This is a genomic window from Streptomyces sp. NPDC054866, from assembly GCF_053610745.1.
The window spans coordinates 389,934-503,602 of the sequence record NZ_JBSGZA010000002.1 but is presented as its reverse complement, the minus strand read 5'-3'; the positions used below and the strand labels follow the sequence as shown (position 1 = coordinate 503,602).

Here is a 113,669-nt window from a genome sequence, read left to right as displayed (position 1 = left end):
CCGAGCGCCGGAAGGGATACGGAAACCGCCATGGTTTCAGTTGCTCCTTACGAAATTGCGGAAGTCTAGGTCGTCGCGCCCGAAAAACTGAGGGGGCTCAGTCGTGGGAGTGCAGCGGCTTGCCCGCGAGGGCCAGGTGAGCCTCGCCCATCGCCTCGTTCTGCGTGGGGTGGGCGTGGATGAGCTGGGCGACCTCGGCGGGCAGCGCCTCCCAGTTGTAGATCAGCTGGGCTTCGCCGACCTGCTCGCCCATGCGGTCGCCGACCATGTGGACGCCGACCACGGCACCGTCCTTGACCTGGACGAGCTTGATCTCGCCCGCGGTCTTGAGGATCTTGCTCTTGCCGTTGCCCGCCAGGCTGTACTTGAGGGCGACGACCTTGTCCGCGCCGTAGATCTCCTTGGCCTTGGCCTCGGTGATGCCCACGGAGGCGACCTCGGGGTGGCAGTACGTCACCTTCGGCACGCCGTCGTAGTCGATCGGGACGGTCTTGAGACCGGCCAGGCGCTCCGCGACCAGGATGCCCTCGGCGAAGCCGACGTGCGCGAGCTGGAGCGTCGGCACCAGGTCGCCCACGGCCGAGATGGTCGGAACGTTGGTCTGCATGTACTCGTCGACCAGGACGTACCCGCGGTCCATCGCGAGGCCCTGCTCCTCGTAGCCGAGGCCCTGGGAGACCGGGCCGCGGCCGATGGCGACCAGGAGCACCTCGGCCTCGAAGGTCTTGCCGTCGGCGAGGGTCACGCGGACGCCGTCCTGCGTGTACTCGGCCTTCTCGAAGAAGGTGCCGAGGTTGAACTTGATGCCGCGCTTGCGGAACGCGCGCTCAAGAAGCTTCGAGGAGTTCTCGTCCTCGACGGGCACGAGGTGCTTGAGGCCCTCGATCACGGTGACCTCGGAACCGAAGGACTTCCACGCCGAGGCGAACTCGACGCCGATGACGCCGCCGCCCAGGATGATCGCGGACTTCGGCACGCGGTCCATGACCAGGGCGTGGTCCGAGGAGATGATGCGGTTGCCGTCGATCTCCAGGCCCGGCAGCGACTTCGGCACGGAGCCGGTCGCGAGGAGCACGTGGCGGCCCTGGACGGTCTGGCCGTTCACGTCCACGGAGGTCGGGGACGAAAGCTTGCCCTCGCCCTCGATGTACGTCACCTTGCGCGAGGCGATGAGTCCCTGCAGGCCCTTGTAGAGGCCGGAGATCACGTCGTCCTTGTACTTGTGGACGGCCGCCATGTCGATGCCCTCGAAGGTGGCCTTCACGCCGAACTGGTCGGCTTCGCGTGCCTGGTCGGCGATCTCACCGGCGTGCAGCAGCGCCTTCGTCGGGATGCAGCCGTTGTGCAGGCAGGTGCCGCCGACCTTGCCCTTCTCGATCAGGGCGACGTCCAGGCCCAGCTGCGACGCGCGCAGTGCCGCGGCGTAACCGCCGCTACCGCCGCCGAGGATCACTAGGTCGAAAACGGTGCTGGCGTCGTTCGCCACGTCACGTCCTCCATGCATGTGCGCCGTACGCCGGACCCCTTTTCTCGGGGGACGACCGGTCTGTCGGCTGGTATCGGCCGCTCTTGTTTCGGCCCTGTGGTGGGGGCCCTGTCCTGCCGAGAACCCATCTTCGCACTTGTCGGCGAGAGGTGGGACGGCGGGCCGGGCTGTGAGACGTCTGATTCGCCACGTCCAGGCGTTACCGAGGCGTATGAACGTACGGATTTCGTTGAGGGCGAAATCGGGCAGGGCCCGGACATCTGGACGTCCGGGCCCTGCCCGCGTACGACAGGTCAGCCGGTCAGCCGAGGTCGCCCGCGGCCGTGCGCTCGGCGAGGCGGACCAGGGTGCGGACCGCGGTGCCGGTGCCGCCCTTGGGGGTGTAGCCGAACGGGCCACCCTCGTTGAAGGCCGGGCCCGCGATGTCCAGGTGCGCCCAGGTGATGCCCTCGCCGACGAACTCCCGGAGGAAGAGACCGGCCACCAGACCGCCGCCCATGCGCTCGCCCATGTTGGCGATGTCGGCGGTGGGGGAGTCCATGCCCTTCTTCAGGTGCTCGGGCAGCGGCATCGGCCAGGAGGGCTCGCCCGCCTCCTCGGAGGCGTCGTGGATCGCGGCGCGGAACGCGTCGTCGTTGGCCATGATGCCGAAGGTGCGGCTGCCGAGCGCCATCATCATCGCGCCGGTCAGCGTAGCCACGTCGACGATCGCGTCGGGGTTGTCCTCGGAGGCCTTGGCGATCGCGTCGGCCAGGACCAGGCGGCCCTCGGCGTCGGTGTTGAGCACCTCGACGGTCTTGCCGCTGTACATCCGCAGGACGTCGCCGGGGCGGGTCGCGGAGCCGGACGGCATGTTCTCGGCGAGCGCGAGCCAGCCGGTGACGTTCACTTCGAGGCCCAGGCGCGCGGCGGAGACGACGGCCGCGAAGACGGCGGCGGCACCGGCCATGTCGCACTTCATGGTCTCGTTGTGACCGGCGGGCTTCAGCGAGATGCCGCCCGAGTCGTACGTGATGCCCTTGCCGACGAAGGCGAGGTGCTTCTTCGCCTTGGACGACGTGTACGAGAGCTTGACCAGGCGCGGCGGGGCGTCCGAGCCGACGCCGACACCGAGGATGCCGCCGAAGCCGCCCTTGGTGAGCGCCTTCTCGTCCAGGACCTGCACCTTGATGCCGTGCTCCTTGGCGGCCGCGGTGGCGACCGCGGCGAAGGCCTCGGGGTTCAGGTCGTTCGGCGGGGTGTTGATGAGGTCGCGGGCGCGGTTGAGCTCCTCGGCCACGGCGGTGGCGCGCTCGACGGCCGCCTTGTACGCCTTGTCGCGGGGCTTGGCGCCGAGCAGGGCGATCTCGGCGAGCGGACCCTTGGCGTCCTTGCCGTTCTTGCCGTTGGCGGAACCGTTCTCCTTGTACGCGTCGAAGGAGTACGCGCCGAGCAGCGCGCCCTCGGCGATCGCACCGGTGTCCTCGGCATCCTCGGCGGGCAGCGCGAACGCGGCCTTCTTCGAGCCGGAAAGGGCGCGCGCGGCGGTACCCGCGGCGCGGCGAAGGGCGTCGGTGCCGTACGTCTCGTCCTTCTCCGGCACCGTGCCGAGGCCGACCGCGAGGACGACCGGAGCCTTGAAGCCGGAGGGCGCGGGCAGCTTGGTCACCTCGCCCTCGCCGCCCGTGGCGCCGAGGGTCTCAAGGACGGAGGCGAGCTTGCCGTCGTACGCCTTGTCCACGGCTTCGGCGCCGGGAGCGACGACCGGCCCCTTGGCGCCCTTCGCGACGCCGACGACGATCGCGTCGGCACGGAGGCCGGACGCGGCGGCAGTGCTGAGAGTCAGAGCAGTCACGGTGGTGAATTCTCGCTTCCGTTGAGTTCCTTGGCCGATGGGGTGGGTCGACCCGCCCGGCGCCAGCCTAGAACGGGCCGGAAAGGCACCGAACATGAGCCTACGCGCGTCGCGCCCATTCGATCGTGTCGGCGCAGATTCATCCGTACGTGGCGCCGCATTTGTGTTTCGGCGGAAGCATCCGCGAATCAGCCGAGGGCCAGGACGACCAGGGCCGTCGTGGCCGCGGTCTCCGCGAGCGCACCGAAGACATCGCCGGTGATGCCGCCGAAACGGCGGACGCAATGCCGCAGGAGGAGTTCGGCGGCGCACACCGCGAGGAGGACGGCAGCGGCGTACCGCACTGCCTCGTACGTCCCGAAGGGCACGGCGGCGAGCGCGGCCAGGGCGGTGGTGAGTGCCGTCGCGAGCAGAGCCGCACCCCGGGGAACCGTTCCTGCCACCGCCGCCCCGAGCCCTTCGGGGCGAGCCGGCGGGACGCCATCGCGAGCGGCCAGGGTGAGGGCGAGACGGGCCGCGGCCGCCGAGACGACCGCGGCGAGTGCGCCCCGGGTCCAGGAGACCTCGTACAGCTGGAAGAGGACGGCCACTTGGGCGAGCAGGACGAAGAGCAGGGTGATGACGCCGAAGGGCCCGACGTCGGACTGCTTCATGATGCGCAGCGCCTGGTCGGCGGGTTTCGCGCTGCCGAGTCCGTCGGCGGTGTCGGCGAGGCCGTCGAGATGGAGGCCGCGGGTGAGCGCCGCCGGGACGGCGGCGGTGGCCACGGCTGCCAGGAGGGGGCCCGCCCCCAGGGCCATGAGCGCGCCGCCGAGAGCGGCCGCGCAGAGCCCGACCACCAGCCCGGCCAGCGGGGCGCACAGCATCCCGGCGCGGGCGGCCTCCCGGTCCCACTTGGTGACGGTGACCGGGAGCGCGGTGAGGGTGCCGAAGGCGAAGCGGAGGCCGTCGGCGGGGGAGGTTCGGGGCACCGCGGAAGGGTACCCCCCAGGCTTTTCTCGCCCTGCGGAACGCAGGACGGCCCCTCAAGATGGCCCCATGGGCGACTGGTGGTACCGGAACATCGTGGAGCCGGGAAAGCTCCCGCTCCTCCTGGCCCTGCTCTCCTTCGTGGCCACCTTCCTGATCACCCGGACCATCACCCGCCTGATCCGCGCGGGCAAAGGCCCCTTCCGGAACATCAGCTCGGGCGACGTCCACATCCACCACGTCGTGCCCGGCATCTTCCTCATGCTCGTAGGAGGGTTCTGGGCGGTCGCGGCCGGCCGGCACAGCCTCGCCTCGATGTTCGCGGCCGTCATCTTCGGCATCGGCGCCGGTCTCGTACTCGACGAGTTCGCGCTGATCCTCTACCTCGACGACGTCTACTGGAGCGAACAGGGCCGCAAGAGCGTCGAGGTCGTGATGCTGACCGCGGCCCTGGTGGTGCTCATCCTCACCGGCTTCACCCCGTTCGGCGTGAACGACCTGACGCCCGAGGAGCGGAGCAACCGCGCGGGCCTCGCCCTGAACGTCGCCGTCAACTGCTGCTTCGCCCTGATCGCCCTGGCCAAGGGCAAACTGCAGACGGCCGTGATCGGCATGGTGATCCCGCTGGTCGCGCTGGTGGGCGCGATCCGCCTCGCCCGGCCGGGATCGGCATGGGCCAGGCGCTTCTACCGCAACCGGCACCGCGCCCGTGCCCGAGCGGGCCTGCGTGCCTACCACCACGACCGCCGCTGGGCGGGCCCGCGCCGCAAGGTTCAGGACTGGATCGGCGGCAAACCCGACCCGGAACTGGCACGTCCACGCGCCCGCCGCTGACGCCGTTGAAGCGCCTCCGAGCAAACGCAGAGCACCAGCACCGCCGCGATCGCCGCCAGATGCTCCTTGCCCGCGAGGTTGTTCTTGACGAACACCTCGGCGACCATCACGGCGGTCACGAGCCCCGCCGTGAACCACGCCCGGTAGCGCCAGCACACGTAGACCGCGAGCCCGACCACCGCGGCGGAAGGGCCCGTGTCGACGACCTGCGCGTCGGACGCGGGCAGCCCCAGCGGGTTGCCGGGACCCCACGCGATGCCCACGCGCGCGTAGAGCGTGCCCGCGAGGGTGGCCGCGTAGCCGATGGCGAGCGTACGCCGCCAACCGACGCAGATCTCCGCGATGCCGAACACCAGCAGGATCTGCGCGAGCGCACCCCAGACGGGCAGGTCGAGCGCGGGCACGAAGAGCGAGAGCGGTGTACGGAGCAGGGCGAGCCAGAGCGGGTCCTCGGCCCGTACGGAGCCGATGTTCTGTACGAACTGGTAGCCCCAGGACTGGTTCTGCACGAACTGGCAGAGGGCGGTGAGGCACACGGCGGCCAACGTCATGGGCGCCGCCCGCCACCGCCGCTCGGCGATGCCGCCCCGCACGGCGGCGTACAGCGGCCCCCACTCGGTACGCGCCAGACGGGTCAGGCGAGTCAGACGGCCCGTGGCTAGGGAGCTCATCGTCGGGACTCCAGATGCTTGCGGTGCAGCCACTTCGGCAGGCCCGGCGCTTCAAGGAAGCCCTCCGCGCGGGCCGACGCGATGCCGATGCGCGGCAGGTCCCCGCTCTTCTCGAAGAGAAGGAAGCGGGGCTCCCAGATCGGGCGGTACTTCGCGTTGGCGCGGTACAGCGACTCGATCTGCCACCACCGTGAGAAGAAGGTGAGCAGCGAGCGCCACAGCCGCAGGACCGGGCCCGCGCCGAGCCGCGAGCCACGTTCGAAGACCGACCTGAACATCGCGAAGTTCAGCGAGACCTGAGTGATCTTGATCTCGGCGGCGCGCTGGAGCAGCTCGATGACCATGAACTCCATCAGGCCGTTCTCGGAGTCGCGGTCGCGCCGCATCAGGTCGAGGGAGAGCCCGCGCGGCCCCCACGGCACGAAGGAGAGCAGTGCTCTCAACTCCCCTTCCCCGTCGGTGCATTCGAGCATCACGCACCGCCCGTCCGCGGGGTCGCCGAGCCTGCCGAGCGCCATCGAGAAGCCGCGCTCGGTGGCCCCGTCACGCCAGTCGTCGGCGCGCTTGAGCAGATACGCCATCTCGTCGGCCGGGATGTCCTCGTGGCGGCGGATCCGCACCTCGTAACCGGCCCGCTTGACCCGGTTGTACGCCTGGCGGACCGTCCGCATGGCCCGCCCCTCCATCGTGAAGTGTTGATCAGGGGCTCCGCCCCGGGCTGCGGTCTCGACGATGGCTTCGTCGCCCAGTTCGAGCGCGTCGAGGCCGTGCCGGGCGTAGATCGTGCCCGCCTCCTCGCTCGCGCCCATGACGGCGGGGATCCAGCCGTGCTCGCGGGCGTCGGCGAGCCAGGGTTCGATGGCGCCGGGCCAGGCCTCCGGATCCCCGATCGGGTCGCCGGAGGCGAGCGACACACCCCCGATGACCCGGTAGGCGACCGCCGCCTTGGCGCTCGGCGACCACACGACGCTCTTCTCGCGGCGCAGCGCGAAGTAGCCGAGCGAGTCGCGCTCGCCGTACTTGTCGAGCAGCTCGTGCAGCTTGCGCTCGTCGTCCACGGTGAGCGGGTCGACCGCCTTGCGCGAGCGGAACGCGGCGTACAGGACGGCCAGGAGGAGCAGCGTGCTGAGCACGTTGATGCTGACGTTGACCCAGCCGGGCGTGGTGATGCCCTCGAACCTCCGGTCGTCGGCGGCCAGCGAGACCAGGCGCATCGTGCCGTAGCGCCAGCGGTCGAGGAACGTCGAACGGCTTTCGTCGTGCGCTCGGTTGGTGACCGTGACCAGGAGCGCGGCGACCAGCGAGGCCGCGAGAAGCCCGCCGACGGCGACGGCCGCGGCGAGCTTCGGATTGGAGCGGTCCCCCTTGGCGTAGAACTCCCGCCGCCCGACGATCAGCGAGGCGACGAAGGCGGCGGTTAGGACGAGGGAGATCCAGTTCTGCGGGTACCGGCGGATCTCCGGGAAGACCATCGCGAACGCGAAGAGCAGCAGAAAGAGCCCGCTGAGTACGAGGTTGAGAATCCAGGCGGCGCGTTTGCGGCGGCGCATCGTGATGGCCAGGAACAGCGTGAACGCGCCGGAGGCGAAGCCCGCGGTGAGCAGATACGGCGTGAAGTAGTTCTCGGTGTTGTGCCGCCGCAGATCCTGCCCGAGGGAGACCCAGACCGCGCTCAGGAAGTTGATGAAGGTGACGGCGCGGAGGTACCAGACGCTGTAGGCCGCGGCGAGCCGCCGCCTACGCAGATCGCGACGGTGCCCGGCAGCAGCAAATTGCTCATCTCCCATGAAAAGGGATCATATGGGCCGTGCCGGGCCGTCCTCGGCTGCGAGCGACCGCGCCGCCTACTCCGCTTCGGGCTCCAGGTTCTCGGCCTCGGGCTCCGGCTCGGCCTCCGGCTCCGGCTTCCGCTCGGGCAGCTCCGCGGAGAGCGCCGCCGCGGCCTGCACCAGCGGCAGCGCGAGCAGTGCCCCCACGCCCTCGCCGACCTGCACGCCCTGTTCGAGCACGGGGTCGAGCGCCATCCGGTCGAGGGCCTTGGCCTGCGCGGGCTCTCCGCTGTTGTGCCCCGCGAGCCACCAGTCCGGCGCCCGGAAGGCGACCCGCTGGGCCACGAGCGCCGCGGCCGATGCCACCACGCCGTCCAGAATGACCGGCGTACGCCGCACCGCGCACTGCAACAGGAACCCGGTCATGGCGGCGATGTCGGCCCCGCCCACCGTCGCGAGCAGCTCCAGCTGATCCCCCAGGACGGGCCGCGCCCGCCGCAGCGCGTCCCGGACCGCCGCGCACTTGCGCATCCACGCGAGGTCGTCGATCGGCGCACCGCCCCGCCCGGTCACCACGGACGCGTCGGTCCCGCACAGCGCGGCGACCAGCGTCGCCGCGGGCGTCGTCCCGCCGACGCTCACATCGCCGAGCACGATCAGATCGGTCCCGGAGTCCGCCTCCTCGTCGGCGACGGCCATCCCGGCCCGCACCGCGGCCTCGGCCTCCTGTGCCGTCAGCGCGTCCTCGATGTCGACGCGCCCCGAGCCGCGCCGCACCCGGTGCCCCGCCACCTCCGCGGGCAGCTCGGCCGGGTCGCAGTCCAGGGCCATGTCGACGACCCGTACGGGCACGTCGAGGCGGCGCGCGAGGACGGACACCGGGCTCGCGCCGGAGAGCACGGCACGGACGAGTTCGGCCGCACCGCCCGCGGGCCTCGCGGACACATCGAGGCCCGCGACCCCGTGGTCACCGGCGAAGAGGATCACGCGCGGTCGCTCGATCGGCTTGACCGGCACCGAGGACTGGGCCGCGGACAGCCACTCGCCGAGTTCGTCCAGGCGGCCGAGCGCCCCGGGCGGCACGCTCTGCCGTTCCCTGCGCTCCTCGGCGTCGCGGCGGACCCCGCCGTCGGGCCGCTCGATCAGGTCGGTGAAGTCGTCGAGATTCAGCGAGCTCATTCGCCGAACAGTACCGGCAGGGCCTGGCGTCGGGTCAGACGGCCCGGCGGCCGGCATCCGCGCGCGGGCGCCGCTGCCGGAGGCGCCACCTCCACGGTGTCGTTGCACCGGTGTTGATCATCCCTTACGTACCGTTTGAGGAGATTTGTCGTGCATCGCCCGACGGAGGAGCCTGCCACGCCCATGGACGCCGCCCAGGCCGCCGCCGCCCAGGCCGAGAAGATCTTCGCCGTCCCGCACGCCACCCGCCGCCATCAGGCACGGGCCCGCGCGATGGGCCGGTTCATCGAGCCCGAGAGCTGGCTGGACATCGAAACCGGGCACGGGCACTTCCCCGCCGTCGCCCAACAGGTGCACCCGTACACCGCCTTCGACGGCCTCGACCTCACCGGGCGCGTGGAGGAGGGCCGCAGGGCAGGGCGCGTGGAGGAGGCACACCGGGGGCTGCTCGCCGACCTGGCGCCCAAGCTCGCGGGGCGCTACGACGCGCTGAGCATGTTCCACTACCTGGAGCGCAGCGCCGACCCGCGCATCGAACTCATCGCCGCCCGCACGGTGTTGCGGCCCGGCGGCCATCTGATGATCGAGGTCCCCGTCCCGCGGAGCCGGTACGCCAGGGTCCTCGACAAGGGGTGGATCAGGCCCGAGCCCTACCACCGCATCCCGCTCGCCGCCCTCCACGCCGAGTTGGAGAGCCTCGGCTACACCGTCGTGGCCACCGACCGCCGCGAGCCGCACATCCCCTTCGACCTGACCGCGCGCCTGGCCATCACCCTTGGCCGCATCCGCGCCGCCGCCCGCCTCGCGGTCCCGCTGCTCGCCGCCGCGGCCCTGCTCGACCGGATCCTCGCCCCCCTGGTCAGCCGCACCCGGTTCTCCAACGCCTACCGGGTCATCGCCCGCCGCGAGCCCACCGCCTGAGCGGCCGTCTCAGCCGCGCAGGGTGAGCGCCTGTCCCGCCACGACAAGCAGCAGGTGCTCGCACTCCGACGCGAACGCCGCGTTCAGACGGCCCAGTTCATCGCGGTAGCGGCGGCCCGACGCGGTCGCGGGGACGATGCCGGAGCCGACCTCGTTCGACACGGCGACAACCGTGCGCCGGGTCGCGCGCACCGCCTCCGTGAGCTCGGCGACCCGCTTGCGCAGCGCCCGTTCGCCACCGCCCGCCCATTCGTCGTCGTCCCACGCGTTCACCTCGTCCATGGCGTACGTCAGCCACAGCGACAGGCAGTCGATGAGCAGGGGAGGGCCGTTCTCGGCGAGCAGCGGCACGAGGTCGCAGGTCTCGGCGGTGCTCCACGATCCGGGCCGCCGCTCCCGGTGGGCGTTCACCCGGTCCGCCCACTCGGAGTCGCCGTTCCTCGTCCCGCCCGTGGCCACGTACAGCACATCGGGGAAGGCTTCGAGGCGGCGCTCCGCCTCCACCGACTTCCCGGACCGGGCGCCGCCGAGGACGAGGGTGCGGCGCGGCACGTCCGGTACGTCCTCATAGGCGCCGACCACCAGCGTCGTCCCGTCCGGCACGGCCCGCGCCCCTGCGGCGGTCAGCCTGCGGGTCAGCTCCGCGCCCGGCGGCACCTCGTGACCCAGATGGACGGCGACGACGTCCGTGGTCGGCCCGATCGCCCCCGTGGCCCGCAGCCGCGCGAGCCCGTCGGGACGCCCGACGACATCGGCGACGACCATCTCGTACGGAGCCTGCTCGTCCGGCAGCCCCGCCGGCGCACCGCCCGGCGGCAGATACAGCAGCCGCTCCCCGTCGGGGCCCGCGACCTCGTACCCCGTGCCCGGATGGTCCATCGCCACCGCGCGCACCCGGTGCCCGGTGAGCAGCGCGAGCTCCCGCCCGTCGGGCACCCGGCCCGGCTGCGGCAGTCCCGCGGGCACCTCCACCGAGGGGCCGTCGTGCGGATGGGAGAGCAGGACCTGGCGTACACCGCCGAGAGAGTGCCCGGAGCGGGCGGCCGCGAAGACGGCGCCAGGGGTGAGGTCGAGCAGCAGGACGCCGTCCACCAGGAGTGCGGTGGCGCCGCGCGCCGAGCCGCCGAGCGCGGTCGCGCAGGCCGCGCAGGGGCAGCCGGGTCGGGGCAGGCCTTCGGGGGCTCCGGTGCCGAGCAGAGTCAGTTCCACAGGAAGATCCTCCCGCGTCGCCGCCGACGCCGCTCGCCCGGCTAGGCTTCTAGCGGCTCACACAGCTGTCGGACCATCGGGAGGCTGGCATGGCGGCATGGACGTGGCGGTTCGAGAAGGCGGACGGGACGGAGGTCCAGCCCGCTCTGACGCCCGAGGAGTTCACGACTCAGGGGGACGCGGAGTCGTGGATCGGCGAGTACTGGAAAGAGCTCGCCGAAGGAGGCGCCGACCAGGTGTCGCTCTTCGAGGACACGGACAAGATCTATGGGCCGATGAGCCTGCACGCCCAGGACGCGGCGCAGGAGTGAGTGACGGCTGAACGTGAGGGGGCGGCCGTTTCGACGGCCGCCCCTTCGCCCGTCCCATCCCTTCCCTACATCTCGCCCAGCGTGACGTCGGCGGTCTTCTCGGAGCCGTCCCGTACGTACGTCACCCGCGTCTTGTCACCCGGCTTCTCCCCGGCGAGTGCCTCGGAGAGCGAGGTGATCGTGGTGATGTCGGAGTCGCCGAGCCTGGTGATGATGTCGCCGTTCTCCAGGCCGGCCTTGGCCGCGCCGCCGTCCTTCTGCGCGTCGACGATGGCGACGCCCGCGGGCCTGTAGTTGTCGCCGAGGACCGTGCGCCCCGTGATGCCGAGGGCGGCCCGGCCCGAGTCGGTGACCTTGCCGTCCTTGATGATCTGGCCGGCGATGGTCTTCACCATCGAGGACGGGATCGCGAACCCGATCCCCGGCGCCGCGCTGTCGCCCATCTGCGGGTCCGTCGCGGCGAGCGTCGGAATGCCGATGACCTGGCCGTCCAGGTTGACCAGGGCGCCGCCGCTGTTGCCCGGGTTGATCGCGGCGGACGTCTGGAGCATGTTCGCGATGGTGGCGCCGGGGGCGCCCTCCGTGCGGGGCTCGCTGACGGTCCTGCCGGTCGCGGAGACGATGCCCTGCGTGACGCTGGACGAGAGGCCGAGCGGCGAACCCATGGCGAGGACGATCTGCCCGACCTCGGCCTTCGTGGAGTCCCCGAACTTCGCGGGCTTGAGCCCGCTCGGCGGGTTGTCGAGCTTGATGACGGCGAGATCCTGCTCGGGGTAGGAGGCGACGAGCTTCGCGGTGAGAGCCTGCTCCCCGGTGGCCGTCGTGACCTTGAAGGTCTCCTCCTTGCCCACGACATGGGCGTTGGTGACGACGTGACCCTTGTCGTCGTAGACGACGCCGGAGCCGAGGCTGTCGGAGGCGTCGATCTGGACGACCGAGGGCAGGACGTCCTTGATCACCTGCTGATAGGCCCCCTCCAGATCGCTCTCCGCCATGGGCGCGGCCTGGGTGGTGGACTCACCGGAGTCCCCGGAGCCGGGGCTTGAGCAGCCGGCGACGAGGAGCGCGGAGGCAAGGGAGGCGGTCACGGTGATGGCACGGATACGCGAGGCATTCATGCCCCGAGTGTCGCGTTCACCCCAATATGCCGCCCCGAAATAGAGGGCCGATCAGGGGGTTGCGGTTCGTTTCTGACGGTGCCGGGAAGCGTCCCGGCTCCTACCCACCCAATCCGCTGCGGGGTGCTCGGGTGGGTGGGCGGGAAACATCCGCCGCGAAGCGGCGGTCCAGTCAGTCCCGCACGCCGCAGACGTGCAACAGAGCCGCGACCCGTCGATACGGGTCGGTCCGCCCGGCCCGCTCCTCGGCGGCGAGCAACGCCGCCAACTCCGCGTCCTCCGGCGGCCGAGCCTCATCCGACGCACCGTCGGTGAAGACCCGCACGCCATACCAGGCGTGCAACGGCGCAGCGATCCCCGAGAGCGAAGCGGAAACGGCATCGAGCCGATCGGCCCGCGCCTCAAGGCCGAGCCGATTGCGGTACACGACGGAGTCGAACGCGGCCATCGCCCCCGCCCAGTCCCCGGCGAGCCCCGGCCGCATGGCCAGCGCGTCAGCGTTCCGTACGAGAAGGGAGAGCAGCCCGCCGGGGGCAAGCATCCGGGCCAGACCCGCGAGCAGCGCGTCCGGCTCCTCGACGTACATCAGGACGCCGTGGCACAGCACGACGTCGAAGCTGCCCGGCAGGAAATGCACCCCGGTCTCGCGCCCGTCGCCCTCGACGATCCGCACCCGCCCCTGGATCCCCTCCGGCTCGACGGCGAGCGCGGCACGCGCCGCGGCCACCATCGCCGGATCCTGCTCGACGCCCGTCACCTTGTGCCCGGCGCGGGCGAGCCGCAGCGCCTGCGTGCCCTGACCCATGCCCACGTCGAGCACGCGCAGCCGCTGCCCCACGGGGAAGCGCCCGGCTATCTGCTCGTCGAGCTGCCGGGTCACCAGCTCCTGGCGTACGGCGTTACGAAGGCCGCCCAGCTTCTGAAGCCACGCGGCGGCCCCGCCGGCGAATCCGCTCAGGGCCGCTCTCCGCGCTTGACCTGCGGCTTCGGCAGTCGCAGACGGCGCATCTGGAGCGTACGCATCAGGGCGTACGCGACGGCGCCCTTCTTGCTCTCGCTCGGGAAGCGCTCGTTCAGGCGCTTCTTCAGGCGGACCGCCGTCGTCACCGAGTCCACGATGATCAGGACGATCACGAAGAGCCAGAGCAGCAGCGCGATGTTCTGCAGCTGGGGGATACGGACCATGCTCAGTACGAGGATGATCACGGCCAGCGGCAGGAAGAACTCGGCGATGCAGAACCGCGAGTCGACGAAGTCGCGCGCGAACTTGCGCACGGGGCCCTTGTCGCGGGCGGGCAGATAGCGCTCGTCACCGCTGGCGAGCGCCTGGCGCTGCTTGTCCATCTGGACGCGGCGTGCGTCGCGCTGCCGCTTCGCCGCCTCCTTGCGCGTCACAGGCGTGTTGGCCACGCTGCGGCGCTGGGTCTGGGCCTCACTGCGCTTGGGCGTGGGGCGGCCCTTCGGGGCCTCGGGGTCACGGGGCTGCTGGGAGTCGGTCACCGGGGCCTTGCTCGCCGGGGCCTTCTCGTCCTTGGATCGGCTACGGAACACAAAACCCAAGGGTACGGGGTGCTGACGCATGGACCCCCGCCCGACGGGGAACGATCCGGCAACACCGGGCGTCTTGATTGTGTGGCTAAGGGGACGTTCCGTGTGGTTTACAAGCGGTTTTCGGGCGGTTCCCGGGGGTGCACCTACTCCCTACGCCTGAGCCCGGCCGGACACAGTCGTCCTTGGGGATGAGCGCATCCGCACGCGAACAGTGCGGTAATGGATGCAGGGCCCGTACTGTGGGTTCTGAGCAGTACCTGGAGCTGGAAGTCCGTCAGAAGGGGGCGCGCGAAGCCCATGAGCGGTGTCATGAAGCGTATGGGGATGATCTTCCGCGCGAAGGCGAACAAGGCCCTTGACCGGGCCGAGGACCCGCGCGAAACCCTCGATTACTCGTACCAGAAGCAGCTCGAGCTGCTCCAGAAGGTGCGCCGTGGTGTCGCCGACGTGGCGACCTCGCGCAAGCGCCTGGAGTTGCAGCTGAGCCAGCTCCAGAAGCAGTCCTCCACCCTTGAGGACCAGGGCCGCAAGGCCCTCGCCCTCGGCCGTGAGGACCTGGCCCGCGAGGCGCTCTCGCGCCGTGCGGCCCTGCAGCAGCAGGTGACCGACCTGGAGACGCAGCACCAGACGCTCCAGGGCGAGGAGGAGAAGCTCACCCTCGCGGCGCAGCGCCTCCAGGCCAAGGTCGACGCCTTCCGTACGAAGAAGGAGACGATCAAGGCCACGTACACCGCCGCCCAGGCGCAGACCCGGATCGGCGAGGCCTTCTCGGGCATCTCCGAGGAGATGGGCGACGTCGGCATGGCGATCCAGCGCGCCGAGGACAAGACCGCGCAGCTCCAGGCGCGGGCGGGCGCGATCGACGAACTCCTCGCCTCCGGTGCTCTCGACGACTCCTCCGGGCTCGCCAAGGACGACATCCAGTCCGAGCTGGATCGCCTCTCCGGTGGTACTGATGTAGAGCTGGAACTGCAGCGCATGAAGGCGGAGCTGGCCGGCGGTTCGACGTCGAAGCAGGCCATCGAGCCGGGCCAGGGTCAGGCCCAGCCCCAGCAGCCGCAGGACACCCCGCGCTTCGACAAGCAGTAGCTCACCGCTCACGTCCGAGGAGGGCGACATGATCGTACGGATCATGGGGGAGGGGCAGGTGAAGCTGGCCGACAGCCACTTCACCGAACTGAACAAGCTGGACGACGAGTTGCTCGCCGAGATGGAGAGCGGCGACGAGTCCGGCTTCCGCAGGACGCTGGGCGCGCTCCTCGACAAGGTCCGGGAGCTGGGTGACGCGTTGCCGGACGACGCGCTCGAACCCTCCGAGCTGATCCTCCCCGCGCCGGACGCGACGCTGGACGAGGTCCGCCAGATGCTGAGCGACGACGGCTTGATCCCTGGCTAGTCCTGGCCGGGGGCCTGCTGACTGACGATGCCTGATCTTCGGCTGAGCTCCGTCTGTGTGGCTGACCTGCCCCGGCGCTTCGCGCCGGATGTCTCCCCCCCCCCACCCGCCCATTACCCAGCGGTGCCGGGCGAGAAGGAGAACTCGACGCGGGGCAATCGGGTGGGTGGGCGGGAAAGATCCGGCGCGAAGCGTCGGAACAGGCATGCCAGGCAGACGGAGCTCAGCCGGAACAAAGGGCAACGCCCCGCAGGGGCGAGCCGGTCAGGCCGGTCCCCGCAGCCCGCAGGGCCCCGTACCGTTCAAGGCGTGACCACTCTCGTGCGAGGCCGCTGTTGGGCCAAGGCGCACCCCCTGGCTGTGGACGCCGCCCTCGCGGCAGCCGTCCTCGTATGCATGGTCATCGGCTCCTTCGTCGAGCCGTACGGCCACGGCGGCGGCCCCACCTGGGGCACCCGCACCCCGGGCGCGCTCAGCCTCGTCCTGATGCTGCTCGGCGCCACCGCCCTGGTCTTCCGCCGCCGCGCCCCCTGGGTGGTGCTCGCGGCGACCGGCACCGTCTCCGTCATCGACCTGATCACCGGAGAGTTCCGCGGCGCCGTCGTCATGAGCGCGGTCGTCGCCCTCTACACCGTCGCCGCCACCACCAACCGCCCCACCACCTGGCGCGTCGGCGTCGTCACCATCACCGGCCTCACCGGCGTCGCGATGCTGGCGGGACCGCTGCCCTGGTACGCCCAGGAGAACCTCGGCATCTTCGCCTGGACCGGCATGGCCGCGGCCGCCGGTGACGCCGTCCGCAGCCGCCGCGCCTTCGTGGACGCCATACGCGAGCGCGCCGAACGCGCGGAACGCACCCGCGAGGAGGAGGCCCGGCGCCGCGTCGCCGAGGAGCGGCTGCGTATCGCCCGCGATCTGCACGATGTCGTCGCCCACCACATCGCCCTGGTCAATGTGCAGGCAGGCGTGGCCGCCCACGTCATGGACAAGCGGCCCGACCAGGCCAAGGAAGCCCTCTCCCACGTACGCGACGCAAGCCGCTCCGCGCTCAACGAACTGCGCGCCACCGTCGGCCTGTTGCGCCAGACCGGCGACCCTGAGGCCCCCACCGAGCCCGCCCCCGGCCTGGCCCGCCTCCACGACCTCGTCGAGACGTTCCGCCACGCGGGCCTCCCCGTGGAGGTCGCCCTCGGCGACACGGTGGCCGGCCTGCCCGCCGGAGTCGACCTGGCCGCCTACCGGATCATCCAAGAAGCCCTCACGAACGTGCAGAAGCACGCGGGAGTGGGCGCCAAGGCCGAGGTCAGCGTCGTCCGCGTAGGACCGAACATCGAGGTCACGATCCTGGACGACGGAGGCGGCGAGAGGAAGGAACCCAGCGGCGAGAACGACGGCGGCGGGCACGGCCTCATCGGCATGCGCGAGCGCGTCAGCGCCCTGGGCGGCCGTTGCACGGCGGGACCCCGCTACGGCGGCGGCTTCCGCGTCCATGCGATCCTGCCCCTCACGGCAAAGCCGGTCAGCCCGGCAGAGGGAGGGACCGCGTGACGATCCGGGTGCTGCTCGCCGACGACCAGGCCTTGCTGCGCAGCGCGTTCAAGGTGCTCGTCGACTCCGAGCCCGACATGGAGGTCGTCGCCGAGGCGTCGGACGGCGCGGAGGCCGTCGAGCTCGCGAAGTCGCGGGCTGCCGACGTCGTCCTGATGGACATCCGCATGCCCGGCACGGACGGTCTCGCCGCCACCCGCCTGATCAGCTCCGACCCCGCCCTGTCCCACGTACGCGTGGTCATGCTGACGACCTTCGAGGTCGACGAGTACGTGGTGCAGTCGCTGCGCGCCGGTGCCTCCGGATTCCTCGGCAAGGGCGCGGAGCCGGACGAACTGCTCGGCGCGATCCGGATCGCGGCCGCGGGCGACGCCCTGCTCTCCCCGGTGGCGACGAAGGGCCTGATCGCCAAGTTCCTCGCGCAGGGCGACAGTTCGGACGGTGACGGCGGGGCGCGCGGCGAGCGGCTCGACGCGCTCACCGGGCGCGAGCGCGAGGTCCTCGTCCAGGTCGCGGGCGGGCACTCGAACGACGAGATCGCCGAGCGCCTTGAGGTTAGCCCGCTCACCGTGAAGACCCACGTGAACCGTGCGATGGCGAAGCTGGGCGCCCGTGACCGGGCGCAACTCGTCGTCATTGCCTACGAATCGGGCCTGGTACGTCCAAGGGTGGAGTGATTGCGGACGCGACGTACTGCACCCGCAGTATGCGCCGCGTCAGAACGGGTCCTCGGAGTGACGAATCCTGCTCTGGACATGGCAGATCGTGTAGGGGGCACCGGCCTGCCGGTGCCTGTTCCTGCGCAGTACGCCACAGAGAGAGACCACCATGTCCTGGCTGTCCCGCTTCAGCCTCGCCCAACGGGCCCTAGTCGGGCTGATATCCATCATCGCGCTGGTCTTCGGCGCGATCGCGATCCCTCAGCTCAAGCAGCAGCTGCTGCCCTCCATCGAACTCCCGATGGTGTCCGTCCTGGCCCCGTACCAGGGCGCGTCCCCCGATGTGGTCGAAAAGCAGGTCGTCGAACCTCTCGAGTCCTCGATCGACGCGGTCGACGGCATCACCGGCATCACCTCCACGGCGAGCGAGGGCAACGCCGTGATCATGGCCCAGTTCGACTACGGCAGCGGCTCCAAGCAGCTCGTCGCCGACGTCCAGCAGGCCGTGAACCGCGCCGGGGCCGAGCTCCCGGACGACGTCGACCCGCAGGTCATCGCGGGCTCCACGGACGACATCCCGACCGTGGTCCTCTCCGTCACCTCCGACAAGGACCAGCAGGCGCTCTCCGACCGGCTCGACCGCACCGTCGTCCCCGCCCTGGAGGACATCGACGGCGTCGGCCAGGTCACCGTCGACGGCGTGCGCGACCTCCAGGTCGACGTCACCCCCGACGACAGGAAGCTGGCGAAGGCGGGCCTGACCCCGGCCGCGCTCGGCCAGGCGCTCCAGGCCGGCGGCGCCACGCTCCCCGCGGGCTCCTTCGACGAGGACGGCAAGAACCGCACCGTCCAGGTCGGCGGCGGCTACAGCTCCCTGAAGCAGATCCAGGACCTGATGGTCACCCCCGAGGCCGAGCCCGGGGAGCGCCCGGGGAAGCCGGTGCGCCTCGGTGACCTCGCCACGGTGAAGCAGCAGCCGTCCGAGGCCACGTCCATCACGCGCACGAACGGCAGGCCCAGCCTCGCCGTCGCGATCACGATGGACCAGGACGGCAGCGCCGTCGCCATCTCCGACGCGGTCAAGGACAAGCTGCCCGACCTGCGGGGGGACCTGGGCGCGGGCTCCGACCTGACGGTCGCGAGCGACCAGGGCCCCGCGGTCTCCAAGTCCATCGACGGACTCACCACCGAGGGCGCGCTCGGCCTGGTCTTCGCGGTCCTGGTCATCCTGGTCTTCCTGGCGTCGATCCGCTCGACGCTGGTCACCGCGGTCTCCATCCCGCTCTCGGTCGTCCTCGCCCTGATCGTGCTGTGGACGCGGGACCTCTCCCTCAACATGCTCACGCTCGGCGCGCTGACCATCGCCATCGGCCGCGTCGTCGACGACTCGATCGTGGTCCTGGAGAACATCAAGCGCCATCTCGGATACGGCGAGGAGCGCGAGGCCGCGATCATCACGGCGGTCAAGGAGGTCGCGGGCGCGGTTACGTCCTCGACCCTGACCACGGTCGCGGTGTTCCTCCCCATCGGCCTGGTCGGCGGCATGGTGGGCGAGCTCTTCGGCTCCTTCTCGCTGACGGTCACGGCGGCGCTCCTCGCCTCCCTGCTCGTCTCGCTGACGGTCGTGCCGGTTCTCTCGTACTGGTTCCTGCGTCCCCCCAAGGACGTGCGCGGCGCCGACCCGGAGGAGGCGCGCCGCAAGGCCGAGGAGAAGGAGGCGAAGAGCAGGCTCCAGCGCTTCTACGTCCCCGTGCTCCGCTTCGCGACGCGGCGCCGCTTCACCAGCCTCGTCATCGCGATCGTGGTCCTCGTGGGCACGTTCGGCATGGCGCCGCTCCTGAAGACCAACTTCTTCGACCAGGACGAGCAGGAAGTCCTGACCATCAAGCAGGAGTTGAAGCCGGGCACGAGCCTGGCGGCGTCCAACGCCTCGGCCAAGAAGGTCGAGAAGATGCTGGACGGCCTGGACGAGATCAAGGACTACCAGGTCACGGTCGGCTCGTCCGGCTTCATGGCGGCGTTCGGCGGCAGCACGGACACCAACCAGGCGTCCTACACCCTGACGCTCAAGGACAAGGCGGCGTACGACACGACGCAGGACAAGGTCGAGGAGGAGCTCGGCAAGCTCTCCGGCATCGGCCAGACGTCCATCGCGGCCGGTGACGGCTTCGGCAGCCAGGACCTGAGCGTGGTCGTCAAGGCCGCCGACGGCGACGTGCTGCGCAAGGCGTCCGAGGAAGTGCGCGACGAGGTCGCGAAGATCGACGACGTCACGGACGTCCAGAGCGACCTGTCGCAGAGCATCCCGCGGATCTCGGTCAAGGCCAACGCCAAGGCCGCGGCGGCCGGTTTCAACGACACCACCCTCGGCCAGGCCGTCGCCCAGGCGGTCCGCGGCACCCAGAGCGGCAAGGCGATCCTGGACGACACCGAGCGCGACGTCGTGGTGAAGTCGGCGAAGCCGGCGAAGACCCTCGCCGAGCTGCGGGGGCTCAACCTCGGCACGGTGAAGCTGGGCGACATCGCCGACGTGAAGCTGGTGGACGGACCGGTCTCGATGACCCGCATCGACGGCGCCCGCGCCGCGACGATCACCGCGAAGCCGACCGGCGAGAACACCGGCGCGGTCAGTGCCGAACTCACCAAGAAGCTCGACGCGCTGAAGCTGCCGGACGGCGCCACAGCGTCCATCGGCGGTGTCTCCGAGGACCAGGACGAGGCGTTCGCGTCGCTCGGCCTCGCGATGCTGGCGGCGATCGCGATCGTCTTCATGCTGCTCGTGGCGACGTTCCGCTCGCTGGTGCAGCCGCTGATCCTGCTGGTCTCGATCCCGTTCGCGGCCACGGGCGCGATCGGCCTCCTCATCGCGACGGACACCCCGATGGGCGTCCCGGCGATGATCGGCATGCTGATGCTGATCGGCATCGTCGTGACGAACGCGATCGTCCTGATCGACCTGATCAACCAGTACCGCAAGCAGGGTCACGGCGTGGTCGAGGCAGTCATCGAGGGCGGCCGCCACCGCCTCCGCCCGATCCTCATGACGGCCCTGGCGACGATCTTCGCCCTGCTCCCGATGGCCCTCGGCATCACGGGCGAGGGCGGCTTCATCGCCCAGCCGCTCGCGGTGGTGGTCATCGGCGGCCTGATCACGTCGACGCTCCTCACCCTCCTCCTCGTCCCGACGCTGTACGCGATGGTGGAACTCCGCAAGGAGAAGAGGCGCACGAAGCGCGAGGCGAAGCGGGCGAAGGCTGGCGTCCCGCCTCAGACCGCCGCCGACTCCGGCTCCGGGGACCCGGAGCCGGCCAAGGTCTGAGCGCTCCGCCGGCCGGTTCGCTGTCCGCGGGTGGTTCGTGGCTGGTCGCGCAGTTCCCCGCGCCCCTTACGGGGCGCCCGCCCCGAGTTGTGGGCAGGCGTTCCGCAGGGCGATGGGGGTCCCCCCGCTCGAGCGCAGCCGAGAGTGGGGGGAGGGTGGGCACAACGCCGAAGCCGCCGGGTAACCGCTAACCAAGGCGCCCAGCACCACCAGCGACGGGGTGCTCCTCATCCAGAGGGGCACCCCGTCCGCGTACGCCCACTGCGAGTGCCAGCACCGCAGCCCCACTGCAAAGCGTCATCCCGACGAACAGCGGCACGGCAGTGGAGTCCCCGCCGAGCCCCACCAGCGGCGCGACCACCGCGCCCAGCGCGCTCTGGGCGGTACCCAGCAGGGCGGACCCCACCCCGGAGGCGTAAGGGACCCGCGCGAGAGCCAGCGCCGCCGAGTTCGCCACCACCAGGCCGAGCCCGCCGCACACCACGGCCAGGAGCACCAGGCAGAGCACCGTCGTGAGCAGCCCCGCCGTCGTGGCGGCCAGCAGCACGGCCGACCCGGAGAGCATCGCCAACAGCCCACCCCGCAGCAGCGCTTCGGGAGCGACCCGCCCCACGAGGCGGGCCCCCACCGCACTGGAGAGCGTCGCCACCACGGCCCCGCCCGAGAACGCGACGGACGACGCCCCCACCCCCATCCCCAGCACGTTCTGCAGCAGGAACGGCGACCCGGCGATGTAGCAGAACAGCATCCCGAACCCGAAGGTGAAGGCGAGCGTGTAGCCCACGTACGCCCGGTCGCCCACGACCTCGCGGGCCGAGGCCACCACCTGCCGCACCCCGCCCTCGTGCCGCCGCTCCTTCGGCAGGCTCTCCGGTACGCCGACCACCACCGCCAGGGTCACGAGGAGCGACACCCCGGCGAGCACCCAGAACACGCCTCGCCACCCCGCGGCCCCGATCACCGCGCCGCCGGCCAGCGGGGCGATGATCGGCGCGATCCCGGCCAGCGTCATGAGCACCCCGAACAGCCGTGCGGCGGCGGCCCCTTGGACCCGGTCCGCGACCACGGCCCGGCTGATCACGACCCCCGCGGCCCCGCTGAATCCGGTCACGAACCGCAGCGCGACCAGCCACCCCAGTGACGGCGCCACGGCACACAGCGCGGTCCCCGCGGTGCACACGGCCGCGCCCGCGAGCAGCGGCACCCGTCTGCCGTACCGGTCGGAGAGCGGCCCGAAGACGAGATGCCCGAGCGTCATCCCGACCAGGAACGCGGTCAGCGTGAGCTGCACCCCGGAGGCGTCGGTGTGCAGTTCGTCGGCCATCCGCGGAAAGGCCGGGAGGTACATGTCGGTCGAGAGCGGGCCTATGAACGAGAGCAGCGCGAGCGCGGCGGTGAGCAAGGGCATGGCAGAGGGACCCCCGGATTCGTGACGCGGGAAGATGTAGATACTTATATAAGTATCTGTAACGCTAGCATGAGGGCGTGACCGAGCAGAGGAATGTGCAGAGGAATGCGCAGAGGAACGTGAAGAACGACGAGGCCGACCGCAGGCTCCTCCGGCACGCCAGGGAGCTGACTCCCGCGCTGTACGCGCTCTCGCGCGTCCTGCGTTTCCAGGGCATGGAGGAGGCGGGGCTGTGGCGACTGCCGCCGTCGGAGCTGGAGTTGATGCGCTACGTCCACGCGGAGCCGGGCGTGACGGTGAGCGTCCTGGCCCGCGAACTCGGCCTGCACGCGAGCAATGTGAGCGCCACGGTCCGCGGCCTGGTCAACGCGGGACACCTGGAGCGCGAGAAGGACCCGAACGACGGCCGGGTGGTGCGCCTGAAGCCGACCCTCAAGGCGGAGCAGGGTATGGCCCTGATCGAGAACGCCTGGGCGGAGATCTTCGCCGACGCGCTCGCCACCCTCTCCGAGGAGCAGACGGCGGCGCTGGTCGCGTCCGTACCGGCCCTGGAGGCGCTGGGTTCGGCGCTGAAGGAACGGCGCAGGACGACCTAGGAACCGTAAGACGCCGTAAGGGGCGCCCGCAATGGCGGACGCCCCTTACGGACGAGAACAAGCCGAACAAGTAGCCCTACGGCAGCGCGAGCATCCGCTCGAGCGCCAGCTTCGCGAACTGCTCGGTCTCGCGGTCGACCTCGATCTGGTTGACCAGCTTGCCCTCGGCCAGGGACTCCAGCGCCCAGACCAGGTGCGGCAGGTCGATCCGGTTCATGGTCGAGCAGAAGCAGACCGTCTTGTCGAGGAAGACGATCTCCTTGTCCTCGGCGGCGAAACGGTTCGCCAGGCGGCGTACGAGGTTCAGCTCGGTGCCGATCGCCCACTTCGACCCGGCGGGAGCCGCCTCCAGGGTCTTGATGATGTGCTCGGTCGAGCCCACGTAGTCCGCGGCGGCCACGACCTCGTGCTTGCACTCGGGGTGCACCAGGACGTTCACGCCGGGTATCCGCGCGCGCACGTCCTCCACGGACTCCAGCGAGAAGCGCCCGTGCACCGAGCAGTGCCCGCGCCACAGGATCATCTTCGCGTCACGCAGCTGCTCGACGGTCAGGCCGCCGTTCGGCTTGTGCGGGTTGTAGAGGACGCAGTCGTCGAGCGAGAAGCCCATGTCGCGGACGGCGGTGTTGCGCCCGAGGTGCTGGTCGGGCAGGAACAGCACCTTCTCGCCCTGCTCATACGCCCACTCCAGGGCCCGCTTGGCGTTGGACGAAGTACAGATCGTCCCGCCGTGCTTGCCGGTGAAGGCCTTGATGTCGGCCGAGGAGTTCATGTACGAGACGGGCACGACCTGCTCGGCTATCCCGGCCTCGGTCAGCACGTCCCAGCACTCCGCGACCTGCTCGGCGGTGGCCATGTCGGCCATCGAGCAGCCGGCGGCCAGGTCGGGCAGGACGACCTTCTGGTCATCGGTGGTCAGGATGTCCGCGGACTCGGCCATGAAGTGCACGCCGCAGAAGACGATGTACTCGGCCTCCGGCTTGGCGGCCGCGTCCTTGGCCAGCTTGAAGGAGTCGCCGGTGACATCCGCGAACTGGATGACCTCGTCGCGCTGGTAGTGGTGGCCGAGCACGAAGACCTTGTCGCCGAGCTTCTCCTTGGCGGCGCGGGCGCGCTCCACGAGGTCGGGGTCGGAGGGCGACGGCAGATCGCCGGGGCACTCCACACCGCGCTCGCTCTTGGGGTCGGCCTCGCGGCCGAGCAGCAGGAGGGCGAGCGGTGTGGGCTGAACATCGAGGTCCACGAGGTCCGCGGGGGACTGGGCGGTGGTCACGACACGCACCCTTTCTGTTCTGCAGACGAGCCTTTTCGTCTAATTGACGTTATCTATCATAACCGCTTCACGTCAGTTTGACGAAGGCCATAGTGTCGATGTGACGCGTTCGCCTTCGACGGGCCGCTGCCTCTCGCGGTGGCATGTGCGAGCATGAAGGGGAAGACAGTCGTAAGACAGCCGAAAGACAGAGCACTCGGCCCGGAATGAATCCGCGGCCCCGCCGGTTGCAACCGTCGGCAAGCAGTCTCCGTACAACCCGGGAGAGAAGCAGATGTCCGTATCGGACGAGACCACCACCGTGAGCGACGGCATCCTCCTGTCCGACGCCGCCGCGGCCAAGGTCAAGGGCCTTCTTGAGCAGGAGGGCCGGGACGACCTTGCCCTGCGCGTCGCCGTTCAGCCCGGCGGCTGCTCGGGCCTTCGCTACCAGCTGTTCTTCGACGAGCGCTCGCTCGACGGCGACGTGGTCAAGGACTTCGACGGCGTGAAGGTCGTCACCGACCGGATGAGCGCTCCTTACCTGGGCGGCGCCTCCATCGACTTCGTCGACACCATCGAGAAGCAGGGCTTCACGATCGACAACCCGAACGCCACGGGTTCCTGCGCCTGCGGCGACTCGTTCAGCTAAATCTGAGACGTACGAAGGCGGCGGCCCCCGAAGTGCTTCGGGGGCCGCCGCCTTCGTACGTCCTGGGTACGTCCAGGCGCGCAGTACGTCCTGGCGCGAACCGCTACTTCCGCGGCACCGTCCCGCCGCCCGACGCGTCCACGACCTTGCGCTCGCCCAGCGGCTGGTCGAGCGTCACGGTCTTGGTGAACTCCTTGGCCATCATCACGCAGACCTCGCCCTTCTTGTGGGTCTCGGTCACCTTCACGCGCACGCTGTCCTTGCTCTCGTCGGCCGACGCCGAGTAGTCACTGCAGACACCGCCCCAGAAGTGCACCGTCAGGGACTTGCCGTCCGCGCGGTAGGACTCGACGCGCGTGGTCGGGTCCTGCTGACCCGTGCCCGTGCCCGGCTTCTCAGTGGGCGTCGGGGTGGGTGACGGCGTGCTCGGCGAGGTGAGGAACTTCGGCTCCACGGCCGGATGCGTCACCGTGAAGCTGTCCTTCGCGCCCTGCGGCTTCACGTCGAAAAGCCAGGAGGGTACGAGCGTCTGGCGCCCGTCCACGAAGTGCGTCGCGAGCCCGAACGTGGCGCCCTTCACCGTGATCGGCTGCGGCTTCGGAGGCGCGGACGAGGGCTCCTCGCACGGCGCCTTCGTCCCCGCCTCCACCGCGGGGCCGTCGCCGTCCGAGCTGTCCGCCGTGTCCCCCTTGGCGTTCGGCACCGCCGACGCGCAGCCGCCGATGCCGACGCGGCCGTCACCGCCGCCGCCCGACTTGTTGAGCTGGTCCAGGGTCTCGTCGGCGCTGATCACCGGGTACGTCGCGCCCTTCTCCGGCGCCTTCAACTGACCGCTGCCGCCGACCACTTGTCCGTCCGAGCCGACCTGGATGCCGGTCGACCAGCCGTACGTCGGGAGGCCGCCCACCTTCGGGTCGGCGTTCACCACCCGTACGCCGCCCATGAGTTGGCGGGCATCAAGCTTCGCGTCGTCCTGGCCCACCGCCTTCAGGACCGGCGCCGCGGCCTTCTTCGCCGCGCCCTCGCCGACCGCGTCACCCTCGCCGTTCGGCGCGGTGGATGTCTCCGAACAGGGCTTGCCCTTCTGGCAGTTGTCGCTGCCGCCGCTGGCGTACCGCGTGAACGTCCAGGTGCCCGGCGCCTGCTTGCTCACCTGGAGCGAGGGCCCGGAGCCGTCCTTGGCAGGGCCGATCTTCCAGGCGCCGTCCTGCGAGGTGGGCTTGCCCGTGACGCCGAGGGCCTTGGCGAGCTCGGCGACCTGGTCCTGGCCGACGGTGCCCCGCGCGTGGTGCACGGCCGCCGCTTCGGGGCCGCCGGGCAGCTTGCCGTCGGCGCGGTAGGCGGCGCCGTTCGGGTCGGGCTCTCCCGGTGCGATGCCGCCGGTGTCGCCGGTGCCGCCTTCCTGCCGGTCGCCGTCCGTGTGGCCGTCGATGGCGAGGGGCGGGGGCGTGCCGCCGTCTGCGGCGGGAGAACTGCCGTTGCCGTCGCTGCCGCCTGACGCGGTCGCGGCGAAGTAGGCGCCGCCGCCACCGACGAGCAGCACCGTGGCCGCCACCGACGCGACGGCAAGGCGGGAACGCCGCCCGTGCCGCTCGGCCCCGTCATGAACGGATCGCTCGGTGCTCACCGCATCGCTCCTTCGACTGCACTGCTGTCCCTGGAGACCCGTGTGCGGGCCTCGTTCGTATGCCGCGTCCCCTTTACGGGGGACAGCGGTGGGACGCAGCGGGGGAGCGCGCGGTTCCCTCGGCGCGCTCCGGTGCCCCTGGGCTCAGTCGCCGTACTCGGACATGCCGTCGATCAGCCGCGCGGAGGCGGGCGGGACGTCGACGCCATGGATCAGCGCGGGCGACACCGGGGCGGTCGCGGCGGCCGCGGGGGACACCCAGTGCGGGGCCATGCGGGCGCAGTCGCCGCGCAGCGTCTCCAGGGTCTCGGAGGGCAGCTCGACGGGACGCGTGGTGACGACATGCTTCGAGATAACGGCCATAACCGCACCGTACGCATCGCACACCTCGCGAAAAAAGACCTACTAACGGGTAGTTTGGCCTCTTCAGCGACAGTGTCCCCACCCGGTAGCGTGAGGTGTCAACCCCTTGCCTCTCCTCCACAGGAGCATGCCGTCGTGCGTATCGCAGTCACCGGCTCCATCGCCACCGACCACCTGATGACCTTCCCCGGCCGCTTCGCCGACCAACTGGTCGCGGATCAGCTGCACACGGTTTCTCTCTCTTTCCTGGTCGACGCCCTAGACGTACGCAGGGGAGGCGTCGCCGCCAACATCAGCTACGGCATGGGCCAGCTCGGCACCGAGCCGATCCTGGTCGGCGCCGCGGGCTCGGACTTCGGCGAGTACCGCGCCTGGCTCGACCGGCACGGCGTGGACACGGCGTCGGTCCGCATCTCCGAGACGCTGCACACGGCCCGCTTCGTGTGCACCACGGACGCCGACCACAACCAGATCGGCTCGTTCTACACGGGCGCGATGAGCGAGGCCCGCCTCATCGAACTGAAGACCGTGGCCGACCGCGTGGGCGGTCTCGACCTGGTCCTCATCGGTGCGGACGACCCCGAGGCGATGATGCGCCACACCGAGGAGTGCCGGACGCGCGCGATCCCCTTCGCCGCCGACTTCTCCCAGCAGATCGCGCGCATGGAGGGCGAGGAGATCCGTACCCTCCTCGACGGCGCCACGTACCTCTTCTCGAACGAGTACGAGAAGGGGCTCATCGAGTCCAAGACCGGCTGGAGCGACGCCGAGATCCTCTCCAAGGTCGGCCACCGCGTGACGACCCTCGGCTCGCGCGGCGTGCGCATCGAGTCCACCGGCCAGGACCCGATCGAGGTCGGCGTCCCCGAGGAGGAGGCGAAGGTCGAGCCGACCGGCGTCGGCGACGCCTTCCGCGCGGGCTTCCTTTCGGGCCTCGCCTGGGGCGTCTCCCACGAGCGCGCGGCACAGGTCGGCTGCATGCTCGCCACCCTGGTCATCGAGACCGTCGGCACGCAGGAGTACGAGCTGCAGCGCAGCAATTTCATGGACCGCTTCACCAAGGCGTACGGCCATGAGGCCGCGTCCGAGGTCCAGACCCACCTGGCCTAGTCAGGAGCTCCGGCGGACCACATAGGCCGAGCCGTGGTCCGCCGGCTCCTCGCCCACGTACTCCTGCCCCCGCATCTCGCACCACGCCGGGATGTCGAGCCGCGCCGCCTCGTCGTCGGCGAGGACCGTGACCGTGCCGCCCACCGGCACGTCCCCGATGACCTTCGCGAGCTCGATGACCGGCAGCGGGCAGCGCTTGCCGAGCGCGTCGACGACGAGGGAAGCCGATTCCGTACGCGACGCCGGCGCCACCGGCGCGCCCAGCTGTTCGCGTACGCCGGCCACCACGCCCGGCAGGACCTCCAGAAAACGCTCGACGTCCGCCTCCTGGGTCCCCCGTGGGAGTGACACCCGGACGTTGCCCTCGCTCAGTACGCCCATCGCCTTCAGGACATGGCTCGGGGTCAGCGTCGAGCTGGTGCAGGACGAGCCGGAGGAGACCGAGAAGCCCGCCCGGTCCAGCTCGTGCAGCACGGTCTCTCCGTCGACATAGAGACACGAGAACGTCACCAGATGGGGGAGGCGCCGCTCCGGATCGCCCACCACCTCCACGTCCGGCACGAGACCCGGCACCCGCGCCCTGATCCGCTCCGTCAACTCCCGCAGCCTGGCGCCCTCATCGGCGGCCTCGGCCTGCGCGGCACGCAGCGAGGCGGCGGCGGCGACCACCGCCGGGATGTTCTCGAAGCCGGGGGCGCGCCCCGACTCCCGCTCGTCGGCGGGGCCTTGCGCGGCGAACCGCACCCCCTTGCGCACGACGAGCAGCCCCACGCCCGCGGGCCCGCCCCACTTGTGGGCACTGGCGGCGAGCAGCGACCACTCACCGCCCACCGGGCCCCAGGGCAGCGACTGGGCGGCGTCCACCAGGAGCGGCACCCCGGCGCCGCGACACGCCGAAGCGACGTCGGCCACCGGCTGCTCGGTGCCCACCTCGTGGTTGGCGGACTGGAGGCAGGCAAGCGCCGTGTCGGGGCGCAGGGCAGCGGCGTACGCGGATGACGACACCGCCCCGAACCGGTCCACCGGGATCTGCGTCACCGCGCCCCCGGCGGCTTCGAGGGCCGTCGCCGCGTGCAGCACCGAAGAGTGTTCGACCGCCGACACCACCAGATGCCGCCCGACACGCCGACGCCCGGCGAGGGCTCCGGCCATCCCGGAGTGCACGGCCAGGGTGCCGGAGGGGGTGAAGGAGAGCTCGTCGGGACGGCACCCGACCGCATCGGCGGCGGCCTCCCGCGCCGCGTCGAGCAGCAGCCGGGCCCGCCGCCCCTCGCGATAGAGCCGGGCCGGATCGGCCCACCCTTCATCCAGCGAGGCTTGCAGAGCCTGCCGGGCCACGGGGTGCAGGGGAGCGGAGGAGGCGACATCGAAGTAGGACACGCCGCAACGCTAAGCGCCCCGAAGGGGCGCGGGGCTGTGACATGTGCGGCTCCGCCGCGTGGGCGCGACGAGCCACGGCGGACCCGCGGTCGCGGACGGGGAGATTCCACCGAGCTGGTGGGCGCCCCGAAGCCCCGTCAGAAAGCGGCCAGCGGCAAGGCATCCCACCCTCCCGAGTGACCCGCGGCGCGTTAGGCACCCTCCCCGCGCGACCCCAAATAGCGTCCAGTAAGGTTTGGCCCGCATAAACATCCAAACCCCTGCCCGCCGCAGGGCGGCGACCGACGACCGAGAAGGCCGCACCCGACCGCGCGGGCCGAGACTCTCGGGAAGGCGCTACGTGAGTCCCAACGGCTCCGACCGCTCGTCGCGGCGCCCGATGCGGCGGAAGCTGCCGCAGGTGCTGACTGCGGGCCTGATCTTGGCAACCGCGACCGGTTGCACATACAAGGACTTTCCCCGCCTTGGTATGCCCACCCCCGTAACGGAAGAGGCTCCCCGGATCCTCTCCCTCTGGCAGGGCTCGTGGGCGGCAGCGCTCGCCACGGGCGTGCTGGTCTGGGGTCTGATCCTGTGGAGTGTGATCTTCCACCGGCGCAGCCGCACCAAGGTCGAGGTTCCTCCGCAGACGCGTTACAACATGCCCATCGAGGCGCTTTACACGGTGGTGCCTCTCATCATCGTCTCGGTGCTCTTCTACTTCACGGCACGTGATGAGACGAAGCTCCTCCACCTCGACGACAAGCCCGCCCACACGGTCAACGTGGTCGGCTATCAGTGGAGCTGGGGCTTCAACTACATCGAGGATGTGCCGGGTTCCGACAAGGGAGACGCGAAGACGGCCAAGGAGCTGGAGGCCATCCCGGACAAGTTCCGCGATGCGTTCCCGTCCAACGCCGGCGGCGTCTACGACGTCGGTACGCCCGGCCAGCGGAACCCGCAGAACGGCAACCCCGGCCCGACCCTCTGGCTCCCCAAGGGCGAGAAGGTCCGGTTCGTACTGACTTCGCGTGACGTCATCCACTCCTTCTGGGTGGTGCCGTTCCTCATGAAGCAGGACGTCATCCCGGGCCACACGAACGCCTTCGAGGTGACTCCCAACAAGGAGGGCACCTTCATGGGCAAGTGCGCCGAGCTCTGCGGTGTCGACCACTCCCGGATGCTCTTCAACGTGAAGGTCGTTTCCCCCGAGCGCTACCAGAAGCACCTCGAGGACCTCGCGAAGAAGAACCAGACCGGATACATCCCGGCCGGCATCGAGCAGACGAGCCACGAGAAGAACCGGGAGACGAACAACCTGTGAGCATCCTCAACGAACCTCAGGGTGCCGCGGCAGCAGAAGACTCGTACGAGAACGAGCTGCCGGTACGGCGCAAGCAGCCGGGCAACGTGGTGATCAAGTGGTTGACGACCACCGACCACAAGACCATCGGCACGCTCTACCTGGTCACGTCGTTCGCGTTCTTCTGCATCGGCGGCGTGATGGCGCTCTTCATGCGCGCCGAACTCGCTCGTCCCGGCTCGCAGCTCATGTCGAACGAGCAGTTCAACCAGGCGTTCACGATGCACGGCACGATCATGCTGCTGATGTTCGCGACGCCGCTGTTCGCCGGATTCGCCAACTGGATCATGCCGCTGCAGATCGGCGCGCCCGACGTGGCGTTCCCGCGGCTGAACATGTTCGCGTACTGGCTGTACCTCTTCGGCTCGCTCATCGCGGTGGGCGGCTTCCTCACCCCGCAGGGTGCGGCCGACTTCGGCTGGTTCGCCTACTCCCCGCTGTCGGACGCCGTCCGCTCGCCGGGCATCGGCGCCGACATGTGGATCATGGGTCTGGCCTTCTCCGGCTTCGGCACGATCCTCGGCTCGGTCAACTTCATCACCACGATCATCTGCATGCGCGCACCTGGCATGACGATGTTCCGGATGCCGATCTTCGTGTGGAACGTCCTGCTGACCGCGGTCCTGGTCCTGCTGGCCTTCCCGGTTCTGGCTGCCGCGCTGTTCGCCCTGGAGGCGGACCGTAAGTTCGGTGCCCATATCTTCGACGCCGGCAATGGCGGCGCACTGCTATGGCAACACCTCTTCTGGTTCTTCGGCCATCCAGAGGTGTACATCATCGCGTTGCCATTCTTCGGAATCATTTCCGAAGTCATCCCGGTCTTCTCCCGGAAGCCGATGTTCGGCTACATGGGCCTGATCGGCGCGACGATCGCCATCGCGGGTCTCTCCGTGACCGTGTGGGCGCACCACATGTACGTCACCGGTGGCGTGCTCCTACCGTTCTTCTCCTTCATGACGTTCTTGATCGCCGTGCCAACAGGCGTGAAGTTCTTCAACTGGATCGGAACGATGTGGAAGGGCTCACTGAGTTTCGAGACACCGATGCTCTGGGCCGTCGGCTTCCTGATCACCTTCACCTTCGGTGGTCTGACCGGCGTCATCCTGGCCTCGCCGCCGATGGACTTCCACGTCTCCGACTCGTACTTCGTGGTCGCGCACTTCCACTACGTCGTCTTCGGCACCGTGGTCTTCGCGATGTTCTCCGGATTCCACTTCTGGTGGCCGAAGTTCACCGGCAAGATGCTGGACGAGCGGCTCGGCAAGATCACCTTCTGGACGCTGTTCATCGGCTTCCACGGCACGTTCCTGGTGCAGCACTGGCTGGGCGCCGAGGGCATGCCGCGTCGTTACGCGGACTACCTCGCGGCCGACGGTTTCACTGCTCTGAACACGATCTCGACGATCGCCTCGTTCCTGCTCGGTCTGTCGATACTGCCGTTCTTCTACAACATCTGGAAGACCGCCAAGTACGGCAAGAAGATCGAGGTCGACGACCCGTGGGGCTACGGCCGTTCGCTCGAGTGGGCGACGTCCTGCCCGCCGCCGCGGCACAACTTCCTCACCCTGCCGCGGATCCGTTCCGAATCCCCGGCGTTCGACCTGCATCACCCTGAGATCGCGGCTCTCGACCAGCTCGAGAACAGCGGCCACGGTGACAAGGCGCTCGCGGGCGGCAAGGAGGCCGGCAAGTGAAGGTCCAAGGCAAGATGTTCATCTGGCTGAGCGTCTTCGTGCTCGCCATGGCGATCGTCTACGGCTGGTGGTCGAAGGAGCCGGCCGGTACGACCGCGCTGTTCCTGGCCTTCGGTCTGTGCATCATGATCGGCTACTACCTGGCCTTCACGGCCCGGCGTGTCGACGCGGCCGCACAGGACAACAAGGAGGCCGACGTAGCGGACGAGGCCGGCGAGGTGGGCTTCTTCAGCCCGCACAGCTGGCAGCCGCTGTCGCTGGCCATCGGTGGCGCGCTCGCCTTCATGGGCGTCGTCTTCGGCTGGTGGCTGCTGTACTTCTCGATGCCGATCATCATGATCGGCCTGTTCGGCTGGGTCTTCGAGTACTACCGGGGCGAGAACCAGACCCAGTGAGTCTGTGATTCCCGCTTCACCGAGGGGCCCGGACACTCCGTCAGGAGAGTCCGGGCCCCTCGGCGTGTTGCCTTGACACTCGTACGGGTCACTCGGCGCGCCGGAGCCGATGAACCTTCATACCGTGTGTTCATGAGCCACTCACCGCGAATCCGCACGGTACTGAGCTGCACCTTGCTGGTGGCCGCCCTCGGGGTGGGAACCACGGCGTGCGGCAGCTCCGACGGCCATCCGCTCTCGGCGAAGCCGTACGACGCGGCGGGCCAGATCGCCTTCAACGGCCCTGTGGGCAGTCAGAAGGCGGATCCCGACAAGCCCTTGGAGGTCACAGCTCAGGGCGAGGACGGGCGCATCACCGATGTGACGGCCACCGACGCGATGGGGCGGTACCTGGCGGGCGAACTCGCCGCCGACGGCGCCCGTTGGCACAGCACGGCGCCCCTCGCGGCGGGCACGCAGTACACGGTGCGGGTGAGCACGGAGGACGACGAAGGCTCGCCGGGCCGCAAGGTCATGACGTTCGACACGAACGCGGCGGCCAAGAAGAAGCGCCTCGACGTCACCTTCGGCCCCGAATCGGGCAAGTACGGCGTGGGCCAGCCGGTCACGGCCAAGCTCAGCGCCAAGGTGAAGGACAAGCAGGCCAGGGCCATCGTGGAGCGCTCGCTGAAGGTCGATACGCAGCCCGCCACGGAAGGCGTGTGGCACTGGGTGGACAGCAAGACGCTGCACTACCGCCCCAAGGAGTACTGGCCCACTGGGGCGACCATCAACGTCCGGAGCAACCTGGAGGGCATCAAGGTCCGCGACAGGCTCTGGGGCGGCACCGCCAAGCCGCTGAGGCTGACGATCGGCGACCGCATCGAGGCCGTGACGGACGCCGGTTCGCACTGGATGACGGTCTACCGCAACGGCGAGGAGATCAACTCCATGCCGGTGACGACGGGCAAGCCCGGCTACTCCACGCGCAACGGCGTCAAGGTGGTGCTCGGCAAGGAGTACGCCGTACGTATGACCAGTGCCAGCATCGGCGCATCGGACTTCTACGACAAGATGGTCTATTACGCGACGCGGGTCACCGACTCCGGTGAGTACGTGCACGCCGCCCCCTGGTCGGTCGGTTCGCAGGGGAACGCGAACACCAGCCACGGCTGCACGGGCATGAGCACCGGCAACGCCGCCTGGTTCTACGAGACCGTGCGCCAGGGCGACATCGTGAGGGTCGTCAACAGCTATGGCGCGGACATGGATCCGTTCGGCAATGGCTTCGGCGACTGGAACGTCGACTGGAAGAACTGGCGGGACGGCAGCGCCCTGTTGGGCGGAGTCAAGAAGGGCCCCACGGCGCTCGACGCGGCCCGGCTGCGGCCGCAGGTCTAGCGGGGCCGCAGAACAGCGCAGAAGGCCCCGTGCCGAGGCGCGGGGCCTTCTCCCGTGGCGTCAGGCCTGTACGGCCAGCCTCTCGCGCAGCAGGGCGGCCAGGGAGTCCGCGAACTCGACCGGATCGACCGGAAGGGTCACCGCGGCCTCCGCGCGGCTCCAGGTGGCCAGCCAGGCGTCCTGCGGGCGCCCCATGAGCAGGAGCACGGGCGGGCACCGGAAGATCTCGTCCTTGAGCTGACGGCAGACCCCCATGCCGCCGATGGGCGTGGCCTCACCGTCCAGGACGCAGACGTCGATGCCGCCCCGGTCGAGTTCCTTCAGGACGGCGGGCAGCGTCGCGCACTCGATGAACTCGACCGCGGGAACGTCCGCCGCCGGCCTGCGTCCGGTGGCCAACCGGACCTGCTCGCGGGTGCTCGCGTTGTCGCTGTAGACCAGCACCGTGGCGGTCGGCTGCATTGTTCCTCCGCTTCGTTGAGGGGCTCTCGGCCGGGGACCGATGCGCGGATGCTACTCCTCCGGACACCCCGTCAACAGCGGTTCGGACAGCCCTTCGATGGGCCATACGGGCAGGACACACCCCGCAGACACTCCGAACGGCACCCCCCGGGGTGAGGGCGGGATAAGCGACCGACATAATGTCGGTCGTGGCGACAGCAACGACAGTAGATACCGGGCACGCGCACCCGCCGGTCAATCGGCCGAACCTCACCAGCGTCGGAACCATCATTTGGCTCAGTTCCGAGCTGATGTTCTTCGCGGCCCTCTTCGCGATGTACTTCACCCTGCGATCGGTGACAGGACCTGAGCACTGGAAGGAAATGGCGTCCGCGCTGAACTTCCCGTTCTCGGCGACGAACACCACGATCCTGGTGCTCTCCTCCCTCACTTGCCAGCTAGGCGTGTTCGCCGCTGAGCGTGGTGACGTGAAGAAGCTCCGGATGTGGTTCATCGTCACCTTCATCATGGGTGCGGTCTTTATCGGTGGTCAGGTGTACGAGTACACCGAGCTGGTCAAGCACGAGGGCCTCTCGCTCTCGTCGGACCCGTACGGCTCGGTCTTCTACCTGACGACCGGCTTCCATGGCATGCATGTGACAGGCGGTCTCATCGCCTTCCTGCTGGTCCTCGGCAGGACGTACGCGGCCAAGAGGTTCACCCATGAGCAGGCGACCGCAGCCATCGTCGTGTCCTACTACTGGCACTTCGTCGATGTTGTCTGGATCGGTCTCTTTGCCACGATCTACATGATCAAGTAAACGGGGCCGGGCCCAGACGGGCCCGACGTTCCGACTCATTCCAGAAGCATCGACGCAGAAGATCCTGACACCGGGGTAATCCGTGAAAAAGCTCTCCGCACGACGACGCCACCCGCTGGCGGCGGTCGTCGTCCTACTCCTCGCGCTGGCGGCCACCGGGGGGCTGTACGCCGCGTTCGCACCCGCGGACAAGGCGCAGGCCGACGACACCGCCCAGTCCCTCGCCATCGACGAGGGCAAGAAGTTGTACTCCGTGGGCTGCTCCAGCTGCCACGGAACCGGCGGTCAGGGGTCCTCCGACGGTCCTAGCCTGGTGGGCGTCGGCGCAGCCGCCGTCGACTTCCAGGTCAGCACCGGCCGCATGCCGCTCCAGCAGCCGGGCGCCCAGGCGCCGAAGAAGAAGGCCATCTACAACCAGGCCCAGATCGACCAGCTCGCGGCGTACATCGCCTCGCTGGGCGCGGGCCCGACCATCCCCACCGAGAAGCAGTACAGCCCGGACGGGGCGGACATCGCCAAGGGTGGCGAGCTGTTCCGCACCAACTGCGCGCAGTGCCACAACTTCACCGGTGAGGGTGGCGCGTTGACGAAGGGCAAGTTCGCTCCTTCGTTGGAGGATGTCTCCCCGAAGCACATCTACGAGGCCATGCAGACCGGCCCGCAGAACATGCCGTCCTTCCCCGACACGATCATGCCGGAGAAGAACAAAAAGGACATCATCGCGTACCTCGACGCGGTCAACGGCGAACAGACCGAGAGCCCTGGCGGTCTCAAGCTGGGTGGCCTGGGTCCGGTCAGTGAAGGCCTGTTCGGCTGGATCTTCGGTCTCGGCTCGCTGATCGCGGTCGCCGTGTGGGTCGCCGCTCGGACCGCAAAGGCCAAGAAGTCATGAGTAGCCAAGAGAATCCAGAAGAGAACCTGCCCAGCGTGCAGGAGACCGAGCACGGCTCGGTAGCGGTGAAGGACGAGAACCCGTTCGCCGACCCGGGCCTTCCGCCCCATGAGCACCGTGTCCAGGACATCGACGAGCGGGCCGCCAGGCGGTCCGAGCGTGCGGTCGCGTTCCTGTTCACGCTGTCGATGCTCGCCACGATCGGCTTCATCGCCTCGTTCGTGTCGTTCCCGGTCGACAAGAACATCTACATCTGGCCGATCGGTCACATCAGTGCGCTGAACTTCTCCCTGGGCATGACCCTGGGTCTGGCGCTCTTCTGCATCGGCGCGGGCGCGGTCCACTGGGCCCGCACCCTGATGTCCGATGTGGAGGTCGCCGACGAGCGGCACCCGATCGAGGCCGAGCCCGAGGTCAAGGCCAAGGTCATGGCCGACTTCAAGGCCGGTGCCGCGGAGTCGCAGTTCGGCCGGCGCAAGCTGATCCGCAACACGATGTTCGGCGCGCTCGCCATGGTGCCGCTCTCCGGCGTCGTCCTGCTGCGCGACCTCGGTCCGCTGCCCGAGGACAAGCTGCGGCACACGCTGTGGGCCAAGGGCAAGCTGCTCGTGAACATGAACACGAACGAGCCGCTGCGTCCGTCGGACGTCCAGGTCGGTTCGCTGACCTTCGCCAAGCCCGAGGGCCTGGAGGAGCACGATCACGACTTCCAGAAGGAGATCGCCAAGGCGGCCCTGATGATCGTCCGGATCCAGCCGGACAACATCAAGGACAAGCAGGAGCTCGAGTGGTCGCACGACGGTGTCGTCGCGTACTCCAAGATCTGCACCCACGTCGGCTGCCCGATCTCCCTGTACGAGCAGCAGACGCACCACGTCCTCTGCCCGTGCCACCAGTCCACCTTCGACCTCTCCGACGGTGCCCGAGTGATCTTCGGCCCGGCCGGTCACGCGCTGCCGCAGCTGCGCATCGGCGTGAACGAAGAGGGCTACCTCGAGGCGCTCGGCGACTTCGCTGAGCCCGTCGGTCCTGCTTTCTGGGAGCGCGGATGAGCACTACGACGACTGATACGCGTAAGAAGGAGGCGCCCGCAGGTGAGCGGGTCGCCGACTGGGCCGACGGACGTCTGGGGATCTACTCCCTGGCCAAGGCCAACATGCGCAAGATCTTCCCGGACCACTGGTCCTTCATGCTCGGTGAGATCTGCCTCTACAGCTTCATCATCATCATCCTCACGGGTGTGTACCTGACCCTGTTCTTCCACCCGTCGATGAACGAGGTGGAGTACCACGGCAGCTACATCCCGCTGCAGGGCCAGCTGATGTCCGAGGCGTTCAACTCGACCATGCACATCAGCTTCGATGTGCGCGGTGGTCTGCTGATCCGGCAGATCCACCACTGGGCGGCGCTGATCTTCCTCGCGGCGATGTTCGTGCACATGATGCGCGTCTTCTTCACGGGTGCCTTCCGCAAGCCCCGCGAGGTCAACTGGGTCTTCGGCTTCCTGCTGTTCGTCCTCGGCATGTTCACCGGCTTCACCGGTTACTCGCTCCCTGACGACCTGCTCTCGGGAACCGGCGTGCGCTTCATGCAGGGCGCCGTCCTGTCCGTGCCGATCGTGGGCACGTACCTGGCGATGTTCCTGTTCGGCGGGGAGTTCCCCGGCGGCGACTTCGTGGCCCGGTTCTACTCGGTGCACATCCTGCTGCTGCCGGGCATCATGCTCGGGCTCGTGGTGGCGCACCTGATCCTGGTCTTCTACCACAAGCACACGCAGTTCGCGGGTCCCGGCAAGACCAACAAGAACGTCGTCGGCATGCCGCTCCTTCCCGTCTACATGGCGAAGGCCGGAGGCTTCTTCTTCCTGGTCTTCGGTGTGATCGCGGCCATCTCGGCGATCGCCACGATCAACCCGATCTGGGCGCTCGGTCCCTACCGTCCCGACCAGGTGTCCACCGGAGCGCAGCCCGACTGGTACATGGGCTTCTCCGAGGGCCTGATCCGTGTCATGCCGGGCTGGGAGATCAACCTCTGGGGTCACACGCTCGTCATGGGTGTGTTCGTCCCGCTGGTCATCTTCCCGCTGGTCCTTGTCGCGATCGCGGTCTACCCGTTCATCGAGTCCTGGGTCACCGGGGACAAGCGCGAGCACCACATCCTGGACCGCCCGCGCAACGTCCCGACCCGTACGGGCTTCGGCGTCGCGTGGATCACCTGGTACATGGTGCTGCTGATCGGTGGTGGAAACGACCTCTGGGCCACGCACTTCCATCTGTCGATCAACGCGATCACCTGGTTCGTGCGCATCGCCTTCTTCGTGGCACCGGTCCTCGCCTTCGTCATCACCAAGCGGATCTGCCTGGGTCTGCAGCGGCGTGACAAGGAGAAGGTCCTGCACGGCCGCGAGTCGGGCATCATCAAGCGCCTGCCGCACGGTGAGTTCATCGAGGTCCACGAGCCGCTCAACCAGGAGCAGCTGCACACGCTCACCGCGCACGAGCAGTACGCGCCGCTCGAGATCGGCCCCTCGGTCGACGAGAACGGCGTCGAGCGCAAGGTGTCGGGTTCGCAGAAGCTCCGGGCCAAGCTCAGCAAGGGCTACTACGGGGAGGACAACCAGATCCCCAAGCCCACCACCGAGGAGTACAAGGAGATCACGAGCGGCCACGGCCACCACTGATCCTCTGAAGCTCTGACCAAGGTCGCCACGGCGAGAGCCCCGTCCCATGCATTCCAGTGCATGGACGGGGCTCTTTGCCGTCCCCGGAGCTGGATAAGGTGTTCCTGACCCATGCCTAGACGAACCCAGGAGCGGCATATGAGCGCTGTGACCCCCGCAGGAGGCAACACCGCGGCGGCCCGTTCCTGGCCCGGTGTACTGAACGGGCTGCTGGAGGGACGCGACCAGAGCGCCGAGGACACCGCCTGGGCTATGGACCGCATCATGCGCGGCGAGGCGACCGAGGCCCAGATCGCGGGCTTCATGGTCGCGCTGCGGGCCAAGGGCGAGACCGTGGAGGAGATCTCCGGCCTCGTACGCACGATGTACGAGCACGCCAATGTGATCGAGGTACCGGGGCAGACCGTCGACATCGTCGGCACCGGCGGTGACGGCGCCAAGACCGTCAACATCTCCACGATGTCCGCGATCGTGGCCGCGGGAGCGGGCGCGAAGGTCGTCAAGCACGGCAACCGCGCGGCCTCCAGCGCCTCGGGCGCCTCCGACGTCCTGGAGAAGCTCGGGGTGAACCTGGAGCTGCCGCTGAAGCGGGTCGTCGAGGTGGCCGAGGAAGCCGGGATCACCTTCTGCTTCGCCGTGAAGTTCCACCCGGCGCTGCGGCACGCCGGAGCGGCGCGCAGCCAGTTGGGCATCCGGACCGTCTTCAACGCCCTCGGCCCGCTCACCAACCCGGCCAAGGTGCGCGCCCAGGCGGTCGGGGTCGCCGACCCGCGGATGGCGCCGATCGTGGCCGGGGTCTTCGCCGAGCGCGGGAACTCCTCCCTCGTCTTCCGCGGCGACGACGGCCTCGACGAGCTGACGACCACCTCGACCTCCCGGGTCTGGGTCGTACGGGACGGCGCCGTGCGCGAGGAGGCCTTCGACCCGCGGGACGTCGGCATCGACCTCGTCCCCGTGGAGGCGCTGCGGGGCGCCGACGCCTCGTACAACGCCGAGGTGGCCCTGCGCCTCCTGGACGGCGAGACGGGCCCTGTGCGGGACGCCGTGCTGCTCAACACGGCGGCGGCCCTGGTGGCCCTGACGCCCGGCGAGGGGACCCTCGTGGAGCAGATCGGCGCCGGCATCGCGAAGGCGGCGCGGGCGATCGACTCCGGGGCCGCGAAGAAGGCCCTCGAGCTGTGGGTGGCGGCCAGCAACAGGTGAGTGTGGTGCCCACCGCAGTCCGGATGCCGGACTGCGGTGGGCACCGAGAAGATCGTGTGGCAAGATGCTGCGCAGGTCATGAGTGACAGCGATTAGGCCCCGGCTCGCTGTCCGGCAACCCTCCGTCCGTGGCGGGGTGCCCCGGGTGAAGACCAGGCCGTGGACAGCAAGGTCCATGGCAAGCGCGGACCCCTGCGAACAACCCTGGGGTCCTGGTCCTCAAGGGAGCAGTCTCGTGAGCAAGCGAATGCGATAGGGCTTTCAGCCCCTTTTCCGCACCCCCTTTTCTCTTCATCACTGCGGCGCCGTACGAGCGCTCTCGCAGTGAACTCGCCTGCCTTCCCACGGGAGTTCGCCATGTCTGTCACCACCGCTGCCGCCGACCGATCCGTCTGTGCCGCCCCGCTGCCCGTCCTCGGCCGTGACGTCACCGTGCCGCTCGTCACCGGCGGCGAGGTGACCTACGCGGCGCTCGACTACGCGGCGAGCGCCCCGGCCCTGCAGCGGGTGTGGGACGACGTGGCCGCGTACGCGCCGTACTACGGCAGCGTGCACCGCGGTGCCGGGTACCTCTCGCAGCTCTCCACCGACCTCTTCGAGAACAGCCGGGTCACCGTCGCCGAGTTCCTCGGCTGCCGCGAGGACGACCAGGTCGTCTTCACCCGTTCGACCACCGACTCGCTCAACCTCCTTGCCGCGGCCCTCCCCGCCGACTGCCAGGTCTTCGTCTTCGAGACCGAGCACCACGCATCGCTGCTGCCCTGGCGCGACGCCCGCGTGACGTACCTGAACGCCCCGCGCACCGCCGACCAGGCCGTCGCCACCCTGGAGCGCGCCCTCGCCGACCGCGACCCCTACGGGCCCGCCCTGGTCTGCGTGACCGGCGCCTCGAACGTCACCGGTGAGCTGTGGCCGGTCAAGGAGCTCGCCGCCGCCGCCCACGCGCACGGTGCCCGCATCGTCCTGGACGCCGCGCAGCTCGCGCCCCACCACCCGGTCTCCATCAGCGAGTTGGACGTCGACTGGGTCGCCTTCTCCGGTCACAAGCTGTACGCGCCCTTCGGCTCGGGCGTCCTCGCGGGCCGCTCCGACTGGCTCCAGGAGGCGGAGCCCTACCTCGCGGGCGGCGGCGCCTCGCGGAAGGTCGCGCGGCGCACCGACGGTGGCGTGGACGTCGAGTGGCACGACACCGCGGCGCGGCACGAGGCCGGTTCGCCGAACGTCATCGGCGTGTACTCGATCGCCTCCGCCTGCAAGGCGCTGACCGAGGCGGGCTTCGACGAACTCGTCGCCCGTGAGCGTCACCTCATCGCGAAGGTGCGCGACGGTCTCGCCGAGGTGCCCGCGGTGAAGGTGCTCTCGCTCTTCGGCGACGACGCGCCGCGCGTCGGCGTCATCTCCTTCGTCGTCGACGGCTGGAACAGCTCGCACTTCGCCGCCGCGCTCTCCGCCGAGTACGGCATCGGCGTACGCGACGGTCTCTTCTGCGCCCACCCGCTGGTGCGCACCCTGCTCGGCAGCGACCCGCAGTCCCAGGGCGAGTGCGGCGCCCCCGAGGCCGCGCCCGGCGAGAAGTCCCTGAACGCGATCCGCGTCAGCTTCGGCGCGGGCACCCCCGACGAGCACGTGGAGCGTTTCGTGCGCGCCGTCAAGGAGCTCGTGGCGGACGGCGCGCGCTGGAACTACCGCACGGAGGACGGGCGTTGCGTGCCGGACACCACGGCAGCCTGAGCCTTGGGACGCCCCCTCAGACGTGACCCCAGGACGATCATCCGCAGGGCGCGCTCGGTCGCGTCGGTGAGGAACTCACCGCCACGCCCGAGCGCCTCGGTCAGCGAGACCGGAGCGGGCAGGATCGCGCTGTAGGCGTCCACGCCCTCCGCCCGTACGTGGTGCGCGCCCTGGCCGATCGTGCCCGCGAGGACCAGGACGGGGCGGCCGGAGCGCTTGGCGCGCCGTGCGACCTCGGCGGGGACCTTGCCGCGCGGCGTCTGGTGGTCCAGGGCGCCCTCGGCGGTGACGACGAGGTCGGCGCGGGCCAGGCGTGCGTCCAGGTCGAGGTGGTCGAGCAGGACGTCGAAGCGGGGGAGGAGCTGGGCGCCGAGCGCCGCGAGACCGGCTCCCAGGCCGCCGGAGGCGCCCGTTCCGGGGCCGAGGGAGAGGTCCGCCGTGACGTGCAGGTCGCGGGTCAGGACGTGCGCCCAGTGTTCGAGGCCCGCCGCCAGCTGTTCCACCTGCGTGGGGGTGGCACCCTTCTGCGGGCCGAAGACGCGGGCGACGCCGCGCTCGCCGGTCAGGACGTTGAAGGGGTTGCAGGCGACGCGGATCTCGGTGACCTTCAGGCGGGGGTCGAGGCCCGAGGGGTCGATGCGGCTCAGCCGGGTCAACTCGCGGCCACCGCACGGCAGTTCCCAGCCGTCCGCGTCCAGGAGTCGGGCGCCGAGCGCCTGGAGCGCCCCCGCGCCCCCGTCCGAGGTGCCGGAGTCGCCGCAGCCCACCAGGATGCGGCGGGCACCCGCGTCGAGCGCGGCACTGATCAGCTCGCCCACGCCGTACGTCGTCGTGGCGCCCGGGTCACGCAGATCCCGCGGGACCAGCGAGAGCCCGGCGACCGCGGCCATCTCCACCACGGCGGTGCCGGACGGAAGCAGCGCGAAGTGCGTGCCGATCCGCTGGCCGACCGGGCCGGTGGCGGGCAGCGCGACCAGGCGGCCGCCGCCCGTGGTGGCCAGGGCGCGCGCGGTGCCCTCGCCGCCGTCCACCAGGGGGATCAGATCGGTCTCGGCGTGCGGCACGACACGGCGTACTCCTTCGGCGATGGCCTCGGCCGCGGACTGCGCGGAGAGGGACTCCTTGAAGCCGCTGGGGGCGATGGCGAAACGGGTCAGCATGGCGGTCTCCAGAGTGGATTCAAGGGTGGGTTCAGCGGACGGGCACGCCGAGCAGCGGCCAGAGCGTGACGGCGAAGAGCAGGACGAGGGCGGCGGTCAGCGGCGCCAGGACCGCGGAGAGGCGCAGCAGGTCGCGCGGGGTGTAGGTGGGGGTGCCTGGGATGTCGGCGAAGAGCGTGACGGGCTTCGCGGATGCGGGCAGGGTGTGGCAGAAGCCGGCGGCCGCCGTGGAGGCGAGGGCGGCCGCGACCGGGTTGACGCCCGCGCCGACGGCCGCCGCGACGACCAGCGGGACCAGGACGGATGAGCGGGCCGAGCGGGACTGAAGGACCAGGTGCGCGGCCGTGCTGACCGCCACGACGACGGCAAGGAAGAGCCAGGGCGATACGTCGAGCGGAACCCCGCCCACCAGCCACTTCGCCGCCCCCGACTCGGCGAGCGCGACGCCCATCGCCATGGTCGCGGCCATGAAGAGCAGCAGCGACCACGGCACCGTCTTCAGCGCGTCCTTCAGGCGTACGGTGCCGAGAGCGGGGGACGAGGCGACGACCGCGCCGATCAACGCGACCACGGCGGGCGGCACTTGGTGCAGCGGCTCGCTGCACCACAGCGCGACGACCGTGGCGAGCAGGAGGGCGCAGCGCGTCTCCGCGGGCTCCCAGGGCCCGGAGACCGGCTGCTCGCTGTGCTCCTGGAGCTGCTCGACGGTGATGTGGACCGGGCCCTTGCGATCGGCCCGCCGGGTCGTCGTCAACAGGACGGCCTCCGCCGCCAGATGGGACGAGGCGACGGCGAGCGGCAGGCCGAGCAGCAGCCACTGCGTGAAGCCGATCCGCTCCCCGGTGGCCTCCCACAGGACGGACACCGTGATCAGATGCGCGCCCGCGCCGATCAGGGTCGCCACCGCGGAGAGCAGGATCACGGTGGGGAAGAGGAGTGCGAGCATCACCACCAGGCGCTTCCGGTCGGCCAGGACCTTGGCGAGCGCGAGGAAGACCGGCAGCGCGAGCGCGGCGCGGCCCGACGTGGCGGGCACCGCGAAGGCCGTCACGACCAGGGCGGCCGTCGTCAGATGCGTCAACTGCCGTACGCCGCGCGCCCCGCTGACGAGAAAGGCCGCGGCCCGGCCCGCGAGACCGCTGCGGGCCACCGCGGCCGCGAGCACGAAGGCGCAGATCAGCAGCCAGACCGTCTCGTCACCGAGGGTGCCGAAGAGCGTGTCGCTGCTGATCACGCCGGTCGCGGTGAGCGCGAGCCCGGCGCCGAGCGCGATGTACGTGTCGTCGATCGGCGTACCGATCCACGCACAGGTCGCCAGGGCGAACACGGCGAGGGTGACCCGCGCGTCGCCGCTCAGGCCGGGGAAGTTGCCGGGCACCACGAGCAGCGCGCACAGGCTCAGCGCTATGCAGAGGGTGATGGCTTGGCGGGGATTCAGGGTCACGCATCGAGACTCGGGCCCGGCCGTGAGCCCTCAATGAGCCGCGGATGAAAGGAATTTCACCCGCTGCCCCGGATGTCACCCCGGAAGGCGGTACCCCATCCCGCGCACCGTCTCCACGCGCTCGGCGCCCAGCTTCTTGCGCAGCGCCCGTACGTACACGTCCACGATGTTGGACCCGGGGTCGAAGTCGTATCCCCACACGTGCGAGAGGATCTGCTCCCGCGAGAGCACCTGCCCCGGGTGGCGCAGGAACAGTTCGAGCAGCACGAACTCACGTGCCGTCAGGTCCACCGTGCGCTCGCCCGAACGGGCCCTGCGCGTGCGCAGATCCAGCGTCAGGTCCCCGCCGCGCAGCACCGTCACCTCCGGCGCCCCCGCCGCCGTACGCAGCCTCAGGCGCACCCGCGCGAGCAGCTCCTCGAAGCGGAACGGCTTGGTCATCCAGTCGTCGGCCCCGCCTTCGAGTCCCGCCACCGTGTCCCGGACCGAGTCGCGTGCGGTCAGCACGATGACCGGTGTGGTCACGCGTGCCTCGCGCAGCTGCCGCAGGACCGTGAAGCCGTCCTTGCCCGGCAGGCCGATGTCCAGGACGACCAGGTCGAAGCCGCCGGTCAGAGCGTAGTCGTAGGCCGCGTCTCCGTCGCCGACGACGCTGGTGGTGAAGCCGTTGGCGCGCAGGCCCTTCTCGACGAAGGAGGCGATGCGCTCCTCGTCCTCGACGATGAGAATCCGGTTGTTCATGGCTGTCCTGGTTCCTGTTCTCGCAAGCCGAGTACGAAGGTTGCGCCGCCGGAGCCCGGCACCGTGGGCCGCAGCTCGACCCGGCCGCCGTGCCCCTCGGCGATCGCCCGCACGATGGCGAGGCCGAGTCCGGCGCCGGTCGCGCGGGAGCCGCGGCGTGCGGTGCCGCGCCGGAACCGCTCGAAGATCACCGAGGCGTCCTGCGCCTGGACGCCGGGCCCGCTGTCGGCGACGTACAGCTCGATCAGGCCTGCCGAGCTGCGCGAGCCGATGCCGATGCGCTGGCCGGGGACGGTGTGCTGGACGGCGTTCTGGGCGAGTTGCACCATCGCCTGGGTGATGCGCTGCGGGTCGAGAGCGGCTTCGCCCTCGGCCACTTCGGCCAGCTGCCAGTCGCGGTCGCCGAGTGCCCGCGCCTTGACGAAGACGTCCGCGGTCAGCTCGGCGAGTTGTACCGGCTCGGGGGTGACGAAGTCGGGGCGCTCGGCCTTGGCGAGGAGGAGGAGGTCCTCGACGATGCGGCTCATCCGGTCGAGCTCCTCCGTCACGATCCGGATCGTCTCCTCGCGCTCGCCGGGATCGTCGCCCATCAGCTCCAGGTGGCCGCGCACGATGGTGATGGGCGTACGCAGCTCGTGCCCGGCGTCGTCGACGAACTCGCGCTGCGCGGCGAAGGCCCGCTCCAGGCGGTCGAGCATGCCGTTGAACGTCTCGGCGAGGGCCGCGATGTCGTCCCTGCCCTGCACCGGGATGCGCTGGGTCAGATCCTGCTCGGTGAGCTGCGCGGCGGTCGTACGCACCAGGCGTACGGGCTTGAGGATGCGCCCGGCGACGGCCCAGCCGATGCCGGTCGTCATCAGGAGCGCGACCCCGGAGATGGCGAGCAGCATCGTGAACACGTCGCCCGCCTTGGCCTGTTCGCCCGCCGGATGGAAGGCGACGACGAACGCCGCCGCCGGGTGGCCTCCGCTCGCCGCGATCTCCACCTTCGCCCAGCGGACCTCGCCCCGGTCGCGGTGCAGCGTGCCGGTCGCGTCGCGGGACTCGAAGACCGCCCGCAGTGCCGCGGTGTCCTCGGCGAGCGGATGGTCGATCCGCGCCTCGCGTGACTGTTCCTTCTTCGCGGGTGCCTTGCCGGGGCGGCCGACCAGGCCGAGGAGTTCTTCGTCGGGGTCGGCGTACTGCCGGGAGAGGAAGAGCCGCAGGAGCGGGTCGGGAGCGCTGAACTTCTCGCCCGTCTGCGGATCGACCCCTTCGCGGGCGAGGTTGGTGAACTCCGCGGTCTCCTGGGCGAGCAGCCGGTCGATGCGGTGGTCGACGTCGCGCAGCAGGACGGAGCGGGTGGTGGCCGCGACCGCGGTGAGCGCGACGGTCATCACCACGAGCAGCCAGAGCAGGATCCGGACACGGGCGGATATCCAGCGGTGCGGGCGCTCAGCCGTCGTCACCGGGGCCGTCGTCGTCGTTGTCGCCCTGGCCGCCGCCGCTTCCTTCGCTGCCGTCGTCGTCGTTGTCATCGCCCGAGGAATTCTCGCTCACGGGCGGCGGGGACACCGTCTCGTCGCTCGGCGTCGGCCGGGGGGTGGTGGGCTTGGCGGAGGGCGCGGACGGTGACGGGGCTGACGGCGAGCCGCTGCTCTCCAGCTCCACCTTGGGCGGCGCCTTGGGTGGCTCGGGGCTGTCGGTCAGGGCGTAGCTGGTCGCGGCGATGCCGAGGGGGATCGCCACGACGGCCGCCAGGGCGGCCATGCGGTGGGTGAAGACCATGACGGTGAGCGTGCCGGGCGCGGTGCGTCAGCAGCATGAGCGGCGGATGAAGAAACCCTCATCCGGCGCCTGGGAAGGGCGACTCAGGAGTCGAGGCCGATCGCGAACGCCGCTTCGAGGTCGTGCTGCGAGTACGTACGGAACGCGACATGCGTGTCCGTCGCCTCCACGCCCGGGATCTTGCTGATCTTGCCGGGGATGACGTCGGCCAGGTCGTCGTGGCGCGCGACGCGCACCATGGCGATCAGGTCGTACGTACCGGTCACGGAGAAGACCTCGCTGACACAGTCGAGGGCGGCGATCGACTCGGCGATCTCCGGGATCCGGTCCACGCTGGTCTTGATGAGCACGATCGCGGTGATCACGGCTGACTGTCTCCCTCGGTAGCCGGTGCTGGCTTCTGCTTCTTCACTCTAGCTGTCCCCCTGTAGCGCCCCCACGCGTACAGAAAGCCCAGGGAGAACCCGACCAGATGGGCCAGATACGCCACTCCGGGCCCCGCCACGCCCTGCCAGGCCGCGAGCCACTGCAGCACCACCCAGAACGGCAGCACCACCCATGCCGGAAACCGCAACGGCAGGAAGAAGAGGAACGGGAAGAGGCTGGTGACCCGTGCCTTGGGGAAGAGACGGAGAAAGGCCCCGAGCACCGCGGAGATCGCCCCCGACGCGCCCACCAGGGTCTGGTCGGAGCCCGCGTGCGCGACCGCGTACGCGAACAGGGCGAGATAGCCGCAGCCGACATAGAAGAGCGCGAACTGGAGGTGCCCCATCCGTTCCTCGGCCATCGCCCCGAAGACGAAGAGGAACAGCATGTTGCCCAGGAGATGCAGCCAGCTGCCGTGCACGAAGAGCGCGGTGGCCGGGGCGAGCAGGGGCCGCATCGCCCCGCTGAACAGTTCCGTGGGGACCACGCCCCAGCGCTCGAAGTAGGCCTGCTGGGCGGCGAGCAGCTCATCGCCGGTGCCGTGCACGGGATTGAGCCCGGACACCGGTGAGATCACGAAGACCAGACAGCAGACGGCGATCAGGCCGTACGTCACCGGGGCGGACTGTCCCCTGAGCATCCGGCCCGCCGTCGTACCCCACGTCGCGATCATGAACAGAGCATGACGTAAGGGCAGCAAACCGTACAGACCGCCCCGCCGCGTGGACGGCCGCCGCATGGAGACCCTTACAGGCCTTAGGGTTACGGGCACCACGCACCATGGAATTCCGAAGGAAAGCGAACAGCCTCGATGACGGTTCCTCTGCCGACCGACACCACCAGGTGGCGCTGCCAGCTCTGCGGCAACCTCACACGTTTCGATGTGACCCGCAGTTCGAAGGTCGTCGAATACGTGCACCTCGACCTGGCCGGTGAGTCGAACGTCGAGGAACGCGAGGTGGTCAGTGAGACCATCGAGTCGGTGCGCTGCCGCTGGTGCAACGCGGTGGACCAGGTGGAACTCGTGGACAGGCCGGGTGCCGGCTCCTGAGGGAGCGGGCCCCGCACAGCTAGTGGGGTGACGGATGGTGGAGAGCGCAAGCGGGGAGCCGGGCGACGGCGCCGCTGAGGTGCTCGACCGCCCGCTGCCCGACGGAGTGCGCCGACGGGTCGTCCAGATCGTCTCGGACGGCTTCGGCGGCCTCACGGTCAGCGAACTGCCCGCACAGCTGCGGCAGTACGCCCGCTTCACGCCGAACCGGCGCACGAAGTTCGCGGGCAACGCGATGGCGGCGGCCCTGGAGGGCGACGCGCTCTTCCGGCAGCGCATCGGCGAACGTCTCAGAGAGGCGGAGCCCGAACTCACCGGCGCCCTGGACGCGGGCTCACCACCCCCGGCCGCGGACCCCCTCGATGTGGCGGCCGCGGCCTATGTGCTGCGTCCCACCGGCTGGGTGAAGCTGGTGACCGCCGCCGGCGAGGAGGCCATGCGGGCCGACGCCGAGCGCGTGGACGACGAGACCCGCGCCGAGCTCGAACGGCTGCGCGGGGAACTCTCGGCGGCCCGCGGCCAGACGAAGGCCGAGACCGAACGGCTGCGCGCGGAGCTCGAGTCGGCGAAGAAGGAAGCCGAATCGATGCATCGCAAGCTGCGCGGCGCCCTCAGCGACGTCAAGCGCGGCGAGGCGGCCCTGCGCAAGGCCGCGGCCGAGTCCGACGCCGCGCGGGCCGAGGGCCAGGCGCAGCTGTCCGCCGCCGAGAGCGAGACCCGGCGGCTCAAGGCGCGGCTCAGCGAGACCGAGGCCGCCCTGGAGGCCAGCCGCAGGGCGGCGCGCGAGGGCCGTAGCGTCGAGGACATGCGGGTGCGGCTGCTGCTCGACACGGTCCTTGAGTCCGCCCAGGGGCTGCGCCGCGAACTGGCCCTGCCGCCCGTCTCCGTGCGGCCCGCCGAGACCGTGGACGCCGTCGAGCCGGGGCGCATGACCCCGAAGGACATCGCGGCCCGCGCGCTCTCCGAGAACGACCCGGCGATCCTCGACCAGCTGCTCGCGCTGCCGCAGGCGCACATGGTCGTGGACGGCTACAACGTCACCAAGACCGGCTATCCGACGATGCCCCTGGAGAAACAGCGGCTGCGGCTTCTCGGCTCGCTCTCGCAGCTCGCCGCGCAGACCGGCGCCGAGATGACCTGCGTCTTCGACGGGGCCGAACTCGCCGCGCCCGTGCTGCTCGCGCCGCCGCGCGGGGTGCGGGTGCTGTTCTCCAAGCCGGGCGTCACCGCGGACGAACTGATCCGCCAGCTGGTGCGCGCCGAGCCTCCCGGGCGCCCCGTGGTCGTCGTCTCGACCGACCGCGAAGTGGCCGACGGGATCGCGAAGGCGGGCGCGCGGCCCGTCGCTTCGGCCGTGCTTCTGAAGCGGCTTTCGCGGGGCTGACGTACGCCGCTTTCGCGGGACTAAGGGTGTGCAAGTAACTCCTGTTCCCTATGCCCGAATTGGGGCGCCGCCTGCGCGACGCAGTGTCAACTGATCATTACCGCCTGTGCGTTATCGGTAAAATATGCGTCCCGCACCCCACTTTTTGCCGGTCAGGATTTGAACTGATCACAAGAAGGTCACTAGGGTCTCGCCTCGAACCTCCGCTCGGTTGATCACCCATCCGGGGTGACAGCGGTGGTACCCGCCGACCGGATCTCGGTAGGCGGCTGGAGGAAGAAGGAGCCGCCTTCGTGGCGTCCCACCGTCGACCCAAGCAGCCGAGCCGCGCGCGCGTGACCGTGCTCACCGCGACCGCCGCCGCTGCCGTCGCACTCACCTCCCAGGCGGCCAACGCGACGCCGAGCGAGAAGCCGAGCAAGGACGAGGTCAAGTCCAAGGTCGACAAGCTCTACGAGGACGCGGGCCGGGCCACCGACCGGTACAACGGCGCCAAGGAGAAGCAGGAGAAGCTCGAGAAGGAGATAGGCGAGCTTCAGGACAAGGTCGCCCGCGGCCAGGAGGACCTCAACGACCTGCGCGGCGGCCTCGGTTCGATGGCCAGCGCGCAGTACCGCTCCGGCGGCCTCGACCCCTCCGTCCAGCTCTTCCTCTCGGCCGACCCGGACGACTACCTCGACAAGGCGTCCACCATGGACCAGTTGAGCGGTCAGCAGGTCGAGGCGCTCAAGAAGGTCCAGGAGAAGCAGCGGACCCTCGCGCAGGAGCGCAAGGAGGCTTCCGACAAGCTCAAGGACCTCGCCGACACGCGCAAGGAACTGGGCAAGAAGAAGAAGGAAGTCCAGAGCAAGCTCGGCGCCGCCCAGAAGCTGCTCAACACCCTCACCGCCAAGGAGAAGCAGGAGCTCGCCGCCAAGGAGACCCGCGCGAGCCGCGACGCCGGCGACCGCGTGGACCTCGGCAAGGAGGCCCCGGCATCGCAGCGCGGCCAGGCCGCCCTGAGCGCCGCCGCCACGCAGCTCGGCAAGCCCTACGTCTCCGGCGGCAGCGGCCCCAACTCCTACGACTGCTCCGGTCTCACGCAGTGGGGTTACAACCAGGCCGGCGTCCAGATCACCCGGACCACGTACACCCAGCAGAACGACGGCACGAAGATCGGCCGCAGCGAGCTGAAGCCCGGCGACCTGGTGTTCTTCAACAGCCTCGCGCACGTCGGCTTCTACGCGGGCAACGGCCAGGTGCTCCACGCCCCGAAGCCGGGCGCCGTCGTGCGCTACGAGTCGATGTCCACGATCGGCTCCTTCCAGTTCGGCGTCCGCATCTGAAACGACCGGCATGCCGTCCGAACGGGCGAATTCCGGCAACTCCAGCTGACCCCGCGCCCCGTCGGTGACCTGCGTCTCCGGCGGGGCGTCACGTTGTGTGCACGGCCGGGTCTTTGGCCGTGACGTGATCCCACGGCTACTGTCGCGCGCATCCCCCGACGGATCGGGGGGACTTTCCCCCGGTTCGTCCTTCTGCCCGGGGGTCCGTCAGCGAAGGGAGAGCGGCTTCCCGTGGGGTCCCATCGTCGTCTCGCGCCGTCCGGCCTTGACCGGAGCACGCGCGTAACCGTCCTGTCAGCCGCCGCGGCAACCGCCGCGGCCGCCTTCGCCACACCGGCGGGCGCCGCACCGCAGGACACCCCGGCGACCACCAAGGCCAAGGTGGACCGCCTCTTCGAGCAGGCCGAGAAGGCCACCGAGGCGTACAACAAGGCCGACGAGCGCGCGGACACGCTGCGCAAGCAGGTCGAGCGGGCCAAGGACAGCGTCGCCCGCGGCCAGGAGCGCATCAACACGATGCGGGGCGCGCTCGGTTCGCTCGCCGGGGCGCAGTACCGCTCGGGCGGCATCGACCCCTCCCTCGCCCTGATGCTCTCCTCCGACCCGGACGGCTACCTGGACAAGGCGGCGGCGCTCGACCGCATCAGCGCCCGGCAGGCGAGTGAACTGACCGACCTCCAGAAGGCCCAGCGCAGCCTCGCCCAGGAGCGTACCGAGGCGGGGCGCAAGCTCTCCGAGCTGGAGAAGAGCCGCACCGCCGTGGCCCGCCACAAGCGGAGCGTCGAGCACAAGCTCGCCAAGGCGCGCCGGCTGCTCAACTCGCTTTCCTCGCAGGACCGGGAGGAGTACGACAGGACATCGCGCTCGGGACGCGACGGGATGCCGGACCTCGGGAGCGCCGGGCCGTCGTCGTCGCGGGCCGCCGCCGCCATCGCGGCGGCACGGTCGGCGATCGGCAAGCCCTACGTGTGGGGCGCCAACGGCCCGTCCGGCTTCGACTGTTCGGGCCTCACGCAGTGGTCGTACGCACAGGCGGGCGTCGGCCTGCCGCGCACCTCGCAGGCCCAGCGGTACGCGGGGCGCCAGGTGCCGCTGGCCCAGGCGCAGCCCGGTGACCTCGTCGCCTACCGCGACGACGCGAGCCACATCGGGATGTACATGGGCAACGGCCAGGTCGTGCACGCGCCCTACCCCGGTGCCCCCGTGCGCTACGACCCGGTCGGCATGATGCCGGTGTCGTCCGTGACGCGGATCTGACCGGCGGCCCGCGGCCCGCTGCCCGTACGATCTGAAACGTGGCTGGTCGCGGGCGTGGGTCGTGGGTCCTTGGAATCTGTGTCGCCCTGCTCGTCGGGTGCGGCGGCCCTTCGGCGCCCGATGCCGCGCCCGGCGACGTGCGCAGACTGCTCGACCGGCGCGCGGATGCGCTGCTCGACCGGGACGCGAAGGCGTACCGCGCGACGGGCCGCGATGCCGGGGCCGCCGAGGCCTACGACAACCTCCGCGAGGTCCCGCTCCAGTCCTGGCAGTACCGCCTTACCACCTTCGAGCGGACCGGCACGCGGGCCACGGCGACCGCCGACCTCCGCTACCGGATCAAGGGCTACGACAGCGAGCCGCTCACCACGTCGCGCGCGCTCACGCTTCAGGAGCGCGACGGACGGTGGTACGTCGCCGCTGAACGGCCCGCGAAGAAGGCCACGCAGCAACTCTGGGACCAGGGGCCTGTCACGTCCGTACGGGGCGCTCACAGCCTCGTGCTCGGCATCGGGCGCGGCGAGCGGAACGAGACGACGCTGCGCGAGTACGCGCACCTCGCCGACCGTGCGGTTCCCCTCGTGCGGGACGCCTGGCGGGGGAAGTGGCCGCAGCGGGTCGTCGTCATGGTGCCCAAGTCCCTGGACGGCATGGCCGGTCTTCTCGGGGCGCCCGCCTCCGGCTACCAGGGGATCGCGGCGGTGACCACGGGGGAGACGGGCGGCTCCGGGGCCGCGCCCGCGGACCGGATCATCGTCAACCCCGAGGCGTACGGCGTGCTCGGCGACTTCGGCAAGCAGGTCGTCCTCACCCACGAGACGACCCATGTCGCGACCCGCGCGCACACCTCACCCGCGACCCCCTTGTGGCTCTCCGAAGGCTTCGCCGACTGGGTGGGCTACCGCGGCACGGGCCGCACCGCCGCGCAGGCCGCCCCCGAACTGCGCCGCGCGGTCCAGCGGGAGCAACTGCCCGGCGCGCTCCCCGAGGACGAAGCCTTCGGCTTCAGCGGCGACGCGGGGAAGCTGGCCCAGGCGTACGAAGGGTCGTGGCTGGCCTGCCGGATGATCGCGGACCAGTGGGGCGAGGAGAGCCTGACGCGCTTCTACGAAGCGGTCGGCGAGCACAAGAAGAGGCCGGGCGCGGTGGAGGACGCGCTGCGGGACGTCCTGGACATCTCTGTGCAGGAGTTCACGGCGCGGTGGCGTACGTATCTGCGCGCGGAGCTCGGCTGACCTCTTCGGACGCCGACGCGCGTTCACGTGCCCGGGGTTCGGACACCGTCTGCCGCCACAGGTTCCGGCAGGCGAGGAGCGCCGCCGCGACGAGCAGACCATTGCGTACGAAGAGCAGGGCGATGCCCAGCGGGTCGCTCGCCACCACGTGCGAGAACCAGATGGGGAACTCCAGGAACGTGACGAACGTGGCCGCGAGCACCAGGCGCGCGGGCAGCGCCATGCGGCTCGCGCGAAACGCCAGGCACACGGCGGCGACCCCTACCAGCCACAGTAGGTACTGCGGGCTGATCACCCGGCTCGTCGTCGTGAACAGCAGTACGGCGACGAAGGCCGCGTCCGCCACCGTGCTGGCCGACCGGACGCGCGCGCGAAGCCGCCACACCAGGAGCCAGCAGAAGGCCGCCACGGAGAGCCCCTGCGCCAGGGTGCTGACCAGCGGGACGTACGGGCCGAGGAACTCCACCGAGCCGTAGTTGAGCTGCACATCGCCCTGCCAGCCGAGGTGGCGTGCGATGTGGAAGAAGAGCGCGCCGAGTGACTCGACCTCGGTGCCGCGGTCGCGCTGGAAGGTCAGGAAGGCGAGCGCTCCGGGCATCGTCACCAGGAAGGCGAGGGTCAGACCGGCTGCGGTGGCGACCGCCGCGCCCCAGGAACTCCGGGTGGCACGCGCGCGTGGCATGCCGATGAGCAGCAGGGCGGGCCACACCTTGAGCAGCGCGCCGAACCCCGCGAGCGCCCCCATCGTGCGGGGGTGGCGCGCCCCGGCGAGCAGCGCGGCGACCGCCACGGCCGTCACCATCACGTCGTAACGGGCGTACACGGTCGGCCCGAGCAGCGCCACGCCCACGACCCACACCCAGGCCCCCCGGAGGGACTTGCCGGGCCGCCGGCCCGCGTACAGGAGCAGTCCGCAGACGAGCGCGTCGGAGAGGAGGGCGAGCACGAAGAACGCCGACGTGTAGTCCACGAAGGGCAGCAGGGCGGGGGAGAGGACCGCGAGGGCGGCGGCGGGCGGGTATTGCCAGGTGACGTCGTCGAGGGGGAAGGTGCCGGTGCGCAGGACCTCGTACCAGCCCTGGTAGATGACGGCGACGTCACTGGTCACGTCGGGGCCGGGGGCGGTGAGCACCTTGAAGACGCAGAGCAGCAGCACGGTCCTGGTCAGGACCCAGACGGTCAGGATCCGCGCCACGCGCACCACGCCCCTTTTCGGATACTTCATTGTGGTTCGTGGAGCCATGATGCCGGGCGCGGCCGTGGATGGGCCGAGAGGCACGCTCTGCCGGGCTTTCGGTACTGTCGGCGACGATGCACAAGACCCTGATCGTCACGAACGACTTCCCGCCCAGGCCCGGTGGCATCCAGGCGTTCCTGCACAACATGGCGCTGCGCCTGGACCCCGAACAGCTCGTCGTCTACGCCTCCACGTGGAAGCGGGGACGCGAGGGCGCCGAGGCCACGGCCGCCTTCGACGCGGAGCAGCCCTTCAAGGTCGTACGCGACCCCACGACGATGCTGCTCCCGACCCCGCGCGTCACGCGGCGCGCGGTCTCGCTCCTGCGGGAACACGGCTGCGAGTCGGTGTGGTTCGGGGCCGCGGCGCCGCTGGGGCTCATGTCACCCGCGTTGCGGAAGGCGGGCGCGCGGCGGCTCGTCGCCACGACGCACGGGCACGAGGCGGGGTGGGCGCAGCTGCCCGCGTCGCGCCAACTGCTCCGCCGCATCGGCGACTCGACGGACACGGTCACCTATCTGGGTGAGTACACGCGCTCGCGCATCGCCGCGGCGCTGTCGCCTGCGGCGGCCGGGCGGATGGTCCAACTGCCGCCGGGCGTCGACGAGAAGACCTTCCACCCCGGATCGGGCGGGGACGCCGTGCGGGCCCGCCTCGGCCTGACGGACCGTCCTGTCGTGGTGTGCGTCTCGCGGCTCGTGCCGCGCAAGGGGCAGGACACGCTGATCCTTGCCATGCCCCGGATTCTGGCGGCGGAGCCGGAGGCCGTGCTTCTCGTGGTGGGCGGCGGGCCCTACGAGAAGGAGCTGCGGAAGCTGGCCGCCGAGACCCGGGTCTCGGACTCCGTGCGGTTCACGGGGGCGGTGCCGTGGGAGGAGCTTCCCGCGCATTACGGCGCGGGTGACGTCTTCGCGATGCCGTGCAGGACCCGGCGGGGCGGCCTCGACGTGGAGGGCCTCGGCATCGTCTACCTGGAGGCTTCGGCGACGGGCCTCCCGGTCGTGGCCGGGGATTCGGGCGGGGCGCCGGACGCGGTGCTCGACGGTGAGACCGGCTGGGTCGTCCGGGGCGGCTCCCCGGAGGCGGCCGCTGACCGGATCGTCACCCTGCTCGGTGACGCGGAGTTGCGTCAGCGCATGGGGGAGCGGGGCCGGGAATGGGTGGAGGAACGGTGGCGCTGGGATCTCCTGGCGGAGAGGCTGCGGGAGTTGTTGTAGCGCCTAGTGGGTTGCTGCTGGGGGCTTGTTGCGCGGCTGACTGCCGTCATGGGCTGGCCGCGCAGTTCCCCGCGCCCCTGAAGGGGCGCCTGATGGGGTTGCCACGGGGGCTGGTCGCGCGGCTGACGGTCGTAGTGGGCTGAGCGCGCAGTTCCCCGCGCCCCTAAAGGGGCGGTGCCGCTGGGGGGCTGTTGCGTGACTGACTGCCGTCATGGGCTGGCCGCGCAGTTCCCCGCGCCCCCTACGGGGCGCTTGTCGCAGCCCCGGCTTTAGGGGCGCGGGGAACTGCGCGAGCAACCAGACGCGACCGGCAGTCGCGAGAGCACAGAGCCCCCCACGGCGAGTGGGCGGGCCCCGCCAACGCTACCCGCGGTAAATCGCCTCGATCTCGTCCGCGTAGTCCTTCGCGACAACATTCCTCTTCAGCTTCAACGACGGAGTCAAATGCCCCGACTCCTCCGTGAACTGGGAGGACAGGACACGGAACTTACGCACCGACTCCGCCTTGGAGACCGCCGCGTTGCCGTCGTCCACCGCGGTCTGGATCGCGGCAAGAAGATCCGGGTCGTCCCGAAGCGACGCCGCCGTGGAACCGGCCGGCTTCCCGTGGTCCGAGGCCCACCGGCCAAGGAACTCGTCGTCCACCGTGACCAGCGCCCCCACGAAGGGCCGCCCGTCGCCCACGACCATGCACTCCGCGACCAGCGCATGCGCGCGGATACGGTCCTCGATCACCGCGGGAGCGACGTTCTTGCCGCCCGCCGTCACGATGATCTCCTTCTTGCGGCCGGTGATCCGGAGGTAGCCGTCCTCGTCGAGCGTGCCGATGTCACCCGTGTGGAACCAGCCGTCGGCCAGCGCCTCTTCGGTCGCGCCCTCGTTGTTCCAGTACTCCGTGAACAGGTGCTCGCCGTGCAGCAGCACCTCGCCGTCGTCGGCGATCCGGACGACCGAGCCGGGCAGCGGCTGGCCGACCGTGCCGATCTTCTGGCGGTCCCAGGGGTTGAAGGCGGTGGCGGCGCACGACTCCGTGAGGCCGTAGCCCTCAAGGACGGTGAAGCCGATGCCACGGAAGAAGTGGCCGAGGCGCTCGCCGAGCGGCGCGCCGCCCGAGATCGCGAACTCGCCGCGCCCGCCGAGGACGGCCCGCAGCTTGCTGTAGACCAGCTTGTCGAACGTCTTGTACTTGATCTTCAGGCCGAGCGAAGGGCCGCTCGGGGTGTCCAGCGCGCGGCTGTACGCGATCGCCGTGTCCGCGGCCTTGTCGAAGATCTTGCCCTTGCCGTCGGCCTGCGCCTTGGCGCGCGCCGAGTTGTAGACCTTCTCGAAGACGCGCGGGACGCCCAGGATCATGGTCGGCCGGAACGAAGCCAGCTCGTCCGTGAGGTTCTTGACGTCGGGCGCGTGGCCCAGCTTGATCGGCGCCATCAGCGCGGCGACCTCGACCAGGCGGCCGAAGACGTGCGCCACGGGGAGGAAGAGGAGTACGGAGCACTCACCGGTGCGGAAGAGCGGTTTGAGGCGCTCCACCACGTTGCCGCACTCCGCGAAGAAGCTGCGGTGGGTGAGCACACAGCCCTTGGGGCGGCCCGTCGTGCCCGAGGTGTAGACGATGGTGGCCGGGTCGTCGGCGCCCGCGACCGCGCCGCGCTCGTCGACGGTCTCCTCGGAGACGTCGGCGCCCGCGCGGTTCAGCTCGTCGACGCCGCCGCGGTCGATCTGCCAGACGTTGACCAGATCGGGGAGCCGGTCGCGTACGGAGTCGACGGCCGCGCTGTGCGTGTCCAGCTCGACGATGATGCCCACGGCGCCGGAGTCGCCCAGGATCCACTGGATCTGCTCGGCCGAACTCGTCTCGTACACCGGCACGGTGACCGCGCCCGCGCTCCAGATCGCGAAGTCGAGGAGCGTCCACTCGTAGCGGGTGCGGGACATCAGGGCGACGCGGTCGCCGGGGCTCACCCCGGAGGCGATGAGCCCCTTGGCCGCGGCGCGCACCTCGGCGAGGAAAGTCTTGGCGTTGACGTCCTGCCAGGTGCCGTTCACCTTGCGGCCGATGACGGCGACATCCGGGTGCTGCGCGGCATTTCTGCGGACGATGTCGGTCAGATTGCCGTCCGCAGGGACCTCGTACAGGGCCGGAAGGCTGAACTCGCGCAAGACTGCTGCTCCTACATAGGGCGCCGGCGCCACGACGTTGTGCGATGCGACGGTGCGGTCCAAGATCGGGCAGGTGCTCCGTGGAAACTGGGGGGAAAGGGGGCTGGAGCACTACTGGACTGCCCGGACGTTACCCATGGGTATGGCTTGTTCGGTAGGGGGTCCGGGCCAGATGTTCGGTGCGTCACACGTCGTTGTGGTCTGAACCGCACAGTACGCCACGCCATTCCCGACTCGGAAGTAACCGCAGGTCCGCCCCCTTCTCAGTGCCTCTACCCACGTTTGCCCGCTCGTTCTAGGGTGATCGGCATGCCAGGTTTCCGGGTCAATGTGGTCAGTGACGTGCACGGCAACACGAAGGATCTCGCCCGCGCGGGCGAGGGAGCCGACGCGCTCATCTGTCTCGGTGACCTGGTTCTCTTCCTCGACTACGCCGACCACTCGCGCGGCATCTTCCCCGACCTCTTCGGCGAGGAGAACGCCGACCGCCTCGTCGAGCTGCGCACCGCCCGCCGATTCGACGAGGCCAGGGAGCTGGGCGCGCGGCTGTGGGCGGGCATAGACCGCGGGCCCGCCATCGAGAGCGCGGTCCGCAAGCAGTACGCCGAGATGTTCGCCGCCTTCCCCACACCGACGTACGCCACCTACGGCAATGTCGACATGCCGACCCTCTGGTCCGAGTACGCGGGCCCGGGCACCACCGTCCTCGACGGCGCGCGGGCCGAGATCGGCGGCCGCGTCTTCGGGTTCGTCGGCGGCGGCCTGCGCACGCCCATGCGGACGCCCTACGAGATCAGCGACGAGGAGTACGCGGCCAAGATCGAGGCCGTCGGCGAGGTAGACGTGCTCTGCACGCACATCCCGCCGGACGTGCCCGAGCTCGTCTACGACACCGTCGCGCGCCGCTTCGAACGCGGCAGCCGTGCCCTGCTCGCGGCCATTCACAAGACCCGCCCGCGATACGCACTTTTCGGCCACGTCCACCAGCCCCTGACCCGGCGGATGAGGATCGGGGCGACGGAGTGTGTGAACGTGGGGCACTTCGCGAGCTCGGGCAGGCCGTGGGCCCTGGAGTGGTGACAGTGGGCCACTTCGTGCGCGGTAGCCTTCACGCGTCACACACGTACACACCACCCCCCGTACCGGACCGCATCTGGAGGAGCCACAGCGATGGCGGAACACACCAGCTCGAGCATCACGATCGAGGCGGCACCGGCCGAGGTGATGGGGGTGATCGCCGACTTCGCGCGCTACCCGGACTGGACGGGTGAGGTGAAGGAGGCGGAGGTGCTCGACACCGACGACCAGGGCCGCGCCAAGCAGGTCCGCCTCGTCATGGACGCGGGCGCGATCAAGGACGACCAGACGCTCGGGTACACGTGGACCGGCGAGAACGAGGTCAGCTGGACCCTCGTCAAGTCGCAGATGCTGCGGTCGCTGGACGGTTCGTACCTGCTGCGGCCCGCGGGGACCGGCACGGAGGTCACGTACAAGCTGACCGTCGACGTCAAGATCCCCATGCTCGGGATGATCAAGCGCAAGGCGGAGAAGGTCATTATCGACCGGGCGTTGGCGGGCCTGAAGAAGCGGGTGGAGTCGGGTCCTCAGGCCTGACACCGCGGGGTGATCGGGTAGGTGGGCGGGGAAATTCCGCCGCGAAGCGGCGGTCTCGACTCACGTAACGTTCACCCTTATGCGCACCCTCCTCATCACCGGCCCCGGCGGCTCCGGCCGAACCACTGTCGCCGCGGCCACCGCGCTGTCCGCCGCCCGTGAGGGCAGCAGGACCCTCCTGATCACCGCCGACCGAGTCGACACCGGCACAGAGCAAGGCCTCACCGTCCGGCGCCTCACCCCCGGCGAAGAGTTCCGGGACGATCTCCTGGCCCTGCAGAACCGTGCCTCCTCCGCGCTGGACCTGCTCGGCGCCGGACGCCTCGAAGGCGAGGAGCTCACGCCCCTGCCCGGCAGCGACGAACTGGCCCTGCTGCGCGCCCTGCGCGACGCCGGGCAGGCCGCGTACGACACCGTGGTGGTGGACCTGCCCCCGGCGCCCCGCGCCCTCGCGGTCCTCGCGCTCCCCGAGCAGCTGCGCCGCTACCTCCGCAGGCTGCTGCCCCCAGAGCGGCAGGCCGCCCGCGCCCTGCGGCCCATGCTCGGCCGCATCGCGGGCGTCCCGATGCCCGCCTCCTGGCTGTACGAGACCGCGGACCGCTGGGACACCGAACTCGCCGCCGCGCAGGCCGTGATCGAGGACCCGGGCACGACGGTCCGCCTGGTCGCCGAGCCAGGACCCGCGGGCGCCGACGCCGTGCGCGCCGCCGCCACCGGCCTCGCGCTCCAGGGCCTGCGCACCGACGCCGTGCACGCCAACCGCGTCCTGCCCGACGACACCCCCGACACCTGGCTCGCCGAGCTCATCGCCCAGCAGCGCAAGACGCTGGCCGAGTGGGAGGAGACGTACGGCGACGGCCTTCTCCCGCTCCCGCACCTGGGCCGCGACGCCCGCGGTGCCGACGACCTGACCGCCCTCGGCGTGCCCGCTCCCGCCGCGGCTCCGGAAGCCGTGCGGTGGCCCGTCGTCGACGCCCTCGCCGACGACGGCGTACTGATCTGGCACATCCCGCTCCCCGGCGCCGTACGCGAGGAGCTCGGTCTGATCCGGCGCGGGGACGAACTCGTCGTCACCGCGGGCCCCTTCCGGCGCATGGTGACCCTGCCGTCCGCCCTGCGCCGCTGCACCGTCGCGGGGGCCGGACTGCGCGAGGGCGAGCTGAGGGTGCGGTTCGCGCCCGACCCCGATCTGTGGCCGCGGACACGGTGAACGGGCTACCGCCGTTCGGGTAACGTCGAGAGTACGAATCCATAGACCGTCCTGACCGTCCTCCGCGGGAGTCTGTCCGTCATGAGCGATGCCACCGAGCGCGAAGCGCCCGAACCCGAAGCGGCCAGCGCCGACGCCGACGCGTGGGAGAAGGCGTGCGCCGAGGATCTCGCGGCGGAGAAGGCCCGGCGCCGTGCCCAGTACGGGCCGCCGCCCGGATCGGCCGGCGAGGAGCTGCGCAAGCTCGTCGACGCCGTGTCGGAGAAGCTGTCCGGACTCCAGACGCCGTTGCTCGGCGCGGTCGCCCAGGGCGCCGTCGAGCAGACCGTCCGGCAGGTCGTCCAGCAGGCGAAGGCCGCCGTCGAACCGGTCATCGAGCGCAACCCCGACGTCTTCGACCACCTCGCAGCCGCCGGGGGTGAACTGCTCGCCGCGTACCGCTCCGCGGTCGAGGGCCAGGAGGGCCGCTGGACCCGCGGGAGCGACGCGGCGAAGGGCCCCGACCCGCGGGATGAGGGCCCCGGTCCCGCGGAACACATCGACCTGGACTGACTACCCCTCGGGTACGGTTGCCCATAGCGGGGCTCGACCGAAACTGAGGGACACATGGGACTCACCATCGGCGTCGATATCGGCGGCACGAAGATCGCGGCCGGAGTGGTCGACGAAGAGGGCACCATTCTCGACACCCACAAGGTGCCCACGCCGCCGACCGCCGAAGGCATCGTGGACGCGATCTGTGCCGCCGTGTCCGGGGCCGGCAAGGGGAACGACGTGGAGGCCGTCGGCATCGGCGCCGCCGGTTACGTGGACGACAAGCGCGCCACCGTTCTCTTCGCACCGAACATCGACTGGCGCCACGAGCCGCTCAAGGACAAGGTCGAGCAGCGGGTCGGCCTTCCGGTCGTCGTGGAGAACGACGCGAACGCCGCGGCCTGGGGCGAGTACCGCTTCGGCGCGGGCGCGGGCCACGAGGACGTCATCGTCATCACGCTGGGCACGGGCCTCGGCGGCGGCATCATCATCGGCAACAAGCTGCGGCGCGGACGCTTCGGCGTGGCCGCCGAGTTCGGGCACATCCGGGTCGTGCCGGACGGTCTCCTGTGCGGCTGCGGGAGCCAGGGCTGCTGGGAGCAGTACGCGTCGGGGCGCGCCCTCGTGCGGTACGGACGCCAGCGGGCCAACGCGACGCCGGAGGCCGCGGAGCTGCTCCTCGGCCTGGGCGACGGCACGGTCGAGGGCATCGAGGGCAAGCACATCAGCGAGGCGGCCCGGCAGGGTGACCCCGTCGCCGTCGACTCCTACCGCGAGCTGGCCCGCTGGGTCGGCGCGGGCCTGGCCGACCTGGCCTCGCTCTTCGACCCCTCCGCGTTCATCGTGGGCGGCGGCCTCTCCGACGAGGGCGAGCTGGTGCTCGACCCGATCCGCAAGTCGTTCCGCCGGTGGCTCATCGGCGGGCAGTGGCGTCCGCACGCGCAGGTGCTTGCAGCGCAGCTGGGCAACAAGGCGGGGCTTGTGGGCGCGGCTGACCTTGCTCGGCAGGGCTGAGCCACCGCTGATCTCGCGTTTCGTACGAGGCCCGCTGTCCCCTTTCGGGGGCGGCGGGTTTCGCCGTGACGGCACCCCGCAGCGCGTATCTTGATCCCCATGGTGACGCTGCCCAACTCCCGGACCGAAGACGACGGTTCAGCCGTGGTCCGGGTGCTCAGTTACAACATCCGGTCCATGCGGGACGACACCGACGCGCTGGCGCGGGTCATCGCCGCCTGCGCGCCCGACCTCGTACTCGTCCAGGAAGCGCCGCGGTTCTTCCGGTGGCGCAAGAAGCTGGCGCGGCTCGCCCGCGCCGCCGATCTGGTGATGCTCTCGGGCGGCGCCACCGCGTCCGGGCCCGCGCTGCTCTGCTCGCTGCGGGCCACCGTCGAACGGACCGAGGACGTGCTGCTTCCGCTCACGCCGGGACTGCACCGGCGCGGCTTCGCCACCGCTGTCGTACGGTTCGGTGGCGCCCGGCTCGGCGTCCTGAGCTGCCATCTGAGCCTGCAGACCGACGAGCGGTACGAGCAGGGCGGGATGCTGCTCGACCGGCTCGCCGGGATGGGCGTGGAGCACGCTGTCGCGGGCGGTGACCTGAACGAAAGGCCCAAGGGTCGTACGTTCCGCAGGATCGCCTCGGAGCTGCGGGACTGCTGGGCGACCGCGCCCTGGGGCGGCGAGAACACCTCGACGCCGGGGGATCCGCATCAGCGCATCGACGCCGTCTTCGCCACGTCGGGGGTCGAAGTGCTCGGCTGCGGCGTGCCGTTGGAGCTCGACGGGGTGAGCGAGGCGGATCTGCGGGCGGCCACCGACCACCTGCCGGTGCTCGCCGCCCTCAGGGTTCCGGCCGCCCGGGGCGCGTAGCCCCCTCAGACCACCGGCCCCTCAGACCACCGCGCCGCGGCCCGGGTCGTCGTCCTCCTCGTCGTCGTCGCCCTTCATCCGCGCCACCAGCGTGCCGAAGCCGCCGAGGAAGCCGCCGATGCTGAGCGTCGTCAGCCACCACGTCATCTGCCAGCCGAGCAGCACCGCGAGCAGGAGCAGCAGCGGGCCGCCGAGCACGGCGAGCCAGGCGAACTTCGCCGTGACGTCCGCGGCGGGCAGCGGCGGCGGCTCCGGCGGGACGAAGTGGCCCTCGTCGTCCGCGCCCAGGTCGTCGTCCGACGCCTCGGGGGCGGCGTAGTCACGCGGGCCGCCGCCCACGCCGGGGGCGAAGGAGACGGAGCCGCCGAGCGGCTTCTTGGACCCGGAGTCGTCCGGGTTCTCCGGGGCCGTGGGGTTCTTGACGCTCGTGTCGCCCGAGCCGGGCTTCTCGTTCGTCTCCGGTTCGAGCAGGGCCAGGTCCTCGATGGACTTGAACGGCTTGGCGCCCGGCGGGTCCGCCGGCTCCTGGCCGTACCCCGCGACGATCGCCTGCCAGGCCGCGTCCTCGTCGAGCGGCAGGCCCTGGCCCTCGGAGGGCTCCTCGCGCTTCTCGGGCTCGCGGCTCTCGTCGCCGTCGGGTTCGATTCGGTCCTGCTCAGCCACCGGTGGCCGTCCCTTCCTTACCGACACTGGGGGCGAGCCGGCCGATGAACGCGTAGCTCTCCTCGAAGATCCGGTCCGCATCGTGGTCCAACGTCGCGACGTGGTAGCTCTGTTCCAGGATGGTCTCGGTGACGTCCGAGGACGACACCCGGCTGAGGATCCTGGCCGAGTCGGCCGGCGGCACCACATGGTCCTGAGGGCTGTGCAGCAGCAGCAACGGCTGTGTCACCTGCGGCAGTTCACGGTCGAGCCGCTGGAAGAACCGGCGCAACGAGTGGGCGGCGTGCAGCGGCACCCGGTCGTACGCGAGTTCCTTCGAGCCCTCCAGGGCGATGTCGCTGGAGATGCCCGGCGTCGTGGGCACCAGATGCCGGGCGACCGGCAGGGCGTACGCGGCCAGGCCGTGCACCTTGTTCGCCGGGTTCACCAGGACGAGGCCACGGACCTCGTCGCCGTGCTTCGAGGCGAGCCGCAGGGCAAGCGCGCCGCCCATGGAGAGGCCGAAGACGAAGACATCCGTGCACCGCTCCAGGAGCCCGCGCAGCTCGCGCTCCACCTCCGCGTACCAGTCCTGCCAGCCGGTGACCTGGAGGTCCTCCCAGCGCGTGCCGTGCCCGGGAAGGAGCGGGAGCGAGACGGTCAGACCCTGCCCCGCGAGGTACTCCGCCCAGGGGCGCAGGGACTGCGGGGATCCGGTGAAGCCGTGACAGAGGAGGACGCCGACCTCGCCGCCCTCGTGGCGGTACGGCTCGGCTCCGGGGAGGACCGGCACTTCGGTCTCCTTCGTGAGATGTGGCTGCGGGGTGGGAGTACTTCACCGTACGCGACCGGACTGACACCGACCAGGGCCGTCGGGCCCTTTGGGCTTACTGCGGGTTAAGGTCTGATCCACACATAACAGGAGGCACACGGTTTGATCTACGGCGCAATGAAGGTCGCCATCGGAGGGCCGCTGAAGCTCGGCTTCAGGCCCTGGGTGGAAGGCCTTGAGAACGTACCCGCCGATGGACCGGCCATCCTGGCGAGCAACCATCTCTCCTTCTCGGACTCCTTCTTCCTGCCCGCGGTCCTCGACCGCAAGGTCACCTTCATCGCGAAGGCGGAGTACTTCACGTCCCCGGGCGTGAAGGGCAAGCTGACGGCCGCCTTCTTCAAGGGCGTGGGCCAGCTGCCCGTGGACCGCTCCGGCGGCCGCGGCGCGGGCGAGGCGGCCATCAAGAGCGGCATCGAGGTCCTGGAGCGCGGCGAGCTCTTCGGCATCTACCCGGAAGGCACGCGTTCGCCCGACGGGAGGCTCTACCGTGGCAAGCCCGGCGGCCTCGCGCGCGTGGCCCTCGCCACCGGGGCGCCCGTGCTCCCCGTGGCGATGATCGACACGGAGAAGATCCAGCCGCCGGGCAAGGTGGTGCCGAAGCTGATGCGGCCCGGCATCAAGATCGGCAAGCCGCTCGACTTCACCCGGTACCACGGCATGGAGCACGACCGGTTCGTCCTGCGGGCGGTGACCGACGAGGTCATGTACGAGATCATGAAGTTGTCCGGCCAGGAGTACGTCGACGAGTACGCGACGGCGGCCAAGCGCCGCCTCTCGGACGCGGCGAAGGCCGAGAAGGAAGCGGAGAAGAAGGCGGAGAAAGCGGCCGCGGCGGCCGAGAAGGAACGGTCCGGCGCGTAATCGCGTCGCTGTGAAGGGGAGCCGGGTGCGGGGGGAACGGCCGGGCGACCCGAGGGGGTGGGGGACATGACCAAGCGCGTCCGCGTCATGAGGATGTCGGTGGAGCAGCCGCTGTGGCGTGCCCTGACCGGCTACCGCGTACTGACGATGCTGTACGCGATCGGCCTCTTCGTGGCGGCGCACCAGAAGTTCGACCGCCCCTGGGTGGCCATCGGGTACTACGTGGTGCTCGCGGGATGGACCATCGGCACGCTGCCGAAGGTCGCGAACGCGGCCAGCTGCACCAAGCGGTTCCTGATCGCCGACCTGACCATCGCGCTGGTCGGCATCCTGCTCACGCCGGTCGCCGACTCGCACCAGCGGATCGTCCACGACGGCCCGACGCTGCCGTCGATATGGACGGCGGGCGCGGTGCTCGCCTTCGCGATCAAGGGAGGCTGGCGGTGGGCGGCGTTCGCGTCGGCGCTCGTCGGCGCCGCCAACATCGCGCAGCGCGGCAGGCCCACCCAGGACACGCTCCACAACGTCCTGCTCGTGTGCATCGCCTCCATCGCGATCGGATACGTCGTCGAGGTGGCCCGCGCCTCCGAGCGCACCCTCGCCCGCGCCCTGGAGATCGAGGCCGCGACCCGCGAGCGGGAGCGCCTGGCCCGTGACATCCACGACAGCGTGCTCCAGGTCCTCGCGATGGTGCAGCGGCGCGGCAGCGCGATCGGCGGCGAGGCGGCGGAGCTCGGCAGGATGGCGGGCGAGCAGGAGGTCGCGCTGCGCACGCTGGTGGCGGGCGGCCTGGTCCGGACGTCGCACGAGTCGGAGGACGCCTCGATGGGGGCCGTCGTCCGCGCGGTGGATGAGCCGGACGGCGACGCCGACGACGGAGACAGCTGTGACCTGAGGTCCCTGCTCTTCCCGTACGCGGGCGCCCGGGTGACCCTCTCGGAGCCGGGCGCTCCGGTCACCCTCGAGCCGAAGGCCGCCCGGGAACTGGCCGCCGCGGTCGGCGCCGCCCTGGACAACGTCCACCGGCACGCGGGCCCGGACGCCGCGGCCTGGATCCTGGTCGAGGACGAGCCGGACGCCGTGATCGTGACGGTGCGGGACGACGGCCCCGGCATCCCCGAGGGCCGTCTCGCCGAGGCCGAGGGCGAGGGGCGGCTCGGTGTCGCCCTGTCGATCAGGGGCCGGCTGCGGGACATCGGCGGCACGGCCGAGCTGATCTCGGTACCGGGCCAGGGCACGGAAGTAGAACTGAGAGTCCCACGGGGGAAGGCAGGAAAGGAACGATGAACGAGCACCGACTGCGGGATGCCGACGGCGGCGAGGACCCGGTCAAGGTCATGGTCGTCGACGACCACCCGATGTGGCGGGACGCGGTCGCCCGCGACCTCGCCGAGGCAGGGTTCGACGTGGTCGCCACGGCGGGCGACGGCGACCAGGCCGTGCGCCGCGCACAGGCCGCCGCACCCGACGTCCTCGTACTCGACCTGAACCTCCCCCTGAAGCCGGGCGTCCAGGTCTGCAAGGAACTTGTCAGCGCCAACCCCGCCCTGCGCGTCCTGGTCCTCTCGGCGAGCGGCGAGCACGCGGACGTCCTGGAGGCGGTCAAGTCCGGCGCCACCGGCTATCTCCTGAAGTCGGCATCCACCGCCGAGCTGACCGACGCGGTGCGCCGCACGGCCGTCGGCGACACGGTCTTCACGCCGGGCCTCGCGGGCCTCGTCCTCGGCGAGTACCGCCGTCTGGCGTCCGATCCGGCGCCCGGCGCCCCGGACGAGCCGAAGGCACCGCAGCTGACCGACCGCGAGACCGAGGTGCTGCGCCTGGTCGCCAAGGGCCTGAGCTACAAGCAGATCGCCGAGCGCCTGGTCATCTCGCACCGCACCGTGCAGAACCACGTGCAGAACACCCTGGGCAAGCTCCAGCTGCACAACCGCGTGGAGCTCGTGCGGTACGCGATCGAGCGGGGTCTCGACGACGCGTGAACCCTCGGGCAGCCCCTCGGCCGACCCCTCATAAGGGTGAACTCGCGTGATCAACTCCCCTGTAACGGCCAGGAATTGACCATCCGGACCGACCCTGAGTGACCTGTATCACCATTAGCGTGACTCGCATACAGGTCACTGAGGCGAAGGGACGTTTCCATGGCGGCCAAGAAAATCGGAGTACTGACCGGAGGCGGCGACTGCCCCGGGCTCAACGCCGTCATCCGAGGCGTCGTCCGCAAGGGCGTGCAGGAGTACGGCTATGACTTCGTCGGCTTCCGGGACGGCTGGCGCGGCCCCCTGGAGGGCGACACCGTCCCGCTCGACATCCCGGCCGTGCGGGGCATCCTGCCGCGCGGCGGCACCATCCTCGGCTCCTCGCGCACCAACCCGCTCAAGGCGGAGAACGGCATCCGCCGGATCAAGGAGAACCTCGCCAAGTACGAGGTCGAGTCCCTCATCGCCATCGGCGGCGAGGACACCCTCGGCGTAGCCGCGCGGCTCACCGACGAGTACGGCATCAATGTCGTCGGCGTACCCAAGACCATCGACAACGACCTCTCCGCCACGGACTACACCTTCGGCTTCGACACCGCGGTGGGCATCGCCACCGAGGCGATCGACCGGCTGCACACGACCGCCGAGTCGCACATGCGGGTCCTGGTGGTCGAGGTCATGGGGCGGCACGCGGGCTGGATCGCGCTGCACTCCGGGCTCGCCGGGGGCGCGAACGTCATCCTCATCCCCGAGCAGCGCTTCGACGTGGAGCAGGTGTGCGCCTGGGTGACCTCGCGGTTCAAGGCGTCGTACGCGCCGATCGTCGTCGTCGCTGAAGGGGCCATGCCCAAGGACGGCGAGATGGTCCTCAAGGACGGGACGCAGGACTCCTTCGGGCATGTGCGGCTCTCGGGCGTGGGGGAGTGGCTGGCCAAGGAGATCGAGGGGCGGACCGGCAAGGAGGCAAGGACCACCGTCCTCGGGCACGTCCAGCGCGGCGGGACGCCCAGCGCCTTCGACCGCTGGCTGGCCACGCGCTTCGGGCTGCACGCGATCGAGGCCGTGCGGGACGGCGACTTCGGGAAGATGGTCGCGTTGCAGGGGACGGACATCGTGCGGGTTCCGATCGCGGAGGCGACGGCGCGCTTGAAGACGGTGGACCCGAAGCTGTACGCCGAAGTCGGCGTGTTCTTCGGCTGAGGAGCGCCCCGAAGGGGCGCGGGGAACTGCGCGACCAGCCCCCGGCGACCCGCAGGAGAACAACACCTGGACGGCCCCCGGCCCACGCCGGTTTCGGGGTGCCGTCCCTCTGGGCGGTACATACACTCGGCCCCATGGAGATCCTCGCCTTCGGCGTGCAGGCCGATGAGAAGCCGCTGATCGAGAAGGCCTTCGAGGCGCACCACGACGTCCGCTGTCTGGACGTCTTCCTCACCGAGGACACCGCCCCCATCGCCGCCGGCTACGAGATCGTCTCCACCAGCGTCAACGCCGATCTCGGCAACCGCGTCCTGCAGACCCTCGCGGCCGGCGGGACGCAGATGATCGCCCAGCGTTCCACCGGGTTCAACAACATCGACCTCCTGGTCGCCGAGCGCCTCGGCTTCACCATCGCCCGCGTCTCGTACTACTCGCCGTACTCCGTAGCGGAGTTCGCCTGGACCCTGGCGATGGCCGTCAACCGCCGCATCGTCCGCGCCAGCAACCGCACCCGCGACTTCGACTTCAGGCTCGACGGTCTGATGGGCCGGGACCTGCGGGGCCGCACGGTCGGTGTGCTCGGCACCGGGAAGATCGGCGAGGCGTTCACCCGGATCGCGCACGGCTTCGGGATGAAGCTGCTCGGCTGGGACGTCGCGGAGAACCCCGCGTGCGTCGAGCTCGGCATGAAGTACGTCGCGAAGGACGAGCTCTTCACGGAGGCCGACCTGATCAGCCTGCACGTCCCGCTGCTCCCCGCGACGCAGCACATCATCGGCGCCGACGCGCTGCGGATGATGAAGGACGACGCGATCCTGGTGAACTCCAGCCGGGGCGGCCTGATCGACACCGACGCCCTGGTCTCGGAGCTGCGGATGGGGCGCTTCGCGGGCGTCGGGCTCGACGTGTACGAGGCGGAGGCCGGGCTCTTCTTCCTCGACAAGTCACTGGAAGCCATCGAGGACGACACCCTGGCCCGACTGGTGACGTTCCCGAACGTCGTGGTCACCTCGCATCAGGCGTACTACACCGTGGACGCGGTCGGCCAGATCATCGACACCACGGTGCAGAACGTCCTGGACTACAGGGAGGGCCGCCGCAGCGAGAACGTGCTGGTCCCGGCGGCCCCCACGGCTTAGACGAGCACCCCGGACAGCAGTTCCCGCACGATCGCCGTGCCGCGCAGCGAGAGCACCGACTCCGGGTGGAACTGGACCCCCACGAAGCCGGGCCCCCGCAGCGCGTGCACCTCTCCCGTGGCCGTGTCCCTGCTGACCTCGATGCCGTGCGCGGCCAGTTCCAGTGCCGTCTCCTCGTCGCAGTGGGCCACGAAGCTGTTGTAGAAACCGACCGTCTCCGGCCGCCCGAACAGGTCGATCCGCGTCTGGGCGCCCTGGTACGGGACCTCCTTGCGGACGATCTCCAGGCCGAGCTCGGCGGCCAGGAGCTCATGTCCGAGGCAGACACCGAGGACGCCGTGGCGGTGATCGCGGATCACCTCGGCGGCCAGTGAGCGCAGGAAGGTCATCTTCGGGTCGCTGGGGTCCGACGGGTCGCCGGGGCCGGGGCCCAGGACCAGTGGGCCCTCGTGGGCGAGCGCCGCTTCCCGCAGGCCCGGCTCGTCGTAGCGGCGTACGGAGACGGTGAGGCCCGATGAGCGCAGCAGATGCGCCAGCATCGCCGTGAACGTGTCCTCGCCGTCGATCACCAGGGCGTGCCCGGTCAGCTCAGCCGTCTGTTCCTGCATCCGCAGCCAGAACGGCGCGAGCCCGGCCCGTCGGCTGTCCAGGGCTGCCCGCACCCGCGGATCGTCGGCCAGAGCAGGGCGTACGTGCTCGTCGCGGGGCCTGCCGGGACGCACCCCGAGGGCGGCGAGGACGCCCGCCGCCTTCGCGTGCGTCTCGGCCACCTCGCCCGCCGGGTCCGAGCCGCGCACCAGCGTCGCGCCCACCGGGACGCGCAGCTTTCCGTCCGCGGAGATGTCGGCGGTGCGGATCAGGATGGGGGAGTCCAGGGTCTGCGCGCCGCCCGCGTCGCGGCCGATGAGGGCGAGGGCACCCGCGTAGTAGCCGCGCCCGCCCGCTTCGTGGCGCTCGATGACGCGGCAGGCGTTCTGTACGGGCGAGCCGGTGACGGTCGCCGCGAACATCGTCTCCTTCAGGACCTCCCGCACGTCGAGCGAGGACTTGCCCCGCAACTCGTACTCGGTGTGCGCGAGATGGGCCATCTCCTTGAGCCTCGGCCCGACGACGACACCGCCCATGTCGCCGACGGTGCACATCATCTTGAGCTCCTCGTCGACGACCATCGACAGCTCCTCGGTCTCCTTGCCGTCGGCGAGGAAGCCGAGCAGATCGTCCGCCGTGGGCCCTTCGGCCGGGTAGCGGTAGGTCCCGCTGATCGGGTTCATGACGACCGTCCCGCCGGACATCCGCACATGCACCTCGGGGCTCGCCCCGACGAGCGTCCGCTCCCCGGTGTGCACGACGTACGTCCAGTAGGCGCCGCGCTCGCCCACGAGCAGCCTGCGGAAGAGGGCCAGGGCGTCCGCCCTGGAGAAGCCGGGGATCTCGCCCTCGTACGTACGCCGGATGACGAAGTTCGCGCCCTCGCCGCGCCCGATCTCCTCGCGCAACACCCGCCCGACGATCTCCCCGTAGGCCGCGTCGTCGACGTCGAAGGCCCCGCCCTCGACGCGCACGTCATGGGTGGGCAGCGCCGACAGGGCTTCGGCGAACGGGAGTTCGTACGTCTCGTCGGGGGTCAGGACCGCGAGCGGCGTGCCGTCGTCGCGCACGTCGAATCCGCGCTCCCTGATCTGCCGGAAGGGAATCAGGGCGAGGCCCTGGTCGGGGATGTCGGCGAGCCGGTCGTACGTGCCGACAGCGCCGATCAGGACCTCGACCGTGTCCTGGTCGTGGCCGGGCGTGCGGCGGCGGAGCACGGCGAACGGACGGTCGTCCGTCAGCAGTCCCGCGAGCTGGTTCGGGATGTCCATCGGGTCTTGTTCCTTCTCACTCGGAGAGGAACGGCCCGGCCCGGAGAACCCGCTCCGGAAAACACTGAAGGCCGCCCCTCGGGCGGCCTTCGCGAGTCTCGATACGCGCAGAATCAGTGGGCCGCCGGATGAGCGGGCCACCACCAGTTTCGGTTCGTCTGCGCGTGCATGTTCCGCACCCTAGCGCATCATCAGGACGTCCAGGGCTTCGTCCAGATAGGCGTCGAACTCGTCGGACGCGGGCAGCGCCGACGGCACCGCGTGCCCGAGCTGCGCGTGCCCCAGATAGACCGTGTACGCGAGCAGCCCGCGGCGCCGCGCCTCCGGTCCGGGGAAGCCGAGCCCGGCGAAGAGCCCGGCGACGTACGCCACCCGGCGCTCGGTCACGCGGCGCAGGACCTCGGCGACCTGGGGGTGCGAGGCGGTCGCGAGGAGGGCGACCTCCAGGGGGTCGGAGGTGGCCGACGCGATGGCCTCGCCGAAGAGGAGGCGGATGCGCCGCCGGGGGTCGGGCTCGGCCTCGACCTCCTCGATCATCTCCTCGGTGTTGGTCTCCGCCCAGCGGTTCAGGGCGGCCTCGATGAGCGCGGCGCGGTTGGCGAAGTGCCAGTAGAAGCTCCCCTTGGTGGTGCCGAGCCGGACGGCCAGGGGTTCCACGGCGACGGCGGCGATACCGCCCTCGCCGATCGCGGTGAGGGCGGCGTCCGCCCAGTCCTGAGCGGTCAGGCGGGGCTTCGTCGCGGGCTTCTTCTGCTGCCGTTGCACCATGGCCATACGGTACCGTATGGTCGACCATACGCCAGCGTATGGAGGTGCGCGATGAGCACGGTACTCAACGAACACGAGCGCGTGATCGAGGCTCCGGCGGAGGTCGTCGGCGCCCTGCTGGACCGGCTCTCCGCCGATGACGACCCGATCTTCCCTACGCCGGCCTGGGCGGCGATGACCTTCGACCGCCCGCTCGCCGTGGGCGCGACCGGCGGCCACGGCCCGGTCCGCTACAGCGTCACGGAGTACGAGCCGGGACGCCGCGTGCGCTTCGCCTTCACGCCGCCGGACAACGGCTTCCACGAGCTGACCGTCGAGCCGATGGGGGAGGGGCGCTGCCGCGTCCGCCACGTCCTGGAGACCGAACTGCTCGGCGGGAACCGCCTGTTGTGGCCCGTCGTCGTCCGGCCCTTGCACGACACGATCATCGAAGAGGTCTTCGACAACATCGAGCGGGCCGCCGCTGGCGGCTGCGCGCGCCCCGTCCGGTGGTCGCCCAGGGTGCGGCTCTACAACCGGCTCATGTGGAGCCGCCCCGAGACCGTCGGCATCCCGGAGGCCGCCCGCCTGATCCGCACCGCCGTCGACCGCCCGGGCTACGAGGACGCGTACCGCATGGAACTGCTCCCCGGGCAGCCGCGCGACCCGGAGGCCTGGACCGGCATCCTGCGCGACGCCTTCCCCGTGATCGCCCGCGAGGGCGGTGAACTGCTCCTGGAGGTGGAGGCCGCGGGCCTGACCGCCCGCGCCTCGATCCTGGTCGACGGGCGCCACGTCACGCTCAGCACCGCGGTGCGGGCCGACGCCCTGCGCAGCCGGGCCTACTGGAGCGTGGTCAAGCACGTCCACCCCTTCATGGCCCGCATGATGATGCGCCGCACGCACCGGAAGCTTGCCCTGGCGACACCGGCAGCCGGTGAGCGGGAGCTGGAGCGCCGGCGCTCGGCTGTGTCGGGTCCGTCTCACTTGGTGAGCGGGTGAATGGACGGCGGACATCACCCCGTAATGTTGTGGGGGTGACCGTGAACGCTAAGACCACCCCTACCGGTGGCAACACCTGGCGAGACCTTCCCGCGGCGCAGCAGCCCGAGTACCCCGATGCCGAGGCTCTGCGCGATGTGATCGCGGACCTCGAGTCGTATCCGCCGCTCGTCTTCGCGGGCGAGTGCGACCAGCTGCGCGCCCGACTGGCCTCCGTCGCCAAGGGAGAGGCGTTCCTGCTTCAGGGCGGCGACTGCGCCGAGGCCTTCGACGCGGTGTCGGCCGACCACATCCGCAACAAGCTGAAGACGCTGCTCCAGATGGGCGCCGTCCTGACGTACGCGGCCTCCGTGCCCGTCGTGAAGGTCGGCCGCATCGCGGGCCAGTACTCGAAGCCGCGCTCCAAGGGCACCGAGACCCGCGACGGCGTGACCCTGCCGACGTACCGCGGCGACTCGGTCAACGGCTTCGACTTCGACGAGAAGTCCCGCGTCCCGGACCCCGAGCGCCTGAAGCGGATGTACAACGCGTCCGCGTCGACGCTCAACCTCGTGCGCGCCTTCACCACCGGCGGCTACGCCGACCTGCGCCAGGTGCACGCCTGGAACCAGGACTTCGTGAAGTCGTCCCCGTCGGGCCAGCGGTACGAGCAGCTGGCGCGCGAGATCGACAACGCGCTCAACTTCATGCGCGCCTGCGGGACGGACCCGGAGGAGTTCAAGACCGTCGAGTTCTACGCCTCGCACGAGGCGCTGCTCCTCGACTACGAGTCGGCCCTCACCCGCGTGGACTCGCGCACCGGGCGGCTCTACGACACCTCGGCCCACATGGTCTGGATCGGTGAGCGCACCCGTCAACTGGACGGCGCGCACATCGAGTTCGCCTCCAAGGTCCGCAACCCCATCGGCATCAAGCTCGGCCCGACGACGACCCCGGAGGAGGCGCTGCAGTACATCGAGCGCCTCGACCCGGACCGTGAGCCCGGCCGTCTGACCTTCATCGTCCGCATGGGCGCCGACAAGGTCCGCGACAAGCTCCCGGAGCTCGTCGAGAAGGTCACCGCCTCCGGCGCGACCGTCGCCTGGGTCACCGACCCGATGCACGGCAACACCTTCGAGGCGGCTTCCGGTCACAAGACCCGCCGCTTCGACGACGTGCTCGACGAGGTCAAGGGCTTCTTCGAGGTCCACAAGGCGCTCGGCACGCACCCGGGCGGCATCCACGTCGAGCTCACCGGTGACGACGTCACCGAGTGCGTGGGCGGCGGCGACGAGATCTTCGTCGACGACCTGCACCAGCGCTACGAGACGGCCTGCGACCCGCGCCTGAACCGCAGCCAGTCCCTGGACCTGGCGTTCCTGGTGGCGGAGATGTACCGCGACCAGTAGGTATTCCCGTAGGACGCGGCGGTGGGGCACGGATCCATGTGATCCGTGCCCCACCGGCGTACCGGGGGCTTTTGTGGACCCGAGGGCGTGGGTAAGGTTAGGTTAGCCTCACCGATTAATCGGGACGGCGCCGCCGATAAGTCCTGTCCGGGAGGTGAACCGCGTGTACGTCTGCAACTGCTTCGGGGTCACCGAGGCGCAGGTGAAACAGCACGCGGCCGACGGCGCCTGCACGCCCCGCCAGATAGCGTCCGCCAGCAAGGCGGGCACCGACTGCGGTTCGTGCGTACGCAGCATTCAGGCGCTCCTGGGCCGGGGCACGTGTCCCCGCAGGGAGCTGGCCGACCAGGGCGCGCCCGTCCTCACCGGCTTGGACGCAGGCCTGGATACCGGTCTGGACACAGGCCTGGACGAGGCCGCCTAGCCCGCTTGGCCCGCGTCAGCTCTCCGGCTGCTCGATGAGCTGCGAGATGTAGAGCGGCTCGCCCAGCTTCTCGACCAGTTCGAGCTGAGTGTCGAGGTAGTCGATGTGGTGCTCCTCGTCCTCCAGGATCGACTCGAAGATATTCGCGGAAGTGATGTCTCCCTTGCCGCGCATCACCTCGATCCCGCGCTTGAGGCGGTCGATCGCCTCGGCCTCGATCTGCCGGTCGGCCTGGAACATCTCCGTGACGGTCTGACCCACGCGTACGTGGAAGAGCCGCTGGTAATTGGGCAGGCCGTCGAGGAAGAGAATCCGGTCGGTCAGGATCTCCGCGTGCTTCATCTCGTCGATCGACTCGGACCGGGTGTATTTGGCGAGCTTGGGCCAGCCGAAGTTCTCCTGCATCTTGGCGTGGAGAAAGTACTGGTTGATCGCCGTGAGCTCGGCGGTCAGCTGCTCGTTGAGAAACTCGATGACCTCGGGGTCGCCCTGCATCGCAGAGGCTCCTTCCACGTGGTAACTGGGCAGGTTCCGCGCATCTTTGCACCGGTGCGAGAGACCGTCCAGTAAGTGCACGCTTAGTAGGAGTTGCCCCAATCGGCGTCCGGGCGGCCTCTGTCGGAGGCCTCCTGGTCACGTCCACCTACCCGGGTCTGTCAGGATGGACACATGGGTCAGTCGGCGGATCGCGCATCTCGGGAAGCAGTGGAGCCGGAGCTCCCACCGGGGCAGCGACTGCAGAGGGGCTGGCCGGTCACCCACTACGGCCCGGTGCCGAAGTTCCGCCCGGAGCGCTGGGAGTTCAGGGTCTTCGGGGCCACCGCCGACGGGGCCAAGCACTGCTGGACGCACGAGGAGTTCTCGGCCCTTCCGTACGCCACCGTGGTCGGCGATCTGCACTGCGTCACGAAGTTCAGCATGCTCGGCGCCGAATGGGGCGGTGTGCCCGCGCGAGCGCTGCTCGAGATCGCCCCGCCCGCGCCCGACGCCACCCATGTGATGGTCTGGGCCGAGTACGGCTTCAGCTCCAATCTGCGCATGGCCGACTTCATGGACGAGCGCACGATTTTCGCCACCCACAAAGGGGGCGAGCTGCTGACCGCGGAGCACGGATTCCCGCTGCGGCTCGTGGTGCCCCACCTGTACGCCTGGAAGGGCCCCAAGTGGGTCCGCGGCGTCGAGTACATGACCGCCGACCGCCGCGGCTTCTGGGAGGAGCGCGGCTATCACAACGTCGGCGACCCCTGGACCGAGCAGCGCTACTCGTACCAGGAAGAGCCCGGGGACGGCCCCGAGCTCTGATCTCCTGGCGGCTGTGGTCAGTGGTGGTACTGGTGCACCACGGCGTGGCCCTTGCCGCGGCCGATCATCCACTTGTTGACCGGGACCGTGATCACGAACGCGGCGGCCAGCGCGATGGCGAGGATCCACCAGAACATCGGGTCCGACAGGTGGGCGTCCATGGCTCCCGGCCAGAACGCGATCACGCCGTTGTCGATCAGCTCCATCACCGCGATGGACAGGGTGTCCGCAGCGAGCGCGACCCGGAACGCCGTCCTGAAATCGACGCCCGCCTTGAGGATGCCGCGCAGGGTCAGGGCGTATCCGAAGAAGAAGGCCAGGGTGATCGCGAGGATCATCGTCTGCACGTTGCCCCAGCCGAGTGCGGTACCGATGATCATGCCGAGGACTTCGCCGATGGCACAGCCGGTGAGGCAGTGCAGGGTGGCCTGGGCGGCCGTGCGCCAGCTGACCTTGCCCATGCCGTGGTGCCCCTCGTGGCCGTGGTGCGCGTGCTCGGCGTGAGTGTCGTGACCGTCATGAGTGTCGTGACCGTGCTGCATGAGAATCCCCCAACGTCGGATATCGGTTCCTGCCGCCTGGCAAGAACCGTATACCCCTAGGGGGTATTCCTCAAGAGGTCCCGGGGGTCACTGGATGCTCCTGAGCTCCTTCAGTCGCGCCACGTCCGCCGCGTGCCCCTCCTTGCCGCCGGGCGTCTCGATGATCAGCGGTACGTTCTCGGTCGCGGCGTGGGCCATCAGCTCCCGGAAGGGCTCCTCGCCGATGTGGCCGGTGCCGATGTTCTCGTGGCGGTCCTTGTGGGCGCCGACCACGTCCTTGGAGTCGTTGGCGTGCACCAGCTTCAGGCGGCCCTCGCCGACGGTGTCGACGAGGAGGTCCAGCGTCTGCTTCATGCCGCCGGGGCCGGCGAGATCGTGGCCCGCCGCGAAGATGTGGCAGGTGTCCAGGCAGACGCCCAGCTTCGGGTGGGCGTCGAGCGCGTCGAAGTACGGTCCGAAGTCCCAGGTGCGGGAGCAGAGCGAGAAGCCCTGGCCCGCGGTGGACTCCAGGAGGAGGAACGGGTCGTCGTCGTGCGTCAGCTCGTCGAGCAGCGGCAGCATCCGGTCGCGCACCTGCTTCAGAGCGACGGCGCGGTCCCGGCCGCCGGTCGCGGAGCCGGTGTGCACGACGACGCCGAGCGCGCCGATCTCACGGCCCCGGCGCAGCGAGTGGCGCAGGGACTCCACGGACTTCTCGGCGGTCGCCTCGGTGTGCGAGCCGAAGTTGATGAGGTAGGGCGCGTGGACGTACGCGGGAATCCCCTCGGCGGCGCAGGCCGCGCGGAACTGCTCGTCCTGCTTCGGATTGCCGGGCGGGGTGGCCCAGCCCCGCGGATTGGCCACGAAGACCTGGACGGCCTCCGCGCCCAGGTCACGGGCGTACGAAAGCCCTACGGACGCGAGACCGCCGGCCACGGGGACGTGGCCGCCGACGGGATTGCGGGACGAGGCGACGCGGGGCGGGGTGCTGGGGGACTTGTTGCTGCTCACACGCTCAAGGGTGGCATGCGAGCGTGAAGGGTCGGGCCCCGCAGGGGCGCGGGGAACTGCGCGACCAGCCACAGACGGCCCGCGGCTCGGAACAGGCAGGCCACCCGCGCACGTCCGCGGGCCCGCGCCGGGGGCCCGGACGTATGCCACAGGCCCCCGGCCAGGATCAGCGGATCTCGATGGTGATGCTGGACCCCTTGGGGGCCTCCTCGCCGCCCTCCACCGACTGGCCCTTCACCGTGTCCCCGAAGATGCCGAGCAGGCCGCGGTCCTCGTCGACCTCGAACCCGGCGTCCTCCAGCTTCTGCGTGGCGTCGTCGACGCTCATGCCCTCGACGTCCGGGACCTCGATCATCTCCGGGCCCTTGGACAGCGTCAGCGTGACCGTGTCGCCCTCGGCGAGCCGCTTCTGGTCCTCCCTGGGGGACTGGTCGACGACCGTGCCCTTGTCCTCCTCGGAGTGGACCCGCTTCGTGGCGATCTTCACCTTGAGGCCCAGGTCCTCGAGCTCGGCGGTCGCGTCGGCCTGGGAGTCGCCCGTCACGTCCGGGACGTCGACCTCGGGGCCCTTGCTGACGACCATCGCGATGGCGGAGCCCGCCTTGCGCTTGGTGCCCGTCCTGGGGTCCGTGCTGATCACGGAGCCCTTGCGCACCTCGTCGCTGAAGGCCTTCGTCGTCATGCCGGGAGCGAGCCCGGCGTCCTTGAGCTTGTTCTTCGCCTCGGCGAGCGGGCTGCCCTTGAGGCTCGGGACCTTCACGATCTCGGGGCCCATCGAGACGGTCAGCGTCACCGCGCCGTTGTCGCGGATGCGCTCGCCCGCCTTGGGGTGGGTGGCCATGACCGTGCCGCGCTTGTCGGTGTCGCTGTACGCGCGCTTGACGTCGTCGACCTCCAGACCGGCTTCACCGAGGCGCTCCTTGGCCGCCGACTCGGTCTTCGCCAGGAGCGGCGGGACCTTCGTGAACTGGCCCGAGTTGATGTACCAGACACCGGCGCCGAGCCCAAGGGCGAGGAGGACGGCGGCGACCACCGCGAGCACGCGGCCGCGCGGGTTGGGGCGCCTGCGGTCGGGGGCGGCCGGTGGAGCGGGCGGCGGCGTCGCCAGGACGCTCGTGCGGTTGAGCTGGTCCTGCCGGTGCCGCTGGTCCTCGTCGCCGTCCGTGGGGAGCGGCAGCTGCACGGACCGCCCCGCGCGCGGGATCACGCTGGTGCGGTCGTCGGAGTTGTCGTGGCCGGGCTCCGCCGGGTGCGCCTGCGGCGGCACCGCGTCCAGCTGCTCCACGGAGAGCGCGGCCCGCGCCGCCCTGGCCTGCCCGAGGAGCGCCACCGCGTCGTGCGGGCGGACGTCGGGCGTGCGGGCCGTGGCGGAGGCCACCAGGTCGTCGAGCTCGACGGCGAGCCCCGGGACGGCCGCCGAAGGGGGCGGCACGTCCTCGTGGAGGTGCTGGTAGAGCACCTGGGCGGGCGACTCACCGGAGTGCGGCTTGGCGCCGGTCAGCATTTCGTAGAGCACGACGCCGCACGCGTACACGTCCACGCGCGTGTCGGCCGTGCCGTGCTCTATCTGCTCGGGAGCGAGATAGGAGACGGTGCCGAGGACCGTGCCGGTCGTGTTCGTGACGGTGTCCACCGCGCGCACGAGCCCGAAGTCGGCGACCTTGACCCGGCCGTCATCCCCTATGAGGACGTTCTCCGGCTTCATGTCGCGGTGCACGAAGCCCGCGCGGTGCGCGGCGCCGAGCGCGGCGAGGACCGGCTCCAGGATGTCGAGGGCCGCGCGCGGCTGCAGGGCGCCGCGCTCGCGGAGCACGTCACGCAGGGTGCAGCCGGCGATGTACTCCATCGCGAGATAGACGTACGCACCGTCGGCGCCCTGGTCGTACACCCCCACCACGTTCGGGTGCGCGAGCCGGGCGACCGACTTCGCCTCGCGGATGAAGCGGTCGACGAAGGAGACGTCGGCGGCCAGCGTCGGGTGCATCACCTTGAGCGCGAGCACGCGGTCGAGGCGGGTGTCCACGGCCCGGTAGACCGTGGCCATCCCGCCGACCGCGATCCGCTCGTCCACGCGATAGCGGCCGTCGAGCACCTGCCCGACGAGCGGGTCCTGAAGGGTCGTGTCCACGCAGGGAGTCTACGAGCCACCGCTGACACGGTTGCCCGCCCGGGTTGGCTCGGGCCCCGACTGCAGCCGAGCTGTAACAGGCGTGCGACGCTCAGAACGCGGGCCGCTCCGGATCGAGGCGGGCCATGCCCTCCGCGGGGGACGACGCCTCGGCGAAGTGCCGCCGGGGAATGCGCCCGGCCCGGTACGCGAGCCGCCCCGCCTCGACCCCGTGCCGCATGCCCTCGGCCATCAGGACCGGCTCCTGCGCCCGCGTCACGGCGGAGGCGAGCATCACACCCGCGCACCCCAGCTCCATGGCGAGGGCGGCGTCGGACGCCGTGCCCGCCCCCGCGTCCAGGATCACCGGCACGCGCGCGTGCTCAACGATCAGCTGGAAGTTGTGCGGGTTGCGGATGCCGAGCCCGGAGCCGATGGGGGAGCCGAGCGGCATGATCGCCGCGCAGCCCACGTCCTCCAGCTTCCGGGCGAGGACCGGGTCGTCGTTCGTGTACGGGAGGACTGTGAAGCCGTCGTCCACGAGGGTCTCGGCGGCGTCGATGAGCTCGATCGGGTCGGGGAGCAGCGTGCGCTCGTCCGCGATGACCTCCAGCTTGACCAGGTCGGTGCCGAGCGCCTCCCGCGCGAGCCGGGCGGTCAGGACGGCCTCGCCCGCGGTGAAGCAACCCGCCGTGTTCGGCAGGACGCGGATGCCGAGCCGGTCGAGGACGGAGAGCACCGAGCCCTGCACTCCGGGGTCCAGGCGGCGCATCGCGACCGTCGTCAGCTCCGTACCGGAGGTGACGAGGGAACGTTCGAGGACGTCCAGGCTCGGCGCACCGCCCGTACCCATGATCAGGCGCGAGGAGAGGGTGAGCCCGCCGATGACGAAGGGGTCGTCTGCCATGTCGGTTCAGCCTCCCTGGACTGCGGTGAGGACCTCGACGCGGTCCCCGTCGGTCAGCGGGGTTGTGGACCACCGCGTGCGCGGGACCACGGTTTCGTTGAGTGCGGCGGCGACTCCGGACGGGGCCGCGGTGAGGGTGGCGACGAGGGCTTCGAGCGTGGTGCCCGCGGCCACGTCGCGTGCTTCTCCGTTCACGGAGACGGCGGTAACGGCTGGGAGAGTCATGCGGGCTGCTCCATGAAGCGCTGCGTGAAGGGGGTGCCGGCGAAGCGCAGAGGGGTGAACCCCCGCGCCTCGTCGGGCAGTTCACCGGTGGTCAGGGCGTGCGCCATCACGTCACCGGTGACGGGCGTCAGGAGTACGCCGTTGCGGAAGTGCCCGGTGGCCAGCTGGAGGCCGGGGAGCGCGGTCGGCCCGAGCATCGGCGCGTTGTCGGGCGAGCCGGGGCGCAGGCCCGCGCGGGTCTCCGTCAGCGGCAGTTCCGTGATGCCGGGTACGAGCTCGTGGGCGTCCCGAAGGAGCTCGTACACGCCGCCGGCCGTGACCGTCGTGTCCCAGCCGAGCTCCTCGCTGGTCGCGCCGACGACGAGCTCGCCGTTCTCGCGCGGCACCAGGTAGACGTCGCTGCCGCGCACGACGGCGCGCACGGTGCGGCTCAGGAACGGCGCGTACCGCTCGGGCACCGTGAGCCGAAGCACCTGCCCCTTCACGGGGCGCACGGGAGGCAGGACCCCTTCCGGGACCCCGGCAAGGCGCCCGCTGAGGCTGCCCGCGGCGAGCACGGTCTGACCGGCCTCCAGGGCGGTGCCGTCGGCGAGGACGACTCCGGTGGCCCGGTCGCCCGCGGCCGAGAGGCGCTCCGCCCACGCGTGGTGGAAGATCACGCCCGCCCTCTCGCAGGCCACCAGGAGCGCCGCGGAGAGCCTGCGCGGGTCGATCTGGTGGTCGCCGTCGACTCGGAGGCCGCCCCGGACGCCCGGCGCGAGCATCGGCTCCAGGCGGCGGCACTCGCGCCCGCTCAGCCACTCCGACGCGAGCCCCGACCGCTCCTGAAGGGCGTGCAGTTCCCGCAGGTGGGCGCGGTCGTCGGAGTCGAGCGCGACGGCGAGCGTGCCGCACGCGCGGTAGCCGAGATCGCGGCCGCTCGCCTCCGTCAGCTCGGCCGCGAAGTCGGGATAGCGCTGTGCGGAGGCCACGTTCAGGGCGAGCAGCGTCTGCTCCCCGTAGTGCAGCTCGGTGACGGCGGCCAGCATGCCCGCGGCGACCTGCGCCGCGCCGCCGCCGGGCTCGGGGTCCACGACCGCGACGGACAGGCCGCGCTGCGCCGCCCGCCAGGCCGTGACCAGGCCGATGATGCCGCCCCCGACGACAAGGACGTCGGTCGTCCGCGTCGTCTCGTGGGGTGGTGTGCGTGGATGCATGGGTGTCCAGCCCCTCCCTTCGCCGGCATGACCCGGATCAGGTTCGTACGGTCGGAGGCCGTCCAGCCTCCCTCTCAGCCCGGTGCGTCCGGGCTCCCGCGAGTGCTCTGCACGGCAACCTTAGCCGTTGGCCCCCCAGGGAAGGTAGGGGAGCTGGCGGGGGCCGGGCAGTGACGGTGTGTCAGAGATCTCCTCGCCGCGCCCTCAGGCGCGCGTCACCCGCCGTCCTACAGTGATCGGGTGAGCGAGCAGCAGAGGCAGGGGCACGAAGAGCGCCGGGTCGTCATCGCGGGCGCGGGGATGGCCGGGGTGCAGACCGCCGTGGCCCTGCGCGAGCAGGGGTTCGCCGGTGCGGTCACCCTGATCGGCGCGGAGCCCCACCAGCCGTACGACAGGCCGCCGTTGTCCAAGGCCGTCCTGCTCGGCAAGGCGGAGGGCTCCGCCTTCGACATCGACTTCGAGGCGCTCGGCATCGAGCTGAGCCTGGGCCACGAGGTCACGGGCGTCCGCCCCGCGGACCACGAACTGGACACGGAGCGGGGCCCGGTTCCCTACGACGCCCTCGTCATCGCCACCGGCGCCGAGCCGATCCGGCTGCCCGGCGCGGCCGGAGTCCCCGGCGTCCATCTGCTGCGCACCCTCGACGACGCCGAGCGGCTGCGGCCCGTGCTCGCCGAGCAGCACCGCATCGTGGTCGTCGGCGCGGGCTGGATCGGCGCCGAGTTCGCGACCGCCGCGCGCGAGGCGGGCTGCTCGGTCACCGTCGTCGAGGCCGCCGAGCGACCGCTCGCCGGGGCGCTGCCCGCGGAGGTCGCGGCGCCCATGACGGCCTGGTACGCCGACTCCGGAGCCGAACTGCGCACCCACGCGCGCGTGGACCACGTCGAGCCCGGCAGCGTCCTCCTCGCCGACGGCACCCGGCTGCCCGCGGACGCGGTCGTCGTCGGCATCGGCGCCCGCCCCGCCACGGGCTGGCTCGCGGACTCCGGCATCACCCTGGGCGCCCACCGGGAGATCCTCGCCGACGACCACCTGCGGACGTCGGAACCCGATGTGTACGCGGTCGGCGACTGCTCCTCCTTCCCTTCGGGAAGGTATGGAGAGCGCCTTCTCGTGCACCACTGGGACAACGCCCTCCAGGGCCCGCGCACGGTGGCGGCCAACATCATGGGCGAGGACCCCGCCGCGTACGACCCCGTCCCGTACTTCTGGTCCGAGCAGTTCGGCCGCTTCGTCCAGTACGCGGGACACCACGCCTCCGCCGACGAGCTGGTGTGGCGCGGCGACCCCGCGGGCGCTGCCTGGACCGTGTGCTGGCTGCGCGGGGGCGCCCTGGTGGCCGTCCTCGCGGTGGGCCGCCCCAGAGACCTGGCGCAGGGCCGCAAGCTGATCGAGGCGGGCGCCCACCTGTCGGCCGAGCTGGCGTCGGACCCCGCAGTGCCCCTCAAGAAGGCCGTACTGCCCTGACCGAGGGGCCGCTGCCCGGCCGCTGTCGGTGCCCGGGGATACGCTTGACCCCGTGACCGAGATTGACGCAAAGACTGATGCTCTCGTCCCCGAGTGGCTCCACCTCCCCGACATCGCAGAAATGCTCGACGTCGAGGTGACGCGTGTGCGCCAGCTGGTCAAGGAGGGCCAGCTGATCGCCGTACGCCGTGGTGAGAACCGCGCGCTCGCGGTGCCGGCCGCCTTCATCGACGGCGACAAGATCGTCAAGGGCCTCACCGGCACCCTGACGCTCCTGAGGGACGACGGCTTCAACGACGAAGAGATGCTGGAGTGGCTCTTCACTCCCGACCCGACCCTGCCCGGCACCCCCGCGCAGGCCCTGAGCGAGAATCGCGGCACGGAGGTGAAGCGCCGCGCCCAGGCGCTCGCCGTCTGACCGAAACGCGTCCGACGGAATCACGTCTGACCGAAACGGAAAACCGTTGCGTACGGACCGCGTGTCCCCGGGGACACGCGGCCCGTAGGCCACCGACGACCGGGGGGACCTCTTCATGGCCACCAAGCCTGCCCGCGAGCAGCTCGCCGACGCCCGTCTCTACCTGTGTGTGGACGCCCGCAAGCGCCAGGGAGACCTCCCCGAGTTCCTCGACGCCGTCCTCGGCGGCGGCGTCGACATCGTGCAGCTGCGGGACAAGGGCATGGAGGCGGCCGAGGAGCTCGAACACCTCCAGGTCTTCGCCGAAGCCGCCCGCCGGCACGGCAAGCTCCTCGCGGTGAACGACCGCGCGGACATCGCGCACGCCATCGGCGCCGACGTGCTGCACCTGGGCCAGGGCGACCTGCCCGTCCCCGCGGCCCGCGCGATCCTCGGCGGCCGTGACGACGTCCTCATCGGCCGGTCCACGCACGCCGACACCGAGGCCGCGGCCGCGGCGACGCAGGACGGCGTGGACTACTTCTGCACGGGCCCCTGCTGGCCGACCCCCACCAAGCCTGGCCGGCACGCCCCCGGTCTCGACCTCGTCCGGTACACCGCCTCGCTCGGCACCGACCGCCCGTGGTTCGCCATCGGCGGCATCGACGCGGGCAACCTCGACGAGGTGCTCGAAGCGGGCGCCCGCCGCGTGGTGGTCGTCCGGGCGATCACGGAGGCGGACGACCCGGGGGCCGCTGCGGCCGACTTCGCGAAGCGGCTGCGTACGGCCTGATCGGCGATCTTCGGCCAACCTTCGGGGAGGCTGTCCGCAGGGTGGACGGGGATTAGCCGGTATCGGTGCCCCGTGGCTAACCTGCCCGTATGGCCCTAGGCACTGCTTCCACCAGAACTGATCGCGCACGCACCGTGCGCGACATGCTCGCGACCGGCAAGACGACGTACTCGTTCGAGTTCTCGGCGCCGAAGACCCCGAAGGGCGAGCGGAACCTGTGGAACGCCCTGCGCCGGGTCGAGGCGGTGGCCCCCAGCTTCGTCTCCGTGACGTACGGAGCGGGCGGGTCCACGCGTGCGGGCACGGTCAAGGAGACGCAGCAGATCGTCGCCGACTCGACGCTCACGCCGGTCGCCCACCTGACCGCGGTCGACCACTCCGTGGCCGAACTGCGCAACATCATCGGGCAGTACGCGGACGCCGGCATCAGGAACATGCTCGCGGTCCGCGGCGACCCGCCCGGCGACCCCCTCGCCGACTGGGTCAAGCACCCCGAGGGCCTCACGTACGCCGCCGAACTGGTCCAGCTGATCAAGGAGTCGGGCGACTTCTGCGTGGGCGTCGCTGCCTTCCCCGCGATGCATCCGCGCTCGGAGGAATGGGACACCGACGTCCGGCACTTCGTCGACAAGTGCCGGGCCGGCGCCGACTACGCGATCACACAGATGTTCTTCTACCCGGAGGAGTATCTGCGCCTTCGCGACCGGGTCGAGGCCGCGGGCTGTTCGACACCGATCATCCCGGAGATCATGCCGGTCACGAACGTGCGCATGCTGGAGCGGCTGCCCCAGCTCAGCAACGCTTCCTTCCCCCCGGCGCTCAAAGAGCGCATCCTCACAGCCAAAGACGATCCGGCGGCTGTACGCTCCATTGGCATCGAGTTCGCGACGGAGTTCTGCGCGCGACTCCTTGACGAGGGTGTGCCGGGGCTGCATTTCATCACGCTGAACAACTCCACGGCCACGCTGGAAATCTACGAGAATCTGGGTCTGCATCATCCGCAGGCCTGACCGGCCGTACCCCTGGGGCGGCGGCCGTGGGGAGAGGGGCGTACATGGGCTGGACGGTCCTCTACATCGCGTTCGGATGCGTCGCGCTGTGGCTGCTCGGCGAGGTGCTGCTGCAGTACAAGGCACGGCTGCGCTGGCGGCTGCTCGCCTTCGGCGGCTTCCTCGGCGTGGTCATCGGCGTGCTGCTGCCTTCGGTGGTGGTCATCGGGGTCGGCGCGATCGCCTTCGCCACGGGACAGACGTACGTGACGCTGTCGTTCCGCCGCGGCTTCTCGACCGGCTGGGCGCTCGGCGGCCAGCCCGGCCTGAGCAAGCGCCGCAAGACGAATCCGCGCGGTACCGAGGCCTCGCAGGACCCGACGCTCCAGGTCTCCGACCTGGAGTACGAGGCGGCGGGTCCGGCAGGGCCGCCGCCCGAGGCCCCGCCCGGCACCGGGGTCTACGCGCCGGAGCCGCTGCCCGACGACACCGGGCAGTACGGCGTCTACAGCGACACTGCGTACGCACAGCAGGAGCCTGCCTCCGCGGACAGCGGCTACGGCTACGACACGTACGCCACCGCGGGCTATGACCCCCAGCAGCCGTACGCGTACGGCGAGACGGGGCAGCAGCAGTACGCCGCGTACTCCGACCCGTACATCGGGACGCAGACGTACGGCGGCCAGCAGAGCTACGACACGTACGGCGACCAGCAGCAGTACGCGCCCTATCCTGCCGCCGATCCATACGGCAGCGGCGCCGGGACGTACAACGAGACGCCGCCCGGCGGGGTCTGGGTGCCCCAGCAGCGCAGCGTCGAGGATCCCTACGGGCAGTACGGCGGCGAACTCCCGCCGGAGCAGCCCTACCCCTACCAGGGCGAGCAGGCCCAGGGGAACGGCTACGACGCGGGGTACAACGAGCAGTACCGGTACTGATCCGGGGCCTGCGGTGCCGGTCGGCGCCGCGGGCCGCCGCCGCTCACTGCGAGCCCCGGAACTCCGGTCCCTCCACGATCAGTCCGGCGACCAGCGTGCCGGACATGCCCGCGTGCGGAAGACCGCCGCCGGGATGAGCCCAGCCGCCGACCGCGAAGAGCCCCGGCAGGCGTGTGCTGTTGGCCGGGTGGAGCAGCCGGCCCTCTCCCGCCGCGAGGGACGGGGGCGGGACCGCGCCGCCGTCGGCGCCGGTGGCCTCCGCGATGTCGGCGGGGGTGCGGACCTCGTGCCACAGGAGGCGGTCACGGAGTCCGGGCACCACGGCCTCGGCACGGTCGAGCAACCGCTGCACGTCCGCTTCGGTGACCTCCGTGTGCGCGGGCACCGTGACCGTCAGCGTGACCGCCTCGTGCCCGGCGTCGGGCGTGAGCGCGGGGTCGGCCGGGCGCAGCACCGTGAGGGTGGGGGCGGCGGGCAGTCCGGGGCGGTCCCCGAAGAGCCGGTCGAGCTCGTCCCCGCGGTCGGGTGTGTGCAGCACCGTGCGGTGGGGTGTGCCGTCAGGCCGGGGGCCGGTCAGTGCCAGGAAGACCATCAGACGGCTCGGCAGTCCCGAACGGGCCTGCACTTCACCCTCCGCCCGTATGTTCACACCGGAATCGCCGGACAAGGCGGATACACCGGACAGCAAGCCGTCCAGTGCGCCGGGCGCGACACCGGCGACCACGAAGTCCGCCTCCCGCACCGTCCCGTCCGCGAGCTCGACGCCCGCCGCGCGGCCGTCCTTCTCGATGATCCGGGTGATGGGGGAGTCGAACGCGAACTCGACCCGCCGGGCGAGGCACCGCTCGTACACGGCCCGGGCGAGCGCGCGCATCCCGCCGCGCACGGACCAGGCGCCGAAGGTGTGCTCCATGTACGGCAGGACGGCCGCGCTCGCCGGGGTCGCACGGGGGTCGAGGCCGCACGCGAGGGCGTACTGCTCCAGGAGTGCCAGGAGGCGTGCGTCGCCGCCCAGTTCGAGTTCACCGACCTCGGTGAGGGTGCTCGCGCGCCGCTCGCGCCGCAGGAGGCGCTTGCGCGGCACCGAGGGGTAGGGCTCGCGCTCGGCAAGGACCTGCCAGTTCGGCCAGAGCGGCTCTTCCAGGAGGGGGCGCCGAGTGCGGTCCCACGCCTCACGGGCGCGGTTCATGTACGCCGACCAGGCGGCGCCCGCGCCGCTGCCGAGCGCCGCGTTGAGGGCGTCGCCGACGCCCGCGCGCGAGGCGTTCGGCAGGTCGGCCGTCGTGCCGTCCGCGAAGACGTGCCGCACGGCGGGCTCCACCTGGGAGAGCTCGACGCACTTCTCCAGCGGTTCCTTGCCCGTCTTGACGAACAAGTCCCGATAGACGGCCGGGAGCTGGAGGAGGCTCGGTCCCGTGTCGAAGGCGAAGCCGTCCCGCTCGAGGCTGCCGAGCGCGCCGCCGTACGTCCCCGACCGCTCGTGGACCACCACCCGGTGGCCCGCGACGGCCAGCCGGGCCGCGGCCGCCATCGCGCCCATCCCGGCGCCGATCACCACAATCCGTGCCATGCCAGGGACTTTATCGGCCACCACTGACAGTCACGCCGGGAGCCCTCAGTCCGGCGGCCGTCCCTGGTGCGCCGCGAGCCGTTTCTCCTCGCGCAGCTGCGCTCTGCGCCGCAGGAACCGCCGGATCCGCGAGACCAGGAAGTACAGCAGGATCAGACCGAGCACCAGCAGTACGGCCGCGATGATCGCCGCCGCCTCCGGATAGAACATCGCGAAGCTGACGATCCCGCCGACCCCGAGATCCTCCGCCGTGCTCACGATGACGTTGCTGAACGGCTCCGGCGATGTGTTGATCGCCATCCGCGTCCCGGCCTTCACGAAGTGGCTCGCCAGCGCCGTCGAACCGCCCACCGCGCCCGCCGCCAGGTCGGACAGCGAACCGCTCTGCCCGGCGAGCAGCGCGCCCACCACGGCGCCGGACACCGGCCGGATCACGGTGTGCGCCGTGTCCCACACCGAGTCGACGTAGGGGATCTTGTCGGCGACGGCCTCGCAGGCGAAGAGGATCCCGGCAACGATCAGCACATCAGGACGTTGCAGCGCCTCGGGCACCTCGTCGGAGATCCCGGTCGCGCCGAAGACACCGAGCAGCAGGACCACGGCGTACGCGTTGATCCCGCTTGCCCAGCCGCTGGTGAAGACCAGGGGGAGTACGGACACGGACGCGATCGTAACCAGTAGGGAACGTTCCGGCCTGGGGTTGAGCACCCAGGCCTGAGTATCCGTACCTAGTGATGGAGATGAGTACCAGCGCGGATGGGTCCCGACCTGCGAAGACGGAAGAGTGAGGGACACGGAGAAGGGCGCAGCGCCCGTACCGCCGACACGGGGCGGCGGAACGGCGCGGCGCCCTTGGCCGCTCCTCCCACCCCGCCGAAGGTGGGAGCGAGACACGGGGAGACGGGCGGCCGCTCGGGGGATGACCACCCGAGGGGCCGAACGGGGGACTACGGGGGAACGCAAGAAGCGCCGGGCCGGTGTCATCTGGAGATCAGGTGACACCGGCCCGGCGCCTTTGTGGGCGCGGGGCGGGGAGGGGCTCAGCGCCCGCCGCTCACCCGGCCCTGAAGCAGCCGCGAGAGCGCCGAGTGCACGTCGTCGAGGGAGCGCTCCGGCTGGAAGGCCTGCCAGTCGAGCGCCGCCACCAGGACCATCCCGACGAGCGCGGCGGCCGTCAGGGGGATGTCGATCTCCTCGCTGAGCTCGCCGTTCTCGACGCCCGCGCGCAGGACGTCCTCCACGACGGCGACCGCCTGCTGCCTGACCACCATCAGGGTGGACTGCCAGGCGCGGTTGGTGCGCCACAGTTCGGCGACGTACAGCTGGGTGAAGGCCGGATAGCGGTCGATGAAGACCAGGCCGGCCCGGATCATCGCGTCCAGCGCGTCGACCTGGCTGCCGCCGCTCCCCGCCGCCTTCTCGGACGCCTCCTTCAGGGAGGCGGTGAGCAGGCCGACGCCGTGCCGAAGGAGCTCTTCGAAGAGGACCGACTTGCTCGCGAAGTTGTAGTAGACCGTGCCTTTCGCGACCCCGGCCCGCTCGGCGATCTCGTCGACCGTCGTGGCCGAGAAACCCTGCTCCGCGATGAGGGTCACGGCCGCTTCGTAGAGCTTCTGCCGGGTGGCCTCACGCCGGGTGCTGGTTGCGCTGCTGTCCATGGGCCCGATTCTCACAGGTCTTGGCGCCCGCACAGGCGCGGTCGCGGGTCTCACAGGCTCAGCTCCGGGTGCAGACGGTCCAGGGTCCACACCTGCTTCTGGCGCGCGGAGAGCGCGGTGAGCGCCAGGGCGCCCGCCGTGAAGGCCGTCAGGACCACGCACGCCTGCCATACGGGGCCGAGCCCGCCGCCCGTGATGAGCCTCCGGAGGGCGTCGACGACGTAACTCATCGGCAGGAAGGGGTGGATCCAGCTGAAGAAGGACGGACTCGTCTGGACGGGGTAGGTGCCGCCGGCCGAGGTCAGCTGGAGCATCAGGGCCGCGAGGACGAGGATCCGGCCCGCCGCTCCGAAGCGCGCGTTCAGCCACTGCACGATCGCCGCGAAGCAGCCCGTCACCAGGCACAGGAAGCCCACCGTCCCGGCGGCCCGCGCCATCTGCAGACCGAGTCCCCAGTGCAGGACCGACATCAGGGCGGCTGTCTGGAGCACGCCGAGGGCGGCGACCGGCAGCCAGCCCGCGAACGCGATCCGCCAGGCGGAGGCGCCCGCGGCGAGCGCGCGCCGGTTGAGCGGCTGGATCAGCATGTACGCCACCATCGCGCCGACCCACAGGGACAGCGGGATGAAGTACGGGGCGAAGCCCGTGCCGTAGTTGGGCGCCTTGTGCATCGACTGGGAGGCGAGTTGCACCGGGTCGGCCATGACGTCGGTGCGCTGGTCGCGGTCCTGCTTGTCGTAGTCGGGGATCTTCTTGACGCCGTCGTGCAGCCCGCCGGACAGCTTCTCGGAGCCGTCGGCCAGCTTGAACATGCCGCCCTTCAGATCGGTCGCGCCCGTCTCCAGCTTGCCGATACCCGTGTCGAGGTCCGTGGCGCCGATCTTGGCGGTGCCGAGGCCCGTGTGCAGCTTCTTGGCGCCATCGGCGACCTTCCCCGCACCCGTGTTGAGGTCGTTGATCTGGGTGACGGCCTTGTTCAGGTCCTCGTCGAGGTGCGGTGCGCGTTCGGCGAGTGCCTCGGACTTCTTCTGCAGCGTGGCGAGGTTCTTGTCGATCTTCTTGACGTCGCTGTTCTGGTCCTTGACCACGGTGTTCATGTCGTCCGCGATGGTCGACACGTTCTCCGCGGCCGTCTTGGCCTTCTTGAGCTGCGGGCAGGCCGGGTCGGGCACGGGGAGGTCCACGCAGCGCTCCGTGTAGAGGCCGCTGATGGTCTCGGAGCCCTTCTTGGCGCCGTCGGCCGCCACGGGTGCGAGCTTGACCCAGGTGTCCAGGTTGCCGCGCAGGGCCTTGGAGGAGTCGGCGACGAGCTTGGCGGTGTCCCCGATGGTCTTGCCGTTGTCCTTCAGGAAGGGCCGCACCTCGTCCGCGGTGCCGTTGACCTTGTCGGCCAGCTTCTGGGTGCCGTCCGAGACCTTCTTCGAGCCGGTCTCCAGCTTGCCGGCGCCCTTGTCGAGCTTCTTGATGCCCCCGGCCAGGTCGCTGCTGCCGTTCTTGGCGTCCTTGAGGCCGGTCGCGAGCTTCTTCGAGCCCTTCTTGGCCTCACCGATGCCGCTGTCGAGCTTGTCCGCCCCCTTGGCGGCCTTCTCGGTCGCCCCGTGGATGTCGGAGAACGAGATGAAGATCTTGTCGAGGAAGGAGCGCGAGGCCTTGGTCGAGGCCGCGGTGCGCACTTCGGAGAAGACCGTCCGGGAGATCTGCCCGACGATGTAGTTGTTGGCGTCGTTCGTCCGGACCTGGAGAGCGCCCGTCTCCGGAGAGTCGCCGGAACTCGACGCGACGCGCTTGCTGAAGTCGGACGGCATCCTCAGGGACAGGTAGTACGTCCCGTCCTCGACGCCCTTGCGCGCCTCGGCGGAACTCACCTCGTGCCAGTCGAAGGTCTTGCTGTCCTCCAGCCCGTCGACGATGCCGTCGCCCACCGCGAGCTTCTTGCCCGCGGCCGTGGCGCCCTTGTCGTCGTTGACGAGCGCCACGGGTATGCGGTCGAGACGGCCGTACGGGTCCCAGAACGAGCAGAGGTACAGCGCGCCGTACAGCAGGGGCAGCAGCAGGAGCGCGACGAGCGCCATGCGCGGCAGCTTCCCCCTGCCGAAGCGCCTGAGCTCAAGCGCGGCCAGCTTCGGCGAGCGCATCTGCCGTCTCCTTGTCGTCGTCGTTGCTGCGGTCGGTGGACACGGCGATCGCACCCCTGGGGGCTTCGTTGCACACGGCGACGACGGTGGTGCCGCTCTCCGTGATGGACCTCAACAGGGCCCAGGCCTCGCCCCGTTCGGCATCCGACAGCTTGAGGTCGACGTCGTCCACGCCCAGCAGTCGGGGCCGCCCGATCAGGGCCAGGGCCACGGAGAGCCGCAGCACCTCCAGGCGCTCCAGATCCCGTACGGAGGTCCGGCGCCCCTTGGGCAGCGACTCCATGTCGAGCCCCGCGGCGGCCAGCGCCGTGTCGATCCGCAGCCGTGCCTTGGCGGCCCGCTCGGCGCGCGGCCTCAGCAGCCCCCGCAGCGAGCCGCCGAACCGCCGCTCCAGGAGGGCCCGTTCGTGCAGATGCTCGGCGACGGTCAGCGCCGGATCGAGGTCCGTCACGCCGGGCACGGGCCCGAGCGCACTGATCCGGCGGACCGCCGCGAGCTGCTTGGGCAGCCGGAAGCCCCCCACGGACGCCTCGCCCTCCGTGGGGCGCATCCGCCCGGTGAGCGCGAGCAGCAGACAGGTGCGGCCCGAGCCCGAAGCCCCCTCGATCGCGATCAGCGACCCCGGCCCGGCTTCGACCCCGACCCCGCGGAACGCCCAGCCCCGCGGTCCCTTGAGCCCGAACTCCCGCGCTGTGACGGCGGCTCCCCGCGCGCCGTCGTTCGGCCCGTCCACAGTTCCCCCTCGCACCCACTCTTTTGAACTGACTGGTCAGTGCAAAAACTAACGCGAACCGGCGATCGAGGCAAAAGCGCAGGTCAGAGCCGATTGTCAGTGGCGTACTACACGATGTGCACATACGGCCACAGAGCCGTTACGCGACGACAGGAGGTTCGTCATGGCCAGCACTTCCGCAGCAGCCGCACGTCGGCACCGCCCCGTCGGCCCTGCTCCCTCACTGACCGGCCCCGCGAGCGACGTCCACCCCGTCCTCCGCCGGGCCACGGCCCCGCCCGCCGCACTCGAACTGCTCGCCCAGGCCCGCGCCGGCATCGACGAGGCCGCGCACCAGGAGACTCCGAACGAGCGCTATGCCACGGCCCACCTCGCGGCCCTGCGCACCGCGGCCGCCGTCCTCGCCGCCCGCGGCAGGCCCGAGACGACCCCACGACGCAGGCAGCGGATCCGCAGCGCCTGGGAAGTGCTCCCCGAGATAGCACCCGAACTGACCGAGTGGAGCGCCCTGTTCGCCTCAGGCGCGGCGCGCAGGGCCCGCGCGGAGGCGGGCATACAGGGCGCGGCCACCGTCCGGGACGCGGACGACCTGCTGCGTGACGTGGCGATGTTCTTACGCCTCGTCGAGCGGATGCTGGTGCTCCAGCCCGTGCTGCCCCAGCCCAGGCAGGAGCCGCCGGACGCCGGCCGAGACGGGTGACGGGGCAGTCGGCCGAAGGCAATAGGGTGGGAGCGCCCGCACCCTCCCGGCTGCCGCAAGAGCAGGCGGAGGGAACCCCCTAGCTCCGCCGCGGACATGCGGTGGACGCGCCGAGGAGTCAACTGCCGTGTCGGACCCGATGCGCCCCCGCGCTTCTCTCCGTACCGCCGTGGTCTGGGAGGTCCTCAAGGACGCTCTCGACCGCCGGGTCAAGGCCACGGGCCGGGAGTCACACTCCCTCGACGTGCTCGACACCGGAGGCGGCAGCGGCAACTTCGCCGTGCCCGTCGCCCGCCTCGGCCACCGCGTCACCGTCGTCGACCCCAGCCCGAACGCCCTCTTCGCCCTTGAGCGCCGGGCAGCCGAAGCGGGCGTCGCCGACCGGGTGCGCGGCGTCCAGGGCGACGTACACGGCCTGTTCGACGTCGTGGAGCGCGCCGGGTTCGACGCCGTCCTGTGCCACGGCGTCCTGGAGTACGTGGACGACCCCGCCGAAGGCGTGCGCAACGCGGTCGGCGCGCTGCGCCCCTCCGGCACCCTCAGCCTGCTCGCCGCGGGACTCGGCGGGGCCGTGCTCGCCAGGGCGCTCGCCGGGCACTTCACCGAGGCCAGGCAGGCACTCAGCGACCCGGCGGGACGCTGGGGCGACGGCGACCCCGTGCCCCGGCGCTTCACCGCCGAGCAGCTCACCGAGCTGGTCGAGGGCGCGGGCGTCAGGGTCGACGCGGTGCACGGGGTGCGGGTCTTCGCCGACCTGGTTCCCGGGGTTCTGGTGGACACGGAGCCCGGCGCCCTGGAGGCCCTGCTCAAGCTGGAGGCGGCCGCCGCCGAGCTCGCCGCCTTCCACTCCGTGGCCACCCAGCTGCATGTGCTCGGTGAGACCCGGGATGCCGACGAGACCTGATGTCCGGCCCCGCCGCCCGCTGATCAGCGACGCAGCCGCACATGGAGTACGGCACATACCCCCCGAACGGGCTATGGGCGCCGTATGATCGAGGCAGACCGTCCGGCATGCCGGACCGGCCGCTGGGGAATGCACGCTTCAGCGAGCCGGAGCGGCAGGGTGGTCCGGTTTGGCGAAGTTGGCGCAGAGGGGCGGGTTTCACGGGGGCGATTCCCTGCCTATCCTGAAGGGGACCCCCGGTCGCCCCGGCGACTGCACGATGAGGAGGACTCCGTGCCGCTCTCGGAGCACGAGCAGCGCATGCTCGAGCAGATGGAGCGAGCGCTGTACGCCGAAGATCCCAAGTTCGCGACAGCGCTCGAGGGAAGCGGGCTGCGTACGTACACCCGGCGACGGGTCTACCAAGCGGTCGCGGGCTTCCTTGTGGGTATCGCCCTTCTCATGGCCGGAATGGTCGCCCAGCAGATCTGGGTGAGCGTGGTGGGATTCCTCGTCATGCTGGGATGTGCGGTGCTCGCCGTCACCGGATGGCGCAAAGCGCCCAAGCCGGGTGAACAGCCGGCCGCCGGCACGCCCACGACAGAGGGCAGCACCCCGGCCCGTCGGCAGACCCGGCAGCGAAAGTCGATGATGGACCGGATCGAGCAGCGTTGGCAGCGCCGCCGAGACGAACAGGGCCAATGAGTTCTTAGCTTTTCAGCAGTACGTAAGGGGTGACCGCCAAGGCGGTCACCCCTTACGTATGCTCTCTAGCTCTCCTGCTGCGACGGCCTCCGCAGCGCCGCCCACCGCTTGGCGATCCGCTCGGACCACCGCCCCTTGAGCGCCGTCCAGCGGTCCGAGACCGCCCACACCACTCGTGCGGCCGAACGCGGGGCGAGCGTCGCCCGCAGCCGGGCCGAACGGTTCGACGTGGCCCACAGCCCCTCGGACACGCGGTGCACATCGTCGGCCAGGCCCGCCGCCGGCTGGGGCCGTGGCGCGTAGAGCACCTGCTCGACCGCGGCCGCCAGGCGATGGACGGACTCCGCGGGTGCCGCGGCGAGCTGCCCGATGCGTACGATCCGGGCCGCCGCCTTGCGCGGGGTCTGTGACTCGTCCGGCGTGATCCCGTGGTCCCAGGCCGTATCGGTCACCTCCAGCCAGGCGGCGAGAGTCCGCGCGGCCGCGTCCGCCTCCGTACGGCCCGGAGAGCCCAGGCGCACCGCCCGGATCCGCTTGCGCCACAGCATCGGCAGCAAGGGCAGGCCCAGGACCACAAGGGCCCCCAGAGTCACGGACACGATCATGCCGATCGGCGGTCCATCACCGCCCGAGCCGCCCGCGATCGCAGGGGCCGTGCTCGCGCAGCCGCCCTGCTTCTGCTGGTCGGGCGGGCAGCTCGCGGAGGCCGAAGGCTCGTCGGACGGCGCCGCCGACGAGCTCGACTCGGGCGCCGCCGGGTCGCTTGCGCCGTCGGACGGGGTGTCCGGGCGCGTGTAGTCCGGCACCGTGCCGCGGTTCGGGGTTGGCTCGAAGCGGGTCCAGCCCACGCCCTCGAAGTACAGCTCGGGCCAGGCGTGCGCGTCCCGCAGACCGACCGACATCGAACCGTCCGCCTGCGCGGCGCCCGGCGTGAAGCCCACCGCGACGCGCGCCGGGATGTCCAGCGTCCGCGCCATCGAGGCCATCGCGAACGAGAAGTGGACGCAGAAGCCTTCCTTCTGCTCCAGGAAGCGGGCGATCGCCGCCGGACCGCTGCCCGCCCGCACCTGCGTGTTGTACGTGAAGCCGCCCTCCGAGGCGAACCAGTCCTGGAGCTTGACCGCCTTCTCGTAGTCGTTCGAGGCGCCCTTGGTGATCTTGCGGGCCTCGGAGGCCACCACGGGCGGCAGGGAGCCGGGCACCTTGGTGAACTCTTCCGCGATCTGCCGGGGCGGCTCGGACGCGTTCGCCAGCTGCTCGGCCGTGGGCTCCACGATGAGGCTCTTGACCTCGTACTGCGCGCCGCGCGTCGTCTGCCCGCGGTCGCCCACCAGGGCGCGCCCCACCGGCTCGTACCGCCAGCGGCCGTTGATCTTCACCTCGCTCGCCGGATAGGGCATCGGCAGCCAGTTCTGGGCGTAGTTGCCGGCGGCCGAGATGTTCGTCTGGATCTCGCTCCTGCGGACGTCCGGATAGAGGCCCGGCGGGTCCTCCAGGCGCGGCGGTACGTCCTCGATGCTGCGGACCGTGGTCTTCCAGGTCGTGCCGTCGAACTGGTCGAGGGAGACGATCCGCAGGTAGAGGTTCTCGGTCTCCTTGGCGTTCGTCTTGTACGAGATGACCTCGCGGTCGTCCGGTTCGTTCAGGCTGTCCTGGAGCGCGACCAGCGGATTCACCGCGGAGATCGTGCCGCCACCGCCGGAACCCGAGCCTGCGCCGCCGCCGGAACCGTCCAGGAGCCCGCCGTCCAGGGCGGGCAGCGCGAGCGGCACCACCAGGGCGATGCCCAGGGCCACCGCGCCGATGCGCCGCCCGGTGCGGACCGGCGCGATCGCGCCACTGTCGGTCTCCAGGCCCCCGGAGATCCGGCCGGGCGCACGCGCGGCGCCCCCGAAGACCCGCCCCCACTGGGAGAGCCGGTCCCGTCCCTCCGCCAGGAGCAGCAGCAGATACCCGGCGGCCGCCAGCAGGAACCACAGCCACCCGGCCCCGTCCCCGGAGAGCCCCGCGGCGACCGAGTACAGCGCGAGCAGCGGAAGACCCGCGGGCGCGGCCGTACGGAACGTCACCGCGAGGGCGTCCACCGCGAGGCCGATCACCAGGACACCGCCGACCAGCATCAGCCGGATGCCCTCGCTGAGCGGCGCCGGGATCGCGTACCGCCCGACGTCGTTGCCGCCCGCCTCAAGGAGCAGCCCGAACTCCCGGAACACGTCGGGGCCCGGAAGCACCCCGCCGATCGCCTGCTCACGGGCGAACACCAGCGTGAGGAGCAGCAGCGTCACCAGGGCCTGCACGGCGACCGTGACCGGCCGGGCCAGCGGGACCCGCCGGGTCAGCGCGCCCACGCCGCTCTGCAGCGCGAGCAGGATCGCCGCCTGCACGAACCACGTCGCCGGATCGACGAGCGGCAGCAGCGCCCCGGATGCCATCAGCGTGGCCGCCGTGGCACAGAGCGCCAGTCGCGCGCGCCCACTCATGTACGTCCCCCTGTTGTCGTGCCTGTCGCGCCTGACGTCCCGCAGGACGGACCGCGGCTCATCCCCAGCCCCCGGTCGTCGTCCCCGCCGCGGGCGCCGGGCCCACGCTCGCCCGCAGATGGTCCGCCTGGCGCCACAGGTCCACCAGAGGCACCCCGGGAGGCACCGCCACGGCCGTCCAGCCCGCCTCGCGCAGCATCCGGACCCGCTCGTCGCCGGGGCCCGAGGGAGCGCCGCCGGGGCCCTGGGCCCAGGCCGTGCTGTCCAGGACGAAGGCGACCGCCGCGCCGCTGCGCTGCCGCATCTTGGCGGCCACCGTCGCCTGCTCCTCGTCGAGGTCGCCGAGGAAGGCGATCAGCAGGCCTTCGTTGCCCCCACGCAGCATGTCGTACGCGGGTGAGAGCCCCGCGCCGTCCGAGTGGTCGATCACGGCGAGGGTGTCCATCATCAGTCCCGCCGCGTCCGCCGACTCCTGGCTCGCGCCCGCGAAACCGTCCGAGCCCTCCCCGGGCACGGAGTTGCCGGTGTCGGTCAACAGCCGTACCGAAAAGCCCCGTTCGAGCATGTGCACCAGGGCGGACGCCGTGCCCGACACCGCCCACTCGAAGGCCGAGTCGGGCCCCGCGCCCCGGAAGGCGAGCGCCCGGGTGTCCAGGAGCACCGTGCAGCGGGCCCGCTGCGGCTGCTCCTCGCGGCGCACCATGAGCTCTCCATAGCGGGCCGTGGAGCGCCAGTGGACGCGGCGCAGGTCGTCGCCGTGGCGGTAGCCCCGCGGGATCACGTCGTCCTCGCCCGCGAGGGCCAGCGAGCGGTGCCGCCCGTCCCCGTACCCCTTGGCCTCACCGGTCAGCCGCACCGGAGGCAGCGCCTCCACCCGCGGGATGACCGTCAAGGTGTCGTACGTCGAGAAGGAGCGGGTCAGTTCACACATCCCGAAGGGGTCCGTCAGGCGGAGTTGCAGCGGCCCCAGCGGATAGCGCCCCCGCAGGTCCGAGCGGACGCGGTAGGACACCTCACGGCGGCCCCCCGCCTCCACCCGGTCGAGCACGAACCGGGGCCGCGGCCCCAGGACGTAGGGCACCCGGTCCTGGAGCATGAGCAGCCCCGTGGGCAGGCGCGAGACGTTGTCCATCCGCAGATGGACACGCGCCTCCGAACTGGCGGGCACGCGCGCGGGGGAGAGCCTGCGGCTGCCCGCGACGCGGTAGCGGGTGCGGTAGAGCACCGTCGCGCACACCAGAGGGAGCACGGCGAGCAGCAGCCCGACCCGGAGCAGATCACTCTGCCCCAGGACGTACGCGCAGATGGCGGCGGCGACCCCGGCCGCGAGGAACGATCGCCCGCGCGTGGTGAGACCCGCGAGCGCGGTCCGCAGTCCGCCCTTGCCCTCCTCGGCCTGCGCCGGCTGCGGCCCCCCGGCCGCCATCACAGCCTCCGTGCGCCGGGCGGCTGCTGGTTGAAGTAGCCGCTGTTCGGCTGGGCGGCGGCCGGGACGGGCGTGCGCTGGAGGATCTCCAGGACGACCGATTCGGCCGTACGCCGGTTCAACTGCGCCTGGGCCGTGGGCAGCAGCCGGTGCGCGAGCACCGCCACGGCGAGGGCCTGGACGTCGTCCGGCAGGGCGAACTCCCGGCCGCTGAGCGCCGCGGAGGCCTTGGCCGCACGCAGCAGGTGCAGCGTCGCGCGCGGCGACGCCCCGAGTCTCAGGTCCGGGTGGTTGCGGGTCGCCCCCACCAGGTCCACGGCGTACCGCCGTACGGAGTCGGCGACGTGGACCGTGCGGACCGCGTCGATGAGCTTCACGATGTCGTGCGCGTGCGCCACCGGCTGGAGGTCGTCCAGCGGCGAGACACCGCCGTGCACGTCCAGCATCTGCAGCTCGGCCTCCGCGTTCGGATAGCCGATCGAGACGCGCGCCATGAAGCGGTCGCGCTGCGCCTCGGGCAGGGGATAGGTCCCCTCCATCTCGACGGGGTTCTGCGTCGCCACCACCATGAAGGGGCTCGGCAGTTCATAGGTCTGCCCGTCGATGGTGACCTGGCGCTCCTCCATGGACTCCAGGAGCGCGGACTGCGTCTTGGGAGACGCGCGGTTGATCTCGTCGCCGATCACGATCTGCGCGAAGATCGCGCCGGGCTTGAACTCGAAGTCCCGGCGCTGCTGGTCGAAAATGGACACACCAGTGATGTCCGACGGCAGCAGGTCGGGCGTGAACTGGATGCGCCGCACGGAGCAGTCGATGGACCGCGCGAGCGCCTTGGCGAGCATGGTCTTGCCCACGCCCGGTACATCCTCGATCAGCAAATGCCCCTCGGCGAGGAGCACGGTCAGCGAAAGCCGTACGACCTCTGGCTTGCCCTCGATCACACCCTCGACCGACCTGCGGACACGCTCCGCTGTGGCGGTCAGATCTGTGAGGCTCGCTCGATCGTCATAGGTCGTCACCCGGCCCTCCTCGGACACGTTCTCCGGGCCGACGCATTTGTGTGCGGCCCGGCCCACCCCGAATCACGGACACCACGCGTGAATGGTTCAGCGTGATGCCCACCCCGCATTCTTGTTGGGCATACCGGGTTGTGTCACTCGCCCGCGGATAACTGGCGGCGATATGTCGGGTCTTACGGCCTTTTGGCTACCGAGCCGGTCCGGAAAGGTCCGGTCCGGACCCCGTCACGCAGGGTCGATCTCCCGCAGCAGACCTGTGGTCACATCGAAGACGAATCCCCGCACATCGTCGGTGTGCAGAAGGAACGGCGAGGTCCGCACCCGCTGCATCGACTGCCGCACGTCCTGATCGACGTCGCGGAAGGACTCCACCGCCCAGGCGGGCCGCTGGCCGACCTCGAGCTCGAGCTCGTGCCGGAACTCCTCGGTGAGGCTCTCCAGGCCGCAGCTGGTGTGGTGGATCAGTACGACGCTGCGGGTGCCGAGGGCGCGCTGGCTGATCGTCAGGGAGCGCATGACGTCGTCGGTGACCACGCCGCCCGCGTTGCGGATGGTGTGACAGTCGCCCAGTTCGAGGCCGAGCGCGTCGTGGAGATCGATGCGGGCGTCCATGCAGGCGACGACGGCGACGCCGAGGACGGGGCGTGCGTCCATGCCCGGGTCGGTGAAGCCGGAGGCGTACCGCTTGTTCGCCTCGACGAGGCGATCCGTGACGGTGTCGCCGACGGCTATGTCACCGATCGGCTCTGCGGGGAAGCTGCCCGTAGGGGATGCGGAAGTCGACATGACTATGACGGTAGTCGGCACTGATCGCCCGGGCCCGCTGTGAGAAGGGACAAAGAACGTCAATGAGTCTTGTTGTGAGCTAACCCACAGGGGTGCGGCGCCTACCCCCGAACGGGTGACGAGGCGTCTTTCGCGGCCCGTCGACGACCTGTCCGCGACGCGCAGGCCAGTTGATTGACCGGGCGACACGGTGGACTAAAGTGACGCGAAGTGGGAGCCGTGACCCTGCTCCCAGCTGGACTGTTCACCCGGAGATTCCCTGAATCCCCCCACGTGCGCGGCGCGTACGTACGGCTCGGCCTCCTCCCGCTCCCGGTCGGCTGACGCCACTTCCCCGGCGCCAGCAGGCCATTCCCCTTCCCGAGCGGGCGGGGACCCGGCCGTGCGCACCGCCTCGCGCCGGACCTGAGAGGGCCCTTTGAGCCACACCCGACACGTCCCGGTGATGCTCCAGCGATGCCTGGACCTGTTGGCCCCCGCGCTCGCTCAGCCGGGCGCGGTCGTCGTCGACTGCACCCTCGGACTCGGCGGCCACAGCGAGGCGCTCCTGTCGACCTTCCCGTCGGCCCGCCTCATCGGCCTCGACCGCGACAAGGAAGCGCTGCGGCTCTCCGGAGAGCGGCTCGCCCCCTTCGGCGACCGCGCCGAACTGGTGCACGCGGTCTACGACGAACTGCCCGACGTGCTCGACCGGCTCGGCATCGCGAAGGTCCAGGGAGTGCTCTTCGACCTCGGCGTCTCCTCGATGCAACTCGACGAGGCGGACCGGGGCTTCGCCTACGCGCAGGACGCGCCCCTGGACATGCGCATGGACCAGACGACCGGCATGAGCGCCGCCGAGGTCCTCAACACGTACGCGCCGGGCGAACTGGTGCGGATCCTGCGCCAGTACGGCGAGGAGAAGCAGGCCAAGCGGATCGTGAGCGCCGTCGTCCGCGAGCGCGAGAAGGAGCCGTTCAGCAACAGCGCCCGGCTCGTCGAGCTGATCCGCGACTCGCTGCCGCAGGCCGCCAAGCGCACCGGTGGCAACCCCGCCAAGCGCACCTTCCAGGCCCTGCGCATCGAGGTCAACGGCGAGCTGAGCGTCCTGGAGGCGGCCATCCCGGCCGCCGTGAAGGCCCTCGCCGTCGGCGGCCGCATCGCCGTCCTGTCGTACCACTCCCTTGAGGACCGGCTGGTCAAGCAGGTCTTCGCGGCCGGCGCCGCGACGACCGCGCCGCCCGGCCTGCCCGTCGTCCCCGAGCGCTACCAGCCCCGGCTCAAGCTGCTCACGCGCGGCGCGGAGCTCCCCACCGAGGAAGAGGTCGCCGAGAACCGCCGGGCGGCCCCGGCACGGCTGCGGGGTGCGCAGCGCATCCGCGAGGAGACGCTGTGAAGCGCGCCCGCCGGGAGGACCCGTGAACGGCGTCCCTGAGGAGGCCCCATGAGCAAGAAGCCCGAGCTGCGGGGGAGGGCCGCCCGGCTCGCGCGGCTCCTGCCGTCGGGGCCGAGCCAGGCCGCGCGCACGCCGTTCGTGCTCCTCGTCGTGCTGCTGCTCGGCGGCGGTCTGATCACGCTGCTCATCCTGAACTCCTCGCTCAACGAAGGCTCGTTCCAGCTGAGCGAGCTCAAGAAGGAGACGACGGAGCTCACCGACCAGGAGCAGGAGCTCCAGCGGGACGTGGACGCCTACGCCGCTCCTGACGCCCTCCAGCGCCGCGCCCGTGAGCTCGGCATGGTGCCGGGCGGCGACCCGGCCTTCCTGAACCCGGACGGCACCGTGCGCGGCGTTCCCGGAGCCGCCGAGCAGTCCTCCGCGCTGGAGCCCGACCCGCGCCCCCAGGAGGTGGCCTCCCCGGCGCCCTCCGTCTCGATCCCGGTGCTGCCCGCGCCCTCAGCGCCCCAGGCGTCCCCCGCGCCCTCCGCCCCGGCCCCGGACGCCCCGCCCGCGCCCGGCCTCTCCGCGACGCCCGGCCCCACGACCTCCGGCAGGTGACGTAAGTGACGGACCGCCAACCCCCGCGACGCAGGGTCCCGGGTCCCGCGCGGCCCTCGCGCCCCGCCCAACCCGGCCGCCAGCGCCGCCCGGGAGCGGGCTCCCGCCCCGCCGCCCGCCGCCCGCGCCCCGCCACCAAGGCCCGCACCATCCGGCTCGGCAGCCCGCGGCCCCGCCTTCGCATGGTGAGCCTCGGTCTGACCCTGGTGATGCTGGCCTTCGTCGTACGCCTCCTCCAGGTGCAGGCGGTCGACGCCAGCGTTTACACCAGCAAGGCCGAGAAGAACCGCTACTTCAGCCATGTACTGACCGCCGAGCGCGGCGGCATCACCGACCGCCGCGGCGTCGAACTGGCCGCCAGCGTGGACGCGTACGACATCACGGCCGACCCCACGATGTTCACCGCGAAGGAGATGGGCATCAAGGACGCGCCCGAGCAGGCCGCCGCGCTCCTCGCCCCGATCCTCGACAAGGACGTCGACCAACTCACCGAGCAGCTGAAGACCCCCAAGACGCGCTACGTCCTGCTGGCCCGCCGGCAGACCCCGCAGGTCTGGAAGCAGATCAAGGACCTGCGCGGCGCGCTCGACGACAAGGCGCGCACCGACGAGAAGAGCGCCAACGTCCTGGCGGGCGTCTTCCAGGACCCCAGCAGCAAGCGTGTGTACCCGAACGACACCCTGGCCGCCGGGATACTGGGCTGGGTCAACGCCGAGGGCAAGGGCGCGGGCGGCCTCGAGCAGCAGCTCAACAAGGAGCTCGCGGGCAAGGACGGCAAGATCAGGTACGCCCAGTCCGGCGGCCACCGGGTGCCCACCGCGGGGAGCACGGAGACGCCCGCCGTGCCCGGCTCCGACGTCGAGCTCACCATCGACCGCGACATCCAGTGGGCCGCGCAGAACGCCATCACCGAGCAGGTGGAGAAGTCCCAGGCGGACCGCGGCTACGTGATAGTGCAGGACAACAAGACCGGCGAGATCCTCGCGATGGCCAACTCCCCGGGCTTCGACCCGAACGACCTCTCGCAGGCCGACGGGACGGCACTGGGCAACGCCTCGCTCCAGGACGCCTTCGAGCCGGGATCGACCGCCAAGGTCATGTCGATGGCCGCCGTCCTGGAGGAGAACGCGGCCACGCCCGCGACGCGGGTGACGGTTCCCAACCGGCTGCACCGCGGCGACCGGCTCTTCCAGGACGACATCGACCACCCGACCTGGCACCTCACGCTCAACGGCGTGCTCGCCAAGTCCAGCAACATCGGCACGATCCTGGCCACCGGCGAACTGGGCAAGACCCAGAAGGAAGCCAACCGGTCGCTCTACTCGTACCTGCGGAAGTTCGGCATCGGCAGGGAGACCGGGCTCGGCTTCCCCGGCGAGACGTCCGGGATCTTCGCGCCCGCCGACAAGTGGTCCACCTCGCAGCAGTACACGATCCCCTTCGGCCAGGGCTTCTCGATCAACGCGATGCAGGCGACCTCCGTCTACTCGACCATCGCCAACGACGGCGTACGCGTCGAGCCCACGCTGGTGCGCGGCACCAAGGGCCCCGACGGCCGCTTCACGCCCGCGCCCAAGCCCAAGAAGACCCGCGTGGTGAGCGCGAAGACCGCCAAGACGCTGTCGCGGATGCTGGAGTCCGTCGTCGACGACGAAGAGGGCACCGGCACCAAGGCCCGCATCGCCGGCTACCGGGTCGCGGGCAAGACGGGTACGGCCAACCGGGTCGACCCCGAGACCGGCAAGTACAAGGGCTACACCTCGTCGTTCGCCGGGTTCGCGCCCGCCGACAAGCCGCGCGTCACCGTCTACTGCGCCATCCAGAACGCCACCAAGGGCAGCTACTTCGGCGGCCAGATCTGCGGTCCCATCTACAAGGAAGTCATGCAGTTCGCCCTCAAGACGCTCCAGGTCCCGCCCACCGGCAAGGGCGCGGCCAGGCTCCCCGTCACCTTCGAACCCTGAGCCCCACGTCGAACCCTGAGCCCCACCAGGACAAACCCGTGACAACGATCACCCCGAAGCCGGGGAACCAGCCCCCGCCACACCGCCCGCTTCGCCCAACGGCGGGTCAGCCCGGTACGCTCACCGCCGTGCCACACGCTGATCAGTCCCAAACCACCCAGAAGGGCGTTCCCGTGACATATCCGGGACCGCCGAGGCCGGTCCAGGTCTCCGCGACGCCGCTCGCCAGGATCGCCGATCAGCTGGGCGTCGCCGCCCCGGGCACGGGGGAGGTCAGCGGCATCACGCACGACTCCCGCGCGGTCCGCCCCGGCGACATCTACGCCGCCCTGCCCGGCGCCCGGCTGCACGGCGCCGACTTCGTCGCCCAGGCCGCCGACCTCGGCGCCGCCGCGATCCTCACCGACCCGACGGGCGCCGAACGCGCGGCCGTCACGGGCCTGCCGGTCCTGGTCGTCGATGACCCGCGCGGCTCCATGGGGGAGCTCGCGGCCACGGTGTACGGCCATCCGGGCCGCGATCTGCTCCAGATCGGCATCACCGGTACGTCCGGCAAGACCACCACGGCGTACCTCGTCGAGGGCGGCCTCAAGGGCGTCAAGTCGACCGGCCTCATCGGCACGGTCGAGATGCGCATCGGCGACGAGCGGATCAAGTCCGAACGTACGACCCCCGAGGCGACCGACCTCCAGGCGCTGTTCGCGGTGATGCGCGAGCGCGGCGTCGAGGCCGTCGCCATGGAGGTCTCCTCCCACGCCCTCGTGCTCGGCAGGGTGGACGGCTGCGTCTTCGACGTCGCCGTCTTCAACAACCTCAGCCCGGAGCACATGGAGTTCCACTCCGACATGGAGGACTACTTCCAGGCCAAGGCGCAGCTGTTCAGCAAACAGCGCTCCAAGGTCGGAGTGGTCAACTTCGACGACGAGTACGGGCGCCGGCTCATCGACGAGTCCGAGGTGCCCGTCACCACGTTCTCCGCCGAGGGCCACCCCGACGCCGACTGGCGCGCGGAGGACGTCGACGTCCGGCTGTTCGACTCCACGTTCGTCGCGGTCGGCCCGCGGGGGGAGCGGATCACCGCCAAGTCCCCGCTGGCCGGTCCCTTCAACGTCGCCAACACGCTCGCGGCGATCGTCTCGCTGGCCGTCGCCGGGATCGACCCGCAGCAGGCCGCCGACGGCGTCGCGGCCGTGCCGGGCGTCCCCGGCCGCCTGGAGCGCGTCGACGAGGGCCAGCCCTACCTCGCGGTCGTCGACTACGCCCACAAGACGGACGCCGTCGAATCGGTCCTGCGCGCCCTGCGCAAGGTCACCGAGAACAAGCTGCACATCGTCCTCGGCTGCGGCGGCGACCGGGACAAGACCAAGCGGATGCCGATGGGCGCCGCGGCGGCCAGGCTCGCCGACTCCGCCGTACTGACCTCCGACAACCCCCGTGGCGAGGACCCCCTCGCGATCCTCGCCACGATGCTCGCCGGCGCCGCCGACGTGCCGGCCCACGAGCGCGGCGAGGTCGCCGTGTTCGAGGACCGCGCCGCCGCCATCCGCGCGGCCGTCGCACGGGCCGAGCCGGGCGACACGGTGCTCGTCGCGGGCAAGGGCCACGAGCAGGGACAGGACATCGCCGGGGTGGTGCGTCCCTTCGACGACCGCCAGGTACTTCGCGAAGCAATCCAGCAAACCCAGGGATGAATCTGTGATCGCCCTCTCCCTCGCCGAGATCGCCACTGTCGTCGGCGGGCAGACGTACGACATACCGGATCCGTCCGTCCAGGTCACCGGACCGGTCGTCAGGGACTCCCGTGAAGTGGAGCCCGGCAGCCTCTTCGTCGCCTTCGCCGGCGAGCGCGTCGACGGCCACGACTACGCGTCCGCCGTGGTCGAAGCGGGCGCCGCCGCCGTCCTCGCCTCGCGCCCCGTCGGCGTACCTGCCATCGTCGTCGACGACGTACAGGCGGCGCTCGGCGCCCTCGCGCGGCACGTCGTGGAGCGGCTCGGCGCGACGCTCGTCGCGCTCACCGGCTCCGTCGGCAAGACGAGCTCCAAGGACCTGCTCGCCCAGGTCCTGCGGAGCAAGGCGCCCACGGTCTTCACACCGGGCTCGCTCAACAACGAGATCGGCCTGCCGCTCACAGCCCTCAGCGCCACCGACGAGACGCGCTTCCTCGTCCTGGAGATGGGCGCCCGCGGCATCGGCCACATCCGCTACCTCACCGGCCTCACCCCGCCGAAGATCGGCCTCGTACTCAACGTCGGCACCGCCCACATCGGCGAGTTCGGCGGACGCGAGCAGATCGCAGTGGCGAAGGGTGAACTCGTCGAGAGCCTCCCCACCGACGGCACCGCCGTCCTCAACGCCGACGACCCCCTCGTCCGCGCCATGGCTTCGCGCACGAAGGCGCGCGTCCTGCTCTTCGGAGAGGCCGCCGACGCCGACGTACGTGCCGAGAATGTCCGGCTCACGGAGATCGGACAGCCTGCCTTTACGCTGCACACACCCTCCGGGTGCAGCGACGTGACCTTGCGGCTGTACGGTGAGCACCACGTGTCGAACGCGCTTGCCGCGGCCGCCGTCGCCCATGAGCTGGGCATGTCCGCAGACGAGATCGCCCGCGCGCTCTCCGAGGCGGGCACGCTGTCCCGCTGGCGGATGGAGGTCACCGAGCGCCCGGACGGCGTGACGGTCGTCAACGACGCCTACAACGCGAACCCCGAGTCCATGCGAGCCGCCCTGCGCGCGCTCGCGGCCATGGCCAAGGGACGTCGTACGTGGGCGGTGCTCGGTCACATGGCCGAGCTCGGTGACGAAGGGCTCGCCGAACACGACGCGGTCGGACGGCTCGCTGTCCGGCTGAACGTGAGCAAGCTCGTGGCAGTCGGGGGCAGGGAAGCGTCCTGGCTCCAACTGGGCGCATACAACGAGGGTTCGTGGGGTGAGGAGTCGGTGCACGTGTCCGACGCACAGGCGGCGATCGACCTGCTGCGCAGCGAGCTGCGCCCGGGAGACGTCGTGCTGGTGAAGGCTTCCAGATCGGTCGGTCTCGAGCGGGTCGCCACGGCGCTGCTCGATGACTCCGCGTCTCCCGAGGGGCAGGTCGCCGGCCGATGAGGCAGATCCTCTTCGCGGGTGTGATCGGGCTCTTCCTGACCCTGGTCGGAACCCCGCTCCTTATCAAGTTCCTTGCCCGCAAGGGCTATGGGCAGTTCATCCGGGACGACGGCCCGCGCGAGCACCACAGCAAGCGCGGTACGCCGACCATGGGTGGCATCGCCTTCATCCTCGCCACGCTCATCGCGTACTTCCTCACGAAGATCATCACGGGCACGGAGACCACGCTCTCCGGGCTCCTCGTGCTCTTCCTGATGGCGGGCATGGGCCTCGTCGGCTTCCTCGACGACTACATCAAGATCGTGAAGCAGCGCTCGCTCGGTCTGCGCGCCAAGGCGAAGATGGCCGGACAGCTGATCGTCGGCATCGGCTTCGCCGTGCTCGCGCTGAACTGGCCGGACAACCGCAACCAGACCCCGGCCTCCACCAAGCTGTCGTTCGTCACGGACTTCGGCTGGTCGATCGGCCCGGTGCTCTTCGTGGTCTGGGCGCTGTTCATGATCCTCGCGATGTCGAACGGCGTGAACCTCACCGACGGCCTCGACGGCCTCGCCACCGGCGCCTCCGTGATGGTCTTCGGCGCGTACACCTTCATCGGTGTCTGGCAGTACCAGGAGTCCTGCGCCAACGCCGTCACGCTGACCAACCCGCAGGCGTGTTTCGAGGTCAGAGACCCACTCGACCTCGCGGTCGTGGCCTCCGCGCTGATGGGCGCCTGCTTCGGCTTCCTGTGGTGGAACACCTCGCCCGCCAAGATCTTCATGGGTGACACCGGTTCGCTCGCCCTCGGCGGCGCGCTCGCCGGACTCGCGATCTGCTCGCGCACCGAGATGCTCCTCGCCCTGCTCGGCGGCCTCTTCGTCCTGATCACGATGTCCGTCGTCATTCAGGTCGGCTCGTTCCGCATGACCGGCAAGCGCGTCTTCCGCATGGCGCCACTTCAGCACCACTTCGAACTCAAGGGGTGGTCCGAAGTCCTTGTGGTGGTCCGCTTCTGGATCATCCAGGGCATGTGCGTGATCGTCGGACTCGGCCTCTTCTACGCAGGATGGGCAGCCAAGAAGTGACCAGCTGGCAGGGGAAGAACGTCACCGTCGCCGGGCTCGGCGTCTCCGGGATCCCGGCGGCCCGCGTGCTGAACGGCCTGGGCGCGGTCGTCACGGTCGTCAACGACGGCGACGACGAACGCTCCCGTACGCAGGCCGAGGAGCTGAGGTCCGAGGGCATCAGCGTCCGCCTCGGTGACGGGGCCACCCTGCCCGAAGGCACCGAACTCGTCGTCACCACGCCCGGCTGGCAGCCGGACAAGCCGCTCTTCGCGGCCGCCGCGGCTGCCGGTGTCGAGGTGTGGGGCGACGTGGAGCTGGCCTGGCGCCTGCGCGGCCCCGACGCGGCGCCGTGGCTCGCGGTCACCGGCACGAACGGCAAGACCACTACCGTGCGCATGCTGGCGTCGATCCTGGAGGCCGCGGGTCTGCGCACCGCAGCCGTCGGCAACATCGGGGTCTCGCTCCTCGACGTCGTCACCTGCGACGAGCCGTACGACGTGCTGGCCGTCGAGCTCTCCAGCTACCAGCTGCACTGGGCGCCCTCGCTGCGCGCCCACTCCGCGACCGTCCTGAACCTCGCGCCCGACCACCTGGACTGGCACGGCTCCATGGAGGCGTACGCCGCCGACAAGGGCCGGATCTACGAGGGCAATCAGATCGCCTGCGTCTACAACGTCGCCGACAAGGCGACGGAAGACCTCGTCCGCGAGGCCGACGTCGAAGAGGGCTGCCGGGCCGTCGGTTTCACGCTGAATGCGCCCGCGCCCTCGCAACTGGGCGTCGTGGACGGCATTCTGGTCGACCGTGCCTTCGTGCCGGACCGTCAGAAGCAGGCGCAGGAGCTCGCCGAGATCTCCGACGTGCAGCCGCCCGCGCCGCACAACATCGCCAACGCCCTGGCCGCGGCGGCTCTCGCGCGCGCCTACGGCGTCCCGGCGACGGCCGTACGCGACGGTCTGCGCGCGTTCCGTCCCGACGCCCACCGCATCGAACACGTCGCCGACGTGGCCGAAGTGGCGTACGTCGACGACTCCAAGGCCACCAACACCCATGCCGCGGAAGCCTCGTTGGCGGCGTACGAATCCATCGTCTGGATCGCGGGCGGGCTCGCCAAGGGCGCCACCTTCGACGAGCTGGTCACCAAGTCGGCCAAGCGGCTGCGGGGTGTTGTCCTGATCGGCGCCGACCGCGCGCTGATCCGCGAAGCCCTGGCGCGACACGCGCCCGAGGTCCCGGTCGTCGACCTCGACCGGACCGACACTGGGGCGATGTCCGAGGCGGTACGGCAGGCGGCACGGCTCGCCGAGCCGGGGGACACCGTACTGATGGCTCCGGCCTGTGCGTCGATGGACATGTTCACCAATTACAACAAGCGTGGTGACGCGTTCGCGGACGCGGTCCGCGAACTCGGCGCGAGCGCCTGACGCGGACCCCGGTGGTCCGGGGGCGCCCGGCACCCTTAGGAGGGCACGTGGCAGCGTCGTGGTGGCCGTACGGGGGCCTTGATGGCCGGCAGTAGCGGGCGCGCGCCCACGCGCCTCGCCAAGCGGCCCGCGCCGATCCGTTCCGCGGGAGCGCCCCGCCCGCCGCGGGAGAACCCGGTGCGGCGGTCCTACACCCGCGCCAAGCGCGCCTGGGACCGGCCGCTGACCGCGTACTACCTCATCTTCGGCAGCAGCCTGCTGATCACCGTGCTCGGCCTGGTGATGGTCTACTCGGCGTCGATGATCCAGGCGCTGCAGCTCGACCTGCCCGCCGCCTACTTCTTCCGTAAGCAGTTCGTCGCGGCCGTACTGGGCTCGGTCCTGCTGCTCGTGGCCATGCGGATGCCCATCAAGCTGCACCGGGCGCTCGCCTATCCCATCCTCGCGGTGACCGTCTTCCTGATGGTCCTCGTGCAGATCCCCGGGATAGGGCGCAGCGTCAACGGCAACCAGAACTGGATCTATCTGGGCGGCCCCTTCCAGCTCCAGCCCAGTGAGTTCGCCAAGCTCGCCCTCGTCCTGTGGGGCGCGGACCTGCTCGCACGTAAACAGGACAAGCGCCTCCTGACCCAGTGGAAACACATGCTGGTGCCGCTCGTCCCCGTCGCCTTCATGCTGCTCGGCCTGATCATGCTGGGCGGCGACATGGGCACGGCGATCATCCTCACGGCGATCCTTTTCGGCCTGCTCTGGCTCGCGGGGGCGCCCACGCGGCTCTTCGCGGGGGTGCTCTCGGTCGCGGCCCTGCTCGGCGTGATCCTCATCAAGACCAGCCCCAACCGCATGGCGAGGCTCGCCTGCATCGGCGCGACGGATCCGGGCCCCGGCGACCAGTGCTGGCAGGCCGTGCACGGGATCTATGCCCTGGCCTCCGGCGGATTCTTCGGTTCCGGCCTCGGCGCGAGTGTGGAAAAATGGGGTCAACTGCCGGAACCGCACACCGACTTCATCTTCGCCATCACAGGGGAGGAACTCGGCCTGGCGGGGACGCTGTCGGTGCTCGCCCTGTTCGCGGCTCTAGGCTATGCGGGTATCCGCGTGGCCGGACGCACGGAGGACCCCTTCGTACGGTATGCCGCGGGAGGCGTGACCACCTGGATCACGGCGCAGGCCGTGATCAACGTAGGTGCGGTGCTCGGTCTGCTGCCGATCGCCGGTGTCCCGCTCCCGCTGTTCTCCTACGGGGGCTCAGCCCTGCTGCCGACCATGTTCGCCATCGGACTCCTCATCGCCTTCGCGCGGGAGGATCCGGCGGCAAAGGCGGCCCTGGCCATGCGGCAACCTCGGGTGAGATGGAACACGATGAGACGGCGCGTCAAGGCGCGTTCGTCCGGAGAGCGGTGAATTTCGGTGCATGTCGTACTCGCCGGTGGGGGGACCGCCGGCCACATCGAGCCCGCGCTCGCCCTCGCGGACGCCCTGCGGAGGCAGGACCCGACCGTGGGCATCACGGCCCTGGGCACGGAGCGTGGACTCGAGACCCGACTCGTACCCGAGCGGGGCTACGAACTCGCGCTGATCCCGGCCGTTCCGCTGCCGCGCAAGCCCACTCCTGAGCTGATCACCGTCCCGGGACGGCTGCGCGGCACGATCAAGGCGGCCGAGCAGATCCTGGAGCGCACGAAGGCGGACTGCGTGGTCGGCTTCGGCGGCTATGTCGCGCTGCCGGGCTACCTCGCGGCCAAGCGGACGGGCACGCCGATCGTCGTGCACGAGGCCAACGCGCGCCCCGGCCTCGCCAACAAGATCGGTTCGCGGTACGCCCACGGAGTGGCCGTCGCGACGCCGGACAGCAAGCTGCGCAACTCGCGCTACATCGGCATCCCGCTGCGCCACACCATCGCCACGCTCGACCGGGCCCGGGTCCGCCCGGAGGCGCGCGCCGCCTTCGGCCTCGACCCGAACCTGCCGACGCTGCTCGTCTCCGGTGGTTCGCAGGGCGCCCGGCGGCTCAACGAGGTCGTCCAGCAGGTCGCTCCGGTGCTCCAGCGCGCCGGGATCCAGATCCTGCACGCGGTCGGCCCGAAGAACGAAATGCCGTACGTCGAGAACATGCCCGGTATGCCGCCCTACATCCCGGTACCGTACGTGGACCGGATGGACCTCGCGTACGCCGCGGCGGACATGATGCTCTGCCGTGCGGGCGCGATGACCGTCGCCGAACTCTCCGCCGTCGGGCTTCCGGCCGCGTACGTACCGCTGCCCATCGGCAACGGCGAACAGCGGCTGAACGCCCAGCCGGTGGTCAAGGCGGGCGGTGGACTCCTCGTGGACGACGCCGAACTGACGCCCGAGTGGGTGCAGGGCAACGTGCTCCCGGTGCTCGCCGACCCGCACCGGCTGTACGAGATGTCCCGCGCCGCATCGGAGTTCGGCCGCAGGGATGCCGACGACCTCCTCGTCGGCATGGTGTACGAGGCGATCGCGTCACGCCGCAACGGGTGAGACGGCACTAGAAGCACAAGAAGGCAGGGGACCGTGGCCGGACCGACCACCGCCGAACGGCAGAAGCTCGACTCCGGCCCGCCCCGTCCCCCGCGCTCCCGCCCGCGCATGCCGCGGCCGCGTACCCTGGTCCTCTCGCTGATCGCGCTCGTGCTGCTCGGCGCGGGCGGAGTCTGGCTGCTCTACGGCTCGCAGTACCTGCGCGTGGAGCGTGTGACCACGTCCGGGACGCGGATTCTGACGCCCGA

General features: G+C 70.7%; 107 protein-coding genes and 2 riboswitches (2 of these 109 cut by a window edge). Of the genes, 60 read left to right on the top strand and 47 right to left on the bottom strand.

Going from position 1 to position 113,669, the window contains the following annotated elements; genetic code table 11:
• From sucB to ACWGI2_RS10985, 4 genes are all read right to left on the bottom strand, one after another.
• On the bottom strand, positions 1-32 hold the 5' end (the start) of the coding sequence (gene sucB, locus ACWGI2_RS11000; protein ID WP_453694965.1) for a 2-oxoglutarate dehydrogenase, E2 component, dihydrolipoamide succinyltransferase. Its footprint begins 1,747 nt before the window's first position; 32 of the gene's 1,779 nt are visible here — the first part of the coding sequence; the start codon lies at positions 30-32; its stop codon lies off the left edge, out of view.
• A 65-nt stretch (positions 33-97) separates the two neighbouring features.
• Positions 98-1,486: a dihydrolipoyl dehydrogenase gene (lpdA, locus tag ACWGI2_RS10995; RefSeq protein ID WP_453694964.1), complete on the bottom strand. Its 1,389-nt coding sequence runs from the start codon at positions 1,484-1,486 to the stop codon at positions 98-100.
• Between the two features lie 301 nt (positions 1,487-1,787).
• Positions 1,788-3,320: a leucyl aminopeptidase gene (locus tag ACWGI2_RS10990; protein ID WP_453694963.1), complete on the bottom strand. Its 1,533-nt coding sequence runs from the start codon at positions 3,318-3,320 to the stop codon at positions 1,788-1,790.
• Positions 3,321-3,508: 188 nt separating this feature from the next.
• A complete protein-coding gene (locus ACWGI2_RS10985; protein ID WP_453694962.1) occupies positions 3,509-4,291 on the bottom strand; it encodes an adenosylcobinamide-GDP ribazoletransferase in 783 nt (260 codons plus the stop codon).
• 67 nt (positions 4,292-4,358) lie between these two features.
• Between ACWGI2_RS10985 and ACWGI2_RS10980 the strand changes: the two genes are divergently transcribed.
• The gene (locus ACWGI2_RS10980) at positions 4,359-5,123 is read left to right on the top strand and encodes a hypothetical protein (RefSeq protein WP_453694961.1); all 765 of its coding nucleotides are present in this window, start codon (positions 4,359-4,361) and stop codon (positions 5,121-5,123) included.
• On the opposite strand, the gene ACWGI2_RS10975 is transcribed toward ACWGI2_RS10980, so the two are convergent.
• Genes ACWGI2_RS10975 through cobT form a run of 3 tightly spaced genes read right to left on the bottom strand, consistent with a single transcriptional unit; the run spans position 5,063 to position 8,742 of the window.
• A complete protein-coding gene (locus tag ACWGI2_RS10975) occupies positions 5,063-5,794 on the bottom strand; it encodes a hypothetical protein (RefSeq protein ID WP_453694960.1) in 732 nt (243 codons plus the stop codon). The genes ACWGI2_RS10980 and ACWGI2_RS10975 overlap by 61 nt on opposite strands.
• Positions 5,791-7,581, bottom strand: coding sequence for a phosphatidylglycerol lysyltransferase domain-containing protein (locus tag ACWGI2_RS10970; protein WP_453694959.1), 1,791 nt, complete (start codon positions 7,579-7,581; stop codon positions 5,791-5,793). Before ACWGI2_RS10970 ends, ACWGI2_RS10975 begins: the two co-directional genes overlap by 4 nt.
• A gap of 57 nt (positions 7,582-7,638) precedes the next feature.
• Complete coding sequence (gene cobT / locus ACWGI2_RS10965) at positions 7,639-8,742, bottom strand: nicotinate-nucleotide--dimethylbenzimidazole phosphoribosyltransferase (protein ID WP_453694958.1); 1,104 nt, start codon at positions 8,740-8,742, stop codon at positions 7,639-7,641.
• 150 nt (positions 8,743-8,892) lie between these two features.
• Between cobT and ACWGI2_RS10960 the strand changes: the two genes are divergently transcribed.
• The gene (locus ACWGI2_RS10960; RefSeq protein WP_453395136.1) at positions 8,893-9,663 is read left to right on the top strand and encodes a class I SAM-dependent methyltransferase; all 771 of its coding nucleotides are present in this window, start codon (positions 8,893-8,895) and stop codon (positions 9,661-9,663) included.
• 9 nt (positions 9,664-9,672) lie between these two features.
• Here ACWGI2_RS10960 and ACWGI2_RS10955 read toward each other — a convergent pair whose 3' ends face one another.
• On the bottom strand, positions 9,673-10,872 hold the full coding sequence (locus ACWGI2_RS10955; RefSeq protein WP_453694957.1) for a bifunctional adenosylcobinamide kinase/adenosylcobinamide-phosphate guanylyltransferase: 1,200 nt from the start codon (positions 10,870-10,872) through the stop codon (positions 9,673-9,675).
• 89 nt (positions 10,873-10,961) lie between these two features.
• Here ACWGI2_RS10955 and ACWGI2_RS10950 point away from each other — a divergent pair, with 89 nt between their 5' ends.
• Positions 10,962-11,183, top strand: coding sequence for a hypothetical protein (locus ACWGI2_RS10950; protein ID WP_453395134.1), 222 nt, complete (start codon positions 10,962-10,964; stop codon positions 11,181-11,183).
• A gap of 65 nt (positions 11,184-11,248) precedes the next feature.
• Here ACWGI2_RS10950 and ACWGI2_RS10945 read toward each other — a convergent pair whose 3' ends face one another.
• The 3 genes from ACWGI2_RS10945 to ACWGI2_RS10935 all read right to left on the bottom strand — a co-directional run bounded on the left by ACWGI2_RS10945 (position 11,249) and on the right by ACWGI2_RS10935 (position 13,882).
• Complete coding sequence (locus ACWGI2_RS10945) at positions 11,249-12,301, bottom strand: S1C family serine protease (RefSeq protein ID WP_453694956.1); 1,053 nt, start codon at positions 12,299-12,301, stop codon at positions 11,249-11,251.
• A gap of 172 nt (positions 12,302-12,473) precedes the next feature.
• A complete protein-coding gene (locus ACWGI2_RS10940; protein WP_453694955.1) occupies positions 12,474-13,181 on the bottom strand; it encodes a class I SAM-dependent methyltransferase in 708 nt (235 codons plus the stop codon).
• Between the two features lie 74 nt (positions 13,182-13,255).
• Positions 13,256-13,882, bottom strand: coding sequence for a DUF3043 domain-containing protein (locus tag ACWGI2_RS10935; protein WP_453395131.1), 627 nt, complete (start codon positions 13,880-13,882; stop codon positions 13,256-13,258).
• Between the two features lie 267 nt (positions 13,883-14,149).
• Here ACWGI2_RS10935 and ACWGI2_RS10930 point away from each other — a divergent pair, with 267 nt between their 5' ends.
• The 5 genes from ACWGI2_RS10930 to ACWGI2_RS10910 all read left to right on the top strand — a co-directional run bounded on the left by ACWGI2_RS10930 (position 14,150) and on the right by ACWGI2_RS10910 (position 20,774).
• The gene (locus tag ACWGI2_RS10930) at positions 14,150-14,941 is read left to right on the top strand and encodes a PspA/IM30 family protein (protein WP_453395130.1); all 792 of its coding nucleotides are present in this window, start codon (positions 14,150-14,152) and stop codon (positions 14,939-14,941) included.
• 28 nt (positions 14,942-14,969) lie between these two features.
• Complete coding sequence (pspAA, locus tag ACWGI2_RS10925; RefSeq protein WP_453395129.1) at positions 14,970-15,248, top strand: PspA-associated protein PspAA; 279 nt, start codon at positions 14,970-14,972, stop codon at positions 15,246-15,248.
• A gap of 309 nt (positions 15,249-15,557) precedes the next feature.
• Entirely contained in the window at positions 15,558-16,796 is a 1,239-nt protein-coding gene (locus ACWGI2_RS10920; RefSeq protein WP_453395128.1) for a sensor histidine kinase, read from the top strand.
• Entirely contained in the window at positions 16,793-17,473 is a 681-nt protein-coding gene (locus ACWGI2_RS10915; protein ID WP_453694954.1) for a response regulator, read from the top strand. Before ACWGI2_RS10920 ends, ACWGI2_RS10915 begins: the two co-directional genes overlap by 4 nt.
• 151 nt (positions 17,474-17,624) lie before the next feature.
• Entirely contained in the window at positions 17,625-20,774 is a 3,150-nt protein-coding gene (locus tag ACWGI2_RS10910; RefSeq protein WP_453694953.1) for an efflux RND transporter permease subunit, read from the top strand.
• Between the two features lie 187 nt (positions 20,775-20,961).
• On the opposite strand, the gene ACWGI2_RS10905 is transcribed toward ACWGI2_RS10910, so the two are convergent.
• A complete protein-coding gene (locus tag ACWGI2_RS10905) occupies positions 20,962-22,182 on the bottom strand; it encodes a multidrug effflux MFS transporter (protein ID WP_453694952.1) in 1,221 nt (406 codons plus the stop codon).
• A 77-nt stretch (positions 22,183-22,259) separates the two neighbouring features.
• Between ACWGI2_RS10905 and ACWGI2_RS10900 the strand changes: the two genes are divergently transcribed.
• Positions 22,260-22,778: a MarR family winged helix-turn-helix transcriptional regulator gene (locus ACWGI2_RS10900; protein ID WP_453694951.1), complete on the top strand. Its 519-nt coding sequence runs from the start codon at positions 22,260-22,262 to the stop codon at positions 22,776-22,778.
• 76 nt (positions 22,779-22,854) lie between these two features.
• On the opposite strand, the gene nadA is transcribed toward ACWGI2_RS10900, so the two are convergent.
• Positions 22,855-24,060, bottom strand: coding sequence for a quinolinate synthase NadA (gene nadA, locus ACWGI2_RS10895; RefSeq protein ID WP_453694950.1), 1,206 nt, complete (start codon positions 24,058-24,060; stop codon positions 22,855-22,857).
• Positions 24,061-24,325: 265 nt separating this feature from the next.
• On the opposite strand from nadA, the gene ACWGI2_RS10890 reads away from it, so the two are divergent.
• On the top strand, positions 24,326-24,682 hold the full coding sequence (locus tag ACWGI2_RS10890; RefSeq protein WP_030933606.1) for a HesB/IscA family protein: 357 nt from the start codon (positions 24,326-24,328) through the stop codon (positions 24,680-24,682).
• 103 nt (positions 24,683-24,785) lie between these two features.
• Here the strand turns inward: ACWGI2_RS10890 and ACWGI2_RS10885 are convergent, their stop codons facing one another.
• Together ACWGI2_RS10885 and ACWGI2_RS10880 are read right to left on the bottom strand one after the other, a co-directional pair.
• Positions 24,786-26,309, bottom strand: coding sequence for a hypothetical protein (locus ACWGI2_RS10885; protein ID WP_453694949.1), 1,524 nt, complete (start codon positions 26,307-26,309; stop codon positions 24,786-24,788).
• A gap of 144 nt (positions 26,310-26,453) precedes the next feature.
• Positions 26,454-26,672: a hypothetical protein gene (locus ACWGI2_RS10880; protein ID WP_453395121.1), complete on the bottom strand. Its 219-nt coding sequence runs from the start codon at positions 26,670-26,672 to the stop codon at positions 26,454-26,456.
• A gap of 135 nt (positions 26,673-26,807) precedes the next feature.
• Here ACWGI2_RS10880 and ACWGI2_RS10875 point away from each other — a divergent pair, with 135 nt between their 5' ends.
• Positions 26,808-27,782, top strand: coding sequence for a carbohydrate kinase family protein (locus ACWGI2_RS10875; RefSeq protein WP_453395120.1), 975 nt, complete (start codon positions 26,808-26,810; stop codon positions 27,780-27,782).
• On the opposite strand, the gene ACWGI2_RS10870 is transcribed toward ACWGI2_RS10875, so the two are convergent.
• A complete protein-coding gene (locus ACWGI2_RS10870; protein ID WP_453395119.1) occupies positions 27,783-29,162 on the bottom strand; it encodes an aminotransferase class V-fold PLP-dependent enzyme in 1,380 nt (459 codons plus the stop codon).
• 340 nt (positions 29,163-29,502) lie between these two features.
• On the opposite strand from ACWGI2_RS10870, the gene ctaC reads away from it, so the two are divergent.
• From ctaC to ACWGI2_RS10850, 4 genes are all read left to right on the top strand, one after another.
• The gene (gene ctaC / locus ACWGI2_RS10865) at positions 29,503-30,465 is read left to right on the top strand and encodes an aa3-type cytochrome oxidase subunit II (RefSeq protein ID WP_453395118.1); all 963 of its coding nucleotides are present in this window, start codon (positions 29,503-29,505) and stop codon (positions 30,463-30,465) included.
• Positions 30,462-32,198: an aa3-type cytochrome oxidase subunit I gene (gene ctaD / locus ACWGI2_RS10860; RefSeq protein ID WP_453694948.1), complete on the top strand. Its 1,737-nt coding sequence runs from the start codon at positions 30,462-30,464 to the stop codon at positions 32,196-32,198. The genes ctaC and ctaD overlap by 4 nt, the downstream gene beginning before the upstream one ends.
• On the top strand, positions 32,195-32,593 hold the full coding sequence (locus ACWGI2_RS10855) for an aa3-type cytochrome oxidase subunit IV (RefSeq protein WP_160504604.1): 399 nt from the start codon (positions 32,195-32,197) through the stop codon (positions 32,591-32,593). Before ctaD ends, ACWGI2_RS10855 begins: the two co-directional genes overlap by 4 nt.
• A gap of 132 nt (positions 32,594-32,725) precedes the next feature.
• On the top strand, positions 32,726-33,973 hold the full coding sequence (locus tag ACWGI2_RS10850) for an Ig-like domain-containing protein (protein ID WP_453395116.1): 1,248 nt from the start codon (positions 32,726-32,728) through the stop codon (positions 33,971-33,973).
• A gap of 60 nt (positions 33,974-34,033) precedes the next feature.
• Here the strand turns inward: ACWGI2_RS10850 and ACWGI2_RS10845 are convergent, their stop codons facing one another.
• The gene (locus tag ACWGI2_RS10845) at positions 34,034-34,435 is read right to left on the bottom strand and encodes a hypothetical protein (protein WP_453395115.1); all 402 of its coding nucleotides are present in this window, start codon (positions 34,433-34,435) and stop codon (positions 34,034-34,036) included.
• Positions 34,436-34,614: 179 nt separating this feature from the next.
• Between ACWGI2_RS10845 and ctaE the strand changes: the two genes are divergently transcribed.
• From ctaE to ACWGI2_RS10815, 6 genes are all read left to right on the top strand, one after another.
• The gene (gene ctaE, locus ACWGI2_RS10840; protein WP_160504601.1) at positions 34,615-35,235 is read left to right on the top strand and encodes an aa3-type cytochrome oxidase subunit III; all 621 of its coding nucleotides are present in this window, start codon (positions 34,615-34,617) and stop codon (positions 35,233-35,235) included.
• 82 nt (positions 35,236-35,317) lie between these two features.
• Complete coding sequence (qcrC, locus tag ACWGI2_RS10835; RefSeq protein ID WP_361045610.1) at positions 35,318-36,127, top strand: cytochrome bc1 complex diheme cytochrome c subunit; 810 nt, start codon at positions 35,318-35,320, stop codon at positions 36,125-36,127.
• Complete coding sequence (qcrA, locus tag ACWGI2_RS10830; RefSeq protein WP_453395114.1) at positions 36,124-37,179, top strand: cytochrome bc1 complex Rieske iron-sulfur subunit; 1,056 nt, start codon at positions 36,124-36,126, stop codon at positions 37,177-37,179. The genes qcrC and qcrA overlap by 4 nt, the downstream gene beginning before the upstream one ends.
• Positions 37,176-38,807: a cytochrome bc1 complex cytochrome b subunit gene (qcrB, locus tag ACWGI2_RS10825; RefSeq protein ID WP_453694947.1), complete on the top strand. Its 1,632-nt coding sequence runs from the start codon at positions 37,176-37,178 to the stop codon at positions 38,805-38,807. Before qcrA ends, qcrB begins: the two co-directional genes overlap by 4 nt.
• A 138-nt stretch (positions 38,808-38,945) precedes the next feature.
• Complete coding sequence (gene trpD / locus ACWGI2_RS10820; RefSeq protein WP_453694946.1) at positions 38,946-40,010, top strand: anthranilate phosphoribosyltransferase; 1,065 nt, start codon at positions 38,946-38,948, stop codon at positions 40,008-40,010.
• Positions 40,011-40,084: 74 nt separating this feature from the next.
• Positions 40,085-40,201: riboswitch (SAM riboswitch) on the top strand.
• A gap of 166 nt (positions 40,202-40,367) precedes the next feature.
• Positions 40,368-41,741 carry an aminotransferase class V-fold PLP-dependent enzyme gene (locus ACWGI2_RS10815; RefSeq protein ID WP_453694945.1) on the top strand — a complete coding sequence of 458 codons (1,374 nt, stop codon included), beginning with the start codon at positions 40,368-40,370 and terminating at the stop codon, positions 41,739-41,741.
• On the opposite strand, the gene ACWGI2_RS10810 is transcribed toward ACWGI2_RS10815, so the two are convergent.
• From ACWGI2_RS10810 to ACWGI2_RS10780, 7 genes are all read right to left on the bottom strand, one after another.
• Complete coding sequence (locus tag ACWGI2_RS10810) at positions 41,693-42,901, bottom strand: glycerate kinase family protein (RefSeq protein WP_453694944.1); 1,209 nt, start codon at positions 42,899-42,901, stop codon at positions 41,693-41,695. The genes ACWGI2_RS10815 and ACWGI2_RS10810 overlap by 49 nt on opposite strands.
• Positions 42,902-42,932: 31 nt before the next feature.
• Positions 42,933-44,345: an SLC13 family permease gene (locus ACWGI2_RS10805; protein ID WP_453694943.1), complete on the bottom strand. Its 1,413-nt coding sequence runs from the start codon at positions 44,343-44,345 to the stop codon at positions 42,933-42,935.
• Between the two features lie 75 nt (positions 44,346-44,420).
• Complete coding sequence (locus ACWGI2_RS10800; protein ID WP_453395108.1) at positions 44,421-45,086, bottom strand: response regulator transcription factor; 666 nt, start codon at positions 45,084-45,086, stop codon at positions 44,421-44,423.
• Complete coding sequence (locus ACWGI2_RS10795) at positions 45,083-46,603, bottom strand: ATP-binding protein (protein ID WP_453694942.1); 1,521 nt, start codon at positions 46,601-46,603, stop codon at positions 45,083-45,085. Before ACWGI2_RS10795 ends, ACWGI2_RS10800 begins: the two co-directional genes overlap by 4 nt.
• Complete coding sequence (locus ACWGI2_RS10790) at positions 46,521-46,853, bottom strand: small secreted hydrophilic protein (RefSeq protein ID WP_453694941.1); 333 nt, start codon at positions 46,851-46,853, stop codon at positions 46,521-46,523. The genes ACWGI2_RS10795 and ACWGI2_RS10790 overlap by 83 nt, the downstream gene beginning before the upstream one ends.
• A gap of 83 nt (positions 46,854-46,936) precedes the next feature.
• A complete protein-coding gene (locus tag ACWGI2_RS10785) occupies positions 46,937-47,218 on the bottom strand; it encodes an Lrp/AsnC ligand binding domain-containing protein (protein WP_160504590.1) in 282 nt (93 codons plus the stop codon).
• Positions 47,215-47,952 (bottom strand): rhomboid family intramembrane serine protease, encoded by a 738-nt coding sequence (locus ACWGI2_RS10780; protein ID WP_453694940.1) that lies wholly within the window; start codon positions 47,950-47,952, stop codon positions 47,215-47,217. The genes ACWGI2_RS10785 and ACWGI2_RS10780 overlap by 4 nt, the downstream gene beginning before the upstream one ends.
• A gap of 138 nt (positions 47,953-48,090) precedes the next feature.
• On the opposite strand from ACWGI2_RS10780, the gene ACWGI2_RS10775 reads away from it, so the two are divergent.
• The 5 genes from ACWGI2_RS10775 (at position 48,091) to ACWGI2_RS10755 (ending at position 53,531) form a co-directional block, all read left to right on the top strand.
• Positions 48,091-48,330, top strand: coding sequence for a hypothetical protein (locus tag ACWGI2_RS10775; RefSeq protein WP_160504588.1), 240 nt, complete (start codon positions 48,091-48,093; stop codon positions 48,328-48,330).
• 34 nt (positions 48,331-48,364) lie between these two features.
• Positions 48,365-49,714, top strand: coding sequence for an NYN domain-containing protein (locus ACWGI2_RS10770; protein WP_453395103.1), 1,350 nt, complete (start codon positions 48,365-48,367; stop codon positions 49,712-49,714).
• Between the two features lie 293 nt (positions 49,715-50,007).
• Positions 50,008-51,039 carry an NlpC/P60 family protein gene (locus ACWGI2_RS10765; RefSeq protein ID WP_160504586.1) on the top strand — a complete coding sequence of 344 codons (1,032 nt, stop codon included), beginning with the start codon at positions 50,008-50,010 and terminating at the stop codon, positions 51,037-51,039.
• Between the two features lie 231 nt (positions 51,040-51,270).
• Positions 51,271-52,296: an NlpC/P60 family protein gene (locus ACWGI2_RS10760; protein ID WP_453694939.1), complete on the top strand. Its 1,026-nt coding sequence runs from the start codon at positions 51,271-51,273 to the stop codon at positions 52,294-52,296.
• Between the two features lie 38 nt (positions 52,297-52,334).
• Positions 52,335-53,531 carry a hypothetical protein gene (locus ACWGI2_RS10755; protein WP_453694938.1) on the top strand — a complete coding sequence of 399 codons (1,197 nt, stop codon included), beginning with the start codon at positions 52,335-52,337 and terminating at the stop codon, positions 53,529-53,531.
• Here the strand turns inward: ACWGI2_RS10755 and ACWGI2_RS10750 are convergent.
• A complete protein-coding gene (locus ACWGI2_RS10750) occupies positions 53,488-54,756 on the bottom strand; it encodes a glycosyltransferase 87 family protein (protein ID WP_453694937.1) in 1,269 nt (422 codons plus the stop codon). The genes ACWGI2_RS10755 and ACWGI2_RS10750 overlap by 44 nt on opposite strands.
• Positions 54,757-54,842: 86 nt before the next feature.
• Here ACWGI2_RS10750 and ACWGI2_RS10745 point away from each other — a divergent pair, with 86 nt between their 5' ends.
• Positions 54,843-55,985 (top strand): glycosyltransferase family 4 protein, encoded by a 1,143-nt coding sequence (locus ACWGI2_RS10745; RefSeq protein ID WP_453694936.1) that lies wholly within the window; start codon positions 54,843-54,845, stop codon positions 55,983-55,985.
• A gap of 363 nt (positions 55,986-56,348) precedes the next feature.
• Here the strand turns inward: ACWGI2_RS10745 and ACWGI2_RS10740 are convergent, their stop codons facing one another.
• Positions 56,349-58,145, bottom strand: coding sequence for an AMP-dependent synthetase/ligase (locus tag ACWGI2_RS10740; RefSeq protein WP_453694935.1), 1,797 nt, complete (start codon positions 58,143-58,145; stop codon positions 56,349-56,351).
• A 330-nt stretch (positions 58,146-58,475) separates the two neighbouring features.
• Between ACWGI2_RS10740 and ACWGI2_RS10735 the strand changes: the two genes are divergently transcribed.
• The 6 genes from ACWGI2_RS10735 to ACWGI2_RS10710 all read left to right on the top strand — a co-directional run bounded on the left by ACWGI2_RS10735 (position 58,476) and on the right by ACWGI2_RS10710 (position 63,372).
• Positions 58,476-59,225 (top strand): metallophosphoesterase family protein, encoded by a 750-nt coding sequence (locus ACWGI2_RS10735; protein WP_453695712.1) that lies wholly within the window; start codon positions 58,476-58,478, stop codon positions 59,223-59,225.
• A gap of 90 nt (positions 59,226-59,315) precedes the next feature.
• The gene (locus ACWGI2_RS10730) at positions 59,316-59,759 is read left to right on the top strand and encodes an SRPBCC family protein (RefSeq protein ID WP_453694934.1); all 444 of its coding nucleotides are present in this window, start codon (positions 59,316-59,318) and stop codon (positions 59,757-59,759) included.
• Positions 59,760-59,838: 79 nt separating this feature from the next.
• On the top strand, positions 59,839-60,969 hold the full coding sequence (locus tag ACWGI2_RS10725; RefSeq protein WP_453395095.1) for an ArsA family ATPase: 1,131 nt from the start codon (positions 59,839-59,841) through the stop codon (positions 60,967-60,969).
• A gap of 81 nt (positions 60,970-61,050) precedes the next feature.
• Positions 61,051-61,521, top strand: coding sequence for a DUF5304 domain-containing protein (locus ACWGI2_RS10720; protein ID WP_453395094.1), 471 nt, complete (start codon positions 61,051-61,053; stop codon positions 61,519-61,521).
• A 54-nt stretch (positions 61,522-61,575) separates the two neighbouring features.
• Positions 61,576-62,517 carry an ROK family glucokinase gene (locus tag ACWGI2_RS10715; RefSeq protein ID WP_160504577.1) on the top strand — a complete coding sequence of 314 codons (942 nt, stop codon included), beginning with the start codon at positions 61,576-61,578 and terminating at the stop codon, positions 62,515-62,517.
• Between the two features lie 99 nt (positions 62,518-62,616).
• Positions 62,617-63,372 carry an endonuclease/exonuclease/phosphatase family protein gene (locus ACWGI2_RS10710; RefSeq protein ID WP_453694933.1) on the top strand — a complete coding sequence of 252 codons (756 nt, stop codon included), beginning with the start codon at positions 62,617-62,619 and terminating at the stop codon, positions 63,370-63,372.
• Positions 63,373-63,393: 21 nt separating this feature from the next.
• On the opposite strand, the gene ACWGI2_RS10705 is transcribed toward ACWGI2_RS10710, so the two are convergent.
• Both ACWGI2_RS10705 and ACWGI2_RS10700 read right to left on the bottom strand, forming a co-directional pair.
• Entirely contained in the window at positions 63,394-64,035 is a 642-nt protein-coding gene (locus tag ACWGI2_RS10705; RefSeq protein WP_453694932.1) for a hypothetical protein, read from the bottom strand.
• Positions 64,028-64,807: an alpha/beta hydrolase gene (locus ACWGI2_RS10700; protein ID WP_453694931.1), complete on the bottom strand. Its 780-nt coding sequence runs from the start codon at positions 64,805-64,807 to the stop codon at positions 64,028-64,030. Before ACWGI2_RS10700 ends, ACWGI2_RS10705 begins: the two co-directional genes overlap by 8 nt.
• Before the next feature lie 156 nt (positions 64,808-64,963).
• On the opposite strand from ACWGI2_RS10700, the gene ACWGI2_RS10695 reads away from it, so the two are divergent.
• From ACWGI2_RS10695 to ACWGI2_RS10675, 5 genes are all read left to right on the top strand, one after another.
• Positions 64,964-65,710: a lysophospholipid acyltransferase family protein gene (locus tag ACWGI2_RS10695; RefSeq protein ID WP_453395874.1), complete on the top strand. Its 747-nt coding sequence runs from the start codon at positions 64,964-64,966 to the stop codon at positions 65,708-65,710.
• A gap of 66 nt (positions 65,711-65,776) precedes the next feature.
• Entirely contained in the window at positions 65,777-66,997 is a 1,221-nt protein-coding gene (gene macS / locus ACWGI2_RS10690; protein WP_453694930.1) for a MacS family sensor histidine kinase, read from the top strand.
• Positions 66,994-67,692 (top strand): response regulator, encoded by a 699-nt coding sequence (locus ACWGI2_RS10685; RefSeq protein ID WP_453395089.1) that lies wholly within the window; start codon positions 66,994-66,996, stop codon positions 67,690-67,692. Before macS ends, ACWGI2_RS10685 begins: the two co-directional genes overlap by 4 nt.
• Before the next feature lie 159 nt (positions 67,693-67,851).
• Positions 67,852-68,889 carry a 6-phosphofructokinase gene (locus tag ACWGI2_RS10680; protein ID WP_453694929.1) on the top strand — a complete coding sequence of 346 codons (1,038 nt, stop codon included), beginning with the start codon at positions 67,852-67,854 and terminating at the stop codon, positions 68,887-68,889.
• A gap of 134 nt (positions 68,890-69,023) precedes the next feature.
• Positions 69,024-70,028, top strand: coding sequence for a 2-hydroxyacid dehydrogenase (locus tag ACWGI2_RS10675; RefSeq protein WP_453395087.1), 1,005 nt, complete (start codon positions 69,024-69,026; stop codon positions 70,026-70,028).
• Here the strand turns inward: ACWGI2_RS10675 and ACWGI2_RS10670 are convergent.
• The 3 genes from ACWGI2_RS10670 to ACWGI2_RS10660 form a co-directional block, all read right to left on the bottom strand.
• A complete protein-coding gene (locus ACWGI2_RS10670; protein ID WP_453694928.1) occupies positions 70,025-71,887 on the bottom strand; it encodes an anthranilate synthase family protein in 1,863 nt (620 codons plus the stop codon). The two genes, ACWGI2_RS10675 and ACWGI2_RS10670, sit on opposite strands and share 4 nt — an antisense overlap.
• Before the next feature lie 113 nt (positions 71,888-72,000).
• A complete protein-coding gene (locus ACWGI2_RS10665) occupies positions 72,001-72,057 on the bottom strand; it encodes a trp operon leader peptide (RefSeq protein WP_361046300.1) in 57 nt (18 codons plus the stop codon).
• A 10-nt stretch (positions 72,058-72,067) separates the two neighbouring features.
• Positions 72,068-72,661 carry a TetR/AcrR family transcriptional regulator gene (locus ACWGI2_RS10660; protein WP_453694927.1) on the bottom strand — a complete coding sequence of 198 codons (594 nt, stop codon included), beginning with the start codon at positions 72,659-72,661 and terminating at the stop codon, positions 72,068-72,070.
• Positions 72,662-72,706: 45 nt separating this feature from the next.
• Between ACWGI2_RS10660 and ACWGI2_RS10655 the strand changes: the two genes are divergently transcribed.
• The 3 genes from ACWGI2_RS10655 (at position 72,707) to ACWGI2_RS10645 (ending at position 75,448) form a co-directional block, all read left to right on the top strand.
• On the top strand, positions 72,707-73,636 hold the full coding sequence (locus ACWGI2_RS10655; protein WP_453694926.1) for a DUF2867 domain-containing protein: 930 nt from the start codon (positions 72,707-72,709) through the stop codon (positions 73,634-73,636).
• Between the two features lie 35 nt (positions 73,637-73,671).
• A complete protein-coding gene (locus ACWGI2_RS10650; protein ID WP_453395083.1) occupies positions 73,672-75,024 on the top strand; it encodes a class II 3-deoxy-7-phosphoheptulonate synthase in 1,353 nt (450 codons plus the stop codon).
• Between the two features lie 154 nt (positions 75,025-75,178).
• Positions 75,179-75,448 (top strand): (2Fe-2S)-binding protein, encoded by a 270-nt coding sequence (locus ACWGI2_RS10645; RefSeq protein ID WP_453694925.1) that lies wholly within the window; start codon positions 75,179-75,181, stop codon positions 75,446-75,448.
• A gap of 15 nt (positions 75,449-75,463) precedes the next feature.
• On the opposite strand, the gene bfr is transcribed toward ACWGI2_RS10645, so the two are convergent.
• Positions 75,464-75,943 carry a bacterioferritin gene (gene bfr / locus ACWGI2_RS10640; RefSeq protein WP_160504564.1) on the bottom strand — a complete coding sequence of 160 codons (480 nt, stop codon included), beginning with the start codon at positions 75,941-75,943 and terminating at the stop codon, positions 75,464-75,466.
• Positions 75,944-76,117: 174 nt separating this feature from the next.
• Between bfr and ACWGI2_RS10635 the strand changes: the two genes are divergently transcribed.
• A complete protein-coding gene (locus tag ACWGI2_RS10635; RefSeq protein ID WP_453395081.1) occupies positions 76,118-76,750 on the top strand; it encodes a sulfite oxidase-like oxidoreductase in 633 nt (210 codons plus the stop codon).
• Between the two features lie 17 nt (positions 76,751-76,767).
• Here ACWGI2_RS10635 and ACWGI2_RS10630 read toward each other — a convergent pair whose 3' ends face one another.
• The 6 genes from ACWGI2_RS10630 to thiO form a co-directional block, all read right to left on the bottom strand.
• On the bottom strand, positions 76,768-77,292 hold the full coding sequence (locus ACWGI2_RS10630; RefSeq protein ID WP_453694924.1) for a DUF4396 domain-containing protein: 525 nt from the start codon (positions 77,290-77,292) through the stop codon (positions 76,768-76,770).
• An 87-nt stretch (positions 77,293-77,379) separates the two neighbouring features.
• Positions 77,380-78,282 carry a deoxyribonuclease IV gene (locus tag ACWGI2_RS10625; protein ID WP_453694923.1) on the bottom strand — a complete coding sequence of 301 codons (903 nt, stop codon included), beginning with the start codon at positions 78,280-78,282 and terminating at the stop codon, positions 77,380-77,382.
• A 166-nt stretch (positions 78,283-78,448) separates the two neighbouring features.
• Positions 78,449-80,410: a Stk1 family PASTA domain-containing Ser/Thr kinase gene (gene pknB, locus ACWGI2_RS10620; RefSeq protein WP_453694922.1), complete on the bottom strand. Its 1,962-nt coding sequence runs from the start codon at positions 80,408-80,410 to the stop codon at positions 78,449-78,451.
• A gap of 91 nt (positions 80,411-80,501) precedes the next feature.
• Positions 80,502-81,296: a thiazole synthase gene (locus ACWGI2_RS10615; protein ID WP_453694921.1), complete on the bottom strand. Its 795-nt coding sequence runs from the start codon at positions 81,294-81,296 to the stop codon at positions 80,502-80,504.
• A gap of 6 nt (positions 81,297-81,302) precedes the next feature.
• Positions 81,303-81,521, bottom strand: coding sequence for a sulfur carrier protein ThiS (gene thiS / locus ACWGI2_RS10610; protein ID WP_453395076.1), 219 nt, complete (start codon positions 81,519-81,521; stop codon positions 81,303-81,305).
• Positions 81,518-82,717, bottom strand: coding sequence for a glycine oxidase ThiO (gene thiO / locus ACWGI2_RS10605; protein WP_453694920.1), 1,200 nt, complete (start codon positions 82,715-82,717; stop codon positions 81,518-81,520). Before thiO ends, thiS begins: the two co-directional genes overlap by 4 nt.
• Positions 82,715-82,827: riboswitch (TPP riboswitch) on the bottom strand. Its footprint overlaps the gene before it by 3 nt.
• Before the next feature lie 190 nt (positions 82,828-83,017).
• Here thiO and ACWGI2_RS10600 point away from each other — a divergent pair.
• From ACWGI2_RS10600 to ACWGI2_RS10580, 5 genes are all read left to right on the top strand, one after another.
• Positions 83,018-84,184, top strand: coding sequence for an NAD(P)/FAD-dependent oxidoreductase (locus tag ACWGI2_RS10600; RefSeq protein WP_453695710.1), 1,167 nt, complete (start codon positions 83,018-83,020; stop codon positions 84,182-84,184).
• Positions 84,185-84,236: 52 nt separating this feature from the next.
• Positions 84,237-84,602: an Rv2175c family DNA-binding protein gene (locus ACWGI2_RS10595; protein ID WP_453395074.1), complete on the top strand. Its 366-nt coding sequence runs from the start codon at positions 84,237-84,239 to the stop codon at positions 84,600-84,602.
• Between the two features lie 115 nt (positions 84,603-84,717).
• Positions 84,718-85,374, top strand: a complete 657-nt coding sequence (gene thiE / locus ACWGI2_RS10590) for a thiamine phosphate synthase (protein WP_453694919.1) — start codon at positions 84,718-84,720, stop codon at positions 85,372-85,374.
• 89 nt (positions 85,375-85,463) lie between these two features.
• On the top strand, positions 85,464-86,384 hold the full coding sequence (gene metF, locus ACWGI2_RS10585) for a methylenetetrahydrofolate reductase [NAD(P)H] (RefSeq protein ID WP_160504553.1): 921 nt from the start codon (positions 85,464-85,466) through the stop codon (positions 86,382-86,384).
• 44 nt (positions 86,385-86,428) lie between these two features.
• The gene (locus ACWGI2_RS10580; RefSeq protein WP_453395072.1) at positions 86,429-87,301 is read left to right on the top strand and encodes a hypothetical protein; all 873 of its coding nucleotides are present in this window, start codon (positions 86,429-86,431) and stop codon (positions 87,299-87,301) included.
• A 43-nt stretch (positions 87,302-87,344) separates the two neighbouring features.
• Here the strand turns inward: ACWGI2_RS10580 and ACWGI2_RS10575 are convergent, their stop codons facing one another.
• The 5 genes from ACWGI2_RS10575 to ACWGI2_RS10555 all read right to left on the bottom strand — a co-directional run bounded on the left by ACWGI2_RS10575 (position 87,345) and on the right by ACWGI2_RS10555 (position 93,397).
• Positions 87,345-88,871, bottom strand: a complete 1,527-nt coding sequence (locus ACWGI2_RS10575) for a phytoene desaturase family protein (RefSeq protein WP_453694918.1) — start codon at positions 88,869-88,871, stop codon at positions 87,345-87,347.
• A gap of 45 nt (positions 88,872-88,916) precedes the next feature.
• Entirely contained in the window at positions 88,917-89,531 is a 615-nt protein-coding gene (locus ACWGI2_RS10570; RefSeq protein WP_453395070.1) for a DUF4126 domain-containing protein, read from the bottom strand.
• 380 nt (positions 89,532-89,911) lie between these two features.
• Positions 89,912-90,529, bottom strand: coding sequence for a TetR/AcrR family transcriptional regulator (locus tag ACWGI2_RS10565; RefSeq protein WP_453395069.1), 618 nt, complete (start codon positions 90,527-90,529; stop codon positions 89,912-89,914).
• A gap of 50 nt (positions 90,530-90,579) precedes the next feature.
• Positions 90,580-92,664, bottom strand: coding sequence for a YhgE/Pip family protein (locus ACWGI2_RS10560; protein WP_453694917.1), 2,085 nt, complete (start codon positions 92,662-92,664; stop codon positions 90,580-90,582).
• Entirely contained in the window at positions 92,636-93,397 is a 762-nt protein-coding gene (locus ACWGI2_RS10555) for an ATP-binding cassette domain-containing protein (protein ID WP_453694916.1), read from the bottom strand. Before ACWGI2_RS10555 ends, ACWGI2_RS10560 begins: the two co-directional genes overlap by 29 nt.
• 163 nt (positions 93,398-93,560) lie before the next feature.
• Here ACWGI2_RS10555 and ACWGI2_RS10550 point away from each other — a divergent pair, with 163 nt between their 5' ends.
• The 3 genes from ACWGI2_RS10550 to ACWGI2_RS10540 all read left to right on the top strand — a co-directional run bounded on the left by ACWGI2_RS10550 (position 93,561) and on the right by ACWGI2_RS10540 (position 95,685).
• Positions 93,561-94,097: an SAV_6107 family HEPN domain-containing protein gene (locus tag ACWGI2_RS10550; protein ID WP_453694915.1), complete on the top strand. Its 537-nt coding sequence runs from the start codon at positions 93,561-93,563 to the stop codon at positions 94,095-94,097.
• A gap of 127 nt (positions 94,098-94,224) precedes the next feature.
• Positions 94,225-95,001: a class I SAM-dependent methyltransferase gene (locus tag ACWGI2_RS10545; protein WP_453395065.1), complete on the top strand. Its 777-nt coding sequence runs from the start codon at positions 94,225-94,227 to the stop codon at positions 94,999-95,001.
• Positions 95,002-95,274: 273 nt separating this feature from the next.
• A complete protein-coding gene (locus ACWGI2_RS10540) occupies positions 95,275-95,685 on the top strand; it encodes a DUF3040 domain-containing protein (protein WP_453694914.1) in 411 nt (136 codons plus the stop codon).
• Positions 95,686-95,750: 65 nt separating this feature from the next.
• On the opposite strand, the gene ACWGI2_RS10535 is transcribed toward ACWGI2_RS10540, so the two are convergent.
• The 4 genes from ACWGI2_RS10535 to ACWGI2_RS10520 form a co-directional block, all read right to left on the bottom strand.
• Positions 95,751-98,165, bottom strand: a complete 2,415-nt coding sequence (locus ACWGI2_RS10535) for a transglutaminase TgpA family protein (RefSeq protein ID WP_453694913.1) — start codon at positions 98,163-98,165, stop codon at positions 95,751-95,753.
• A gap of 58 nt (positions 98,166-98,223) precedes the next feature.
• Complete coding sequence (locus tag ACWGI2_RS10530; protein ID WP_453395062.1) at positions 98,224-99,591, bottom strand: DUF58 domain-containing protein; 1,368 nt, start codon at positions 99,589-99,591, stop codon at positions 98,224-98,226.
• Positions 99,591-100,610 (bottom strand): AAA family ATPase, encoded by a 1,020-nt coding sequence (locus ACWGI2_RS10525; RefSeq protein WP_160504541.1) that lies wholly within the window; start codon positions 100,608-100,610, stop codon positions 99,591-99,593. The genes ACWGI2_RS10530 and ACWGI2_RS10525 overlap by 1 nt, the downstream gene beginning before the upstream one ends.
• A 225-nt stretch (positions 100,611-100,835) precedes the next feature.
• Positions 100,836-101,459, bottom strand: a complete 624-nt coding sequence (locus ACWGI2_RS10520; protein ID WP_453694912.1) for a beta-class carbonic anhydrase — start codon at positions 101,457-101,459, stop codon at positions 100,836-100,838.
• 355 nt (positions 101,460-101,814) lie between these two features.
• On the opposite strand from ACWGI2_RS10520, the gene rsmH reads away from it, so the two are divergent.
• The 10 genes from rsmH to ACWGI2_RS10470 form a co-directional block, all read left to right on the top strand.
• Positions 101,815-102,771, top strand: coding sequence for a 16S rRNA (cytosine(1402)-N(4))-methyltransferase RsmH (rsmH, locus tag ACWGI2_RS10515; protein WP_453694911.1), 957 nt, complete (start codon positions 101,815-101,817; stop codon positions 102,769-102,771).
• 48 nt (positions 102,772-102,819) lie between these two features.
• Positions 102,820-103,371: a cell division protein FtsL gene (locus ACWGI2_RS10510; protein WP_453395059.1), complete on the top strand. Its 552-nt coding sequence runs from the start codon at positions 102,820-102,822 to the stop codon at positions 103,369-103,371.
• A gap of 5 nt (positions 103,372-103,376) precedes the next feature.
• Positions 103,377-105,335, top strand: a complete 1,959-nt coding sequence (locus ACWGI2_RS10505; protein ID WP_453694910.1) for a peptidoglycan D,D-transpeptidase FtsI family protein — start codon at positions 103,377-103,379, stop codon at positions 105,333-105,335.
• Between the two features lie 38 nt (positions 105,336-105,373).
• Positions 105,374-107,026: a UDP-N-acetylmuramoyl-L-alanyl-D-glutamate--2,6-diaminopimelate ligase gene (locus ACWGI2_RS10500; protein ID WP_453694909.1), complete on the top strand. Its 1,653-nt coding sequence runs from the start codon at positions 105,374-105,376 to the stop codon at positions 107,024-107,026.
• Between the two features lie 4 nt (positions 107,027-107,030).
• On the top strand, positions 107,031-108,443 hold the full coding sequence (locus ACWGI2_RS10495) for a UDP-N-acetylmuramoyl-tripeptide--D-alanyl-D-alanine ligase (protein ID WP_453694908.1): 1,413 nt from the start codon (positions 107,031-107,033) through the stop codon (positions 108,441-108,443).
• A complete protein-coding gene (gene mraY / locus ACWGI2_RS10490) occupies positions 108,440-109,510 on the top strand; it encodes a phospho-N-acetylmuramoyl-pentapeptide-transferase (RefSeq protein WP_160504534.1) in 1,071 nt (356 codons plus the stop codon). The genes ACWGI2_RS10495 and mraY overlap by 4 nt, the downstream gene beginning before the upstream one ends.
• Positions 109,492-110,916, top strand: a complete 1,425-nt coding sequence (murD, locus tag ACWGI2_RS10485) for a UDP-N-acetylmuramoyl-L-alanine--D-glutamate ligase (RefSeq protein WP_453694907.1) — start codon at positions 109,492-109,494, stop codon at positions 110,914-110,916. The genes mraY and murD overlap by 19 nt, the downstream gene beginning before the upstream one ends.
• A gap of 81 nt (positions 110,917-110,997) precedes the next feature.
• Positions 110,998-112,320 carry a putative lipid II flippase FtsW gene (ftsW, locus tag ACWGI2_RS10480; protein ID WP_453694906.1) on the top strand — a complete coding sequence of 441 codons (1,323 nt, stop codon included), beginning with the start codon at positions 110,998-111,000 and terminating at the stop codon, positions 112,318-112,320.
• Between the two features lie 6 nt (positions 112,321-112,326).
• Positions 112,327-113,421: an undecaprenyldiphospho-muramoylpentapeptide beta-N-acetylglucosaminyltransferase gene (gene murG / locus ACWGI2_RS10475; RefSeq protein ID WP_160504531.1), complete on the top strand. Its 1,095-nt coding sequence runs from the start codon at positions 112,327-112,329 to the stop codon at positions 113,419-113,421.
• A gap of 33 nt (positions 113,422-113,454) precedes the next feature.
• Positions 113,455-113,669: the start of a cell division protein FtsQ/DivIB gene (locus tag ACWGI2_RS10470; protein ID WP_453694905.1), read on the top strand. It continues 574 nt past the right edge of the window; the window shows 215 of its 789 coding nt (coding positions 1-215); the start codon lies at positions 113,455-113,457; the stop codon falls past the right edge of the window.

Coding starts and splice junctions, on each gene's coding strand:
- ACWGI2_RS10980 (WP_453694961.1), top strand. CDS start 4,359: ATGGGCGACTGGTGGTACCGGAACATCGTGGAGCCGGGAAAGCTCCCG.
- ACWGI2_RS10975 (WP_453694960.1), bottom strand. CDS start 5,794: ATGAGCTCCCTAGCCACGGGCCGTCTGACTCGCCTGACCCGTCTGGCG.
- ACWGI2_RS10970 (WP_453694959.1), bottom strand. CDS start 7,581: ATGGGAGATGAGCAATTTGCTGCTGCCGGGCACCGTCGCGATCTGCGT.
- cobT (WP_453694958.1), bottom strand. CDS start 8,742: ATGAGCTCGCTGAATCTCGACGACTTCACCGACCTGATCGAGCGGCCC.
- ACWGI2_RS10950 (WP_453395134.1), top strand. CDS start 10,962: ATGGCGGCATGGACGTGGCGGTTCGAGAAGGCGGACGGGACGGAGGTC.
- ACWGI2_RS10945 (WP_453694956.1), bottom strand. CDS start 12,301: ATGAATGCCTCGCGTATCCGTGCCATCACCGTGACCGCCTCCCTTGCC.
- ACWGI2_RS10935 (WP_453395131.1), bottom strand. CDS start 13,882: ATGCGTCAGCACCCCGTACCCTTGGGTTTTGTGTTCCGTAGCCGATCC.
- ACWGI2_RS10930 (WP_453395130.1), top strand. CDS start 14,150: ATGAGCGGTGTCATGAAGCGTATGGGGATGATCTTCCGCGCGAAGGCG.
- pspAA (WP_453395129.1), top strand. CDS start 14,970: ATGATCGTACGGATCATGGGGGAGGGGCAGGTGAAGCTGGCCGACAGC.
- ACWGI2_RS10910 (WP_453694953.1), top strand. CDS start 17,625: ATGTCCTGGCTGTCCCGCTTCAGCCTCGCCCAACGGGCCCTAGTCGGG.
- ACWGI2_RS10905 (WP_453694952.1), bottom strand. CDS start 22,182: ATGCCCTTGCTCACCGCCGCGCTCGCGCTGCTCTCGTTCATAGGCCCG.
- ACWGI2_RS10890 (WP_030933606.1), top strand. CDS start 24,326: ATGTCCGTATCGGACGAGACCACCACCGTGAGCGACGGCATCCTCCTG.
- ACWGI2_RS10880 (WP_453395121.1), bottom strand. CDS start 26,672: ATGGCCGTTATCTCGAAGCATGTCGTCACCACGCGTCCCGTCGAGCTG.
- ACWGI2_RS10850 (WP_453395116.1), top strand. CDS start 32,726: ATGAGCCACTCACCGCGAATCCGCACGGTACTGAGCTGCACCTTGCTG.
- ACWGI2_RS10845 (WP_453395115.1), bottom strand. CDS start 34,435: ATGCAGCCGACCGCCACGGTGCTGGTCTACAGCGACAACGCGAGCACC.
- ctaE (WP_160504601.1), top strand. CDS start 34,615: ATGTCGGTCGTGGCGACAGCAACGACAGTAGATACCGGGCACGCGCAC.
- qcrA (WP_453395114.1), top strand. CDS start 36,124: ATGAGTAGCCAAGAGAATCCAGAAGAGAACCTGCCCAGCGTGCAGGAG.
- qcrB (WP_453694947.1), top strand. CDS start 37,176: ATGAGCACTACGACGACTGATACGCGTAAGAAGGAGGCGCCCGCAGGT.
- trpD (WP_453694946.1), top strand. CDS start 38,946: ATGAGCGCTGTGACCCCCGCAGGAGGCAACACCGCGGCGGCCCGTTCC.
- ACWGI2_RS10815 (WP_453694945.1), top strand. CDS start 40,368: ATGTCTGTCACCACCGCTGCCGCCGACCGATCCGTCTGTGCCGCCCCG.
- ACWGI2_RS10810 (WP_453694944.1), bottom strand. CDS start 42,901: ATGCTGACCCGTTTCGCCATCGCCCCCAGCGGCTTCAAGGAGTCCCTC.
- ACWGI2_RS10800 (WP_453395108.1), bottom strand. CDS start 45,086: ATGAACAACCGGATTCTCATCGTCGAGGACGAGGAGCGCATCGCCTCC.
- ACWGI2_RS10795 (WP_453694942.1), bottom strand. CDS start 46,603: ATGACAACGACGACGACGGCAGCGAAGGAAGCGGCGGCGGCCAGGGCG.
- ACWGI2_RS10790 (WP_453694941.1), bottom strand. CDS start 46,853: ATGGTCTTCACCCACCGCATGGCCGCCCTGGCGGCCGTCGTGGCGATC.
- ACWGI2_RS10780 (WP_453694940.1), bottom strand. CDS start 47,952: ATGATCGCGACGTGGGGTACGACGGCGGGCCGGATGCTCAGGGGACAG.
- ACWGI2_RS10775 (WP_160504588.1), top strand. CDS start 48,091: ATGACGGTTCCTCTGCCGACCGACACCACCAGGTGGCGCTGCCAGCTC.
- ACWGI2_RS10770 (WP_453395103.1), top strand. CDS start 48,365: ATGGTGGAGAGCGCAAGCGGGGAGCCGGGCGACGGCGCCGCTGAGGTG.
- ACWGI2_RS10750 (WP_453694937.1), bottom strand. CDS start 54,756: ATGAAGTATCCGAAAAGGGGCGTGGTGCGCGTGGCGCGGATCCTGACC.
- ACWGI2_RS10745 (WP_453694936.1), top strand. CDS start 54,843: ATGCACAAGACCCTGATCGTCACGAACGACTTCCCGCCCAGGCCCGGT.
- ACWGI2_RS10730 (WP_453694934.1), top strand. CDS start 59,316: ATGGCGGAACACACCAGCTCGAGCATCACGATCGAGGCGGCACCGGCC.
- ACWGI2_RS10725 (WP_453395095.1), top strand. CDS start 59,839: ATGCGCACCCTCCTCATCACCGGCCCCGGCGGCTCCGGCCGAACCACT.
- ACWGI2_RS10720 (WP_453395094.1), top strand. CDS start 61,051: ATGAGCGATGCCACCGAGCGCGAAGCGCCCGAACCCGAAGCGGCCAGC.
- ACWGI2_RS10715 (WP_160504577.1), top strand. CDS start 61,576: ATGGGACTCACCATCGGCGTCGATATCGGCGGCACGAAGATCGCGGCC.
- ACWGI2_RS10710 (WP_453694933.1), top strand. CDS start 62,617: ATGGTGACGCTGCCCAACTCCCGGACCGAAGACGACGGTTCAGCCGTG.
- ACWGI2_RS10695 (WP_453395874.1), top strand. CDS start 64,964: ATGAAGGTCGCCATCGGAGGGCCGCTGAAGCTCGGCTTCAGGCCCTGG.
- macS (WP_453694930.1), top strand. CDS start 65,777: ATGACCAAGCGCGTCCGCGTCATGAGGATGTCGGTGGAGCAGCCGCTG.
- ACWGI2_RS10685 (WP_453395089.1), top strand. CDS start 66,994: ATGAACGAGCACCGACTGCGGGATGCCGACGGCGGCGAGGACCCGGTC.
- ACWGI2_RS10680 (WP_453694929.1), top strand. CDS start 67,852: ATGGCGGCCAAGAAAATCGGAGTACTGACCGGAGGCGGCGACTGCCCC.
- ACWGI2_RS10675 (WP_453395087.1), top strand. CDS start 69,024: ATGGAGATCCTCGCCTTCGGCGTGCAGGCCGATGAGAAGCCGCTGATC.
- ACWGI2_RS10670 (WP_453694928.1), bottom strand. CDS start 71,887: ATGGACATCCCGAACCAGCTCGCGGGACTGCTGACGGACGACCGTCCG.
- ACWGI2_RS10660 (WP_453694927.1), bottom strand. CDS start 72,661: ATGGCCATGGTGCAACGGCAGCAGAAGAAGCCCGCGACGAAGCCCCGC.
- ACWGI2_RS10655 (WP_453694926.1), top strand. CDS start 72,707: ATGAGCACGGTACTCAACGAACACGAGCGCGTGATCGAGGCTCCGGCG.
- bfr (WP_160504564.1), bottom strand. CDS start 75,943: ATGCAGGGCGACCCCGAGGTCATCGAGTTTCTCAACGAGCAGCTGACC.
- ACWGI2_RS10635 (WP_453395081.1), top strand. CDS start 76,118: ATGGGTCAGTCGGCGGATCGCGCATCTCGGGAAGCAGTGGAGCCGGAG.
- ACWGI2_RS10630 (WP_453694924.1), bottom strand. CDS start 77,292: ATGCAGCACGGTCACGACACTCATGACGGTCACGACACTCACGCCGAG.
- ACWGI2_RS10615 (WP_453694921.1), bottom strand. CDS start 81,296: ATGGCAGACGACCCCTTCGTCATCGGCGGGCTCACCCTCTCCTCGCGC.
- thiS (WP_453395076.1), bottom strand. CDS start 81,521: ATGACTCTCCCAGCCGTTACCGCCGTCTCCGTGAACGGAGAAGCACGC.
- thiO (WP_453694920.1), bottom strand. CDS start 82,717: ATGCATCCACGCACACCACCCCACGAGACGACGCGGACGACCGACGTC.
- ACWGI2_RS10600 (WP_453695710.1), top strand. CDS start 83,018: ATGGCCGGGGTGCAGACCGCCGTGGCCCTGCGCGAGCAGGGGTTCGCC.
- thiE (WP_453694919.1), top strand. CDS start 84,718: ATGGCCACCAAGCCTGCCCGCGAGCAGCTCGCCGACGCCCGTCTCTAC.
- metF (WP_160504553.1), top strand. CDS start 85,464: ATGGCCCTAGGCACTGCTTCCACCAGAACTGATCGCGCACGCACCGTG.
- ACWGI2_RS10580 (WP_453395072.1), top strand. CDS start 86,429: ATGGGCTGGACGGTCCTCTACATCGCGTTCGGATGCGTCGCGCTGTGG.
- ACWGI2_RS10575 (WP_453694918.1), bottom strand. CDS start 88,871: ATGGCACGGATTGTGGTGATCGGCGCCGGGATGGGCGCGATGGCGGCC.
- ACWGI2_RS10565 (WP_453395069.1), bottom strand. CDS start 90,529: ATGGACAGCAGCGCAACCAGCACCCGGCGTGAGGCCACCCGGCAGAAG.
- ACWGI2_RS10560 (WP_453694917.1), bottom strand. CDS start 92,664: ATGCGCTCGCCGAAGCTGGCCGCGCTTGAGCTCAGGCGCTTCGGCAGG.
- ACWGI2_RS10550 (WP_453694915.1), top strand. CDS start 93,561: ATGGCCAGCACTTCCGCAGCAGCCGCACGTCGGCACCGCCCCGTCGGC.
- ACWGI2_RS10535 (WP_453694913.1), bottom strand. CDS start 98,165: ATGAGTGGGCGCGCGCGACTGGCGCTCTGTGCCACGGCGGCCACGCTG.
- ACWGI2_RS10530 (WP_453395062.1), bottom strand. CDS start 99,591: ATGGCGGCCGGGGGGCCGCAGCCGGCGCAGGCCGAGGAGGGCAAGGGC.
- ACWGI2_RS10510 (WP_453395059.1), top strand. CDS start 102,820: ATGAGCAAGAAGCCCGAGCTGCGGGGGAGGGCCGCCCGGCTCGCGCGG.
- mraY (WP_160504534.1), top strand. CDS start 108,440: ATGAGGCAGATCCTCTTCGCGGGTGTGATCGGGCTCTTCCTGACCCTG.
- murD (WP_453694907.1), top strand. CDS start 109,492: ATGGGCAGCCAAGAAGTGACCAGCTGGCAGGGGAAGAACGTCACCGTC.
- ftsW (WP_453694906.1), top strand. CDS start 110,998: ATGGCCGGCAGTAGCGGGCGCGCGCCCACGCGCCTCGCCAAGCGGCCC.